This window comes from Streptomyces sp. NPDC015144, assembly GCF_043079735.1.
In the GTDB taxonomy this organism is placed as follows: Bacteria; Actinomycetota; Actinomycetes; order Streptomycetales; family Streptomycetaceae; genus Streptomyces.
Map to the genome: position 1 here is coordinate 1 of NZ_JBIBUU010000027.1, position 90,962 is coordinate 90,962.

71 protein-coding genes, 10 tRNA genes, 1 other RNA gene, 1 pseudogene and 1 riboswitch are annotated in these 90,962 nt (G+C 72.9%); of the genes and pseudogenes, 42 read left to right on the forward strand and 41 right to left on the reverse strand.

Going from position 1 to position 90,962, the window contains the following annotated elements; genetic code table 11:
* A pseudogene (locus tag ACF08W_RS31755) lies at nt 1-1,196 on the reverse strand (hypothetical protein); the annotation flags it as partial.
* Nucleotides 1,197-1,618: 422 nt separating this feature from the next.
* Here ACF08W_RS31755 and ACF08W_RS31760 point away from each other — a divergent pair.
* From ACF08W_RS31760 to ACF08W_RS31820, 13 genes are all read left to right on the forward strand, one after another.
* Nucleotides 1,619-3,175: a phage tail sheath family protein gene (locus ACF08W_RS31760; RefSeq protein WP_392281421.1), complete on the forward strand. Its 1,557-nt coding sequence runs from the start codon at nt 1,619-1,621 to the stop codon at nt 3,173-3,175.
* A gap of 121 nt (nt 3,176-3,296) precedes the next feature.
* Nucleotides 3,297-3,740, forward strand: coding sequence for a phage tail protein (locus ACF08W_RS31765; protein WP_352279727.1), 444 nt, complete (start codon nt 3,297-3,299; stop codon nt 3,738-3,740).
* A complete protein-coding gene (locus ACF08W_RS31770; RefSeq protein WP_392281422.1) occupies nt 3,740-4,201 on the forward strand; it encodes a hypothetical protein in 462 nt (153 codons plus the stop codon). The genes ACF08W_RS31765 and ACF08W_RS31770 overlap by 1 nt, the downstream gene beginning before the upstream one ends.
* Nucleotides 4,198-4,341: a DUF6760 family protein gene (locus ACF08W_RS31775; RefSeq protein ID WP_352279731.1), complete on the forward strand. Its 144-nt coding sequence runs from the start codon at nt 4,198-4,200 to the stop codon at nt 4,339-4,341. The genes ACF08W_RS31770 and ACF08W_RS31775 overlap by 4 nt, the downstream gene beginning before the upstream one ends.
* 37 nt (nt 4,342-4,378) lie before the next feature.
* Complete coding sequence (locus tag ACF08W_RS31780; RefSeq protein WP_392281423.1) at nt 4,379-6,160, forward strand: hypothetical protein; 1,782 nt, start codon at nt 4,379-4,381, stop codon at nt 6,158-6,160.
* A 47-nt stretch (nt 6,161-6,207) separates the two neighbouring features.
* Nucleotides 6,208-6,645, forward strand: coding sequence for a phage tail protein (locus ACF08W_RS31785; RefSeq protein ID WP_352279735.1), 438 nt, complete (start codon nt 6,208-6,210; stop codon nt 6,643-6,645).
* Between the two features lie 5 nt (nt 6,646-6,650).
* Nucleotides 6,651-7,460 (forward strand): peptidase M23, encoded by an 810-nt coding sequence (locus ACF08W_RS31790; RefSeq protein WP_392281424.1) that lies wholly within the window; start codon nt 6,651-6,653, stop codon nt 7,458-7,460.
* Nucleotides 7,460-9,481 (forward strand): VgrG-related protein, encoded by a 2,022-nt coding sequence (locus ACF08W_RS31795; RefSeq protein ID WP_392281425.1) that lies wholly within the window; start codon nt 7,460-7,462, stop codon nt 9,479-9,481. Before ACF08W_RS31790 ends, ACF08W_RS31795 begins: the two co-directional genes overlap by 1 nt.
* Nucleotides 9,482-9,574: 93 nt before the next feature.
* Nucleotides 9,575-9,862, forward strand: coding sequence for a PAAR domain-containing protein (locus ACF08W_RS31800; RefSeq protein WP_366298341.1), 288 nt, complete (start codon nt 9,575-9,577; stop codon nt 9,860-9,862).
* 7 nt (nt 9,863-9,869) lie between these two features.
* Nucleotides 9,870-10,331 carry a GPW/gp25 family protein gene (locus ACF08W_RS31805; protein WP_352279743.1) on the forward strand — a complete coding sequence of 154 codons (462 nt, stop codon included), beginning with the start codon at nt 9,870-9,872 and terminating at the stop codon, nt 10,329-10,331.
* Nucleotides 10,328-12,286, forward strand: coding sequence for a putative baseplate assembly protein (locus ACF08W_RS31810; RefSeq protein ID WP_392281426.1), 1,959 nt, complete (start codon nt 10,328-10,330; stop codon nt 12,284-12,286). Before ACF08W_RS31805 ends, ACF08W_RS31810 begins: the two co-directional genes overlap by 4 nt.
* A gap of 5 nt (nt 12,287-12,291) precedes the next feature.
* On the forward strand, nt 12,292-12,825 hold the full coding sequence (locus ACF08W_RS31815; RefSeq protein WP_392281427.1) for a phage tail protein: 534 nt from the start codon (nt 12,292-12,294) through the stop codon (nt 12,823-12,825).
* Between the two features lie 395 nt (nt 12,826-13,220).
* Complete coding sequence (locus tag ACF08W_RS31820) at nt 13,221-13,958, forward strand: discoidin domain-containing protein (protein ID WP_385216787.1); 738 nt, start codon at nt 13,221-13,223, stop codon at nt 13,956-13,958.
* 64 nt (nt 13,959-14,022) lie between these two features.
* Here ACF08W_RS31820 and ACF08W_RS31825 read toward each other — a convergent pair whose 3' ends face one another.
* From ACF08W_RS31825 to ACF08W_RS31850, 6 genes are all read right to left on the reverse strand, one after another.
* Entirely contained in the window at nt 14,023-15,369 is a 1,347-nt protein-coding gene (locus ACF08W_RS31825; protein ID WP_392281428.1) for a diaminopimelate decarboxylase, read from the reverse strand.
* 131 nt (nt 15,370-15,500) lie between these two features.
* Nucleotides 15,501-17,237 (reverse strand): PucR family transcriptional regulator, encoded by a 1,737-nt coding sequence (locus tag ACF08W_RS31830; RefSeq protein ID WP_392281429.1) that lies wholly within the window; start codon nt 17,235-17,237, stop codon nt 15,501-15,503.
* A gap of 119 nt (nt 17,238-17,356) precedes the next feature.
* Nucleotides 17,357-18,595 carry a cytochrome P450 gene (locus tag ACF08W_RS31835; protein ID WP_385216796.1) on the reverse strand — a complete coding sequence of 413 codons (1,239 nt, stop codon included), beginning with the start codon at nt 18,593-18,595 and terminating at the stop codon, nt 17,357-17,359.
* A 77-nt stretch (nt 18,596-18,672) separates the two neighbouring features.
* Nucleotides 18,673-20,067 (reverse strand): NAD(P)/FAD-dependent oxidoreductase, encoded by a 1,395-nt coding sequence (locus ACF08W_RS31840; protein ID WP_392281430.1) that lies wholly within the window; start codon nt 20,065-20,067, stop codon nt 18,673-18,675.
* On the reverse strand, nt 20,057-20,284 hold the full coding sequence (locus ACF08W_RS31845) for a ferredoxin (protein WP_352279757.1): 228 nt from the start codon (nt 20,282-20,284) through the stop codon (nt 20,057-20,059). The genes ACF08W_RS31840 and ACF08W_RS31845 overlap by 11 nt, the downstream gene beginning before the upstream one ends.
* A 126-nt stretch (nt 20,285-20,410) precedes the next feature.
* Nucleotides 20,411-20,983 (reverse strand): TetR/AcrR family transcriptional regulator, encoded by a 573-nt coding sequence (locus ACF08W_RS31850; protein WP_352279759.1) that lies wholly within the window; start codon nt 20,981-20,983, stop codon nt 20,411-20,413.
* Between the two features lie 109 nt (nt 20,984-21,092).
* Here ACF08W_RS31850 and ACF08W_RS31855 point away from each other — a divergent pair, with 109 nt between their 5' ends.
* On the forward strand, nt 21,093-22,745 hold the full coding sequence (locus ACF08W_RS31855; RefSeq protein WP_392281431.1) for a carboxylesterase/lipase family protein: 1,653 nt from the start codon (nt 21,093-21,095) through the stop codon (nt 22,743-22,745).
* On the opposite strand, the gene ACF08W_RS31860 is transcribed toward ACF08W_RS31855, so the two are convergent.
* The 6 genes from ACF08W_RS31860 to ACF08W_RS31885 form a co-directional block, all read right to left on the reverse strand.
* Nucleotides 22,673-23,890 carry a mannosyltransferase family protein gene (locus tag ACF08W_RS31860; protein ID WP_392281432.1) on the reverse strand — a complete coding sequence of 406 codons (1,218 nt, stop codon included), beginning with the start codon at nt 23,888-23,890 and terminating at the stop codon, nt 22,673-22,675. The genes ACF08W_RS31855 and ACF08W_RS31860 overlap by 73 nt on opposite strands.
* Nucleotides 23,891-23,921: 31 nt before the next feature.
* Nucleotides 23,922-24,356, reverse strand: a complete 435-nt coding sequence (locus ACF08W_RS31865) for a hypothetical protein (RefSeq protein WP_392281433.1) — start codon at nt 24,354-24,356, stop codon at nt 23,922-23,924.
* Nucleotides 24,349-24,846 carry a SigE family RNA polymerase sigma factor gene (locus ACF08W_RS31870; RefSeq protein ID WP_352279767.1) on the reverse strand — a complete coding sequence of 166 codons (498 nt, stop codon included), beginning with the start codon at nt 24,844-24,846 and terminating at the stop codon, nt 24,349-24,351. The genes ACF08W_RS31865 and ACF08W_RS31870 overlap by 8 nt, the downstream gene beginning before the upstream one ends.
* A gap of 500 nt (nt 24,847-25,346) precedes the next feature.
* Nucleotides 25,347-25,420: transfer RNA gene (locus ACF08W_RS31875), tRNA-Lys, on the reverse strand.
* A 117-nt stretch (nt 25,421-25,537) separates the two neighbouring features.
* Nucleotides 25,538-27,538, reverse strand: coding sequence for a DEAD/DEAH box helicase (locus tag ACF08W_RS31880; protein ID WP_392281434.1), 2,001 nt, complete (start codon nt 27,536-27,538; stop codon nt 25,538-25,540).
* Nucleotides 27,539-27,746: 208 nt separating this feature from the next.
* Nucleotides 27,747-28,394 carry a hypothetical protein gene (locus ACF08W_RS31885; protein ID WP_392281435.1) on the reverse strand — a complete coding sequence of 216 codons (648 nt, stop codon included), beginning with the start codon at nt 28,392-28,394 and terminating at the stop codon, nt 27,747-27,749.
* Between the two features lie 132 nt (nt 28,395-28,526).
* On the opposite strand from ACF08W_RS31885, the gene ACF08W_RS31890 reads away from it, so the two are divergent.
* From ACF08W_RS31890 to ACF08W_RS31905, 4 genes are all read left to right on the forward strand, one after another.
* Nucleotides 28,527-28,877, forward strand: a complete 351-nt coding sequence (locus ACF08W_RS31890; RefSeq protein WP_352279773.1) for a metallopeptidase family protein — start codon at nt 28,527-28,529, stop codon at nt 28,875-28,877.
* A gap of 157 nt (nt 28,878-29,034) precedes the next feature.
* Nucleotides 29,035-29,107, forward strand: a tRNA-Glu gene (locus ACF08W_RS31895).
* Between the two features lie 39 nt (nt 29,108-29,146).
* Nucleotides 29,147-29,221 (forward strand) — tRNA-Asp (locus tag ACF08W_RS31900).
* A 27-nt stretch (nt 29,222-29,248) separates the two neighbouring features.
* A tRNA-Phe gene (locus ACF08W_RS31905) sits at nt 29,249-29,325 on the forward strand.
* A 38-nt stretch (nt 29,326-29,363) separates the two neighbouring features.
* Here the strand turns inward: ACF08W_RS31905 and ACF08W_RS31910 are convergent.
* Genes ACF08W_RS31910 through ACF08W_RS31920 form a run of 3 tightly spaced genes read right to left on the reverse strand, consistent with a single transcriptional unit; the run spans nt 29,364 to nt 31,624 of the window.
* Nucleotides 29,364-30,215: a cytochrome c biogenesis CcdA family protein gene (locus tag ACF08W_RS31910; protein WP_392281436.1), complete on the reverse strand. Its 852-nt coding sequence runs from the start codon at nt 30,213-30,215 to the stop codon at nt 29,364-29,366.
* Complete coding sequence (locus tag ACF08W_RS31915; RefSeq protein WP_392281437.1) at nt 30,212-31,033, reverse strand: DsbA family protein; 822 nt, start codon at nt 31,031-31,033, stop codon at nt 30,212-30,214. Before ACF08W_RS31915 ends, ACF08W_RS31910 begins: the two co-directional genes overlap by 4 nt.
* 57 nt (nt 31,034-31,090) lie before the next feature.
* Nucleotides 31,091-31,624, reverse strand: coding sequence for a hypothetical protein (locus ACF08W_RS31920; RefSeq protein WP_392281438.1), 534 nt, complete (start codon nt 31,622-31,624; stop codon nt 31,091-31,093).
* A gap of 157 nt (nt 31,625-31,781) precedes the next feature.
* Here ACF08W_RS31920 and hrpA point away from each other — a divergent pair, with 157 nt between their 5' ends.
* Both hrpA and ACF08W_RS31930 read left to right on the forward strand, forming a co-directional pair.
* Complete coding sequence (gene hrpA, locus ACF08W_RS31925; RefSeq protein ID WP_392281439.1) at nt 31,782-35,717, forward strand: ATP-dependent RNA helicase HrpA; 3,936 nt, start codon at nt 31,782-31,784, stop codon at nt 35,715-35,717.
* 224 nt (nt 35,718-35,941) lie between these two features.
* Nucleotides 35,942-36,016 (forward strand) — tRNA-Asp (locus tag ACF08W_RS31930).
* 868 nt (nt 36,017-36,884) lie between these two features.
* Here ACF08W_RS31930 and bldC read toward each other — a convergent pair.
* Both bldC and ACF08W_RS31940 read right to left on the reverse strand, forming a co-directional pair.
* Entirely contained in the window at nt 36,885-37,091 is a 207-nt protein-coding gene (gene bldC / locus ACF08W_RS31935; protein WP_003949541.1) for a developmental transcriptional regulator BldC, read from the reverse strand.
* Between the two features lie 624 nt (nt 37,092-37,715).
* Nucleotides 37,716-38,558: a hypothetical protein gene (locus ACF08W_RS31940; RefSeq protein ID WP_385216827.1), complete on the reverse strand. Its 843-nt coding sequence runs from the start codon at nt 38,556-38,558 to the stop codon at nt 37,716-37,718.
* A gap of 177 nt (nt 38,559-38,735) precedes the next feature.
* Here ACF08W_RS31940 and ACF08W_RS31945 point away from each other — a divergent pair, with 177 nt between their 5' ends.
* Nucleotides 38,736-39,827 carry a Leu/Phe/Val dehydrogenase gene (locus ACF08W_RS31945; RefSeq protein ID WP_392281440.1) on the forward strand — a complete coding sequence of 364 codons (1,092 nt, stop codon included), beginning with the start codon at nt 38,736-38,738 and terminating at the stop codon, nt 39,825-39,827.
* Between the two features lie 347 nt (nt 39,828-40,174).
* Complete coding sequence (locus tag ACF08W_RS31950) at nt 40,175-40,429, forward strand: DUF3073 domain-containing protein (protein ID WP_148837076.1); 255 nt, start codon at nt 40,175-40,177, stop codon at nt 40,427-40,429.
* 170 nt (nt 40,430-40,599) lie between these two features.
* Here the strand turns inward: ACF08W_RS31950 and purM are convergent, their stop codons facing one another.
* The 5 genes from purM to ACF08W_RS31975 all read right to left on the reverse strand — a co-directional run bounded on the left by purM (nt 40,600) and on the right by ACF08W_RS31975 (nt 45,722).
* Nucleotides 40,600-41,673 carry a phosphoribosylformylglycinamidine cyclo-ligase gene (purM, locus tag ACF08W_RS31955; RefSeq protein WP_352279783.1) on the reverse strand — a complete coding sequence of 358 codons (1,074 nt, stop codon included), beginning with the start codon at nt 41,671-41,673 and terminating at the stop codon, nt 40,600-40,602.
* Nucleotides 41,674-41,733: 60 nt separating this feature from the next.
* Nucleotides 41,734-43,260 carry an amidophosphoribosyltransferase gene (purF, locus tag ACF08W_RS31960; RefSeq protein WP_392281441.1) on the reverse strand — a complete coding sequence of 509 codons (1,527 nt, stop codon included), beginning with the start codon at nt 43,258-43,260 and terminating at the stop codon, nt 41,734-41,736.
* Between the two features lie 331 nt (nt 43,261-43,591).
* Nucleotides 43,592-44,116, reverse strand: a complete 525-nt coding sequence (locus ACF08W_RS31965; RefSeq protein WP_392281442.1) for an META domain-containing protein — start codon at nt 44,114-44,116, stop codon at nt 43,592-43,594.
* Nucleotides 44,117-44,163: 47 nt separating this feature from the next.
* On the reverse strand, nt 44,164-44,964 hold the full coding sequence (locus ACF08W_RS31970) for a sterol carrier family protein (protein WP_392281443.1): 801 nt from the start codon (nt 44,962-44,964) through the stop codon (nt 44,164-44,166).
* A gap of 92 nt (nt 44,965-45,056) precedes the next feature.
* Entirely contained in the window at nt 45,057-45,722 is a 666-nt protein-coding gene (locus ACF08W_RS31975; protein WP_392281444.1) for a TetR/AcrR family transcriptional regulator, read from the reverse strand.
* A 144-nt stretch (nt 45,723-45,866) separates the two neighbouring features.
* On the opposite strand from ACF08W_RS31975, the gene ACF08W_RS31980 reads away from it, so the two are divergent.
* Nucleotides 45,867-47,378 carry an MFS transporter gene (locus ACF08W_RS31980; protein ID WP_392281445.1) on the forward strand — a complete coding sequence of 504 codons (1,512 nt, stop codon included), beginning with the start codon at nt 45,867-45,869 and terminating at the stop codon, nt 47,376-47,378.
* A gap of 66 nt (nt 47,379-47,444) precedes the next feature.
* Here the strand turns inward: ACF08W_RS31980 and purL are convergent, their stop codons facing one another.
* Genes purL through purS form a run of 3 tightly spaced genes read right to left on the reverse strand, consistent with a single transcriptional unit; the run spans nt 47,445 to nt 50,628 of the window.
* Nucleotides 47,445-49,694, reverse strand: a complete 2,250-nt coding sequence (purL, locus tag ACF08W_RS31985) for a phosphoribosylformylglycinamidine synthase subunit PurL (protein ID WP_392281446.1) — start codon at nt 49,692-49,694, stop codon at nt 47,445-47,447.
* The gene (gene purQ / locus ACF08W_RS31990; protein ID WP_352279793.1) at nt 49,691-50,371 is read right to left on the reverse strand and encodes a phosphoribosylformylglycinamidine synthase subunit PurQ; all 681 of its coding nucleotides are present in this window, start codon (nt 50,369-50,371) and stop codon (nt 49,691-49,693) included. The genes purL and purQ overlap by 4 nt, the downstream gene beginning before the upstream one ends.
* Entirely contained in the window at nt 50,368-50,628 is a 261-nt protein-coding gene (gene purS / locus ACF08W_RS31995; protein WP_176729353.1) for a phosphoribosylformylglycinamidine synthase subunit PurS, read from the reverse strand. The genes purQ and purS overlap by 4 nt, the downstream gene beginning before the upstream one ends.
* A gap of 522 nt (nt 50,629-51,150) precedes the next feature.
* Between purS and ACF08W_RS32000 the strand changes: the two genes are divergently transcribed.
* From ACF08W_RS32000 to ACF08W_RS32040, 9 genes are all read left to right on the forward strand, one after another.
* Nucleotides 51,151-51,486 carry an Lsr2 family protein gene (locus ACF08W_RS32000; RefSeq protein ID WP_352279795.1) on the forward strand — a complete coding sequence of 112 codons (336 nt, stop codon included), beginning with the start codon at nt 51,151-51,153 and terminating at the stop codon, nt 51,484-51,486.
* A gap of 208 nt (nt 51,487-51,694) precedes the next feature.
* Nucleotides 51,695-51,766 (forward strand) — tRNA-Gly (locus ACF08W_RS32005).
* A gap of 99 nt (nt 51,767-51,865) precedes the next feature.
* Nucleotides 51,866-51,938: transfer RNA gene (locus ACF08W_RS32010), tRNA-Gly, on the forward strand.
* A 156-nt stretch (nt 51,939-52,094) separates the two neighbouring features.
* The gene (locus tag ACF08W_RS32015) at nt 52,095-52,277 is read left to right on the forward strand and encodes a hypothetical protein (protein WP_392281464.1); all 183 of its coding nucleotides are present in this window, start codon (nt 52,095-52,097) and stop codon (nt 52,275-52,277) included.
* A 32-nt stretch (nt 52,278-52,309) separates the two neighbouring features.
* Entirely contained in the window at nt 52,310-53,278 is a 969-nt protein-coding gene (locus tag ACF08W_RS32020) for an ABC transporter ATP-binding protein (RefSeq protein WP_392281447.1), read from the forward strand.
* Nucleotides 53,275-54,102 (forward strand): ABC transporter permease, encoded by an 828-nt coding sequence (locus tag ACF08W_RS32025; RefSeq protein ID WP_392281448.1) that lies wholly within the window; start codon nt 53,275-53,277, stop codon nt 54,100-54,102. Before ACF08W_RS32020 ends, ACF08W_RS32025 begins: the two co-directional genes overlap by 4 nt.
* A 19-nt stretch (nt 54,103-54,121) precedes the next feature.
* Nucleotides 54,122-55,426 (forward strand): sensor histidine kinase, encoded by a 1,305-nt coding sequence (locus tag ACF08W_RS32030; protein WP_392281449.1) that lies wholly within the window; start codon nt 54,122-54,124, stop codon nt 55,424-55,426.
* On the forward strand, nt 55,423-56,034 hold the full coding sequence (locus tag ACF08W_RS32035; RefSeq protein WP_352279800.1) for a response regulator transcription factor: 612 nt from the start codon (nt 55,423-55,425) through the stop codon (nt 56,032-56,034). Before ACF08W_RS32030 ends, ACF08W_RS32035 begins: the two co-directional genes overlap by 4 nt.
* Before the next feature lie 22 nt (nt 56,035-56,056).
* Nucleotides 56,057-56,129, forward strand: a tRNA-Gly gene (locus tag ACF08W_RS32040).
* A 173-nt stretch (nt 56,130-56,302) separates the two neighbouring features.
* Here the strand turns inward: ACF08W_RS32040 and ACF08W_RS32045 are convergent.
* The 6 genes from ACF08W_RS32045 to ffs form a co-directional block, all read right to left on the reverse strand.
* Nucleotides 56,303-57,217: a phosphoribosylaminoimidazolesuccinocarboxamide synthase gene (locus ACF08W_RS32045; protein WP_392281450.1), complete on the reverse strand. Its 915-nt coding sequence runs from the start codon at nt 57,215-57,217 to the stop codon at nt 56,303-56,305.
* Between the two features lie 132 nt (nt 57,218-57,349).
* Entirely contained in the window at nt 57,350-58,813 is a 1,464-nt protein-coding gene (locus tag ACF08W_RS32050) for a N,N-dimethylformamidase beta subunit family domain-containing protein (RefSeq protein WP_392281451.1), read from the reverse strand.
* A 266-nt stretch (nt 58,814-59,079) separates the two neighbouring features.
* Complete coding sequence (locus ACF08W_RS32055; RefSeq protein ID WP_392281452.1) at nt 59,080-60,798, reverse strand: hypothetical protein; 1,719 nt, start codon at nt 60,796-60,798, stop codon at nt 59,080-59,082.
* Between the two features lie 258 nt (nt 60,799-61,056).
* A complete protein-coding gene (gene purD, locus ACF08W_RS32060; protein WP_392281453.1) occupies nt 61,057-62,307 on the reverse strand; it encodes a phosphoribosylamine--glycine ligase in 1,251 nt (416 codons plus the stop codon).
* 276 nt (nt 62,308-62,583) lie between these two features.
* Nucleotides 62,584-64,791 carry a DNA polymerase III subunit gamma and tau gene (locus ACF08W_RS32065; RefSeq protein ID WP_392281454.1) on the reverse strand — a complete coding sequence of 736 codons (2,208 nt, stop codon included), beginning with the start codon at nt 64,789-64,791 and terminating at the stop codon, nt 62,584-62,586.
* 57 nt (nt 64,792-64,848) lie between these two features.
* An RNA gene (ffs, locus tag ACF08W_RS32070) (signal recognition particle sRNA small type) lies at nt 64,849-64,945 on the reverse strand.
* A 162-nt stretch (nt 64,946-65,107) separates the two neighbouring features.
* Between ffs and ACF08W_RS32075 the strand changes: the two genes are divergently transcribed.
* Together ACF08W_RS32075 and ACF08W_RS32080 are read left to right on the forward strand one after the other, a co-directional pair.
* Nucleotides 65,108-65,195 (forward strand) — tRNA-Ser (locus ACF08W_RS32075).
* 239 nt (nt 65,196-65,434) lie between these two features.
* Nucleotides 65,435-66,583 (forward strand): hypothetical protein, encoded by a 1,149-nt coding sequence (locus ACF08W_RS32080; protein WP_392281455.1) that lies wholly within the window; start codon nt 65,435-65,437, stop codon nt 66,581-66,583.
* A gap of 147 nt (nt 66,584-66,730) precedes the next feature.
* Here the strand turns inward: ACF08W_RS32080 and ACF08W_RS32085 are convergent, their stop codons facing one another.
* A complete protein-coding gene (locus tag ACF08W_RS32085; protein ID WP_392281456.1) occupies nt 66,731-67,282 on the reverse strand; it encodes a heme-binding protein in 552 nt (183 codons plus the stop codon).
* 227 nt (nt 67,283-67,509) lie between these two features.
* The gene (locus tag ACF08W_RS32090; RefSeq protein ID WP_385216891.1) at nt 67,510-67,929 is read right to left on the reverse strand and encodes an SHOCT domain-containing protein; all 420 of its coding nucleotides are present in this window, start codon (nt 67,927-67,929) and stop codon (nt 67,510-67,512) included.
* A 161-nt stretch (nt 67,930-68,090) separates the two neighbouring features.
* On the opposite strand from ACF08W_RS32090, the gene ACF08W_RS32095 reads away from it, so the two are divergent.
* The 4 genes from ACF08W_RS32095 (at nt 68,091) to ACF08W_RS32110 (ending at nt 72,377) form a co-directional block, all read left to right on the forward strand.
* Nucleotides 68,091-68,164: transfer RNA gene (locus ACF08W_RS32095), tRNA-Met, on the forward strand.
* A 178-nt stretch (nt 68,165-68,342) separates the two neighbouring features.
* Nucleotides 68,343-69,524, forward strand: a complete 1,182-nt coding sequence (locus ACF08W_RS32100; RefSeq protein WP_392281457.1) for a PP2C family protein-serine/threonine phosphatase — start codon at nt 68,343-68,345, stop codon at nt 69,522-69,524.
* A 328-nt stretch (nt 69,525-69,852) separates the two neighbouring features.
* Nucleotides 69,853-70,005, forward strand: a riboswitch (cyclic di-AMP (ydaO/yuaA leader).
* Between the two features lie 11 nt (nt 70,006-70,016).
* On the forward strand, nt 70,017-71,165 hold the full coding sequence (locus ACF08W_RS32105) for a M23 family metallopeptidase (protein ID WP_352279818.1): 1,149 nt from the start codon (nt 70,017-70,019) through the stop codon (nt 71,163-71,165).
* 267 nt (nt 71,166-71,432) lie between these two features.
* Nucleotides 71,433-72,377, forward strand: a complete 945-nt coding sequence (locus ACF08W_RS32110; RefSeq protein WP_352279819.1) for an aldo/keto reductase — start codon at nt 71,433-71,435, stop codon at nt 72,375-72,377.
* 33 nt (nt 72,378-72,410) lie between these two features.
* Here ACF08W_RS32110 and ACF08W_RS32115 read toward each other — a convergent pair whose 3' ends face one another.
* The 4 genes from ACF08W_RS32115 to ACF08W_RS32130 all read right to left on the reverse strand — a co-directional run bounded on the left by ACF08W_RS32115 (nt 72,411) and on the right by ACF08W_RS32130 (nt 78,210).
* A complete protein-coding gene (locus ACF08W_RS32115) occupies nt 72,411-74,012 on the reverse strand; it encodes a PrsW family glutamic-type intramembrane protease (RefSeq protein ID WP_392281458.1) in 1,602 nt (533 codons plus the stop codon).
* 140 nt (nt 74,013-74,152) lie between these two features.
* Nucleotides 74,153-75,097 (reverse strand): tRNA (guanosine(46)-N7)-methyltransferase TrmB, encoded by a 945-nt coding sequence (gene trmB, locus ACF08W_RS32120; RefSeq protein WP_392281465.1) that lies wholly within the window; start codon nt 75,095-75,097, stop codon nt 74,153-74,155.
* Nucleotides 75,087-76,343 (reverse strand): L-2-hydroxyglutarate oxidase, encoded by a 1,257-nt coding sequence (gene lhgO / locus ACF08W_RS32125; RefSeq protein WP_385216906.1) that lies wholly within the window; start codon nt 76,341-76,343, stop codon nt 75,087-75,089. The genes trmB and lhgO overlap by 11 nt, the downstream gene beginning before the upstream one ends.
* A 142-nt stretch (nt 76,344-76,485) precedes the next feature.
* Nucleotides 76,486-78,210 carry a sporulation protein gene (locus tag ACF08W_RS32130; protein ID WP_385216909.1) on the reverse strand — a complete coding sequence of 575 codons (1,725 nt, stop codon included), beginning with the start codon at nt 78,208-78,210 and terminating at the stop codon, nt 76,486-76,488.
* Nucleotides 78,211-79,345: 1,135 nt separating this feature from the next.
* On the opposite strand from ACF08W_RS32130, the gene ACF08W_RS32135 reads away from it, so the two are divergent.
* Nucleotides 79,346-81,457: an asparagine synthase-related protein gene (locus ACF08W_RS32135; protein WP_352279824.1), complete on the forward strand. Its 2,112-nt coding sequence runs from the start codon at nt 79,346-79,348 to the stop codon at nt 81,455-81,457.
* A gap of 70 nt (nt 81,458-81,527) precedes the next feature.
* Here ACF08W_RS32135 and ACF08W_RS32140 read toward each other — a convergent pair whose 3' ends face one another.
* Nucleotides 81,528-83,486 (reverse strand): sigma-70 family RNA polymerase sigma factor, encoded by a 1,959-nt coding sequence (locus ACF08W_RS32140; RefSeq protein WP_392281459.1) that lies wholly within the window; start codon nt 83,484-83,486, stop codon nt 81,528-81,530.
* A 401-nt stretch (nt 83,487-83,887) separates the two neighbouring features.
* On the reverse strand, nt 83,888-84,733 hold the full coding sequence (locus ACF08W_RS32145; RefSeq protein ID WP_392281460.1) for a TetR/AcrR family transcriptional regulator: 846 nt from the start codon (nt 84,731-84,733) through the stop codon (nt 83,888-83,890).
* A gap of 338 nt (nt 84,734-85,071) precedes the next feature.
* Here ACF08W_RS32145 and ACF08W_RS32150 point away from each other — a divergent pair, with 338 nt between their 5' ends.
* Both ACF08W_RS32150 and ACF08W_RS32155 read left to right on the forward strand, forming a co-directional pair.
* Entirely contained in the window at nt 85,072-86,514 is a 1,443-nt protein-coding gene (locus tag ACF08W_RS32150; RefSeq protein ID WP_392281461.1) for an NAD(P)/FAD-dependent oxidoreductase, read from the forward strand.
* A 187-nt stretch (nt 86,515-86,701) separates the two neighbouring features.
* Nucleotides 86,702-88,435, forward strand: coding sequence for a SpoIIE family protein phosphatase (locus ACF08W_RS32155; protein ID WP_392281462.1), 1,734 nt, complete (start codon nt 86,702-86,704; stop codon nt 88,433-88,435).
* A 32-nt stretch (nt 88,436-88,467) separates the two neighbouring features.
* Here ACF08W_RS32155 and ACF08W_RS32160 read toward each other — a convergent pair whose 3' ends face one another.
* Nucleotides 88,468-89,775, reverse strand: coding sequence for an MFS transporter (locus ACF08W_RS32160; protein ID WP_385216930.1), 1,308 nt, complete (start codon nt 89,773-89,775; stop codon nt 88,468-88,470).
* 154 nt (nt 89,776-89,929) lie between these two features.
* Between ACF08W_RS32160 and ACF08W_RS32165 the strand changes: the two genes are divergently transcribed.
* The gene (locus ACF08W_RS32165; RefSeq protein ID WP_392281463.1) at nt 89,930-90,487 is read left to right on the forward strand and encodes a MarR family winged helix-turn-helix transcriptional regulator; all 558 of its coding nucleotides are present in this window, start codon (nt 89,930-89,932) and stop codon (nt 90,485-90,487) included.
* The last annotated feature ends 475 nt before the right edge of the window (nt 90,488-90,962 follow it).

The window sequence follows — 90,962 nt, forward strand, 5'->3', positions numbered from 1 at the left end:
AGTTCGGTGCCGATGATGTCGGCGACCGTCGCGATGACGGTCTGCATCTTGGTGACGTAGAGCTTGCGGGCTTCCTGGAAGAGGTTGTTGGCCTCTTTCGGCATGCCCAGCAGTTTGTCCTTGGCCCATTTCGCGCCGCCGAACATGCCTGAGTAGCGTTTGTCCTTGTAGGCCTTCATGCGGCGTTTGTGGTCGGCGGTGAAGGCGTCCCGGGCGGTCTTCTCCCCCTGGGTGAAGGCGGTGTCGACCTTCTTGTCGAGGCCGGACAGGGTTTCCTCGACGTCCTTCCTGGTGGTGTCGTAGACCTTCTGGAGTTTCGCGGTGGCCTCGGCCCGCCGTTTCTCGTCCCGGGTCTTGGTGTCGCTCTTGCCGCCGTCGACGTGTTTCCCGGCCGAGGCGCGGGTGGCGGTGAGGGCGGTCAGCGCCTTGGCCCCGGACGCGGCGGCCCCGGCTTTCGCGGCGTCGAGTTGCTGGGTTTCGGCGGCCCGGCCTTTGGCGGGGGCTTTGGCGGAGTCGGTCTCGGCGGTCTTCTTCGCCGACAGGGCCTGGTCGAAGTCGGGTTCGTTGCCCTTGGCGAGCTGGTCCTCGGTGACCTCGGCGTCGGCCAGGGTCTGGTCGTTGGCGGCGGGGCCCTGGGAGAAGTCGGTGACGGCGGGGGGCTGCTTGGCGGGGACGGCATCGGCGGCCGGGGGCGCGCCGGGGTTGGGGGGTGGTTGGTCGGGGGACATCGGGGTGACGGGTTTGTCCTTGGCCGCGGCGGTGTCGGGCGGGGCCTTGGTGGCGGTGTCGATGTCCTTGGCGGAGGCGGTCTTCCCGTCGGTGACCTTGCCGTCGACCTCGTCCTTGATCTTGTCGGCCTTGCCGGACGTGGAGAACTTGTCGGCGTCGTCGAGGTTCTTCGGGGCCTGGGAGTCGATGGCCTTGTTCACGGCGTCGATGAAGGCCTGTTTGTTGAACTCGCCGGGTTTCGCGGCGTTCATCTTCTCCGCGTTGGCGGCCTTGCCCTGGGCTTCCTTGTCGTCGGGGGGTGCGACGGCGGCGTCCTGGGCGGACTTCGACTCGGTGGTGGCGGGGGCGTGGACGGCCAGGCGGGTCTTCTTCGCCGCGATGTCGGCCTTCACCTTCCGGAACCCGGGGGCCTGCGCGGGTGAGGGCTTGACCGGGGCGGTGTAGCGCTGGGCGACCAGCCGGGACACCGCACGGTTCCCCGCCGCACGCTGGAGGTGGTGCAGGCGTTGCAGGCCCGGCCCGCCGGGGGCCCCTGGTGCGGCGGGAGAACGTGATACATCGAGGCCGGGTGTCACATCTCTTTGCCGGGGGGCACCACCACCCCGACCAGACCCCGACCCCGAACCCGAGGGGGCCTTGTCCGGAGTCTCCTTCATCCGTCCCCCCGCTACGAGTTCGCCCGCTCGCCGGTTCCAGGGTGTGCGGGGCGACCACCCCGTACGCAGCGCACGCGGACCGGGTTCGAGGGCATCGCCCGGCGGCACTGTCGGCGTGCGGGCGTTGCCTGATCGGGCAGTGGCCGGTGCACGGGAGGGCGGCCGAGCGTCCGTTCCCGGTGATCGACGGTCTCGCGAGAATTGCGGGCGTTCCCGGCCAAGGAGAGACTCATATGCCGTCGTACCTGTCCCCGGGCGTCTACGTCGAAGAGATCGAGTCCGGATCCCGGCCGATCGAAGGGGTGGGCACCTCGGTCGCCGCCTTCGTCGGCTTCGCCCAGAAGGGCCCGTTCGACGAGCCGACGCTGATCACCAACTGGAGCCAGTTCGCCGGCACGTTCGGTGACTTCGTCGACGGCACGTATCTGGCGTCGGCCGTGTACGGGTTCTTCGCCAACGGCGGCGGTGTCTGCTACGTCGTCCGGATCGACGACGGCTCCGAGCCCCCGGCCGACATGGACGGGGACGGTGGACGGGAAACCGGACGGCTGCCCGCAGGGTCCGAGACGCAGCTCGGCCCGTACGCGGTGAAGCCCCGCCCCGGTGTGACCGGGCAGGTCACCGTCGAGGTGGCCGAGGTGGAGGCGGAGGACCCGCCCTCGGACGTCTTCCAGCTGATCGTGCGGCGGGACGGGCAGGTCGCTGAGACGTACCCCAGCGTCACCACCAAGCGCAGCAAGGACAACATCGCCACCCGGGTGAACGCCACGTCCGAACTGATCGAGGTGCGCGAGACCGTGCGCGGCGCGGCCCCGGCCAAACCCGAGCCGCAGAGCGTCACCCTCGCCCCCGCCGTGCCCGCACCGGACGGCACCGGGACGCTGACGCCCGAGCTGTACGTCGGCGACCCCGACCGCCGGACCGGGATCGGCGGGCTGGAAGCGGTCGAGGAGGTCACCACCGTCGCCGCACCGGACCTGATGAGCGCGTACCAACGCGGACTGCTGGACCTGGAATCGGTGATCGCCGTGCAGCAGGGGATCATCACCCACTGCCAGCTGATGGGCGACCGGGTCGCCATCCTCGACGCGCCGCCGGGGCTCAGCCCGCAGCAGATCCTCGCCTGGCGCACCGGGAGTGCCAACTTCGACTCCAAGTACGCCACGCTCTACTACCCCTGGATACGGGTCGCGGACACCGCGTCGGGGCGGTCCCGGCTCGTGCCGCCGAGCGGGCACATCGCCGGGGTCTGGGCGCGGAACGACGAGTCGCGCGGGGTGCACAAGGCGCCCGCCAACGAGGTCGTACGCGGGGCGGTCGCCCTCCAGACCCAGTTGACCAAGGGCGAGCACGACCTGCTCAACCCGGTCGGGGTGAACTGCATCCGGTCCTTCCCCGGGCGCGGCATCCGGATCTGGGGCGCCCGCACCCTGGCCTCCGACCCGGCCTGGCGCTACCTCAACGTGCGGCGTCTCTTCAACTACCTGGAGGAGTCGATCCTCACCGGTACCCAGTGGGTCGTCTTCGAACCGAACGACGACGCGCTGTGGGCCCGTATCCGGCGCACGGTATCCGCGTTCCTGGTCAACGAGTGGCGCAAGGGGGCGCTGTTCGGGCTCACCCCGGAAGAGGCGTTCTTCGTCAAGTGCGACCGGGAGACCAACCCCCCGGAGAGCATCGATGCCGGGCAGGTCATCTGCGAGATCGGGGTGGCACCGGTCCGGCCGGCCGAGTTCGTCGTCTTCCGGCTCTCCCAGCTGACCGGCGGCACCGGCGGGGTCGACGAGTAGGACCGGCGGGGGCGGACGAGTAGGACCGGCGGGGTCGACGAGCAGGACCGGCGGGGCGCACGAGCAGCACGTACCAGCGGAATGAGCGGTCAGAGCGGCAAGAGCGGTAAAGGAGCCTGTTGTGCCACTTCCCGATCTCGACAGCACCGTCGGGGCCTCGTTCGGCCTCGAATTCGACAGCGTCGTCATCAAACAGATCACCGAGGTCAGCGGTCTGAAGATGGAACAGGACGTCATCGAGCTGAAGCAGAACACCGCCGACGGCCGCTATGCCATCAAGAAGCTCCCCGGCAGGCCGAAGGCCGGTGAGGTGACCGTGACCCGTGGGCTCACCGAGGACAGCAGCTTCGAACGGTGGATCAAGGACTCCCGGTTCGGGCGGATGACCACGGCCCGGCGCAACGGGGCGGTCATCGTCTACGACCACGAGGGCATCGCCATCAAGCGGTACAAGCTCATCAACGCCTGGCCGAAGTCGCTGGAGATCGGCACGCTCAAGGCCGGTGACACCTCGGTGCTCACGGAGAAGCTCTCGATCACCTACGAGAGCATGGAACTCGACTGATGCGACGCACGGCTCCGGCGGAGGAGCGGGAACGGCAGGACGGGCACGCCGGGCATGCCGGGCACGTCGGCGGGTCCGGCCGGAGGGAGCCACTCCGCACCGAGTTCACCTTCGAGCTGCCGCGCGGCTACGTCGACGAGGCGGGCGTCGTGCACCACACGGGTGTCATGCGGCTGGCGACCGCGCGGGACGAACTCGTGCCGTTGCGGGACGACCGGGTCCGGGAGAACTCCGCGTACCTGTCCGTCGTGCTGATCTCCCGGGTGGTCACCCGGATCGGCACGATCGACGACATCCACCCCGGCATCATCGAGGACCTCTTCGCCTCCGACCTGGCCTTTCTTCAGGACTTCTACCGCCGGATCAACGCCGAGGGCCACACCCGTGCCGCCGTGACCTGTCCGGCCTGCAAGGAGGAGTTCGCGGTGAATCTCGCCGGTGGCCGCCTGGGGGAATCGTGACGTACGCGGCCGACCTGCTCTACGAGGAGGTCGCGTACCTCGCCTACCACTTCCACTGGCCGCTCGACGACCTGCTGGACCTGGAACATCCGGAACGACTGAGGTTCGTCGCACAGATCGCCCGCCTCAACGGGCAGTAGTGGACGGCGCGGTGAGCGGGAAGGGGCGGGAAGAACCATGGGCCTGATGTCCTGGCTGCGCGGCGGCGGGCGTACGGCGGAGAGCGGGCCGAGCGGGCCGGGTGGTCCGCAGGCACCGGACTTCGCGCGGCGTGAGCGGGTCGACCTCGCCGAACTGCCGCCCATACAAAGGACATTGGGCGCCCAGGAGCTGACGATCGACCCGGCCGGGTTCCAGGGGGCGCTCTCCACCCGGCAGGACACCTCGCTCGGCACCCCGCTCGGGCACCTGGTCAGCCCGGAAGCGCCGACCGGTCTGGTGCACGGGATCACCGCACCGGCCGGTCCCGAGGCCCCGGCCGCCTCCGGCCCGGGGGCGGTGCAGCGGGCCGTGGAAGGCGTGGTGGAGCTGCCCCGGCGGGGTGGTGGGCTGCCCCTGGGAGTGTCCGCGCAGCGGGTGGTGGCGGGCGGCGCGCCCGCGATGACCTCGGCCGGAGGAGCGGCGGAGGCGGAAGCTCCGGCACGTCGACTGGTGGGCGAGCAGCCGCCGGTGGCGGTGGTGGCACCCGAGCCGGTGGCCGGCCAGGGGCCGGTGGTGCCCACGGCGGCGGATGTGCCCGTGCAGCGTGCGGCGGGGCCGGGGACCGGGGCGACCCGGCGGGCACCCGGGCTCGGCGCGCCGATGGCCGGGCTGCCGCCGACGGCCCAACGGCTCCCCGCCGGGGCGGCTCCGGACGGGGCGGACGGGCCCGTACCGGTCGCTCCGGGCGCGGTGGCCGGGGGCGGCGGGGAGGCTCCCGGGGAGCTCCGGCCGGTATCGCCGCCCGACGCCACCGCACCGGCGCCCGCGCCCTCGCCCGACGCACCCACCGCCCCACTGCTCGGCGACTCGCCGCTGCTGCCCGCCTCCGCCCCGGAGTCGGCCCCGGAGCCCGGCGGCCCCGGCGGCCTCGGCGACCCCGGCCCCGGCAACGTCGCCACCGGCCCCGGCCCCGTACCGGCGGTGCAGCGGTTCCCCGGAGTGCCGCAGCGGCCCCTGGCACCGCCCCCCGCCTCCGACCCGGTCGCGCCCCTGCTCGCCGACCGGCCGCTGGAACCCCGGAACGGGCCGGACGCGGGCCCCGCCACCGTGCAGCGTTCCGCCGTGGACTGGGTGGTTCCGGCACCGCCCGCCGGGGTGGGACCGTCGCCTGCCGTACCGGACGCGGCGGACGCCGTACCGGTGCGCTGGGCGGACGCCGGGCCGGGGGCGCCGTCCCTGGCCACGGTGACCCCGTCGTCGTCCTCCGAACCGGCGGCGCTGCAACGTACCGCCGCGGCCCCGCACCCCGGCCCGCCGGGAGCGCCGCCGCCCCGCGCCCCGCTCCCGTCCCTGCAACGCCGGGCGGCCGGGGGGCCACCGGTGCCGCGTTCCGTGCAGCGGGCCGCCGGGCCCACCGCTCCGGCGTTCACCACGGCGGGCGCGGCCGCCCTCGCGGCCGGGGTGGCGCAGCGCGCGGCGGACGGCAGCGTCGTCTTCGGGCCGCCGCCACCGGCGTACGCCACCCCCGTCGTCCAGCGCGAGACGGTGACCGAGGAACCGCCCCCACCGGACCCGCCGGCCCCGGACCCGCCCCAGGACCCCGTACCGGAGCCGGAACCCGAACCCGGGCCCGGTCCGGAAGCGGCATCGGGCACCGCCGGGGCCCACCCCGCTCCGGCCGGCACCGGGCCCGGCGGGGCCCCCGTCGTCACCGACGAACTCGTACGGGCCCTGTACCCGCCGCTCAGCCGGCTCTTCAAGGCCGATCTGCGGCTGGAACGCGAACGAGCGGGATTCCTCATCAACACCCGGCACTGATCAACACCCGGCACTGACACAGCACAGGAAGACGAGAGGTACGTGCCATGGCCACCGCCCAGGACAGCGATCCCGCCGTCAGCGTCTGCTTCGTCGTCACGATCGACGACATCGAGCTCGGGTCGTTCAACACATGCGACGGGCTGGGCTGCGAAGTGGTGCTCGAAACCCGGGAGGAGGGCGGGAACAACGGGCATCTGTGGCAGTTGCCGACCCGCCTGAAGTACCCGAACGTCAAGCTGTCCCGGCCGTTGACCAAGGAGACCGAGAAGGTGGCGCGCTGGTTCGCCACCATGACGACCGGGTTCAGCCGGAAGACCGCGCACATCGAGGCGCGGACCGTGGACGGGACGAAGGTGGCCCAGTGGGGGCTGCTGGAGGTCGTCCCGGTCCGCTGGACCGGCCCCTCGTTCACCCCCGAGTCGCCCAAGGTCGCGATGGAGACGATCGAGATCGCCCACCACGGCTATGTGATGGAGGGCTGAGCGTCGTGAGCGGTGCGGGTCCCATCGCCTTCAGCGCCGCCGGTACGTCCGGGGTCTCGGCCGCGACGGCCGGAAGGGGCGGCTCGGCCAGGCCCAAGCTGGAGCACGCCTACCTGGAGCTGCGGACCCCGCCGACCGGCGGCGGACTCACCCCCGGCGGCCCGTGCGGGCGGATCGACTTCCAGTTCAACCCCAAGGAGCTCAGCCTCACCAAGGCGGCCTCCTGGAAACGGAGCACGGCCAAGGGTGCCAAGAGCTCCGGCCCGCCCGAGTACCAGGGCTCGCAGCCCAGCAAGCTCACCGTGGAGATGTTCTTCGACGCCAGCGACACCCAGGACACCCGGGTGGTCACTGCCGTGGAACAGCTCTTCGCCTGCTGCGTTCCGACGAACGAGACCCGCCAGCAGCAGCGTTCCTCACCGCCGTGGGTGGTCTTCCACTGGGGCGGGCTGACCGGGTTCCCCGGCTATGTGAGCCAGGTGCAGGCGAAGTACACCCTGTTCACCACGGCGGGCGTGCCGATCCGGGCCGTCTGCCAGGTGACGATGGAGGAGATCAGCGGCGACACCCCGGGCCAGAACCCGACCTCCGGCGCGCTGGCCGCCCGCCGGGTGCACCGGCTGGACGCGGGGGACTCGCTGCCCTCGCTCGCGCAGCGCGAGTACGGCGACCCGGCGGCCTGGCGGGTGATCGCCGAGGCGAACGGGATCGACGACCCGCTGCGGCTCGCCCCGGGACGGCAGCTGCTGCTCCCCGCGCTCGACGAGCTGAACCGGCTGGAGGAGAGCAGGGGCCGGGACGGGGGGCGGGTCTGATGGCCGCGCGGCCGGGCGTCGCGACGGCGCTGGTGGTGGAGTTCGGCGGCGGGCCGCTGCCCGCGAAGTTCGTGAACACGCTGGTCGAGGGGTACGTCGACGACAGCCGGACGCTCCCCGACCTGTTCCTGCTGCGGTTCCGCGACCCGGACCGGGTGCTGCTCGAGCAGGCCGGACTGAAGATCGGCACCGAGGCCCGGCTGCTGGCCCGCGCGGGCGGCGACTCGACGCCGAAACCGCTGCTCAAGGGGGTCGTCACCGCGCTGGAGGTGGAGCTGGACGAGACCGGCACCTTCACCGTCGTCCGCGGGCTCGACGAGTCGCACCGGCTGTTCCGGGGGCGCCGGGTGGCCAGCTACCAGAACATGACGCTCGCCGACATCTGCGCCCAGGTCGCCCAGCGGGCCGGGCTGAAACCGGGCACGGTCGACGTGGCCGGGCCGGTGCTGGAACACATCGCCCAGCCCAACGTCACCGACTGGGAGTTCGTCCGGGGACTGGCCGAGGAGGCCGGCGCCCAGGCGTACGTACGCGACGGGCAGTTGCACGTCACCCGGCCCGCCGAGGCGAGCGGGGCCCCGGACGGCTCGGCGCGGGCGGACCGCAACCCGCTCGTCCTGGAGATGGGCAGCAACCTGCTGCGCTGCCGGGCCGGGGTCTCCTCCGCCGAGCAGGTCTCCGAGGTGGAGGTGCGCGGCTGGGACGTGAAGACCAAGCAGCCGCTGGTCGGGCGGGCCCCGGCCGGGAAGTCGGCCACGCTGGAGCTGGGGGTGAGCGCCGCCGAGGTGTCCGCCCCGTTCGGCGAGGCCCGGTTCGTGGTCACCGACGCCGCGTACGGGGCGCAGGACCAGGTGGACCAGGCGGCGAAGGCGCTCGCCGAGCGGATCGCCGGGTCGTTCGCCGAGCTGGAGGCCGTGATCCGGGGCAACCCGGAGGTACGGGCCGGGAGCGCGGTGGCGCTCAACGCGGTCGGGGCGCCGTTCGAGGGCCGGTACACGGTCACGTCCTCGCGGCACGTCTTCGACCCGGTGCGCGGCTACCAGACCTGGCTGACGGTCTCCGGGCAGCAGGAGCGGTCCCTGTTCGGGCTGACCGGCGGCGGGCCCGGCGCGGGCGGCACCGGGCCCGGCGGCGGCTCGCGGTGCGCGGGGCTGGTCAGCGGGACCGTCACGGACACCCAGGACCCGGAGGGCTCGGGGCGGGTCAAGGTGCGGTTCCCCTGGCTCTCCGACGAGTACGCGAGCGACTGGGCGCGTACGGCGCAGTCGGGCGGGACGGGCGGCGGCGACGCGTTCATCCCCGAGGTCGGCGACGAGGTGCTGGTGGGCTTCGAGCACGGGCACCTGGACCGGCCGTACGTCCTGGCCGGGCTCTACAACGGGAAGGACCGGCCGTCCCCGGGCAGCGGGGGCGGCGGAACGGGCGGAAGCGCGGGGACGGGCGGGACCGGCGGCGGGATCGTCGGCGCGGCGACCGCGGCCGCCACCGGCGCACCGGCCCCCTCCGACGCACCCGGAGCCGCCCCCTCCGCCTCCCCTTCCCAGGATGCCCCCGGCGGCCCGCTCGTCGACCCGACCAGCGGCGCCGTCAACCGGCGCGCCGTCGCCACCAAGAGCGGCAACCAGCTGGAGATCCTGGACGACGCCAACGGGCCGCAGGGCGTCCGGCTGCTCACCGGCGACGGAAAGCTGAAGATCGACCTGGACCGCAAGGGCACCGTCATCCGCGTGCACAGCGACGGCAGCGTGACCATCGAGGCCAAGCAGCAGGTCTCCATCAGGGCGGACCGGGGCGTCTCGCTCGACGGCGGACAGGGCGCCCTTGAACTGAGCGGCGAGAGCGTCACGTTGAAGTCGCGCGGCGGAGTGAGTGTCGACGGCGGCAACGGCGAGGTCACCCTCTCCACCGGCTCCACGGTCGAGGTGCGCGGCGCCGAGGTCACCGTCGACGGCTCCCGGCGCACCGACCTCAGGAGCGGCGCCTCGCTCTCCGTCAACGCCCCGATGGTGAAGATCAATTGACCGCGCCGCACCGCCCGTATCGCCTGTACTGCCCGCACCAGGGCGCACCGCCCGCACCGTGCCGCACCGACCGAATCGAGAGGAACGGACCCCATGCCAGCAGCCGCGGCCGCCCGGGTCGGCGACCCCACCGGACACCCCGGCACGGTCGGGCCCCCCGGCGTCCCGACCGTGCTGATCGGCGGGCTCCCCGCCGCCACGGTCGGCACCCCGCACCTGTGCTCGTTCCCGCCGCCCGCGGTGCACGCCCCGTCCACGATCGTTCCGCCCGGCTCCACGACGGTGCTGATCGGCGGGTTCCCGGCGGCCCGGGTCGGTGACCGGGCGGCCTGCGGCGCACCGATCGTCTCCGGTTGCCCGACCGTACTGATCGGAGGCTGACCGGCCCATGGGACAGGAATTCATCGGCGCGGGCTGGGCCTTCCCGCCGCGCACCGACGCCACCGGCTCCATCGCCCTGGTGCGCGGCGAGCACGAGCTGGAGGAGTCGATCCGGCTGATCCTCGCCACCTCGCCGGGCGAACGGCCGATGCGCCCGGAGTTCGGCTGCGCCGTCAACGACTACGTGTTCGCCCCGGCCGACGCGGGCACCGCCGGGCAACTCGCCTACGAGGTACGGCTCGCGCTCGACCGGTGGGAGCCGCGCATCGAGGTCACCGAGGTCGTCGTCCGGTTCGACGAGGCCGACGAAGGGGTCCTCTACATCGACATCGGCTACACCGTCCGGGGCGCCAACGACCCCCGGAACCTGGTCTTCCCGTTCTATGTGATCCCGCAGCACGAGGACCCCGCGATCCCCGGGCACGAGAACCGCGCGACCCCGCGGCACAAGGAGGTGGACGGCGCGTGACGCTGCCCAGCCCGTATCTGGACGACCGCCGCTTCCAGGGCCTGGTCGACGAGGCGAAACGGCTCGTCCAGCAGCGCTGCCCCGAGTGGACCGACCACAATGTGTCGGACCCCGGGGTGACCCTCATCGAAGCCTTCGCGACCATGGTCGACCAACTGGTCTACCGGGTGAACCGGGTGCCGGAGAAGAGCTATCTGACCTTCCTCGACCTGATCGGCGTCCGCCTCCACCCGCCCACCGCCGCCCGCACCGACGTGACGTTCCGGCTCTCCGCGCCCCGGCCCGAACCGGTACGGGTCCGGGCCGGCACGGAGGTCGCGACCGTACGCACGGAGACCGAGGAGGCCGTGGTCTTCACGACCGCCGGCGAACTCTCCATCGAGCCCTGCGACTACGCACATCTGGCGACCTGGCCGACGTCCGGCGAGGCCGCCGACCGCACCGAGGAGCTGACCCTCGGCCGGCCCGTCCCCTGCTTCGGCACCACCCCCGCACCCGGCGACGCCCTCTACATCGGGCTCTCCGCCGCCGTGCCCGCCGGGGTCGTCGTGCTGCGGCTGGACTGCTCGGTCGAGGGCGTCGGCGTCGACCCGCTGCGCCCGCCGCTGGTCTGGGAGGCGTGGGACGGCACCGCCTGGGTGGCCTGCGAGACCGAGAAGGACGACACCGGCGGCTTCAACCGGTCCGGCGAGCTGATCCTGCACCTGCCGCAGGGCCACGTCCCCGCCGTCGTGGTGCGCCGCACCGGCGGCTGGCTCCGCTGCCGCCTGGTCGAGGCGGTGCCGGGGCAGCCCACCTACATGGCGTCCCCGGTGGTCCGCCGGATCACCGCGTTCACCATCGGGGCGACCGTCGGGGCGGTGCACGCCGAGACCGTGACCGACGAGGTGCTCGGCCCCGCCGAGGGCGTACCCGGGCAGAGCTTCACGGTGGCCCGGCCGCCGGTGGTGCCCGGCGAGTTCGTCGTCGAGGTGACCGACCCGGCGGGCGGGGCACAGCCCACGGAGTGGACCCGGGTCGACGACTTCGCGCACTCCGGCCCCGAGGACCGGCACATCACGCTCGACCCCAACTCCGGCCGCGTCGAGTTCGGCCCCGCCGTACGGGAACGGGACGGCTCGATCCGCTACTACGGCATGGTGCCGCCCAAGGGCGCCACCGTGCGGGTCCGCTCGTACCGCACCGGTGGCGGCCTGCGCGGCAACGTGGCCCGCTCCACCCTGCGGGTGCTGCGCAGCGCCATCCCGTACGTGGCCCGGGTGGAGAACCGCCGCCCCGCGCTCGGCGGGGTCGACGGTGAGACGGTGGAGAGCGCCCGGGTCCGCGGGCCGATGACGCTGCGGACCCTGCACCGGGCGGTCGTCCCGCACGACTACGAACTCCTCGCCCGCGAGGTGGCGCCCGACGCGGCCCGGGTCCAGTGCATCGCGGCCGGCCAGGACGCGGACGTCGACGCGGGCGGGGTGCGGCTGCTGGTCGTGCCGTCCGGGCGCAGCGACGAGCAGGGCCGGATCGAGTTCGGTGAACTGGTCCCGCCGGAGCACACCCTCGCGCTGATCGCGGGCCATCTGGAGGAGCGGCGGCCGATCGGCGCCCGGCTGGTGGTCGAGCGGCCCTTCTACCAGGGGGTCACCGTGGTCGCCTCGGTGCAGGCCCGGCGCGGTGCGGTGGCCGAGCGGGTGCGGGAGGAGGCGCTGACCGCGCTGTACAGCTACTTCAACCCGCTGAGCGGCGGGCCGGGCGGCGACGGCTGGCCCTTCGGCCGACCCGTCCAGTCGGGCGAGGCGTTCGCCGTGCTGCAACAGGTGCCGGGCGTGGACCTGGTGGAGGACGTACGCCTCTTCCCCGCCGACCCGGTCAACGGACAGCGCGGCGAACCCGCCACCAAGATCGCCCTGGACCGGCACGCGCTGGTCTTCAGCTACGAGCACCAGCTCCGGGTACGGGAGGCCTGACCGCCATGCGCACAGCCGTGACCGGGCTGCCGACCCCGCACCCGCTGATCGAACAGCTCCCCGCGGTCTACCTGGAGCAGGACTTCCTGCGCAGGTTCCTGGAGGCGCTCGACGACGTACTCGCCCCGGTGCTGCTCTCCATCGACAACCTGCCCGCCCATCTCGACCCGCGCAGCGCGCCCGAGGACTTCCTGGCCTGGCTGGCGCAGTGGGTGGCCGCCGACACCCGTGCCGACCACCCGGTGGAGCAGCGGCGGGCGACGGTGCGGGGCGCGGTGGAGCGGCACAGCAGACGGGGTACCCGGCGCGGGCTCGCCGAGGCGGTGCTGCTGGAGACCGGGGTCGAGCCGGAGATCGTGGAGAGCGGCGGCACGGCGTGGTCGACGACGCCGCACACCCGGTTCCCGGGCGCCCCGCGCCCGTGGGTCACGGTCCGGGTCCGGCCCAGCGGGCCGTACCAGGTCGACCGGGTGCGGCTGGAGGAGCTGATCCGTACGGAGATACCCGCCCATGTGGGCTTCGACCTGGAGCTCCTGTGAGGTGCGGGACGTGTGGCCGGAACAATCCGCCGGGGACGCAGTTCTGCACCTCGTGCCGGGCGTTCCTGGAGTGGGAGGAACCGCCGTCGAGCGGTACGCCGACGCCGCCCGCCGTGGCCCCGACGCCTCCTTCCCCGAGCCCGCGACCTCAGCCGTCCCCTGAACCCGAGCCCCAGCCGTCCCCTCGACCTCAACCGTCCCCTCAGCCACAACCACAGCCACAGCCACAGCCGCCGCCCCGTAGCACCCCGGCCACCCCGGCCACTCCCCCCACAACCGCCGCTCCCCGACGCCCCGGTGATGATCCGGCCACCCCGGTCCCGGGCCCCGAGGCGCTGCCCGTCGCGCCGGACCGGCCCGCCCCCGCGGACCCGGGTCCGGCCCCCGCCCCGCCCGTGCCCTGCCCCGGATGCCGTACGGGGAACACGCCCGACCGCACCCGGTGCGTCCACTGCGGGCTGCTCCTGGACCCGGGACCGCCGCCCGAGGTCCGCCCGCCCTGGTGGCGCAGGCTCCTGCGGCGGCGGCCGCGTCAGGCGCCCGTCGCGGGCACCCGGCCCCGGCGGCGGCTGTGGCGCCGTCCCGGGCTGACGCTCCCGATCCTGCTGGTCGTGCTCGCGGCCGGGGTCTGGTTCGCGCTGCCGCACATACCGGGCTGGCTCGGCCTCGCCAAGGACGAGACCGGGAGCCTGGAAGCCGTGCCGCCCACCCGGTTCCGGGCCTCCAGCCGGGCCGCCGGGCACCCGGCGGGGGCGGCGTTCGACGGCTTCACCAACCGCTACTGGGCGCCCGCCGAGGACGGCCCCGACAGCGGCAGGGGCCAGTACCTGGAGTGCGACTTCGAGCAGCCGGTACGGGTGCTGAAGCTGGTGGTGTTCCCGGGCGTCTCGGCGAAGATGGACGAGTTCCTCACCCAGGGCCGCCCGGCCCGGATCACCGTCCGGCTCACCTCCGCCGACGGCACCAGCGTCGACAAGGAGTTGCGGATCAAGGACCAGCCGGGCCAGCAGACCTTCGACCTGCGCGGATCGGAGATCGTCCGGGCCCGGCTCACCACCGCGACCACGTACGGAGCGGGCCCCGGCCGCCGACTCGCCGTCGCCGAGGTCGAGTTCTTCGGCCGCAGGCCCTGAGAGCCCGCCGAGCGGCTTCCGGCCGGACGGACGGAAGCCACCCGGCGGGCCCGTGTGGAGGGGCTCACTCCGAACGGCGCAGCGCCACCAGGTTCTCCGCGTGCGCGAGGCCGCTCTCCTCGACGACCTCGCGCACGCTCTGCGCCGCCCGCACCAGCGCGAAGCGCGGCCGCCCGTCGGCCCCGGTCCGGTAGCCGTGGACGGCGGGCCGGGGCAGCGAGTTGTACGAGAAGTGCGAGGAGAAGTAGTACGCGCCGGTGTCATACAGCGCCACCACGTCACCGGGATCCACGGCGGGCAGCTCGGCCCCGGTCGCCGTGAGGTCCCCGGCGAAGCAGCACGGCCCCGCGATGTCGACGGTCTCGGCCGGGCCCCGCTTCGGGCGGCCCGCCGGGTCGAAGACCCCCGCCCGCAGCGGCCAGGACCCGGGCATGAACACGGTACGGGTGGCGACCTGCGCCCCCGCGTGGGTGACCGCGATCCGCCGGCCGCCCGCGGACTTGGTGTACTCGACGACCGTGCCGATCGTCCCGCTCTTGGCGAGCAGGGAGCGGCCGAACTCGGTGACCAGCGTGTACCGGCCGTCGAAGAGCCCCGGTACGGCGGCCCGGAGCCCGGCGGCGTACGCGGCGTACGTGGGCCGGTCGTCCTCGTCGTCGAAGTTGACGGGCAGTCCGCCACCGATGTCGATCCCGGTGACCTGGGCGCGGCCCAGCCGGTCGTTGATCCGCTCGGCCAGATCGTAGGTGGCCCGGATGCCCTCGGCGACGAGCGGCAGCGGGCAGCCCTGGGAGCCGACGTGGGCGTGCAGCCGGTCGAGCCAGGGGCGGCGTTCGAACGCCTCGACCACCGCGTCGGCGGCGCCCGGGTCGCGGAGTGCGACGCCGAACTTGGAGGTCGCCGTCGCCGTGCTCATCGCGCCGATGGCCCCGGCCCCCACCTGCGGGTTCACCCGGAGGCCGAGGGGTCCGGACGGCTCGCGGCCCGCGAGCAGCCGGTCCACCCGGTTCAGCTCCTGGAAGTTGTCCAGGTTGACCGCGATGCCGTGGGCGAGCGCGAACTCCAGCTCGCCGACCGTCTTCGCCGGGCTGTCGAAGACCAGCCGGTCGTAGCCGAACCCGGCGGCCAGCGCCTGCTCCAGCTCGCCGGGCGAGGCGACCTCGCACCCCATCCCCGCGTCCGCCAGCAGCCGCAGCACCGGCACCAGGCCGCACGCCTTGGCCGCGAAGGTGTGCAGCACCGGGGCGGGCCCCTCGAACGCCCGGTCCAGCGCGTCCACCGCGTCCAGTACCCCGTCCACGTCCAGCAGCCCCACCACGGGGGACTGCGGACCGAGCAGCCCCTCCTCGACGGCCCGCGCCAGCGCCGCCGTACGGCGCTCCGCGCGCGACGGACCCGTGTTCTCGTCCATCACCACACACCCCTTCGTCGGATCGTTCGCTTCCTCGCGTACCGACAGCTTCGGCGCGCGGGGGGCCGTACGTCTTCGACCGGCGCGACGACACCCGCCCGGTTCCTTGGGCGTACCGGACAACCGGACGATCAACGGGGGTTCGGCGGGTGCTCCGGGCGGGCCGCCAGCCGTAGCCCGACCTCCACCAGGAGGCGTACGTCGGGGTCGGCCGGATCGACGCCGAACAGCTCCCGGGCCCGACGCAGCCGGTACCGCAGGGTGTTGGGGTGCACATGGAGCCGCCGCGCGGCCGTCCCCGCGTCGCAGGAGGCGTCCAGGTACGCGGCGACCGAGGCCCCGTACGCCGAACCGTGCGCCCGGTCGTGCGCGACCATCGCGTGCACCGGCCCCGTCAGCGCGCCCCACAACGGCTCCAGCCGGTCGAGGAGCCGGAGCACCGCCGTCCCGGACGCCACCTCGTGGTGCGCGGCCGCCGCCGACACCGCCCCGCCCTCCGGCGCCCGCGCAGCCCGCTCCCGCACCACCCGCACCACCAGTTCCGCCGCCTCCCGCGAGGCGGGCAGCTCCGCCGGGCCGGACGCCACCGGTCCGGCCCCCGCGAACACCGCGCACCGGGTCACCGACCGCACCGCCGCCAGCAGCCCCCGGGCCGGGTCCGTCTCGGCGTCCCCGGCCGGGACCAGCACGTACAGCCGGTGCCCGGCCCGCGCCGTCGCACAGCCCGGCCGGTCCGCGACGGCCCGCAGCGCGAGCACGTCCAGCACCCGCTGCCCGGCCCGCGCCGCCGCTCCCTCCGCGTCCCGCGCCCCCGCCGGCTCCCCGACCTCCCCGATCCCCCTGATCCCCCCGACCTCTCCGACCTCTCCGATCTCGGCGAGGAACACCGCGTACGGCCGGTCCGCCGCGATCCCGGCCTCCGGCGCGGCCCCGACGTCCCCCCGCAGCAGCGCGCGCACCGCCGCCTCCCGCGCCCCGGCCGCGGCCCGGTCCCGGTTGTGGTGGTGGGCCAGATGCGGGACGGCGGCCCGCGCCGCGGTACGCAGCGTGGCCGCCGCGTCCTCGGCGAGCGGCCGCCCGTCGGCGGCGGCCCAGAGCGTGCCGAGCACCTCGGAGCCCTCGCGCACCGCGACGGCCAGCCGCTCGGCGTACCGGCCGTCGGCGGGCAGCCGCACCACGTCGTCGGTGCTCCACAGGGCTTGGAGGAAGCCGCTCTCGCGGAGTTCGGCGACCCGCCAGCGCGGGACCTCCTGGCCCAGGATCGTCAGCCGCCGCATCGGGTCCGGTTCGTGGTCGAGGCGTGAGTAGGCCAGCACCCGCGACTGCGGGTCCTCGACGGTGATCGCCCCGCCGACCAGGTCGGCGACCGTGTTGGCCAGCCCGGACAGGTCGCCCAGCCGCAGCCCCGCCACCGGGGAGGACGGCCCGTGCGCGCCGTCCGGGGCGCGGTGCGAGGCGAGCGCGGTGCGCAGTCGGCCGAGCACCTCCGTCCAGCCGTGCTCCGGGCGCCGGGACAGCAGCGCGGTACGGCCCCGGGCCGCCGCCGCCAGCAGTTCGGGCCCCGGTTCCCGCTCGCCGCGCCGCAGCACGACGGCGGCGGCCCCGGCCCGGTCGGCGGCGCCCAGCACGTCGGCGGCCCCGGGCGAGGCGAGCTCCACGCCGACCGCGAGGAGGACCAGCCCGGCGGCCCCCTGCCGCAGCGGCTCCTCGCCGGGGTCGTACAGGGCGACGCCGGTGACCGGTACGGCGGTGGAGCGGGGGGCGAGAACGACGTCGAGCGTCCCGGGGGCGACCAGGGCGAGGAGTTGCCCCAGCGAGGGTCCTGGACCGGTGTCGTCCCGGCCCGGCTGGTCCGTCGGCATCCGCATCCGCCCATCATCGCGGGGCGGACGCCCTTCGGGCCCACGGACTTTCGGACGTCGAACCACGGGCCACGAACCGCGGACCGCGGATTACGGATCACGGATTAAGGGCCACGCACCGCGGATTACGGACGGTGGAGCCCGTCGAAGGCGACCTCCAGATGCCGGGGCCCGCGCAGCACCGCGTTCTGCCGGTAGGGCGGCGGGTCCGCCACCAGGCGGGGGCCGTCGAGCCGGGTGGCGAGTTCGGTCAGGGCGAGCTGGGCCTCCAGCCGGGCCAGGGGCGCGCCGAAGCAGGTGTGGATGCCGCTGCCGAAGCCGAGGTGCTGGTTGTCCGTCCGGTCCGGGTCGAAGCGGTCGGGGTCGGCGAACCGTCGCGGATCGCGGTTGCCGGAGGCCAGCACCAGCCAGACACCGGCGCCCCTGGGGATGGTGGTGCCCGCGATGTCGATGTCCGCGAGGGTGGTGCGCTGCGGGAGGAGCTGGACGGGCGGTTCGAAGCGGAGCAGTTCCTCCACGATCGGCACGGCCAGCCCGGGGTCCGCGCGCAGCCGGTCCAGGACCTCGGGGTGGCGCAGCAGGGTGAGGGTGCCGTTGGTGATGAGGTTGACGGTGGTCTCGTGACCGGCGATCAGGAGCAGCGCCGCGGTGCTGAGCACCTCGGGCCGGGTCATCCGCCCGTCCGGGCCGTCCCCGGTGACCAGCGCGGACAGCATGTCGTCGCCGGGGGCGGCGGCGCGTTCGTCGAGCAGCCCGTTCAGGTAGAGCCCCAGCTCGGTGCGGGCCTGCCGGGTGGCGCGGAACCGTTCGCCGGGGTCCTGCCCGGGGTCCGGGTCGAGTCCGGCGGCGAGGGTGTCGGCCCAGGAGTGGAAGCGCGCCTCGTCCTCGCGCGGGATGCCCAGCAGACGGCAGATCACGGTGACGGGGAACGGGTACGCGAAGTCGTCGACGACGTCGACCCGTTCCCGGCCGGCGAAGCCGTCGACGAGCCCGGCGACGACCCGGGCCAGCTCGCCCCGCATGTTGTGCACCCGCCGGGGCGTCTCGGGCGGCCCGAACGGGCGCATCGTCATCCGGCGCAGCCGGTCGTGCTCGGGCGGGTCCAGCCGCAGGAAGGCGGGCGGCAGCGGGGAGTCCTCCTGCTCCTCCAGGAGGGTGCCGGAGGCGCTGGGGGAGAGGTTGCGGGAGTCGGAGCTGAGCCGGGGGTCGTGCAGCAGGCTCTTGATCTCCCAGTAGGTGCTGACGACGAACAGGTCGTCGCTGTCCTGGAGGACCGGGGTCCGGCGCAGCTCGGCGTAGAGGGGGTACGGGTCGGCGCGGCTGCCGTAGTCGATGATCTGCCGCAGCAGCGTGCTGTTGGTCATGGTCGCGGGTCCTCGGGTCCTCGGGGGTGCTCGCAGAGTGGGCCGGCGCGGGGCCGGTGCGGCGCCGGTTCGGGTGGTCAGGCGCGGGCGGGGGTGAAGGTGATCCGCTGCTCGGTCGGCGCGTAGCCGCTGACGGTCACGGACGGCCCGTGGGTGGGCAGCGAGGGGTCCGGGAACTCGGCCGGGACCGGCTGGAGCCCTTCGAGGCGCCGGTCGACCGAGGCGTAGTCCGGCGGGAACGGGGCGGCCGAGCGGATCTGCTGCTCGTAGAAGCCCAGCCACTTCGTCTGGTCGAAGGAGACCGCGGCGATGACCCGGCCCTGATAGCCGTAGACCCCGGTGAAGCGGTGGTCGGCGAGTGAGCCCTGGGCGACGATGATCTCCTCGCCCAGCGAGGGGACGCCGACCGACTTGATGTTGACGCCGAACTGGGCGGACCAGAAGGCCGGTACCCACAGGTGCGGGCGGCGCTCGGAGCTGCCGCTGATCATGTTGTGCGCCGCGGTGGCGGCCTGCTCGACGGCGTTGCCCCAGTGCTCCAGGGAGAGGAACTGGTATCCGAAGAGGGCGTGCGGCGAGCGGGCGACGTCCCCGGCGACGAAGACGTCGTCGGTCACGATGCCCCGTACGTCGAAGGCCCGGCACCCGGCGTCGCAGGCGATGCCGCGCGGACCGGCGGCCAGCCCGGATCCGGCCAGCCACTCGGTGTTCCGGGTCGCGCCCAGCGCGATGACGGCGACGTCGATGTCCAGGGCGGTGCCGTCGGAGAGGTGGGCGCGGCGCAGCCGTCCCGCCGGGTCGCCCTCCAGACCGGTGACCATGATCCCGCAGCGCAGGTCCACCCCGTGGGCCCGCTGGAGCTCCGCCGCGACCCGGCCGACCACCCCGCCGAGCGCGCCGACCAGGGGCGCCGCCCCGCGCTCGGCGACGGTCACCGGGAGTCCGCGCTCCCGGCAGGCCGAGGCGATCTCCGAACCGGTGAAGCCCGCGCCGATGACGAGGACCCGGCGCGGCGAGGCCGCCAGCCGTCTGCGCAGCCGGGCCGCGTCGTCCCGGGTGCGCAGGACGAAGACCCCGTCCAGCTCGGCCTCGGCCCGGTGCGGCCAGGGCCGGGCCCGTACCCCGGTGGTGATCAGCAGCCGGTCGTAGGGGACGTCGTCGCCGTCGGCCAGCCGGACCCGGCGGGCCGCCAGGTCGAGGCCGGTGGCGGCGGTGCCCAGGCGCCAGTCCGCGTCGAGGCCGGGCTGCCGGGGCAGCTCGGTGTGGTCCGGCGAGGCGTGGTCCAGCAGCACCTGCTTGGAGAGCGGCGGGCGGTCGTACGGCTCGTGCGGCTCGTCACCGATCAGCGTCAGCGACCCGGTGAACCCCTCGTTCCGGAGGGCCTCCGCCGCCCGCAGCCCGGCCAGCGAGGCGCCGACGATCACGATCCGTCCCTCGCGCCTCAGCCGCTCCAGCGCCTCGTCACCGGACACCGGACGCCTCCTCGGCCTCCCGGGCCTCCGGGTACTCCACCCGGATGGCCTGCACCGGACAGGCGGCGACGGCCCGCCGCACCTGCTCGCGCCGGGACTCCTCGGCGTACGGGTGGTAGAGCAGCGCCTCCTCGCCGTGCATGGTGAACACATCGGGGGCCAGGAAGGCGCACTGCGCGTACCCCTGGCACCGGTTGAGATCGACGACAAGCCGCATCGGCCCCGCCCTTCCGGTAGTTCCTCCGCCCAGGCTGCGAGGCGGGTCCCGGAAGCGCGACCACGGGCGGACCACTGGGGTCATCACCCGAACGAACGGGGGTATCGGCGCGCGCGGACGCGGGCGTCAGCGCGCGAGGTCGGCCAGCGCGCGCAGCCCTTGGAGCACCTCGGCGGCGGACGGTGCCGACTCCGGGTCGCCCAGGTGCTGGATCATCACGCCCGACATCAGGGCGAGCTGCACGCTGCCGAGGGTCCGTACCGACTCCTGCGGCACCGCGTCCTCCGGCTCGCTCCGCAGGATCGCCGCCATCCCGCGACGGCCCTCGGCCATGCCGGCGGCGAGCGGGGCGCGCAGCTCGGGCCTCCGCCGGGCCTGCATGAACAGCTCCACCGAGGCCGTCCACAGATCGGGGTGGGCGGTGCAGTCGGCGATCAGGTTCTCCCAGATCCGCTCGAACGCGCGCTGCGCGGACCCGTCGGCGTCCCGGGCCAGGGCCCGGCCCATGGAGTCGCCCCACTCGTCGAGGATCTCGAACAGGGCCTGGTTGAGCAGGGCTTCGCGCGAGCCGTAGTGGTAGCCGATCGCGGCCATGCTCACGCCCGCCGCGGTGGCGATGTCCCGGACGGTGCTGCGGTCGTAGCCCTTCTCCCGCAGGCACTGCTTGGCGCCGACGAGCAGGGCTTCACGGTTCCCCATGCCCGGCAGCCTACACCGCCTGAGGCGAACGCATCACACGTACGTATAAGGCGATTGATTCAGGCGAACGCATTGCGCGATCGCCCAAATCTGTCTAGCGTGCTCCGGCATGAGACACACCAGGAGCGTTTCCCAGTGGCTGGTCACCGCGCTGGCGCTCGGGGGACTGGCCCTCGGCCTGACCACTCCCGAAGCCGCGGCGGCCGGAACGCCGCGCGCGAACAGCACCGGCACCGTCGTCGACACGACCGCGGGCACCGTCCGCGGCACCCGGAGCGGGGAGCTGAACAGCTTCCGGGGCATCCCCTACGCCGCCCCGCCGGTGGGCCGGCTGCGCTGGACCCCGCCCCGGCCGCCCGCCCCCTGGACCGGGGTGCGCGACACGACCCGGCCCGGCGCCCCGTGCGCCCAGCCGGCCGGCCTCCCGGTCGGCACGCCCAGCGAGAACGAGGACTGCCTCTACCTGAACGTCACCGCCCCCGCCCACGCCGACGGCCGGCTGCCGGTGATCGTCTGGATCCACGGCGGCAGCCTGATGTACGGCAGCGGCGACATGTACGGCCCCGACCGGCTGGCCTCGGCGGGAGCCGTCGTCGTCTCGGTCAACTACCGGCTGGGGGTGATGGGCTTCCTCAGCTCCACCGCTGTCGCCGGGGCGGACGGCCTCGGTCTCCAGGACCAGCAGGCGGCGCTGCGCTGGGTCCGCGCCAACGCGGACTCCTTCGGCGGCGACGCGCGCAACGTCACGGTCATGGGGCAGTCGGGCGGCGGCTACAGCGTCTGCGACCACCTCGCCTCACCCGCCTCGGCCGGTCTCTTCGACCGGGCCGTCGTGCAGAGCGCCCCCTGCGCCACCGGCGGCACCCGGACCCGGGCCGAGGCCGACGCCGACGCCCGCCGGATCGCCGCCGCGCTCGGCTGCGAGGGCGGCCGCCGGGCCACCGAGGCCTGCCTGCGCCGGGCCACCCCGGCCGAACTGCTCGCGGCGTACGGCCCGTTCAACGAACCCCGCCCCGTCGCCGGTACGGAGCTCATGCCGCTGACCCCCGCCGAGGCGCTGCGCACCGGCCGCTTCCACCGGGTGCCCGTCCTCGTCGGCGTCGATCACGACGAGGAACGCGGCAGCGTCCTGGGCCGGGAACTGGCCCCGGGCGGCGCGCCGATGAGGCCCGAGGAGTACGAGCCCGCCGTGCGCGAGGCGTTCGGCGACCGGGCCGGGGCCGTCCTGCGCCGCTACCCGCTCTCCGCCCGGCCCTCGGCGGGCGAGGCCCTGGCCACCGTCCTGACCGACGCGTCCTGGTCGGTGCCGACGCTGGACACGGCCCGGCTGCTGTCCCGGTGGACCCCGACCCGGGCGTACGAGTTCGCCGAGCGCGACACCCCCTGGTTCGAGGGCTACCCGGCGCCGAGCTTCGCGCCGCGCGCCCAGCACATGTCGGAGCTGGCGTACCTCTTCGACCTGGACCTGTTCGAGGACGTGAAGGCCGGTCAGGCCGCCTTCCGCGACCGGCTGATCCGCACCTGGACCGGGTTCGCGGCCTCGGGCCGCACCGACTGGCCCGCCTTCCGGGGCACGGAGGGGCACGTCCAGACCCTGTCGTCCACCGACTGGGGCCGCGCGGACTTCGTCCGGGACCACCAGTACCGCTTCTGGACGAGGACCGCGCCCCGCACCGGAACCGGTACGGCTCAGCCCGCCCAGCGCCCGGACAGGAAGGTCACCGCGACGACCGTCGAGAGCGGCGCCACCACCGCGAGGTAGGCGGTCGTCACCCGGGGCCTGCGCAGGCTCCAGGCCGCGAGACCGGCCCACAGCGGCCACCACAGCAGGGTCGCGCGGGGCAGCGAGGTGTACCAGTACGAGGTGCCCAGCGCCCACAGACTGAGCGCGATGTACGCCGCCTCCGCCCAGCGCCGCCGCCGCAGCAGCACCCCGCACAGCACCAGCCCGACCACCATGGTGAGCAGTTCGGCCTGGCACATCAGGGCGTACCCGAGGGACTGGGCGTGCCCGAAGGCGGCGTGCCAGGTGTTCTGCCACGCCTCCCAGGGGGTGTGGAAGTCGCGGTACCAGCCCCGCTCCTCCGCGTGCTTCCAGGCCATCCAGTCGCCGGTGTGCGCGTGCAGGTACCAGCTCTGGAGCAGCGGCGGCAGGGCGGGCAGTGCCAGCCAGGGCGCCCGCCACCAGTGGCCGGGGGCGCGGGCGGTCGTCAGGAAGTGGACGGCCAGGGCCGCGGCGAGGAAGAGCCCGCTGACCCGGACCGTGGTGGCCAGGCAGACGAGGACGGCCGCCCGCGCCCACTCCTGGCGCCGGGCGGCCAGCCAGGCGGGCAGCGCGAAGGCGAGGAAGAGCGCCTCGGTGTACCCGGCGGCCAGGAACACCGCGCACGGCGACAGCAGGAAGAACAGCGCCGCCCGCGACCCCGCCGCTCCGCCCCGCTCCGGCCGCGGCGCGTACGACCGGGCGATCCGGCCCAGCGCGAGCACGGCGACACCCCCGGCGACGAACGAGATCAGCGCCCCGGCGGCGGGCCAGCTCGGCACGACGGTGTGCACGGCCCGCAGCAGGAACGGGAAACCGGGGAAGAACGCCTCCCGGTTGTCCCACCCCGCGCTCCACGGCCCCCGCCCGTCGGGGAAGTACCCGGACTGGGCTATGTGCAGGTAGTGCCACCAGTCCCAGCGCTGCCACGACGAGAAGAACGAACCGGCGTACCGGGCCTTGCCGTCGTCGGCGAACAGCCACCGGGTGCAGTACGCGGTGGTCCAGATCCCCACCCGGGTCAGCAGGTACAGCCACAGCACCTCACGGTCCGCCGCCCCCGGCCACGGCACACGCGCCGCCGCCCGCCCCGCCGCCGGGGTGGCCGGCCGTACATCCCGCCGGGGCGGGTTCAGAAGACTCACGGCAGCTCTCCCGCGCTCGGGGACGGGTGGTTCACGACGGCGGGGACGTGACGCTCCGACTGGGAGTGTCCGGTGTCCCCGTCGGGCTCTCCCGGGTCGAGGGCGCCCGCGTGGGCGGGCTGGTGCTCGGCGGAGCGGTCTTCGTCGCCCCGGTCCGGGGCGGCTCCGTGGTCTCCGGAGCGGCGGGCGAGGACGTCGACGGCGTGGGCATCGAGGGCGACGGGGACGGCGAGGGCGTGGTGGCCGGAACGGTCCTGCCCGGACCGCTCGGCAGCAGCGGGACCACCGCCGCCCCCGCACCCGACAGGACCAGACAGGCCCCGACGGCCAGCCCCACCATCCGGCGCCGCCGCACCCGGTCACCGCGCGCGGTGATGTACGAGACCGGCGCCGACCGCGCACGGGACTGCCCGGCCTCGGCCGCCTCCTTGAACAAGGACCTCAGCGGGTCGTGGGGATCAGACACAGGGCCCCTCCTCGGTACGCGGATCGTGCAGACGGTGCGAGAGCGAGGCCCGGCCCCGGGCCAGATGCGTCTTGACGGTGCTGGCCGCCAGGCCGGTCTCCAGGGCGATCTGCTCGACGGTCAGATCGCAGACGTAGTGCAGCGCCAGCGTCCGTCGCTGCTTGGGCGGCAGCCCCCGCAACGCCTCCACCAGCGCCACCGACTCCGGCCCCGGCGGCTCCGCGTGCGGCGGCGCCCCCCGGCGCGACCACGCCTCGGCCGCCCGCCGCCGCCCCCGCCACCGGCTCACCGCCAGCCGCCACGCGACCGTACGGATCCACGCCTCCGGCTGCCCGTCACGATCGAGCTGGCGCCGCCGGCTCCACCCCTTGACGAAGGCCTCCTGCACCACGTCCTGCGCCTCGTGCTGATCGCCGAGCATCACGAACAACTGCCCGGTCAGCCGGGCAGCCGTCTGCGCGTAGAACTCTTCGAACTCCTCGACGGTCAACGATCACAACTCCTGGCTCTCCCGGATCTCACCCCGCATACGCCCGGCCCCCACCATCCGGACGACACGGATCCGGAAAAAAACCGGGTGACCGTGATCACACCACCCCGGACCCAAGGACCACCGCGACTCCCCGTCCGCCCTCGCGTCACCACCTTCCGGCCCACCGCTCTGGCCGATCCGCCGCAGCACCTCGTCGCCCTGGACGACGCCCACGTCGCTCAGGACCCGCGCCGAGTCAGCTGCGTCCGGCGCCGGTGCGGGCCAGGGTGTCTTCGATGCCGTACGGGGCGTCAGCTTCACCGTCCGGCCAAGCGGGTTGCCCGCGCTCCTGGGCACGAACGGTGTCGGGAAGTCCCCGGCCGTCGAGTCGCCGGAGGGGCCGGCCCCCGCCCTCGCCCGCCGAGTACCAGTGCCGCCCCACACAGAAGCGCCCCACCTGGTCGGAACCAGGTGGGGCGCTTCGTACGGTTCGGGCTCACGCCCACCGCTGCCGGCGGTAGGCCGTGTGGGACTCGAACCCACAACCAACGGATTAAAAGTCCGCTGCTCTGACCAATTGAGCTAACGGCCCCTGACCGATCACCCCTGAGCATAGCCCGCCGGGGCCCGGTGGCCGATCGGGTATCGGTCATCGGGCCCCGGCAGGGCGGAAAATCGGGGATCCTCGGCGGATCCTCGGGCTCAGGCGTCAGCCGTTGCGCTTCCAACGGGGCTTGTCGTCGCGGCGGCCGAAGGAGCCGCTGTTGGAGCCGCCCCGGTAGTCGTCGCGGCGGCCGGTCGGGCGGTCGCCGCCGCCGGAGCGGTAGCCGCCGGAGGGGCGGTCGTCGCGGCGGTCGCGGTTGAACGGGCGGTCGCCGCCGCCGGAGCGGTAGCCACCGGACGGGCGGTCGTCGCGGCGGAAGCCGCCGGAGGGGCGGTCGTCACGACGGTCGCGGTTGAACGACGGGCGGTCGTCCCGGCGGTCGTCGCGGCGGAAGCCGCCACGGTCGCCACCGCGGTCGCCGCCCCGGTTGTCCCGACGCTCGAAGTTGCCCCGGTCGTCCCGGCGGTCCTCGCGGGCCGTGGGCTGCTCCGGCACGGAGACGGCGGCCTCGATCGCGGCCTCCGCCTCGGCGGCGGCCTCGGCCACCGCGGCCTCGGGGTCCTCGCCCCGCTCGCGCGCGGCCCGGGCCACCAGGCGGTCCGCCTCGTCGCGCAGCTCACCGGCGCGACGCTGGACGCGCTCCAGCTGCTTCGTCAGCTCGGCGACCTCGCGCTCGGCCTGACGGGCGGCGTTGGCGGCGGAGTCGGCCTGGACCTCGGTCAGCGAACGGGCACCGGTGATCTCGGCGACCTCCGGGTCGAAGGCGCCCGCGCCGCCCACGATGTGACGCGAGGCGTCGACGCCCGCGTCCTCCATCAGGCGGAAGATCTGACGGCGCTGGTGCGGCAGCGCCAGCGAGACCACGACGCCGGACTTGCCGGCCCGCGCGGTACGGCCCGAGCGGTGCAGGTAGTCCTTGTGGTCACCGGCCGGGTCCACGTTCAGCACCAGGTCGATGCCGTCGACGTGGATACCGCGGGCGGCGACGTCGGTCGCGACGAGCGCGTTGACGTAACCGTCCTTGAAGTCCGCGAGGACCCGGGTACGGGCGCCCTGCGTCATGCCGCCGTGCAGCGCGTCCGCCTTGACGCCCGCCTCGACGAGCTGCTCGGCGATGCGGTCGGCGCCCAGCTGGGTGCGGACGAAGATGATGGTGCGGCCCTTGCGGGCGGCGATGGCGGAGGTGACCGGCGCCTTGTCCTTCGGCTTCACGACGAGGACGTGGTGGGTCATGGTCGTGACGTTGCCCTGGGCGCTGTCGACCTCGTGGCTCACCGGGTTGTCCAGGTAGCGCTTGACCAGCGTGCCGATCTCGTTCTCCATCGTGGCGGAGAAGAGCATCCGCTGGCCGCCGGCCGGGATCTGGTCGAGCAGCTCGGTGACCTCGGGCAGGAAGCCCAGGTCGGACATCTGGTCGGCCTCGTCGAGGACGGCGACCTGGACGTTCTCCAGGGAGCAGGCGCCCCGGTTGATGATGTCGCGCAGCCGGCCCGGGGTGGCGACGAGGACGTCGACACCGCGCTCCAGCGCGTAGATCTGGTTGCCCATCGACGTACCGCCGCAGACGACCTTCATCCGCAGGCCGAGCACGTCGCCGTACGGCTGGAGCGCGTCCGCGACCTGCATCGCGAGCTCGCGGGTCGGGGTGAGGATGACGGCGCGGGGCTTCTTCTTCTCGGTGTGCCCGTCGGCCAGCGCGGCCAGGGTCGGCAGACCGAAGGAGAGCGTCTTGCCGGAGCCGGTACGGCCACGGCCCAGGATGTCCTTGCCGGCCAGGGCGTCCGGGATGGTCGCGGCCTGGATCGGGAACGGGGCCGTCACACCGTTCTGCGCGAGCTTGCGGACGATGCCCTCGGGCAGGCCCAGGTCGGCGAAGGTGATGGACGGCTCGGCCGGAGCGTCCTCGGCGTCGTCGCTCGCGGCCTGCTCGGCAGACTCGACGCGCTCGGCGTTCTCGGTGCTCTCGATCTGCTCGATCTGCTCGATCTGCTCGGCCTGCTCGGCCTCGTTCGCGACGTTCTCGACGTCCGCGAGGGCGGCGACGACGTTCTCGTCGTTCTCGACGTTCTCGGGCAGGACGGTACGGTCAGAACTGGAAATTGACATGCGAAATGCGAAACCTTCCGGAGTCTCGGCACGCGCCCGTAACTCCGTGATTCGCAATTTCGACCGCCTCAATGCGGTCCAGCCACGGCAAGGGAGAGTACGCGCCACACGGCGCGCTTCTGTTTCGGCGCCGGGCAATGGGATCAAACGATCTACTACCATACGCACTCCTCCCCACATCGCGCAAACCGGCCTTCCGTGACCTGCGCTACACCGGCTCCGTCCGAGGCCCCGCCCCGGGCTCCTCCTGGGGTGATGGTCCGGGCGGGACCTTGGACGGGACCCCGGGAGTCCGCGCCGTCGCCGGCTCCGGCTCGAAGCCCGGCACCCCGCCGTGGAGCCACGCCGCGGGCGAGGCGGACGGCAGCGGCGGTGTCCCGGGCGGCTCCGGGTCGGTGGAGGCCGGCGGCTCGGGGTCCTTCGGTCCGGAGGACTCCGGGGGCTCCGGCTCCTGCGGCACGACGGGCCCGGGCTTCGAGGGCGGGGGCGGGGCCGGCGCGCCCCGGGGCGGCTCGCCCGCGCCACCCGCCCCCGTCGCCGTACCCGTGTCCGCGCCGGGGGGCACGCCCGGCGCGGCCGGGGAGGCGGCGGCCTTGCCGGGCTCCGGGGAGTGCGCGCCGTCCCGCTCGGAGTGCGCCTGGGCGCCGCCGACGGCCCGGACCCGCCCGGCGCCCGCCACCGTGCCGCCGTCCGGCCGGGCCGCGCTCCCGCCGTGCCCGGCCGAAGGTGACGGCGACGGCGAGGGGGACGGCGAGGGTTCGGCGCCGCCCTCCCCGACGCTCATGCAGCCGGTGGACGCGGCGACCGTCACGGCGACGACGGCCGCCCAACGGGCGGGTACGGGCAGCTGGCGCACGGAAAGTACCTCCGGGGTACGTACGGAACAGGGGAGCGGGCAGGAAGAGGGCGGGCGCCGTGCCCAACTCCTGCCACCCCGCCGGAGACACGCCCCACCCGGAACCGTCATCGCTCGCGGAGAATGGGCCGTGTGCTGGAGATGACGCGAGAAGCCTTCGAAGAGCTGGTGGCCGACGCCCTGGACACGATCCCGCCCGAGCTGACGCGGATCATGGACAACGTGGCGGTCTTCGTCGAGGACGAGCCGCCCGCCGACGACCCCGAGCTGCTGGGCCTCTACGAGGGGACTCCGCTCACCGAACGGGGTGAGTGGTACGCCGGGGTCCTCCCGGACCGCATCTCGATCTACAAGGGCCCGACGCTGCGCATGTGCGAGACGCCGGACGAGGTGGTCCACGAGGTCGCCGTGACCGTGGTCCACGAGATCGCCCACCACTTCGGCATCGACGACGAGCGCCTCCACGAGCTGGGCTGGGGCTGACCGGTGACCGGCGGCGGACCCGCCCCCGGCACCCGGTCCCCGGGCGGGTCCGCGTCGCCTTCGCGCCCTCGCCGTAAACCGTTTTGGCGATAGCCGCCGCCATCCCATATGCTTCTCACGTCCCCGACGCGCTGGAAAGCGCGCAGGTGGGCCCTTAGCCCTCATCGTCTAGTGGCCCAGGACGCCGCCCTTTCAAGGCGGTAGCACGGGTTCGAATCCCGTTGGGGGCACGCTTTACCGTGTGCGAGACTTGTCTCGCACATTAGCTTGGTCCTGTGGAGCAGTTTGGAGTGCTCGCCACCCTGTCAAGGTGGAGGCCGCGGGTTCAAATCCCGTCAGGACCGCTTGCAGATCGCCTCGGCGAACTGCGTGGCTGGGTAGCTCAGTTGGTACGAGCGATCGCCTGAAAAGCGATAGGTCGCCGGTTCGATCCCGGCCCCAGCCACCACCCGAAGGCCCCGTCCGATGGACGGGGCCTTCGCCGTGTCAGACCTCCTCCCGGTCCGCCGTGTCCACGCCGCCCCGGCCGCGCCACGCCCGTACCGCGAGAACCACCAGTACCACCGCGACCACGGCCACCAGGGCCATGGCGTCCGGGACCCGTTCACCGATGCGCTGGGCCCACTGCTCCACGGCGAACGAGTCGTCCACGTCCAGCAGTCCGGGCAGCGCGGTCGTTCCGTCGTACGCGAGGAACAGCGTGCCGAGAGCGATGAAGAAGAGCCCGGACAGCAGGGTCGTGGTGTGCAGCTCGAAGCGGCCGACCCGGAAGGACCGGCCGCGCAGCCAGGCCCGGCGGCCCAGGTCGAAGCGTTCCCAGAGCAGCGCGAGCACGAAGAGCGGCACCGCCATGCCCAGCGCGTAGACGGCGAGCAGCAGCCCGCCGTAGACCGGGCTGCCGCTGACCGCCGCCACGGTCAGGACGGAGCCGAGGATCGGCCCCGCGCAGAAGCCGGCCAGCCCGTAGACCGCCCCCAGGGCGTAGACCGACAGGGCGGTGGTGGGGCGGATGCGGCCGCTGAGGGCGGCGATCCGGCGGGAGGCGAAGCCCAGGCCGACGATCTGGGCGACGCCCAGCGCGATGATCAGCCAGCCGGCGCCGAGGACGAGGGCGTCCCGGTGCCGGTAGAAGAGCCGCCCGGCGAACGAGCCCGCCGCGCCGAGCGGGACCAGGGTGGTGGCCAGCCCGGCGTAGAAGATGCCGGTGCGGGCCAGCAGCCGCGAGGTGGAGTCCACGGAGTAGGCGAAGAAGGCGGGCAGCAGCAGCGCGCTGCACGGGCTGACCAGGGCGAGCAGCCCGCCGAGGAAGGCGGCGAAGTAGCCGATGTCCGCGGTCACTTGGCGCCCTCCGAGGCGCCGCGCGCCGGGGAGTCCTTCGCGTCCTGCCGTGCGCGGGCCTTCTCGGCGGCGGCCTCGATGGCCGAGGTGAAGGTCTCCATGGGCTGGGCCCCGGCGATCGGGCGGCCGTTGACCAGGAACGACGGGGTGGAGGTCGCGCCGATCCCGTATCCCTGCTCCTGGTCCTTCGCCACGGCGGCGGAGGCGGCGTCGCCGTCCGCGTCGCGGGCGAAGCGGTCGAGGTCCGCGACCCCGGCCTCGCGGGCGAGGGCCTTGAGCCGGTCCTTGCCGAAGCCCTTCTCCTTGGCCCCCTCGGCGTACGCGGCGGCGTGGAACTGCCAGAACCGGCCCTGCTGCCCGGCGGCCCAGGCGGCGCGGGCGGCGGCCTCGGACTCGGAGCCGAAGATCGGGAAGTTGCGCCACTCGATGCGCAGGGTGCCGTTCTCGACGTACTTCTTCACCAGGGCGGGCTCGGTGTCGCGGGCGAACTTAGCGCAGTAGCCGCACTTGAAGTCGGCGTACTCGATCAGGACGACGGGTGCGTCGGCGCGGCCCTGCGCGAGCTTGTCGCCGGCGTCGCGGCGGGCGAGCTTCTCCAGCTCCGGGTAGACGCCGGCGTCCGGCTCGGCGCTGGCGTCGGCGACCGCGGCGGAGCCGGAGCGCTGCTGGTCGGGGGCGGTGGCCCGGTAGGAGACGAAGCCGAGCAGGGCGGCGGCGAGGACGACCCCGGTGCCGTAGAGCACCGGCTTCCGGAACGAGGCCCTGCGCGCGGACGGGGACGCGGAAGGGGCGGAGGAGGGGGACGGGGACTTGGGCATGCGTGACTCCGGGCTGGTGGATGCGGAAGAGAAGGAGGAGGCGGAGGAGGTGGTCTCCTACACCCTCAGCACGGAGAGCTCTACGGGGGTGGGGGCGGCGGCCACGGGGGCGCGCTGCCCCAGTCGGGCGGGCGGACGGGCCGCGGCCTCCCCGACGGCGACGGGCAGCCCCCATCCGGCGAGGCCGGGCACCTGGTCGTACGCGGAATGGGACCGGCCGGGGAGGGCGGGGGTGTCGTCGTGCTTCCTGGTCCGGCCGCAGCCGGGCGCCGGGCGCCGGTCGGAGTCCGGCGCGGCCACGGGGGCATCCGGGGCAGTCGGGTATGCGGCTACCTGGACGTCCGGGCCTGCCAGGTGCGCGGCCACGGGGGCAGCCGGGCCCATCGAGCGCGTGGCCACGCGGACGTCCGGCTCCGTCAGGTGCGCGGCCGCCCGGACGTCCGGGCCCGCCGGGTGCGCGGTCGCCAGGACCGTCATGCCCGCCACGGCCGGTGCGGTGGTGGTCCCGGCGTCGGCCCTGCCCGGTCCGCAGAACAGCCCCAGTACGACCGCGAGCACCGCCGTCAGGCAGCACCACTGCGTACGGGACACGGCACGACCGGCCTTTCCTCGGCTCCTCGACGGGTGGTCAGCTGCCCGAAATGGTACGTGCTGTGATCCGGCCGCTCCGAGCGGTGCCCGGAGGTGACCCGGACCGCACGAAATGCGTTCGCCGTTCCTCGCGCCCGGGTGAGATCCTGGGCTCCGTATGTCTACTTCCTTCGCTGATCTCCAGAACCGGCTCGGAGAGATCCCGCTCCGCGACGCGCACCGGCTCGGCCGCCGTCTCGAAGGGGCGCGCCGCATCCGCAAGCCCGAGGCCCGGCAGGCCGTGCTGGACGAGATCGCCGCCGAGGCCGGCAAGGCGGCCGAGCGGCTCTCGCTGCGCGCCGCCCGGGTGCCGGCCGTGTCGTACCCGGAACAGCTTCCGGTCAGTCAGAAGAAGGACGAGATCCTCGAAGCGATACGCGACCACCAGGTCGTGATCGTCGCCGGGGAGACCGGCTCCGGCAAGACCACGCAGATCCCGAAGATCTGCATGGAGCTGGGGCGCGGCGTCCGGGGCATGATCGGCCACACCCAGCCGCGCCGGATCGCGGCCCGTACGGTCGCCGAGCGCATCGCCGACGAGCTGAACACGCCGCTGGGCGAGGCGGTCGGCTGGAAGGTCCGCTTCACCGACCAGGTGAACCCCGACGCGACGTTCGTGAAGCTGATGACGGACGGCATCCTCCTCGCGGAGATCCAGACCGACCGCGAGCTGCGCGCCTACGACACGATCATCATCGACGAGGCGCACGAGCGCTCGCTCAACATCGACTTCCTCCTCGGTTACCTGGCCCGGCTGCTGCCCAGGCGCCCGGACCTGAAGGTCGTCATCACCTCCGCGACGATCGACCCCGAGCGGTTCGCCCGCCATTTCGGTGACGCCCCGATCGTCGAGGTCAGCGGACGTACGTACCCGGTCGAGGTGCGCTACCGCCCGCTCCTGGAGGAGGACGGCGACGACGCCGACCGGGACCAGATCACCGCGATCTGCGACGCCGTCGACGAGCTCCAGTCCGAGGGCCCCGGCGACGTCCTGGTCTTCCTCTCCGGCGAGCGCGAGATCCGGGACACCGCCGACGCGCTGAACAAGCGGAACCTCCGGCACACCGAGGTGCTCCCGCTGTACGCCCGGCTCTCGCACGCCGAGCAGCACCGGGTGTTCCAGCGCCACACCGGGCGGCGGATCGTGCTCGCGACCAACGTCGCCGAGACCTCGCTGACCGTCCCCGGCATCAAGTACGTGATCGACCCGGGCACCGCCCGCATCTCCCGTTACAGCCACCGCACCAAGGTCCAGCGGCTGCCGATCGAGCGGATCTCGCAGGCCAGCGCCAACCAGCGCAAGGGCCGCTGCGGCCGTACGTCGGACGGGATCTGCATCCGGCTGTACTCGGAGGACGACTTCCTGACCCGGCCGGAGTTCACCGACCCGGAGATCCTCCGTACCAACCTCGCCTCCGTCATCCTCCAGATGATCGCGGCCGGGCTCGGCGACATCGAGAAGTTCCCCTTCATCGACCCGCCGGACCACCGCAACATCCGCGACGGCATCCAGCTCCTCCAGGAGCTCGGCGCGCTGGACCTGGAGGAGAAGTCCCCCCAGGAGGGGAAGAAGGGGCAGCGGCTCACCGAGCTCGGCCGGAAGCTCTCGCAGCTCCCCGTCGACCCGCGCCTGGCCCGCATGGTCATCGAGGCCGACCGCAACGGCTGCGTCCGCGAGGTCATGGTCATCGCGTCCGCGCTCTCCATCCAGGACCCGCGCGAGCGGCCCTCCGAGAAGCAGACCCAGGCCGACCAGCAGCACGCCCGCTTCAAGGACGAGACCTCCGACTTCCTGGCGTTCCTCAACCTGTGGCGGTACGTCCGCGAGCAGCAGAAGGAGCGCGGCTCCTCCAGCTTCCGCCGGATGTGCAAGCAGGAGTACCTGAACTTCCTGCGCATCCGCGAATGGCAGGACATCTACTCCCAGCTGCGCACGGTCGCCAAGCAGCTCGGCATCCACCTGAACGAGGAGGACGCGCCGGAGCAGGCGGTGCACGTCTCGCTGCTCTCCGGGCTGCTCTCGCACATCGGGCTGAAGGACACCGAGAAGAACGAGTACCTGGGCGCGCGGAGCGCCAAGTTCGCGATCTTCCCGGGCTCGGCGCTCTTCAAGAAGCAGCCCCGGTTCCTGATGTCGGCCGAACTGGTCGAGACGTCCCGGCTGTGGGCCCGGGTCAACGCCAAGGTAGAGCCGGAGTGGATCGAGCCGCTGGCGCAGCACCTCCTCAAGCGCACCTACAGCGAGCCGCACTGGGAGAAGGACCAGGCGGCGGTGATGGCGTACGAGCGGGTCACGCTCTACGGGGTGCCGATCATCGCCCAGCGCAAGATCAATTTCGGCCGTATCGACGCCGAGACCTCCCGCGACCTGTTCATCCGCAACGCCCTGGTCGAGGGCGACTGGCGGACGCACCACCAGTTCTTCCACGACAACCGCAAACTCCTCGGCGAGGTCGAGGAGTTGGAGCACCGCGCCCGCCGCCGCGACATCCTGGTCGACGACGAGACGCTCTTCGACTTCTACGACCAGCGCATCCCCGAGCACGTGGTCTCCGGGGCGCACTTCGACTCCTGGTGGAAGCACAAGCGCCGGGACGAGCCGGACGCGCTGGACTTCGAGCGCTCGATGCTCATCAACGAGAAGGCCGGCGCCGTCACCAAGGACGACTACCCGGACTCCTGGCGCCAGGGGAAGCTCAAGTTCAAGGTGACGTACCAGTTCGAGCCGGGCGCGGACGCCGACGGGGTGACCGTCCACATCCCGCTCCAGGTGCTCAACCAGGTCACCGCCGAGGGCTTCGACTGGCAGATCCCCGGTCTGCGGGAAGAGGTGGTCACGGAGCTGATCCGCTCGCTGCCCAAGCCGATCCGCCGCCACTACGTCCCCGCGCCGAACTACGCCGACAAGTTCCTCGACCGGGCCGTACCGCTCCAGGAGCCGCTGACGGTGACGCTGGCGCGGGAGCTCCAGCGGATGGTCGGCGTCCCGGTCACGGCCGACGACTTCGACCTGGACCGGGTGCCGGACCACCTGAAGATCACGTTCCGGATCGTTGACGAGCGGCGCCGCAGGCTGGCCGAGGACAAGGACCTGGAGGCGCTCAAGCTCCAGCTGCGCCCGAAGGCCCGTCAGGCGCTCTCCAAGGCCGCCGCGGCCACCGCCGGCCCCTCGGGCGAGTCGATCGAGCGCTCGGGCCTCACGGACTGGACGATCGGCACGCTGAACAAGGTCTTCGAGACCCGCCGGGCCGGTCAGCCGGTGAAGGCGTACCCGGCCCTGGTCGACCAGGGCGACACCGTCGCCGTACGGCTCTTCGACACCGAGGCCGAGCAGCGGCAGGCGATGTGGCTGGGCACCCGGAAGCTGATCATGCTGAACGTGCCGGTGAACCCGGCCAAGTTCGTCTCCGACCAGCTGACCAACCAGCAGAAGCTGGCCCTCTCCCGTAATCCGCACGGCTCCGTCCAGGCGCTCTTCGAGGACTGCGCGACGGCGGCGGCCGACCGGCTGATCGGCGTCCACGGCGGACCGGCCTGGGACGAGGAGTCGTTCCGGAAGCTGTACGACAAGGTGCGCACCGACCTCGTCGCGCTGACCGAGCACACGGTGAAGCAGGTCCAGCAGGTGCTGGCCGCCTGGCAGTCCTGCGAACGGCGGCTGAAGGCCACCAACAGCCTGGTCCTGGTCGACAACGTCGCCGACGCCCGCGACCAGCTCGCCGCTCTCATGCCGCCCGGCTTCGTCACGAAGACCGGTCTGCGCAGGCTGCCCGACCTGATGCGCTATCTGGTCGCCGTGGACCGCCGGCTCCAGCAGATGCCGACCGCCGCCCAGCGCGACACCACGCGCATGGAGAAGGTCCACGAGATGCAGGACGAGTACGCCTGGCTGCTCGAACAGCTGCCGCAGGGCAGGCCGGTGCCGCAGGAGGTCCTGGAGATCCGCTGGATGATCGAGGAGCTGCGGGTGAGCTACTTCGCCCACGCCCTGGGCACCGCCTACCCGGTCTCCGACAAGCGGATCGTGAAGGCGATCGACGCGGCAGCCCCCTGACCCGGTCGGGGGCGGCTCCGGGGGCTTTCGCCGGGGCCGACGTCGAGGGGGGCCAACGGGGCCGTCACGGGGGGCGGGAAGGGGCTCTGAACGGGCTTGGGGACCGACCGCGCGTGCTGTTTTGGCCGTGACCGGACCGCCACCATCGGTGAGTTCGACCTGACCCTCTGACCTGCTGTACAGTCTGATCTCGCAGCCAGCCGAAAGGCCGAAGCGAAAAACCTGGTCCTGTGGAGCAGTTTGGAGTGCTCGCCACCCTGTCAAGGTGGAGGCCGCGGGTTCAAATCCCGTCAGGACCGCAGTAACGAAAGCCCGGATCCTCTGGATCCGGGCTTTCGCGTGTTCGGCCGCAAGTTCGGCCGCCCCGACCGGGCAGGCGTCCGTGGTGGCGCCGCCACCCCCGGCGTACCTTCCGCGTCCCGGACCCGTCGTGCTCCGGGAGCCCTCCGCGCCCTCCGCGCCCGGCGCGCTCCACGTGGCCTCGGTACGGGTCCGTGGTCCCGCGATTCTGTGCGCGCGCCCCTGTGGCTCGTTCTGCGGCCCGCGACGGGCCGCCGTGCCGGATTCCGCCCCGAACCGCCGAACGCGGCCGCAGGGGCCCGGAGCGGGCCTTCCGCGCGTCAAGGACGAAAGTCCTGCGGGTCGGTGACCTATGGCTCCTCGATCCGCCTCCTCGTGGTGGCAGGCTCGTACACGACAGGGGCTCTAGCCGTGTGACGCGAGTCACTCAATGAGTTTTGCGGAGGGTGGACCTTACACCCGTCCTACAACTGGCGAATTTAATATGTGCAATTGCACCGCCTGGGCAAGGGTGCCCGGAGAACATCCCCGGCGGCCCTTCCCGGCCTCCTTGATCGAGCCGGAACACTCCCGAACAGACTCGCTCAAGCCTGCACTCGATCCGTTCGAAAACCGGGCGCACGGTTTGCTGTGGCGGCCCTGAAGGCCCTTCGGCGGACGCTCCGGCGCCCGGGGTGTCCGGTGACCGTGCGGGCACAAAAAAGATCGCGCTGGACCCGGCGGAGTCCAGCGCGATCGAACGACGCACCCGTATTTCACAGGTATGGCGCCCGTTGGGGCAGGCGCCCGTCATGTGGAGCTATGGGTGGGCCCGTACGAGTTGGGGGACTCGGAGGGCCCGGATGTAGCGGCGTGGCAGGGGGTGTGTCAGGCCTCGCTGCGCTGCTGCGGGATACCCGCAAGCAGTGCGCGGACCTCTGCCTCGCGGTACCGGCGGTGTCCACCGAGCGTGCGGATGGACGTGAGCTTGCCGGCCTTGGCCCAACGGGTAACCGTCTTCGGGTCCACGCGGAACATCGTGGCAACCTCAGCCGGGGTCAGCAGCGGCTCGGCATCAGGGGTGCGAGCGGTCATGAGCGGCCTCCTCGGGAGAACCGAACCATCTCGGTTCTTTCCTCTAAATTCTGCACCTTGACCCGCGTTGCCCGAAATGGCGGACGCGGGCCGAGTCGGTTATAGGACGAACGGCTTGTCCTCGGCACTACAACTACACCATCCGTCCAGCCACGTCGGCCAAACCGATGGAATTGCCCTCCCAGGTGTTCATCAGCGACGGAAGCCGATGGACCATGCCATAGCGGACAGTCACCCCGCAGTGACGATCAGTCACAGAGCGATCAGGAGCCATCAGACCCCCCATAGCGTGCAATGCAGAGCATTCCGCCCTTAGTTGGACGGAGAGAACCCACCCCGGGGTCCTTGTCCTATTTTGGCATGAGGGGTGGGGAACGGCGCAAGAGCCCATTTAGTGCCGTCCATCACGCTTGAGCCAAAGGCCCGGTTCAGGACGTAGGTCCTGCGGTCGCAGAAGTGTGATTCTGCCTCTTCAGCCTCACTGATCACAGTGAACACGTCGACACCTGCGGATGTCGGCCCGTCCACAGCCCGGCAGGGGCCCATTCGGTTGCCCGCCCGCGGCCGCCCATGGGCCGCCCACGGCCCGGGCGAGGCCGCTCCGGGCCGCTCGTCCGGCGCCCGTCAGTTCGCGAACTGACGGTCCCTCACCGCGCGCCAGCGCTCGGCCAGCCGCCCGTACGCCTCGCTCGCCGCCTCGGCGTCCCCGGCCCGCAGCGCCGCGATGCCCTCCGCCACGTCGGCCGCCGACCGGTCCGCGGCGAGGTGCTCCGCCGGGAGCGCGTGCACCAGGCCGCCGTAGTCCAGCTCGACCAGCGCCCGCGGATGGAACTCCTCCAGCCAGCGCCCCACGTCGACGAGCCCTTCGGTCAGCGGGCCCTCCGCCATCGACTCCCGCAGCGCCTTCAGCCCGCGGGCCAGCCGACGGCGGGCCTGCACCATCGGCGTCCGGTACCGCAGCACCGGCACCGCGCCGTCCCCGCCCGCCGTGTGCTCCCGTTCCTCGTCGGAGAAGAGCACGAACCACCGCACCGGCACCTGCCACAGCGCGGTACGGATCCACGGCCGGGCGTCCGGATTCCGCTCCGCCCACCGCTCGTGGTCCGCCATCGCCTGCCCGCGCACCACCGGCGGCAGCACCGTGTCGAGCACCGGCGCGGGGAACAGCTCGGCCAGCCCCTCCATCGCCAGCCAGCCGCGCAGCCGGGTCCGCCACGGGCAGACGCACACCACCCCGTCGACCTCCGCGACGAACGCGTCCCCGCTCTCGTGCGCCGGCACGACGGCGGGCGGGGTGGCCGCCAAGTCGGCCAGCGAACGGCGCAGTTCGTCCTGGGCCGTGGGCGTCCCTGGCCGCACCGCGTACCGCGCCCAGTGCGCCCGCTCGGGTTCCGGGAAGGCGGCCAGCGGCTCGTACACCCGGAGATAGGCCGCATAGGGGACGAGTACCGAAGACACCACCGACATGCAGCAGATCGTGTCACGCGCGTACTCCGCAGGGGGGTGATCCCGGGCACCACGGCCGAACCGCGTCCCCGCAGGACATACGCTCGTGCCCGGTCGGACCGGCCGTGCGCCGGCCCGACCGCGGCCCTCCCCACCTTCAGGAGGGTCGTCGCCGCTTCGTACTTGGGAGTCACCACAGTGACCGATGTGACCGGCGCGCCCGTCGACGTTCTGCAGACCCTGTTCCACTCGGAGCAGGGGGGCCACGAACAAGTCGTGCTCTGCCAGGACCGGGCCAGCGGGCTCAAAGCCGTCATCGCCCTCCATTCCACCGCCCTGGGCCCGGCCCTCGGCGGCACCCGTTTCTACCCGTACGCCTCCGAGGCGGAGGCCGTCGCGGACGCGCTGAACCTCGCGCGCGGCATGTCGTACAAGAACGCCCTGGCCGGGCTCGACCACGGTGGCGGCAAGGCCGTCATCATCGGCGACCCCGAGCGGATCAAGTCGGAGGAGCTGCTGCTGGCCTACGGCCGGTTCGTGGCCTCGCTCGGCGGGCGTTACGTGACGGCCTGCGACGTCGGCACGTACGTCACCGACATGGACGTGGTCGCCCGCGAGTGCCGCTGGACCACCGGCCGCTCGCCGGAGAACGGCGGCGCCGGCGACTCCTCGGTGCTCACCTCCTACGGGGTCTTCCAGGGCATGCGGGCCTCCGCCCAGCACCTCTGGGGCGACCCGACGCTGCGTGGCCGAAAAGTGGGGGTCGCCGGCGTCGGCAAGGTCGGGCACCACCTGGTCGAGCACCTGCTCTCGGACGGAGCGGAGGTCGTGATCACCGACGTCCGCGAGGAGTCCGTGCGCCGGATCACCGAGCGCCACCCCGAGGTCGCGGTCGCCGCCGACACCGACGCGCTGATCCGCACCGAGGGCCTCGACATCTACGCCCCGTGCGCACTGGGCGGCGCGCTGAACGACGAGACCATCCCGGTGCTCACCGCGAAGGTGGTGTGCGGCGCGGCCAACAACCAGCTCGCGCACCCCGGCGTGGAGAAGGACCTCGCCGACCGGTCGATCCTGTACGCGCCCGACTACGTGGTGAACGCGGGCGGGGTCATCCAGGTCGCCGACGAACTGCACGGCTTCGACTTCGACCGGTGCCGCGCCAAGGCGTCGAAGATCTACGACACCACGCTGGCGATATTCGCACGTGCGAAGGAGGACGGCATCCCGCCGGCCGAGGCGGCCGACCGGATCGCCGAGCAGCGGATGGCCGAGGCCCGCCGCCGCTGACGGTGCCGGACGCGTCACCCCGCGTCCGCACCGCATGTCGCGACACGATCGCGACACCCTCCGTGACACCTGTGGTCCACCGACCCGCCGGCCGGCGAGAGAAGACTCACGCCGGTCGGCGGGTCGTATGCCAAGAAGAGGTTAAAATCGCAGTTGACCAGCGAGGACGGGGCTCCTCGCGGGTCTGCTTCCGGGGCGCGTGATGCGGGCGGCGTACCGTATGGCCACGGAAGCAGGTACCGTTGAAGCCCTACGGGCGCGGTCTCTCAGCCGAGAGTCCGTGCTGAAACATGAACGCGTGTCAAGACTCTGGGGCCGTCGAGCCCCGTCACCGAGGGGGTCGAGCCATGGGGCGCGGCCGGGCAAAGGCCAAGCAGACCAAGGTCGCCCGCCAGCTGAAGTACAGCACCGGCGGGACTGACCTGTCGCGTCTGGCCAATGAGCTGGGCGCATCACCTTCTAGTCAGCCACCGAACGCGGAGCCGTTCGAGGACGACGAAGAGGATGACCCGTACGCACAGTACGCGGATCTGTACAACGACGACGAGGACGAGGACGAGGACGACAAGTCCGGTCCGTCGTCACAGCGCCGCGGCGCTTGACCTCGCGCTGACACATCAACCCGGTCCGGGCCTGTCCCGGACCGGGTTCTGTGTTGCTCCGGTCCGGGGCGGGTGAACGGTTTCCGCCGTCCCCCGGCCGCCGGGGCCTGTCGGCCGTACGGCGGTCGGGGGAGCGGTGGGGACATCGGGGGTTCGGGCAGCTCAGGGGCCTAGCGGGCGTACCCGCCGACGAGCTCGGCGCCCGAGGTGTGCTCCCCGCGCGCGACGATCTCGCCCGCGACCCAGGAGTCGACCCCGCGGTCGGCCAGCGTGGTGAGGGCGGCGTCCACGGAGTCGGCGGGGACGATCGCGATCATGCCGACGCCCATGTTCAGCGTCTTCTCCAGTTCCAGCTGCTCGACCTGTCCGGTGCGGCCGACCAGGTCGAAGACCGCGCCGGGCGTCCAGGTGGAGCGGTCGACCCGGGCGTGCAGACCGTCCGGGATGACCCGGGCCAGGTTGTTGGCCAGGCCGCCGCCGGTGACGTGGCTGAAGCCGTGCACCTCGGTGGTGCGGGTGAGCGCCAGGCAGTCCAGCGAGTAGATCCGGGTGGGCTCCAGCAGCTCCTCGCCCAGAGTGCGGCCGAACTCCTCGACCTGGCGGTCCAGCGACCAGCCGGCCCGGTCGAAGACCACGTGCCGGACCAGCGAGTACCCGTTGGAGTGAAGTCCGGAGGACGCCATGGCGATCACCACGTCACCCTCGCGGATACGGTCCGGGCCCAGCAGCCGGTCGGCCTCGACCACGCCCGTACCGGCACCGGCGACGTCGAAGTCGTCCGGGCCGAGGAGGCCGGGGTGCTCGGCCGTCTCGCCGCCGACCAGGGAGCAGCCCGCGAGGACGCAGCCCTCGGCGATGCCCTTGACGATCGACGCGACCCGCTCGGGGTGCACCTTGCCGACGCAGATGTAGTCGGTCATGAAGAGCGGTTCGGCGCCGCAGACGACCAGGTCGTCGACGACCATGCCGACGAGGTCGTGGCCGATAGTGTCGTACACGCCCATCTTGCGGGCGAGGTCGACCTTGGTGCCGACGCCGTCGGTGGCGGAGGCGAGCAGCGGGCGCTCGTAGCGCTTGAGCGCCGAGGCGTCGAAGAGGCCGGCGAAGCCGCCGAGGCCGCCGAGGCCCGCGACCTCGGGACGCTGCGTCTTCTTCACCCACTCCTTCATCAGCTCGACGGCGCGGTCGCCGGCCTCGATGTCGACGCCCGCTGCCGCGTAGGAAGCACCTGTTGTCTCAGACATGGCCTGGGATCTTTCGTGTGGAGATACGGGGCTGGTGGCCGGGGGGGTACGGCGGAGCCGTCACGGGCGGCGCAGCGCGTCGGACGCCGCGGTCGCCGCCGGGCCTGCCGCCAGCTCGGTCTCCAGCAGTTGCTTGCCGAGCAGCTCGGGGTCGGGGAGCTCCATCGGGTACTCGCCGTCGAAGCAGGCGCGGCAGAGGTCCGGCTTGGCGATCGTCGTCGCCTCGACCATGGCGTCGAGCGAGATGTACGCGAGCGAGTCGGCCCCCATCGACGTGCCGATCTCCTCGACGGACATGCCGTTGGCGATCAGCTCGGCGCGGGTCGCGAAGTCGATCCCGAAGAAGCAGGGCCACTTGACCGGCGGGGAGGAGATCCGGATGTGGATCTCGGCGGCACCGGCCTCGCGGAGCATCCGGACCAGCGCGCGCTGGGTGTTGCCGCGGACGATCGAGTCGTCGACGACCACCAGGCGCTTGCCCTTGATGACCTCGCGCAGCGGGTTGAGCTTGAGGCGGATGCCCAGCTGCCGGATGGTCTGGGACGGCTGGATGAAGGTGCGGCCGACGTAGGCGTTCTTCACCAGTCCGGCGCCGAACGGGATGCCGCTGGCCTCCGCGTATCCGATGGCGGCGGGCGTGCCGGACTCCGGCGTCGCTATCACCAGGTCGGCCTCGACCGGGGCCTCGGCGGCGAGCCTGCGGCCCATCTCCACCCGGGAGAGGTAGACGTTGCGCCCGGCGATGTCGGTGTCGGGGCGGGCCAGGTAGACGTACTCGAAGACGCAGCCCTTCGGCTTCGCTTCCGCGAATCGCGAGGTGCGCAGGCCGTTCTCGTCGATGGCGACGAGCTCGCCCGGCTCGATCTCGCGGACGAAACTGGCGCCGCAGATGTCGAGGGCGGCGGACTCGGAGGCCACCACCCAGCCGCGCTCCAGCCGGCCGAGGACCAGCGGGCGGATGCCCTGCGGGTCACGGGCGGCGTAGAGGGTGTGCTCGTCCATGAAGACGAGGGAGAAGGCGCCCCGCACATCGGGGAGCACCTTCGCGGCGGCCTGCTCGATGGTGAGCGGCTCACCGTCCTCCCCGGTCTGGCCGGCGAGCAGGGCGGTCACCAGATCGGTGTCGTTCGTCGCGGCGACCTGGGTGGCGCGGCCGTCCCTGCGGGGCAGCTCGGCGACCATCTCGGCGAGCTTGGCCGTATTGACCAGGTTGCCGTTGTGACCCAGGGCGATCGAGCCGTGCGCGGTGGCACGGAACGTCGGCTGCGCGTTCTCCCACACCGAGGCACCGGTGGTGGAGTAGCGGGCATGACCGACCGCAATATGGCCCTGGAGCGATCCCAGAGACGTTTCGTCGAAGACCTGCGAGACCAGTCCCATGTCCTTGAAGACCAGGATCTGCGACCCGTTGCTCACTGCGATGCCCGCGGACTCCTGTCCACGGTGCTGCAGGGCATACAGTCCGAAATAGGTGAGCTTGGCGACCTCTTCGCCCGGAGCCCAGACACCGAAGACGCCGCATGCGTCCTGGGGGCCTTTCTCTCCGGGGAGCAGGTCGTGGTTGAGTCGTCCATCACCACGAGGCACGCCACCGAGTGTAGGCGAGATCGACCACTGGTCCGAATTCGGGACAGCGGGCCGGACCACCGTGGAAGCGGTCCGGGCGGCGGCCCCGCCCCCCTTCCGATCGGTCACTCCGCGTGACATTGGGTGGGTCGTGGGAGGGGGGCTGATCGGGCCACGGAGCGGTGAGCGCCCGGATCAGGGCCCGGTTACCGTCGAGTTCCGGCCACCCTGCTTTCGGCGTCGGCGGGCCGGGGTGGTGGCGCTCGGTGAGGCGTCCGGGGGTCCGGCGCGCGGGCCGACCGAACGCGCGTTTCGTGGCGAGCCTCACACCGCGAGGCCCGGGCCGAGGGGCTCAGGGAGCGGGGGTGGCGGCGGGTTTCCCGGCCGTGGCGGTGAACGCCCCGCCGTCCGCCGCGGTGAGGGTGAGGGTGCGCGGACCGGTCCGGTACGTCGTTCGCCCGTCCAGGATCGTCATCAGGGTGCGCTCCAGTTCCATCCGGGGGTCGGGGCACATCATCTTGGTGCCTTCCAGCGGGCCCAAGGTGATGGTGGAGCCGCTGATCCTCGCGGTGCCGCGGACCGCGTTGCAGCCCAGGGTGCCGCGGACGGAGCCGTCCTCGCCGAAGGTCAGCCGGGCCTCCCCCTCCGCACCCGGGGGCAGGGGCCGGTGCGGGGCGTCCGGGCCGGTCTTCAGGGACGCCACGGTCCAGGTGGTGCCGGTGAGCGGGGTGGCGGGTGAGGAGGACGGGGCGACGGCGTCGGCCGCTCCGGCGCCGTCGGTCCGCTCGGTTCCGCAGGCGGTGAGGGTGAGCAGGGCGAGGGAGGCGAGAGCGGCCGCGGCCGTTCCCGGGGGCGGGGTTGTTCGGCGGGTGCGCATGGCGCTGGGACGGCGCGGCCCGTGCGCCGGTTCCCCCGGGCCTTCGCTCAGCCCATCAGGGGCAGCAGCGCGGCGAGGTCGGCCCGCTCCCCGCTGGCGTCGACCTTCGCCCCGTCGAGGGCCCGCGCCCACTCCGTACGCCCGGTGGCGAGCCGGATCCAGGTGAGCGGGTCGGTCTCGACGACGTTGGGCGGGGTGCCGCGGGTGTGCCGGGGGCCCGGTACGCACTGGACGACCGCGAACGGCGGCACGCGCACCTCGACGGAGCCGCCGGGCGCCTTCTGCGCGAGGGCGTCGGCGAGCAGTCGCGTACAGGCGGCGAGCGCCTGCCGGTCGTACGGGATGTCGAGCCCGGTCGCCTCGTTCAGGTCGTCGGTGTGCACGACCAGCTCGACGGTGCGGGTGACGAGGAAGTCGGCCAGCCGCATCGCCCCGACCCGCGTCGGCAGCAGCCGTTCGCCGTCGGCCCCGGGCGCCACCTCGTCGAACCGCTCCGCGGTCCGCGCGTACAGCGCCTCCAGGTCGGGGTGGTCCCGGGCGAGCTTCTTGGTGTCGTCGGCGATGCCGGCCGCCAGGTCCGCGGTGGCCAACGGCCACTCGACGAGCGCCAGGACCGGGGTCCCCGCGGCGGGTTCCGGCAGCTCCAGGGAGCGCGGGACGGCCGAGACCGCCAGCGCGAGGTGGGCGGCCAGATCGCGCACGGTCCAGTCGCCGAGCCGGGTGGGCCGGCCGAGCTGCTCGGGCGTCAGCGTGCGTACGGCTTCCCGTACCTGGGCGAACTGGGCGAGGACCGCAGCGTGGGTCCTGGCCGGGTCGTAGCGGCGGGCGCGTTTCCGGGGCGGCTGCATGACCGGGAGCTTAGGGCGTGTCCGGGGGATCGGGGTGTGCTCGGCGGAATATGGCCGAGGTCATCAGGCCGCAGGGGTCCGGGGTCGCAGGGCTACGGGGTCCGGGCGTCCTCGTGCTCCGGAGGCCGGACCGCGAAGTCGGCCAGACCGGCGGCGAGCAGGCCGAAACCGCGCTCGGCCAGCGCCACGGCGTCCGGCGCGATCGCGTCCGCCGGCTCGCCCGCGAGCAGCCGGACCTGGTTCGCGTGGATGAGGCTGTTGCGGGTGGCGATCAGCTGGGCGGCCGCGATCCGGGCGATGTGCGGCTCCTCCCCCTCCTCGACCAGGGCTTCGGCGAGCAGGTCGAAGGAGCGCATGGAGAACGCGTGCGCCCGGGTGAGCAGCGCCGGGGTCTCCACGATCAGCCGGCGCACACTGAGCGGCACCGGCGCGTCACTCATCCCGATCGAGGGATCGCGGGCAGCCACCCCGGCCAGGAACTGCCCGAGCACGGCCGCCAGGGCGGACTGGCCGGGGGCCCGTTCCCGGACCACGCGCGCGACATCGCCGACATGCTCCGCCAGAGGGGAGAGGACCAGGTCCTCCTTGCTGGCGAAGTAGTTGAAGACGGTCATCTTCGAGACTTCGGCCGCTTCCGCGATCTCGGCGACCGAGACGTTGTCGAAGCCGCGCTCGGTGAAGAGTTCGCCGGCCGCGGCCAGCAGGCGGTGCCGCGTCTGGAGCTTCTTGCGCTCCCGCAGGCTCATCCCCTCGGTCATGGCAGTACTGTACCAGGATGAATCTTGATCCAAGCTAAATTCTTGACTCACTATATTTTCTTGGGTCATGGTGGTGCCCTGCCACGGCGGCGCCGCGCCGCCCCGAGGGGGGAATCCGTCATGCCCGCATCCGGACCAACCGTCATGACCAACCGTCAACGCACCATCGGGTTCGTACTCTGCGTCGCCACGATCCTGCTGGCCGTGCTCGACACGAACATCGTCTCGGCGGCGACCGTGCCGATCGTCAGGGACCTCGACCCGGTGCACGGCATCGACAAGATCCCCTGGCTGATCGCCGCCTACCAGCTCGCCGCGACCGCGGCGCTGCCGCTGTACGGGAAACTCTGCGACGTACTCGGTGCCAAACAGGTCTTCATCGGGGCCGTCGCCTCCTTCCTCGCCGGGTCGGCGCTGTGCGGAATGGCCGGCTCCATGGGCTGGCTGATCGCCGCCCGAGCGCTCCAGGGCGTCGGCGGCGGCGGACTGATGAGCGTCACCATGGTCGTGCTGCGGGAGCTCAAGGACCCCGCGAAGGAGGACGGCGGCAGCGGCGGCAAGGGCGGCAGCATCGGCGGGATCGTCGCGGGGGCGGGGATGGCGCTCGGGCCGTGGCTCGGCGGGACCCTCGCCGACCATGCCGACTGGCGGTGGATCTTCTACGTCAACCTGCCGGTCGGCCTCGTCGTCCTGGCCGCGGCGGTCCGGGTGCTGAAGCTGCCCGCGCGGACCACCCGCCGGGCGATCGACTTCCTGGGCGCCGGACTGGCGGCGGTCTTCTCCACCATGCTGCTGCTGGTCACCGAGTGGGGAGGCAAGGAGTACGCCTGGACGTCCCCGCAGGTCGTCGGCCTCGTCCTGGCGTCCGTCGCCGCGCTCGCCCTCTTCGTACGCCGCCAGGCCATCGCCGCCGAACCGGTGCTGCCGCTCGGCCTGTTCAGGATCCGCGGCATCCGGTACGGCTTCGCCGTCCAGGGGCTGGTCGGCGCGGCCATGATGGGCTCGATGGTCTACGTGATGATCTACCTCCAGGTCGTCCGGGGGATCGCCGCCTCGTCGGCCGGGCTCTACCTGGTCCCGATGGCCATCGGCATGGCGGGCATCGGGCTGCTCTCCGACCGGCTCACCACGGCCGGCTGGTCGCAGAAGGCCTTCGTCGTCAGCGGCACCGTCAGCGCCTCCGCCGCCCTGGCGCTGCTCGCCACGCTCTCCGTGGACACCAGCCTCTGGACGGTCCGCGCCGCGCTGCTGCTGATGGGCATCGGCTTCGGACAGCTCGTGGGACAGCTGATCCAGCTGGTCCAGGACATCGCCCCCGCCGAGCAGCTGGGCGTGGCCACCACCGGCGTCCGGTTCTTCCAGACCCTCGGCGGCGCGCTCGGCGCCGCGCTCTTCGGCACCGTACTCAGCAGGGTCTACGCGGCCCACGGACCCGGCGGCATGACCAGCGGCATCGGCCGGCTGACCGGCGACGCCCGCCGCCAGGCGCTGGACGCCTTCGTCACCTCGACCAACGTGGTCTTCTGGACCGCCACCGGACTGATGCTCCTGGCGGCCGTACTGGCGACCCGGCTGCCGTCCCACCAGGACCACCAGGACCAGGAGAACCAGAAGAAGGACCAGCAGGCGCTCGTGTCCGTGCCGCTCCACCGCTGAACGGCCGTACGCGTACGGCCCCGCCCGGAGAGGGGCGGGGCCGTAGCCGTCAGGGACGGAGGCGGATCAGGCGAGCAGACCCGGGATGGTCTCCTCGTGCGCGGTGCGCAGCTCGCTCAGCGGGATGCCGAACTCGCCCTGGACCTCGATCTCCTCGCCGTCCACGACACCGATCCGGGTGACGGGCAGACCCCGCGCCCCGCACATGTCGTTGAACCGCAGCTCCTCGCTCCGCGGCACCGAGACGACCGCGCGCCCCGCCGACTCGGAGAAGAGGAAGGTGAACGCGGACAGCCCGTCCGGCACGACCAGCCGGGCACCCTTCCCGCCGCGCAGGCAGGACTCGGTGACCGCCTGGATCAGACCGCCGTCGGAGAGGTCGTGCGCCGCGTCGATCATGCCGTCGCGGGAGGCCGAGATCAGGATCTCGGCGAGCAGCTTCTCGCGGGCCAGGTCCACCTTGGGCGGCATGCCGCCGAGGTGTCCGTGGATCACCTCGGACCAGGCCGAGCCGCCGAACTCCTCGTGCGTGTCGCCCAGCAGGTAGAGGAGCTGGCCCTCCTGCGCGAAGGCGACCGGCGTCCGCCGCGTGACGTCGTCGATCACACCGAGCACGGCCACGACCGGCGTCGGGTGGATCGCCGTCTCACCGGTCTGGTTGTACAGCGAGACGTTGCCGCCGGTGACCGGCGTCCCCAGCTCCAGGCAGCCGTCCGCCAGACCCCGGGTGGCCTCGGCGAACTGCCACATCACGTCCGGGTCCTCCGGCGAACCGAAGTTCAGGCAGTCCGAGATCGCGAGCGGCTTCGCGCCGGAGGCGGCGACGTTGCGGTACGACTCCGCCAGCGCGAGCTGCGCGCCGGTGTACGGGTCGAGCTTGGCGTACCGGCCGTTGCCGTCGGTCGCCATGGCCACGCCCAGGTTCGACTCCTCGTCGATCCGGACCATGCCGGCGTCCTCGGGCATCGCGAGCACGGTGTTGCCCTGCACGAACCGGTCGTACTGGTCGGTGATCCAGGACTTCGACGCCTGGTTCGGGGAGGAGACCAGCCTGAGGACCTGCTCGCGCAGCTCCGCGCCGTTCGCCGGACGGGCCAGCCTGCCCGCGTCGTCGGCCTGGAGCGCGTCCTGCCACGAGGGGCGGGCGAACGGGCGGTGGTACGTCGGGCCCTCGTGGGCGACGGACCGCGGCGGTACGTCCACGATCTGCTCGCCGTGCCAGAAGATCTCCAGCTGGGAGCCCTCGGTCACCTCACCGATGACGGTGGCGATGACGTCCCACTTCTCGCAGATCTCCAGGAAGCGGTCCACGTGCTGCGGCTCGACGATCGCGCACATGCGCTCCTGCGACTCGCTCATGAGGATCTCCTCGGGCGAGAGCGAGGAGTCGCGCAGCGGCACGGTGTCCAGCTCGACGCGCATGCCGCCGGAACCGGCCGACGCCAGCTCGGACGTGGCGCAGGAGAGCCCGGCGCCGCCGAGGTCCTGGATGCCCGCGACGAGCTTCTCCTTGAAGATCTCCAGGGTGCACTCGATGAGGAGCTTCTCCTGGAACGGGTCGCCGACCTGGACGGCGGGGCGCTTGGCCGGACCGGTCGACTCGAAGGTCTCCGAGGCCAGCACGGAGACGCCGCCGATGCCGTCGCCACCGGTGCGGGCGCCGTAGAGGATCACCTTGTTGCCGGGGCCGGACGCCTTGGCCAGGTGGATGTCCTCGTGCTTCATCACGCCGATGCAGCCGGCGTTGACGAGCGGGTTGCCCTGGTAGCAGGCGTCGAAGACGACCTCGCCGCCGATGTTCGGCAGGCCCAGGCAGTTGCCGTAACCGCCGATGCCCGCGACGACACCGGGCAGGACGCGCTTGGTGTCGGGGTGGTCGGCCGCGCCGAACCGCAGCGGGTCGACGACCGCGACCGGGCGGGCACCCATGGCGAGGATATCGCGGACGATGCCGCCGACGCCGGTGGCCGCGCCCTGGTAGGGCTCGATGTACGAGGGGTGGTTGTGCGACTCTACCTTGAAGGTGACCGCGTACCCCTGGCCGACGTCGACCACACCGGCGTTCTCGCCGATGCCGACGAGCATCGCGTCGTTGGCGGGGACCTTCTCGCCGAACTGCTTGAGGTGGACCTTGCTGCTCTTGTAGGAGCAGTGCTCGGACCACATCACGGAGTACATGGCGAGCTCGGCGCCGGTGGGACGGCGGCCCAGGATCTCGCGGATCCGGGCGTACTCGTCCTCCTTGAGGCCGAGCTCCTTCCAGGGCTGCTCGGTGTCCGGGGTCTCGGCCGCGTGCTTGACCGTATCCAGGCTCATGCGTTGACCAGCTTCTTGATGATCGAGGTGAAGAACCCGAGGCCGTCGGTGCGGCCGGTTCCGATCAGCGGCTCGACGGCGTGCTCCGGGTGCGGCATCAGGCCGACGACATTGCCCGCGGCGTTGGTGATGCCGGCGATGTCGCGCAGCGAGCCGTTCGGGTTCATGTCCAGGTAGCGGAAGGCGACGCGGCCCTCCGCCTCCAGCTCGTCGAGCACGCGCTCGTCGGCGACGTACCGCCCGTCCATGTTCTTGAGCGGTACGGAGATCTCCTGGCCCGGGGCGTAGTCCGAGGTCCAGGCCGTCCCCGCGTTCTCGACGCGCAGCTTCTGGTCGCGGCAGATGAAGTGCAGGTGGTTGTTGCGCAGCATCGCGCCGGGCAGCAGATGCGCCTCGGTCAGGATCTGGAAGCCGTTGCAGATGCCGAGGACCGGCATGCCCGCCTTCGCCTGCTCGATGACGGTCTCCATGACCGGCGAGAAGCGGGAGATGGCACCGGCCCGCAGGTAGTCGCCGTAGGAGAAGCCGCCCGCCAGGATGACCGCGTCGACCTGGTGCAGGTCCTTGTCGCGGTGCCACAGCGACACCGGCTCGGCGCCCGCGACCCGTACGGCCCTCAGGCTGTCCTTGTCGTCGAGCGTGCCGGGAAAGGTGACGACTCCGATACGAGCAGTCACTTCGACTCCTCGGCCTTCTCCACCTTCACGGTGAAGTCCTCGATGACGGTGTTGGCGAGGAAAGTCTCGGCCATCTCGTGAATACGGCTGAGGGCGGCATCATCGACCGGCCCCTCGACCTCCAGCTCGAAACGCTTTCCCTGACGTACGTCCGCGATTCCCTCGAAGCCGAGACGGGGCAGTGCGCGCTGCACCGCCTGTCCCTGCGGGTCGAGGATCTCGGGCTTGAGCATGACGTCGACTACGACGCGTGCCACTGGCACTCCCGGTGGTGGTGTGGTGCGGCTGTTTCTCCGGGGGGTTCCCCAGACCCCCGCAGGTCCCCTCAGCCTACCTGCCCAGAAATTCTACGCGGGTAGATATGGATGGCCGCAGAAGCGGTCGCAGAAGGAGCCGCGGAACGAGTCGTAGATCACGTGTGGATATCGGATGCGACAACAGCCGGGGAAAGTCCTGCAAAAAGAATCTCCACCGGTGTTGCGCGGAAGCCGCTGGTAGGCATGGAAGGCGACCCGTATGCGAGGTGTGTATACGAGGTGCGTATACGAGGTATGCATGAGCGGGTATGCAGGGACAGCGTATGCATACGGGGCTGACACGCGCAGGTAATTTGCGTGGGCTTCCAATGCGGTGCCCGCCGCTGTACAAATGATTACCGGGGAATGCAGCATTGCCCTAAACGGTCGGCAGCCCGCCGGCCCCGTATCCGCCTACCAGCCGGAAGGCCGGCATCGGCGCACGCAGGACGGTGCCGATACCGTAGGAAAGGACCGATATCCGTGGCTCAGCGCGTAGTGGTCACGCTCTCCGACGACATCGACGGGGGAGCCGCGGCGGAAACGGTCTCCTTCGCCCTGGACGGGAAGTCGTACGAGATCGACCTCAATCCCGCCAATGCGAAGAAACTGCGCAAGGTCCTCGCGCCGTACGTGGCGGCGGGGCGCAAGCAGTCGAACGCCGGCAAGCACGGCAAGGTCCCCGCGTCCTACCGGCACACCTCGCTCGCCCCCGACCCGGCGGCCGTGCGCGCCTGGGCCCGGTCCCACCGGATGGAGGTCCCGGCCCGCGGCCGCATCCCCAAGAAGGTCTACGAGGCGTTCCGCGAGGCGAGCTGACCGGCCGTCGGTGCCGGGGCCCCGCGCGGAGCCCCGGCACCGACGCCCGTCGCCCGGGCTTCCGGCCGGTCGCCGGGGCGTGTCCGGGTGGGGCATCGGGGCGTTTCGGGGGCCTCGCGGGCACCGACTTGCGTTGCACCCCCGCTGATCGGCTAAAGTCTGGATCACGCCGAGGGGCAAGGCCGCAAAGCCAAACCTCACGGAGCGTGCGGGTGTAGTTCAGTAGTAGAACATCTCCCTTCCAGGGGGAAGGCGCAGTGTGCGATTCCTGTCACCCGCTCCGCATCGCTCTTATCGACCACTCCGGTGGATCGGGTAGAGTGATGCACGTGCCGCACAACAGTTCTCCTTTCGGGGAGTACAATGAGCGGCAAGTAATGCGGACGTGGCTCAGTTGGTAGAGCATCACCTTGCCAAGGTGAGGGTCGCGAGTTCGAATCTCGTCGTCCGCTCTTGAACGAAGCGAAGGCCCTGGCTGATATCAGTCAGGGCCTTCGTCGTATTGCGGTGCGGGTCGCCGTCCCGCCGGTAATCCGCACGACTCGTGACGATCGACGGCGGCCGCGCTCTGGCGGCGGCCTCTGCCTCTGTCGGCACCGCGGTGTTCTCTGTCCACCACGCCGCCGAGAAGCGACTGGTGGAACCGCGACAGCTCGGCGGCATCGGCACAGTCCAACACCGCACATTGCGGCTTCGTGATCACAAGGGCGGCGTCCCACCGTTCTTCTTCCCGTGGCTGTGCCGCTCGTCACATGACGTTTGTCATGGGGAGTGATGACAGTTCGCACTGATCCCGGCGGTGGTCCGGCGGAAGTCTGTGGGCATGACCAGCGACCGGAAATCTGTGGGCACGACCGACAAGAATCCAGGCGACCCCGTGATCGAGGCGGACGGCGTGCGGCGGCGCTACGGCGGCGACTTCGAGGCGGTGTCCGGCGTCTCCTTCTCGGTGGCGCGCGGCGAGCTCTTCGCGCTGCTCGGGACGAACGGCGCGGGGAAGACCTCCACCGTCGAGCTGCTGGAGGGGCTGGCCGTGCCCGATGCCGGTGCGGTGCGGGTGCTGGGCCACGACCCGTTCCGCGAGCGGGCCGCCGTCCGGCCGCGGATAGGGGTGATGCTCCAGGAGGGCGGCTTCCCGTCCGACCTGACGGTCACCGAGACGGTCCGGATGTGGGCGGGCTGCACCAGCGGCGCGCGTCCGGTCGCCGAGGCGCTGGGGCTGGTCGGGCTCGGCCACCGGGCCCGGGTGCGGGTCAAACAGCTCTCCGGTGGCGAGCGGCGCCGCCTCGATCTGGCGCTGGCCCTGCTGGGGCGGCCCGAGGTGCTGTTCCTGGACGAGCCGACCACCGGGCTCGACGCCGAGGGCCGGCGCGACACCTGGGAGCTGGTGCGCGAGCTGCGCGAGGGCGGCACGACGGTGCTCCTCACCACGCACTACCTGGAGGAGGCCGAGTCGCTCGCCGACGGGCTGGCGATCATGCACCGGGGCCGTGTCGTGACGGCGGGCACCCCGGCCGAGGTGACGGCCGCCCGCCCCGCCCGCATCCGGTTCCGGCTCCCGGACGGAGTGCCGGCGGCGCGACTGCCGCTGGGGCTGCGGGCCGCCGCGGAGGGCGGCCGGATCGAGATCCGTACCCAGCGCCTCCAGGAGTCGTTGGACGAACTGCTGACCTGGGCCCGGGAGTCGGACGTGCGGCTGCTCGGCCTCGACGCCAGGTCGGCCTCGCTCGAAGAAGCATTCCTCGACATCGCGCAGAGCGCGTCGCAGCCCGAAGAGGTGACCGCGTCATGACGACCCTGACCAACGCACCGGACAGCGCCCCGTCCGTACCCGTCGCGACGGCCGCACCGGCGACGACGCTCCGGGGGCGGCTGGCCGCCCTGGGGCGGGCCGAGGCCGCCCTGCTCGCCCGGAACAGGACGGCGATCCTCGTCTCCCTGCTGATGCCCGCCGCCATGGTCCTGGCGATGAAGTCGGCGATGAAGGAGTCCGTCCTCGACGGGACGGGGCTGAGCGTCGTCGGGGCGGCCCTCACCGGCGGCATCGGCATCGTGCTGCTGCAGGCCGTCTACATGAACCTGGTCTCGGCCTACGTGGCCCGGCGCGAGGACCTGGTCCTGAAGCGGCTGCGCACCGGCGAGGTCACGGACCGGGAGATCCTCGTCGGTACGGCCCTGCCCTCGGCCGCGCTCGCCCTGGCGCAGACGGCGGTGATCGTGGCGGCCGGGACGGCCTTCTTCGGCCTCGCCGCGCCCCGGCGGCCCGAGCTGCTCCTGGCGGGACTGCTGCTGGGCGTCGTGCTGCTGGCGGCGCTGGCCGCGCTCACCTCCGCGGTGACCCGCACCGTCCAGACCTCGCAGCTGACCACCCTCCCGCTGTTCTTCATATCGATGATGGGGTCGGGGCTCTTCGTCCCGCTGGACGTCCTGCCCGACCGGATGGCGGCGGTCTGTGAACTCCTGCCGTTGACCGGAGCGATGACGCTCGTCCGAACCGGGTGGCTCGGTGGGGCCGACGGCTCCGAAGCGCTGATGGCCGCCGGGACCGGGCTGGCCTGGACCGTGATCGCCGTGTTTGCTGTGCGACACCGGTTCCGCTGGGAACCGCGGCGCTGAGAAGGGACGTGGTGTGCCGATGCCCGTGCGCAGATGGCGCCGCAGCTGGCAGCGGCGCAGCAAGCTGGAGCGGATCGACCTCTACTCGCGGTGGACCATCCGGGTCATGCCCTGGATATTCACCCTGTCGTGGCAGCTGGTCGCCTTCAAGGCGGACATCCGCCAGGCGCCGCTGCCGATCGCGCTGGGTGTGGCACTGCTGCTCGTGTCCCTCATCCAGTGCCTGCTCAGCAACCGCAACGTGGACCTGTCGTACGAGCACTATCTCGGTATCGCCGAATTTCCCCGCAGCCGCCAACTGCCCCCGCTGATCCTGCTCCTGGTGGACCTGGGACTGCTGGCCGCGCTGGCCGCGACCGGTGGGATCAGCGGCTCCGGGCTGCTCCTCATGGCGATGAACGCGCCGATCGCGTTCGCGCTCACCCAGACGCTGCTGGTCCCCGTCCGGACCTTCCTCATCCAGTCGGCCTCCTTCATGGTCCTGAGCGCCGCCGTCCTGGCCGCGGCCGGGCTCCGGGGCGGGGCGCTGCTCGCGGTGGTGCCGGTCTCGTTCTTCGGCAGCGGCATGGCCCTGGTCTCCATCCGGCCCAGCGCCTGGAGCCTGAAGGTGATGTGGCAGGCGGAGGACGCCCGCGACCTCCAGGCCCGGCTCGCGGTCGCCGAGGAGCGGCTGCGGTTCGCGCGGGACCTCCATGACGTGATGGGCCGCAACCTCGCCGTCATAGCTCTGAAGAGCGAGCTGGCCGTGGAGCTGGCCCAGCGCGGCAGACCGGAGGCGGTGGACCAGATGGTCGAGGTGCAGCGGATCGCGCGTACCTCGCAGCAGGAGGTGCGCGACGTCGTGCGGGGATACCGGGAGGCCGACCTGAGCGCGGAACTCGCCGGGGCCCGTGGCGTGCTGGACGCGGCCGGGATCGAGTGCGAGGTGACGGGGGAGTCCGGCGAGTCGCTGCCCGCCCCCGTGCAGTCGGCGCTGGGCTGGGTCGTCCGGGAGGCGGCGACCAATGTGCTGCGGCACGGCGACCCGAGCCACTGCGTGATCCGGCTGAGCACCTCGGCGGACGCGGCCGTGCTGCGGATGGAGAACGACGGCGCCCGGGCCGGGGAGACCGGGGCGGGCCCCGGGCCGGTCCCGGGCGGCTCCGGGCTCGCCGGGCTGCGGGAACGGCTGAGCTCGCTCGACGGTTCGCTGGAGGCCGGCCCGGTGGGGGACGGGTGGTTCCGCCTGACCGCGACGATCCCGCTCGCCGCGAAAGTGCCCACCGCCCGCGGCAGTGCGCCCGACGCCGAGAAATCCCCCGCGCTCCAGGAAGAAGGACGATGACGACCGTACGGGTGCTGCTCGCCGACGACGAGCACCTGATCCGGGGAGCGCTGGCCGCGCTGCTGGCCCTGGAGGACGACCTCGTGGTGGTCGCGGAAGCGGCGACCGGCCCGGAAGCGTTGGCCATGGCCCGCGCCCATCGGCCCGATGTGGCGGTGCTCGACCTGGAGATGCCGGGCGCCGACGGTGTGAGTGTCGCCACATCACTGCGGGCCGAACTGCCCGACTGCCGAACGATGATCGTGACCAGCCACGGTCTGCCCGGACACCTCAAGCGGGCGCTCGCGGCAGGCGTGCGGGGCTTCGTCCCGAAGACCGTGAGCGCCCGGCAGCTGGCCGGGATCATCCGCACCGTACATGCCGGAAACCGTTACGTGGACCCGGAGTTGGCGGCCGACGCGATCTCGGCGGGGGAGTCTCCGCTGACCGTGCGCGAAGCCGAAGTGCTGGCGCTGGCGGCAGACGGGGCGCCCGTCGCGGAGGTCGCCGAGCGGGCCTCGCTCTCGCAGGGAACGGTGCGGAACTACCTCTCCTCGGCCGCCTCGAAGCTCGGCGCGGAGAACCGACATGCCGCAGTGCGTCTCGCACGGCGCCGAGGATGGGTATAGTAGGTCTCGCGCTTCGGCGCTTGCGGACGTAGCTCAGTTGGTAGAGCGCAACCTTGCCAAGGTTGAGGTCGCCAGTTCGAACCTGGTCGTCCGCTCGGTTCAGCAAGAAGCCCCCGACTTCCGGTCGGGGGCTTCTTCGTGTTGCGGCGGATGTGCCGTGCGGGGGAGGCGAGGTCCCTCGCACCGGGTGCTCCACGCTTCGGCGGGATGCGACACGTGGAACGCGGGGCGCGGAGCACCCGGTGCGGGTCTCGGGACCGAGACAGGTCTACTGCCAGGACATGCCGGTGAGGAGCTCGTACGCCTCCAGGTACTTCGCCCGGGTCGCGTCCACGATCTCCTGCGGCAGGGCCGGCGGCGGCTGTTCGCTCCTCCGGTCCCAGCCGGAGGCCGGGGAGGTCAGCCAGTCGCGTACGAACTGCTTGTCGTAGCTGGGCTGGGCGCGACCCGGCTCCCAGGTGGCGGCGGGCCAGAAGCGCGAGGAGTCCGGGGTCAGCACCTCGTCCCCGATGATCAGCTCCTCGCCGCCATCGGCCGTGGGCGCGAAGCCGAACTCGAACTTCGTGTCGGCGAGGACGATGCCGCGCTCGCGGGCGATGTCTCGGGCCCGGCCGTAGACGTCGAGCGTGGTGCGGCGCAGCAGGGCGGCGGTGTCCGCGCCGACCTGGCGGGCCACCTCCTCGAAGCTCACGTTCTCGTCGTGGTCGCCCACCGCGGCCTTGGTGGCGGGGGTGAAGATCGGCTCCGGGAGCTCGGAGCCGTCGACGAGGCCCTCGGGCAGCGCCAGCCCGCAGACCGTGCGGGACTGCTGGTACTCGGTGAGCCCGGAACCGGTGAGATAGCCGCGGGCGACGCACTCGACCGGAACCATCCGCAGCGACCGGCAGACCAGGGTGCGGCCCGCCCAGTCCGCGGGCGCCCCGGCGGGAAGCTCGGTGGACAGCACATGGTTCGGCACAAGATCGGAGAGCTGGTCGAACCACCACAGCGACAGCCGGGTGAGCACCCGGCCCTTGTCCGGGATCTCGGTCGGCAGGACCCAGTCGTACGCGGAGATGCGGTCGCTGGCGACCATGACGAGATCGCCCGCCGCGTTGCGGTACAGGTCGCGCACCTTGCCCGTGTGCAGGTGGGTAAGGCCCGGCACCTCCACCGGCTCGGGCTTTTCTACAAATCCGGACACGCTGCCTCCGCGTAGGTTGATCCAGGAGTGGTTCCGATTCTCCCGTATCGGGCGCGGCGGCGCGGCGCGGGGGCCCGGCGCGGGGGCCCGGCGCGGCAGTCGGCGCGCGGGCCCGCCGCTCGGACAGGGCCCCTAATCGCGCTTGCAGATGCGGTCGAGGAGGTTGGCGGTGGCCCGTTGGATGCGGGGGTCCACATGGCCGGGGCGGTCCAGCGCCGGGGACCAGGCGAAGGTCCCCGAGGCGAAGACGATCGCCCCGGACGGTGCCCGGTAGACGGAGGTCTCCTGGTGGCGCCGGACGCCGTCGCCGTCCAGGTAGGGGGAGTGGGCGAGCAGGGTGCGGCTCTCGTGCTCGGGGAGCGCGGTGCGCGGGAAGTAGCGGTCGGCCTCGCCCGCGACCAGGCCGGCGAGCTCGTCGCCCTCCCCGGCGCCGGTGGCCTCCCAGATCCAGTGCTCGGCGTTCCGTACGACCAGGGGGTGCGGTTCGGGGACCTGGCCCGCGTACTGGATGCCCATCAATTGCTGCTCGGGCCGGTCGATCTCGCGCCAGAGCGCGGGCTTCCCCGGGCCGCGCCGCTTGCGGCAGGTGAGCAGGCGGTCGGGCACGCCGGACGGCGACGGGGAGAGGCTGACCTGCCAGTACATGGTGTTGGCGGAGAGGAAGACCAGGGAGGTGCCGCCGTCGCGGGCGCGCTCGGCGGTACGACGCATCGGGACCGACCAGTACTCGTCGTGGCCGGGGAAGACCAGGCCCCGGTACCGGGACGGGTCGACGCGGCCCGCGTGCAGGTCGCGGGTGTCGGCGTACGCGAGGTCGTAGCCGTACCGCTCGGCCCAGCGGATGAAGTCGTACGCGTGGCCGACGTGGAGCGGCAGGCCGGCACCGGCGTACGGGCGGTCGAAGGAGACGGTGATCGCCGCGTCCTCCTCGCCGAGAAGGCCGCCCTCCTCGTCCCAGGCGTGGTAGAGGCTGGCGCCGGTGTGCCCGTCCTCCGGGTAGAGGTTGTACGCCTGCCAGGTGATGTCCGGCAGCACCAGCAGCAGATCGGCGGGCTGGTCGTCGCGGACCGTGAACGGGATGTGGGAGCGGTAGCCGTCCGCGGTGGTGAGCACGGCCACGTATGCGCCGATCGACCAGTAGCTCGGGATCTGGAGCCGCCAGGACTGCCACCAGTGGTGGCAGGAGACGGTGCGGTCGGCGGTGAGTGGGGCGGGCTGGACGATCCCGGAGAGCCGGGGGCTCGTGGTGATCTGGCAGGCGCCGTCGCCCCCGTAGTGGCCGATGCGGTAGACGTCCACGGAGAACTGCTGCGGCGGATCCACGGTGACGTGGAAGTCGATCGCCTCGCCGGGGGCCGCGGCGCCGTTGGAGATGAAGCCCTTGATCTGGCGGTGCACGTCGTCGGCGGTGCGGGTGCCGCCGTCGGTGTAGTAGCTCCCCAGGGCGGGGGCGGCGTACCAGGGGACGACGTGCCCGTTGGCGTCGAAGTAGTTCTCGCTGCCGCGCAGCCAGGGCAGGGGGCCCTGCCCGAAGGGGTCGGAGACGGCGTGCGCGAGGGCACCCGACTCCCACCGCCGGATGTGCTCCGCCCCCATACCGATTCCCTCCCTCGAGTCCCCCGGGACAACAGCCGATGGTCGATGGACGATCGGATCGGCGGCCGTACGCGCCGAACGGGCCGACGGCCGGTGGTGATCGTCGATGGTCATGCGTCATCGGTGCGCCGGCAGCGGCGTGCCTGCTGTCAGCGCCGATCCCCAGCACATCACATAACGCACGCACTCCGTCACCGTTCGTCGCGAATTGACGGGAACGGAGCCTGTAATTCCGGGTGTTGGGTGTGAAAACCGGGACGGATGGGTCAGACGAGACGCACGGGCTTGTCGATGCGTACGCCGACCTCGTCCAGCCAGGAGCGCAGCGGGTCCGCGTCCCCGTCCTCGACCAGGCTGAGCACGGGGACGCCCAGGTCCGCCCGGCGGGCGCCGTCGACCAGCAGGGCGGGGCCGTCGAGCCAGTCGAGACCGGGCGCCGCGCCCGCCGTGTCCACCGCCGCGCAGCAGACCATCGCCGTGACGTGGTCGGCCAGCAGCTCCGTGCCGGTACGGGGCGGCTGGAGCGGGAAGAGCGGGAGGGCGTCGGGCCCGCCCGGGTCGGGGGCCTCGGCGGACCGGCGCGGGGCGGCCGACGCCTCCTCACGGGCGACCGCGGCGTCGATCCCGGCGGCGAGCTCCTCACCGGCCCCGGGGCGGCCCGCCAGATGCTCGACGACCCGGGCGAGGGTGGGCGGCCCGGCGTCGACGGGGCGGGCCGGGGAGGCTGCGGCTGAGGCGGCTGAGGCGGTCGTCGTGGGGGTGGCGGGCGTGGCGGTCAGGCCGGCTGGGGCCGTCATCGCGTCGAGGACCCGGTGCAGCCGCGCGGCCTCGGTGCGCCACTTCCGGTCTACGACCTCCTCCGGGTACTCCTGCCAGTCGACCGGGGACCAGTCGGGGCCCGGCCGGGCCGGGCCGCCGTGGAACAGCCGGGCCGCCAGCAGCGAGGCCGCCTCGTCGGCCGCGCCGGGCTCCTCCAGCAGATCGCAGGCGGGGCGCTCGCCGAGCCGGGAGGTGAACCCGTCGGCGAGCCGGTCGCGCCGGGACAGCTCGGTCAGCGCGGACACCACCCCCGCGTCCAGCCGGCTCGGCCAGCGGCCCATCCGCCAGGCGGGCAGGGCGACCCGGGTGAGCAGCCGGTCCCAGCCCGCGTAGGCGAGGCCGACCTGCTCCTGGGCGACGATCCGCAGCCCGTAGTCCACCCCCTGGGCGCGGACCGACGCGGCGGCGGCGACCCCCCGCTCCATCTCGGCGACATGGCCGCGACAGCTGCGCAGCAGCAGCCGGGCGGTCCGGCCGACGAAGAAGCGCGGCACTCCGCGCAGGCCGGACAGCGGGCCGGACCGGGGTGCTTCGGCGTCGGCGACCGCTCCGTCGAGCCCGCGGACGAAGCGGCGGGCGGCCGCTATGTCGGGGTGGGCGGACGGGCCGGTGCCCGCGACGACCGGGGCGAGCACCGCTCGTAGCTCCCCGACCCGCATCCACCACAGGAACGGCGACCCGATGACCAGCACCGGAGCGATCCGCTCCCGGCGGTTGCGGGGCCGCGCCCCACCGCGCCCCGGGTCCGCCGCCGGGTGCGTACGGTCCTCCAGCCAGCTGTCGCAGTCGGGCGTCAGGGCTATCGCCGAGGGGGCGGGGACCCCGAGCCGGTCGGCCAGGTCCCCGACCAGGCGGTAGAGGTCGGGGGCGTCCCGCTCCGGGAGCGGGACGGTCGGGCTGACCGCCGGTCTCGCCCGTACGACCGCGACCGCGACGGTGGCGGCCAGCAGGAGCACGACGACCGCGCAGGCCGTGACGGCCCAGCGCGCCGTGTCCCATCCGCTGCCCACGGCGAACCCCTGGGCACCCGCCACGAGCAGCACCACGGCCACCGCCGAGGGCAGGATCGCGACGGCTGTCGCCCTGCCGCGGATGCGCAGCAGGGCATGGGCCCTGGCGCGCGCACTCAGCGCACCCGGCTCCTCACTTGCACCAGTACCGGACACGGCCGGACGTCACCCCCTCTGCCCCCGCGGCGGTGTAGTTCACTCCCCCACTGTGGCACCCGCCACCGACATCGCAATGCCGGTGGGCCATGTGCCGGAATGCTTGCGCCGCACCCTAGTTGGGGGCTTCGGCAGGCGTCATCCGGATGGATCAGCCGTCACTCGATGGAATGGCTTTGGCTAAAGCTGCTGACGCGCCACCGCCCCTTGGGGCAGCGGCGCGTCAGTACGGTTCGCGGGGCGGTGGTGGCCCTGGTGTCAGCCCTGCGCGGCCCGGCGGGCGATGTCGGTGCGGAGGTGGGAGCCGTCGAGGCTGATCCGGCCGGCCGCGGTGTAGGCGCGCTCGCGGGCGGTCGCGAGGTCCTTGCCGGTCGCGGTCACGGACAGCACCCGGCCGCCCGCGCTGACGATCGCGTCGCCGTCCCTCTTCGTCCCGGCGTGCAGGACGTACGCGTGCGGGGCGTCCAGCTCCGCGACGGCGTCGAGCCCCTTGATCGGGTCGCCCGTGCGCGGCGTGCCGGGGTAGTTGTGCGAGGCGATGACCACGGTGACGGCGGCCTCGTCGCGCCACTTCAGCGGCGGCAGCGCGTCGAGCGTGCCCTCGGCGGAGCCGAGCAGGACACCGGCCAGCGGGGTCTTCAGACGGGCCAGGACCACCTGGGTCTCGGGGTCGCCGAAACGGGCGTTGAACTCGATCACCCGGACGCCGCGCGAGGTGATCGCGAGGCCCGCGTAGAGCAGCCCGGAGAACGGGGTGCCACGGCGGCGGAGCTCGTCGACGGTCGGCTGGAGCACCGTCCGCATGACCTCGTCGACCAGCCCGGCGTCGGCCCAGGGGAGCGGGGAGTAGGCGCCCATGCCGCCGGTGTTCGGGCCCTGGTCGTCGTCGAGGGCGCGCTTGAAGTCCTGCGCGGGCTGGAGCGGCAGCACGGTCTTGCCGTCCGTGATCGCGAAGAGGCTGACCTCGGGGCCGTCGAGGAACTCCTCGATGACCACGCGCTCGCAGGCCAGGGCGTGGGCGCGGGCCGTCTCGACGTCGTCGGTGACGACGACGCCCTTGCCCGCGGCGAGACCGTCGTCCTTCACCACGTACGGGGCGCCGAAGGCGTCGAGTGCCGCGTCGATCTCGGCCGGGTTGGTGCAGACGTAGCTGCGGGCGGTCGGGACGCCGGCCGCGGCCATCACGTCCTTGGCGAACGCCTTGGAGCCCTCCAGCCTGGCCGCCTCGCCGGAGGGGCCGAAGCAGGGGATGCCCGCGGCGCGCACGGCGTCGGCGACCCCGGCGACGAGCGGGGCCTCGGGACCGACGACCACCAGCCCGGCGCCCAGGTCGGCGGCGAGGCGCGCGACGGCGTCGCCGTCGAGAGCGTCGACCGGGTGCAGTTCGGCCACCTCGGCGATGCCGGCGTTGCCGGGAGCGCAGTGGAGAGCGGTGACCTCGGGGTCGAGGGAGAGAGAGCGGCACAGGGCGTGTTCGCGGGCGCCGCCGCCGATGACGAGGACCTTCACGGGATGCAGCCTAACTGCCGGGGCGCGACGCCCTTGACGGCCTCCGGTCCGTGGACGGTCCGGCCTCCGGTCCGTGGACGGTCCGGGAGGAGCGGCGACGGCGGCTAGGACGGGAGGAGCGGCGACGGCGGCCCGGACGAGGCCGAGGGGCCTGGGGCGGGCCGTGGCGCGCGATGATGGCAGCCGTGGTGAGCCGTGGGCAGCCGTGGTGAGCCGTAGCGCGGGTCCGGAGCGGTGGAGGGCGGTTGCCCCGGGACCACCGCTCGGTCGCCCGTTCTACTCGTTGGTGAACTCCTCGATGACCGTGGCGCCCAGCTCGCGGACGATCAGCTCGTGCCCGGAGAGCGCCGAGTCGACCAGGTCCGGGTCGTCGGCCTCGGGGATGTCGTCCTCGGGCGCGACCGCGTGCGGGGGAGCGGCGTACGCCGGGGGCGCGGGCTCCGGTGCGGGTGCGCCGCCCGCCTGCGACGGCTGGGCCGGACGGGGCGACGGCTGCGGTCGGCTCGGCTCCGGCTGCGCGGGGGCGGCCGGGCGGGGCTCGTAGCTCTGCTGGGGCGCGGGGGGCTGGTACGGCGGCGCGGCAGTGTGCGGACGGCCGCCACCGCCCTGCGGAGGCGCACCGCCGCCCCCCGACGGGTCGATGACGGTCTCGATCTTCCACTGCGCGTTGAAGCGCTCGGCGAGGGCCTGGCGGAGCACGTCCTCGCTGCCGCTGCTCGCGAAGGTGTCGCGGGCCCCCGCGTTGAGGAAGCCGATCTGCAGCGTGCTGCCGTCGAAGCCGGTGACCTGCGCGTTCTGACTGAGCAGGATCCAGGTGAACCGGCGGCGGTTCTTCACCGCCTCCAGGACGTCCGGCCACATGTTCCGCACCTGGGCGGCGCCCTGGGCCATGCCCGCGCTCGGCTCGGCGGCTCCGGGAGCCTGTGGCGTGCTGGCGGGAGCGGTGGGCGCGGGGGCGGCGGCCCGAGGGGGCTGCGACTGGCCGGGGGCGGAGGCCGTGGGCCAGCCACCGGGGCGGCGGCCCGACTCCGGCGCGGCGGCCGCCGTGGGCCAGGCCCCAGGGCGCTGACCGCTGGCGGGCGCGGGAGCGGGAGCAGCGGCGGGCGGGGCCGCCGGGGTTTCGTGGACGGGCGGGGCGGGCGGGGCCGCAGCGGCGGGAGGCGGTGCCTGGACCGGCGCGGGCGCGTCCCCCCGTACCGCCGCGCGGGCGGCGGCGGGCCCACCGCCGGGCGGCACGGCCGGGGCGGCGGGCACGGGCGCGTGGGCCAGCGCCTCGGGCCCGGGGACGTACCCCATGGCGGGACCCGGCCCCGTGGTCGCGAAGGAGGCGCCCCGCTCCAGCCGGTCGAGCCGGGCCTGGAGCGAACGCTCGTCGTCGAAGGCGGCGGGCAGCAGTACCCGGGCGCAGATCAGCTCCACCTGGAGGCGCGGCGAGGTCGCCCCGCGCATCTCCGTGAGCCCGGTGTTGACCAGGTCGGCGGCGCGGCTCAGCTCGGCGGCACCGAAGACGGACGCCTGGGCCTGCATCCGCTCGACGACATCGGCGGGGGCGTCGATCAGCCCCTTCTCCCCGGCGTCCGGCACGGCGGCGAGGATCACCAGGTCGCGCAGGCGCTCCAGGAGGTCGGCGACGAACCGGCGCGGATCGTTGCCCCCCTCGATCACCCGGTCCACCACCTCGAAGGCGGCCGCCCCGTCGCCGGCCGCGAAGGCGTCCACGACCGAGTCGAGCAGCGAGCCGTCCGTGTACCCGAGCAGCGCCGTCGCCATGGCATACGTCACACCGTCCTCGGCGGCGCCGGCCAGCAGCTGGTCCATCACCGACATCGAGTCACGCACGGACCCGGCTCCGGCCCGCACGACGAGCGGCAGCACGCCGTCCTCGACGGGGATGCCCTCCCTGCCGCAGACCTCCGCGAGGTAGTCCCGCAGCGTCCCGGGCGGTACCAGCCGGAAGGGGTAGTGGTGCGTACGCGACCGGATCGTGCCGATGACCTTCTCGGGCTCGGTCGTGGCGAAGATGAACTTGAGATGCTCCGGCGGCTCCTCGACCACCTTCAGCAGGGCGTTGAACCCCGCCGAGGTGACCATGTGCGCCTCGTCGATGATGTAGATCTTGTAGCGGCTCGACGCGGGCCCGAAGAACGCCTTCTCCCGCAGGTCACGGGCGTCGTCCACGCCACCGTGCGACGCGGCGTCGATCTCGATGACGTCGATCGAACCCGGCCCGTTGCGCGCGAGGTCCCGACAGGACTGGCACTCCCCGCACGGGGTGGGCGTCGGCCCCTGCTCGCAGTTCAGGCAGCGGGCCAGGATGCGTGCGCTGGTCGTCTTGCCGCACCCGCGCGGACCGCTGAACAGGTACGCGTGATTGACCCGGTTGTTCCGCAGCGCCTGCTGCAGCGGGTCAGTGACATGCTCCTGCCCGATGACCTCGGCGAACGACTCGGGGCGGTAGCGGCGGTACAGCGCAAGGGACGACACACCTACGAGGTTATCCGGGCCGACTGACAACCGGCCCCGGGAACCATCACCCGGAAACGCAAGGGCCCCCCACGCACCCGCCAGAGCCGACCTACCCTTGCTGCCTTCCGGCCCTGGGGGAGTTCAGTCAGATAGCGCCACGTGAGGGGCTGACGCCCACCTTAGCGGATCCCCACCCCCACCGGTCCACCTCCCCCTCCGTCCGCGCCCGCCGGAAGGTCCTGGAACACCCCGCGAAGATCTCGAAACGGTCTCGAAGCGATCTTGGGGCCAACAGGTTCGCGAGCACTCCTCAACGTCTTGTATTGTTTGCGGCGGAGGATTCGCCTAGTGGCCTAGGGCGCACGCTTGGAAAGCGTGTTGGGGGCAACCCCTCACGAGTTCGAATCTCGTATCCTCCGCCATTGCTCTCACCGGGCAATACGTCGAAGGCCCCCGCAGCTCGCTGCGGGGGCCTTCGACGTTTCCTGTTCCCGAGCCCGGGCCGGAAGCCTTCGTCGAGGGGGAACGGCCGACTCCACGGACGACGCACCCCTCCCCCAGGGGGCCGGGCCCGTCACCTGAGTGAGGGGACGCCCGTTGTGGGGGTGTGAACCCCTACGCCGTGACGTATCCCTTCCCGGCTCACCAGGAGCCGACGAGCATGCCACTCCTGTGTTCTGGACACCGCATCCAGACGACGCTCCTGCATCGACTGGGTACTGGCCAGTGGGACGCCCGCGTACCGGCCGGTCAACTCGTCGGTCTCGCCGAAGCGCTCGACTCGGCGGAGCGGCTGGGTGCCAGGCGCGAGTTCCTCGCGGATTCGGCCCAGGCCCGGGAAATGGAAAAGGTCATGCGCGAAAGGCCGGAGGCCTTCGGAGTCACGGGCAGGGTGGTCCTCGGCGCCGACAACGTCTTCTGGGTTCCGGACGGGACACAGAACAGCGGCACCCTCGATCTTCTCGGGCTGGAGTGCATCGACGGGTACCAGCAGACGGTCCTGGTCTGTCGTCTTGCCGCGGAGCTGCCCGTCGAACATCTGGACCGGGCGGTGCTGGACGTCCGTATCGTCACCGGGGCGACCCGCGAACTCGTCCGGAGCGAGTACGACCGTGCTCACCTCTACTGCAACCCGACCAAACCGCAGGACCTCCTCGTCCGTCACCCCGTCCTGCTCAGGCTCGTCAAGCAGTTCGATGACGACCAGTGCAATTTCAGGCTCCGGCGTGGTGAGCAGCGCGGCCCGCGTCGGGAGGGGTACTCCATCGGTGAGGCGACGACGGCACTCGCGCTGTTCTCACACGAAGCCGACCCCGACCTCGCCCACCGCACGCTTGACGACCAGGGGCGGCAGGAGATCTGGCGGAATCCGTCCGGCCATGCGTTTCGCACGCTGTTCAACAACCACACCCAAGCGACCGGCGTCCGCATCGCCATCACGTACCGACGGTCGATCCTCGGTGTCCTGGAACAGATGCTCCGGACCCGGTCGACCCATCACTGGCACCTGCTGGAGGACGCCCCCGACCTGATCGTCTGGGCGGTCGCCCGCCAGCTGCCGTTCGACCGACTGCACTGCGACCAGCGTGATCCTGCGGCGCCGGCGTGGGAGGAGATCCTCGACACCGAGGTGCCCGCGCTGACCCGACGAACCGCCGAGCTTCTCGTCCGTGCGTACGAGAAGCTCCGGCCGAAGGGCGTCCACAAGAAGGCCGAGGTGCGTGAACTTTCGTACTGGCACAAGCTGCTCGAAGTCGCGGGCATGAACCACCGGCGCGAAAGCTCCCCGTTGGTTCCGGAAAACCCCTGATCTCCGGAGCGGACAAGCCGCGTTGGTGAGGTCTCGGTCGGCGGGCCCAGCGGCTCGGAGCACCGACGGACGGAAAAACCGGTGGCCCCCGTACGGGGGGAACGGGTGCCACCGGAGTTGGGGAGGCTCGTGGGCCTCGGGGTGGGGTCAGCGGGTGAGGGTGGCGACGCCGGCCTGGGCGAACTTCTCGTCGAGGTCGCCGGAGGGGGCTCCGGCGACGCCGATGGCGGCGATCGGGGCGCTCTTGGCGGTGACGGGGGCGCCGCCGGCGAGGAAGAGGGTGCCGGGGATGTCCTTGAGGGTGGGGGCGTTGGCCAGGCGCTTGGCGAGCTCGGAGGTGGGGGCGTTCCAGGAGACGGCGGTGTACGCCTTCTTCACGGCCGACTCGTAGGCCTGGGGGCCGGCACCGTCGCCGCGCAGGGTCAGGATGGTGTTCCCGTTGCGGTCGACGACGGCGACCGAGACCCGCTGGTTCTCCTTCTTCGCCGCGTCCAGCGTCGCCTGCGCGGCCCTCGTCGCCGCCTCCAGCGTCAGGTGCGTGCTCTGCTGGAGGTTGCGGTTCTTGGTGTCGGTCTTGACGGTGGCGGCGGGGGCGGCGGCCGGGGCGGAGGCACTGGCGGAGGCGGCCCCGAACGTACCGGCGACGACGGCGGCGGCGACACCGGTCAGGACACGGGCGCGCAGCGACAGCTTCTTCATGGTGAACGACTCCTCGGATTCGGCCAGGGGGTTCGGGGGTTTCCACGTTCCCGCTCTGACATCCATCCTCAAGCCGTGTCCGGCCCGTACCCGTCGGCCTGCGGGCTCCCTTCCGGGCCCTCGACGGACGACGGGCGGGTCCACCGATCGGTTGATGCGCCCCCGCGCAGGGCCCCGATCGGCCGATGCGCCCCCGCGTACGCCCGTAGAGGTGCGCGCGTGAGCGCTCAGGCCAGGAGCTTCGTCTTCGCGCGCTGGTACTCCTCGTCCGTGAGCGCGCCCCGGTCCCTGAGTTCGGAGAGCTTCGCCAGGTCGTCGGCGTGGCTGCCCCGGGTGCCGGTTCCGCCCGGGCCCGCGTCGGGGGAGTTGGCGGCGTCGCGGACGTACGACCTGAAGGCGCGCTCGCGGTCCTGCGCGTCCTTGATGTCGTGCTCGGCCATGGCCGGGCCCCGGAAGATCAAGTACAGCAGAACGCCGAGGAACGGCAGGATCAGAACGAGGATCAGCCAGCCGGCCTTGGCCCAGCCGCCGAGTTCGTGGCTACGGAAGATGTCCGTAATGATCTTGAACAGCAGGAACAGCCACATGACCCAGAGGAAGAACACCAGCATGGTCCAGAAGAGGTTGAGCATGGGGTAGTCGTCCACGGATCTCTCCTCGGTCGGCGCGCGCGTTCCGCACGGTGACGAACAGGGGTAAATCAGTCATATCACCGCATATCTGGGCTCGCCTGTTGTCCGTCGACGGCCGGTCGGTGGACCGGGTGGTCAAAAGGGCGTCGGGGATGGCGTAGAGTTGGGTTCACCGACGCGGGGTGGAGCAGCTCGGTAGCTCGCTGGGCTCATAACCCAGAGGTCGCAGGTTCAAATCCTGTCCCCGCTACTGAAGAATCGGGCCCGGTACGCATACAGCGTGCCGGGCCCGATTCGTTTTCTCCCGGGCCTGAGCGGGTACCTCCTTCGGCCGACGCGGAGTCGCCGCCCGTTCCCGCTCCGGTGAGGCTGGGGGACGGGGCGCGGCGCCGTCCGCGGCCGCGTGTGTACCGGGCAGGAGACCACAGGTGTGGAAGTGGGAGAAGAGGCGCGGTCGGCCCGCCGGGGGTGACACCCGCGGCCGGAGTTTCGTCCGTACGCTGCCCGCGCTGATGATCCTCGGCGGACTGCTCTTCGACGGCCTCACCCCGCAGACCTTCACCGCCATTCCGTTCTTCGTGGCAGCGCCGCTGATCGCCGCCCCGTTCTTCTCGCTGACCAGCACCATCCGGACCGCCGTCGCCTCGATGCTGGCGGTCATCCTGTTGCGCCTCTACAGCAGTACGTTGCCGGAGGTCGTGCCGCTGATCGAGCTGCTCACCCTGGCCACGGTCTCGGTCCTCGCGGTCGTGATCAACGGAGTGGTGCGGCGGAGCAACGAGCAACTGGCCTCCGCGCGGTTCATCGCCGAGACGGCCATGCGCGCGGTGGTGCCCCAGCCGGCCGCCCGGATCGCGGGCCTCCAGGTCGCGGCGCGGTACGAGGCGGCGCAGGCGGACGAGTACGTCGGCGGCGACCTGTTCGCCGTGGCGGACACCCCGCACGGGGTGCGGATGGTGGTCGGGGACGTGCGCGGCAAGGGGCTCGGGGCCGTGGAGACGGTCGCGGTGGTCATCGGGGCGTTCCGCGAGGCGGCCGAGCAGGAGCCTTCGCTGGCGGACGTGGCGGGCCGACTGGAGCGGGCGTTGTCCCGGGAGGAGGCGCGGCGGGGTGGGCTCGACGTGCTCGAAGGCTTCATCACCGCCGTACTGGCCGAGATCCCGGCCGGGCTGTCCCGGGTGCGGGTCGTCAACCGGGGGCACCCCGAGCCGATCCTGCTACACCCGGACGGGGCGCTGGAGGTGCTGCGGCCCTCGGTGCCCGCGCTGCCGCTCGGCATGGGGCTGGGGGCGTGGTCGGAGCGGACGGATGAATGGGAGCTGCCGGACGGGACGACGCTGCTCCTCTACACGGACGGCCTCTCCGAGGCGCGGAACGCCGAGGGGGTCTTCTACGACCCGGCGGCCCGGCTGCGCGGGCGGATCTTTCCGGGGCCGGAGGAGCTGCTCTCGGCGCTGACCGACGACGTACGCCTGCACACCGGCGGCGAGACGACCGACGACATGGCGCTGCTCGCGGTGGTACGTCCCGCGCGGGGGCAGCCGGACCGGCGCCGGACCGTGCGGATCGTGGGCGCGGAGCAGGATCGAACGGGCGGTGAGCAGGGTTGAACGGGCGGGGCCGGGGCGAGCGGGTGGGGGCGGGACTGGACGGGCGCGGGGCGGGACTTGACGGGCGCGGGGCGACTGGGTCGAACCGCCGCGAGGCGATGCCACCGTGCGTAATCGAAGGACGCCGCTCCGCATAACATTTGACACAACGTCAGAAATGAGTCGGCCGCTGAGTGGCGGTCAAGTGGGCCTGTTGGTCTGGCTATGTCCAGTAAAGTCCAGGCCAAAGACGTGAACGATCAGTGGGAACAGCTTGGAATGCGGCCCCGGTGTCTATTAACGTTCGATAACGCAGCGCGGTCGTCCCAGCCGTCATCAATGGCGGCGCCGTGCGCGAGCGCCGAATTCCGCAAGGGAACCGGGGAACCACCATCATGGGGTGAATCGGACACCTGTGTCTCGTGAGAGACGGAGGTGCCCGTAGGAGACCTTCCTGCTCCGAACCCGTCAGCTAACCCGGTAGGCGAGAAGGAAGGAAAGGAGTGCGCCCCCGTGGCGTCCAACAAGCCTGCCCCAGAAGCCCCTTCACGGTTCCAGGGCGATCACGGCGATTACGGCACCGGCTACGGCGTTGCCGACTACGGCTACGGCACCGGCCTCGACGCCGACCGCACCGCTGAGTTCACCACCGACTTCCGTTCCGACGCCGGCGACGGCGAGGCCGAGCGCGGCTGGAGCGAGTGGAACCCCACGGAGGAGACGGTCCGCCCGGTGCGCGGCCGGCACCGTGTCGCCAAGCAGCGCACGGGACTCGCCCGCAGCTCCACGGTCCTGGGCGTCGGCGTGATTGCGGCGGTCGGCGCGGGCGGCATGGCCACCGCGCAGGGCAAGCCCCCGGTCTCCATCTCGGTGCCGGACGCGATCACGAACAACCTCCCGGACGCCAAGTCCCTGCCCGGTGTGGGCGCCCTGTTCTCCGACGGGTCCGAGACCGACGGAGCGGACCAGGCCGTCACCGCCCCGCTCACCACCGCCGGCATCACCACCGCCGAGGCCGAGCAGGGTGCCACGGACGCCGGTGAGGCGCTGCGCGCCCGCATTCTCCAGCAGGCCGAGCAGCAGCAGGACGCGGCCGCCGCCGAGGCGAAGGCGGCCGAGGAGAAGGCCGCCGCCGAGAAGGCCGCCGCCGAGGCGAAGAAGCAGCAGGACGCGGCCGAGGCCAAGGTCGCCGCCGAGAAGAAGAAGGCGGAGGAGGAGGCCAAGAAGAAGGCGGAGGCCCTGCGGCTGGCCAAGCTCGCCGCCAGCTACTCCCTCCCGACCTTCTCGTACACGATCACCTCGACCTACGGCCAGGCCGGGTCGATGTGGTCCTCCGGCCACCACACCGGCCTCGACTTCGCCGCCCCGACCGGCACCCCGATCAAGGCCGTCCACAGCGGCACGATCAAGTCGGCCGGTCTGGCCGGTTCGTACGGCTACCGCACCGTGCTGGAGCTGGACGACGGTACGGAGATCTGGTTCTGCCACCAGTCGTCGATCGGTGTCAGCGTGGGCCAGAAGGTCACCACCGGCGAGACCATCGGCCGGGTCGGTGCGACCGGCAACGTGACCGGTCCCCACCTCCACCTGGAGGTCCACACCCCCGACGGTTCGGGCATCGACCCGATGGCCTGGTTCCAGAGCAAGGGCCTCAACCCCTGATCCGTCCTCCGGACACCGCTCCCCGGGCCGGTTCCTCCGGTGCCGGGGCCGGTGCGTCCGGCCCGTGGACCCCGGCAGCCCCGACGCTCTCCCCCCGACGTCAGGGCTGCCGGTCCTTTTCCCGCTCCCGACCCCGTCCGCGGGCGATCCCGTCCGCTGCCGACCCCGTCCGCGGGCGTCCGTCCGGGGCGTCCGTTCGGGGGACGGGAACGGGAACGGTCCGGCGCGAACGGAATAGCGGGCCCGCCGGGGTTCGTTGATCCACCCATGACTTCTCTTCGCCCGCTGGGCTCCTCCGGTCTCCAGGTCTTCCCGCTCGCACTCGGTGGCAACGTGTTCGGCTGGACGGCCGACGAGGCACAGTCCTTCGCCGTGCTGGACGCGTACACCGCGGCCGGGGGCAACTTCGTCGACACCGCGGACGGCTACTCCGCCTGGGTTCCGGGCAACAAGGGCGGGGAGTCGGAGACGGTCATCGGGAAGTGGCTCGCCTCCCGCTCCGACCGCGACGACCTCGTCATCGCCACCAAGGTCTCCACCCACCCCGACTACAAGGGGCTCGCCCCGGCCAACATCAAGGCCGCCGCCGAGGCGTCGCTGCGCCGGCTCGGCACCGACCGCATCGACCTCTACTACACGCACTTCGACGACGAGTCCGTGCCGGTCGAGGAGATCATCACCGCCCTGGACGAGCTGGTGAAGGAGGGCAAGGTCCGGGAGATCGCCGCCTCCAACATCAGCCCCGAGCGGCTCCGGGCCTCCCTGGACTTCTCCGAGCGCGAGGGCCTGGCCCGCTACGTCGCCCTCCAGCCGCACTACAACCTGGTCTCCCGCGACACCTACGAGGGCGCGCTCCAGGACACCGCCGCCCACGCCGGGCTGGCCGCCGTGCCGTACTTCGCCCTCGCCTCGGGCTTCCTGACCGGCAAGTACCGTCCGGGCGCCGAGGTGGAGAGCGCGCGGGCCGGGAGCGTGGCGCAGTACCGCGACTCGGAGCGGGGACAGAAGGTGCTGGCCGCGCTGGACAAGGTGGCCGAGGCGCACGACGCGCAGATCGCGACCGTCGCGCTGGCCTGGCTGGCCTCCCGACCGACCGTGGCCGCGCCGATCGCCTCGGCCCGTACGGTCGAGCAGCTGCCCGCGCTGGTGGCCGTCGCCGACCTCGAGCTGACCGAGCAGGAGCTGGCCGAGCTCACCGACGCGTCCGCCTGATCCGAGGAGCGGGCCGCGCGGCCCAGGCCGTCCCTACGGGCGCGGGGCCGGGTGCGGAGCCGGGTACGGGTACGGGCCGTACGCCGGGTGGGGCGCCTGCGCCGGCTGCGGGCAGGCGACGGGCCGGGCGTACGGCGCGTACGGGTACGTGTACGGACTGCCGGGCCGGAACGGCTGCGGGTACGGGCCGGTCCGGGCGTACGGGTTCTGCTGCGCATGGTGCGCATGGGGCGGGAGCGGATGCTGTTGCCCAGGGTGCGGGAACGGCTGCTCCTGGGCGTAGGGGAACGGCGGCATGCGGTGCGGGCGCAGCCGCCCCGTCACCTGCGCCGCGTACGTGAGCGCCGGGACGGCCACCTCCCGGCGCTCCCAGAGAAGGCGCAGCAGCTCCAGCTCGCGCTCGGCGAAGTCCGGGCCCGCCTCTCCCCGGCGGGCCCGGAGCCGCAGCGCGGCCAGCCTGGTCGCGTAGGACTCGTACTCCACGACGGCGACCGCGGCCGCCTTCCCCCGGGCCTTCGCCGCCGCCTTGTCGCCGGCCGCTACGGCGTATCGGTGACGGGCCATGTCGCGGGCGATGCCCCGGGCCCGCATCGAGGAGAGCGCGAGCGGCTCCACGGGGGTCAGCCAGCCGGCCGCCGCGTAGACGGGCAGCTCGGCGCAGAGCGTACGGAGCCTGCGGTAGCGGGACCAGATCGCCAGCCACGTCACCAGGCCGAAGACCGGGACCATGAACACCCCGTACACCGCGTAGAAACCCAGCGGGCTCAGGACCGCCGAACCGTTCCACAGCGCGTGCATGCCCATCGCGAGGACGAGCCCGAGCAGCGGCAGCAGGACGCGGCGGAGCTTCTGGTGGCGCAGGCTCGCCGCGGCGAGCCCGAAACCTATGCCGGTCAGTGACGTGAAGAGCGGGTGCGCGAACGGCGACATCACCGCCCGCACGAAGAACGTCGCGGCCGTCATCGCCGGGACGCCCGCATGACCGATCTCCTGGTCCTCGCCGAAGGCGTTGCCGAGGTACAGGATGTTCTCGGTGAAGGCGAAGCCGCTCGCGGTGAGCCCGGCTATCGCGATGCCGTCGACGACGCCGGTGAACTGCCGTCTTCGGAACAGGAAGATCAGCAGGACCGCGGCGGCCTTGGCGCTCTCCTCGATGAACGGTGCTATCACCGTGGCCCCGAGGGTGTCGGCGTTCGAGGGGTCGGCGGTGGTCGTGGCTATCCACCGGATCGCGAACGAATTCGCCAGGAGCGCGACCAGGGCGGCGGCGAACGCTCCCCAGGCGAAGGCGAACAGCAGATTCCGCCAGGGGCTCGGCTCGATCCGGTCCAGCCAGCGGAACGCGGCCGCCAGCAGCGGGACGGGCAGCACGGCGAGCCCGAGGCCGACGAGAAAGCCCTGCGTGCCCGTCTGGTCACGGACCAGGGCCAGGATCGCCAGGGCACAGAGCGCGAGGACCGTGCACACGACCGTGATGCGGAAGGCCCGGCTGCGCCACACGAGGCCGACCCGGCGCGGCCGGTACCACCCGTGCGCGCGCTGCGGCGCGGCAGCCAGGATCTCGCCGGCCGGCTCCTCGGGGAGCGGGACGGCGAGCGGGGACTGTCGCTGCTCTGCGGACTCGTCGGACGCCACCCGACGACCCTAACCAGCGGGACTGACACCTGACCACGGGACGACCGGACACGGTCCGCCCGCCGACCGGACACGGCCCCGCCCCGAGGCCCGCCACCGCCCGGCCCAGAGGGGGCGGGCGGCACCCGGCCACGGGGGTGTCAGACGCGGGCGAACAGCAGGTCGTGCACGACGTGGCCCTTGTCGAGGCCCTGCCCCTCGAACCGGGTCAGCGGCCGGAACGCGGGCCGGGGGGCGTATCCGCCGTCCGCCGCCGTGTTCTCGAAACGGGGGTGCGCGGTCAGCACCTCCAGCATCTGCTCGGCGTACGGCTCCCAGTCGGTCGCGCAGTGGAGCACCGCGCCCGGCTTCAGCCGCCCGGCCACCAGGTCGAGGAATTCCGGCTGGATCAGCCGCCGCTTGTGGTGCCGCTTCTTGGGCCACGGGTCGGGGAAGTACACCCGGAGGCCGTCCAGCGAGTCCGGCGCGAGCATCTCGCGGAGCAGGATGATCGCGTCACCGTTGGCCACCCGGATATTGGACAGGCCGTTACGGTCGGCGAGGCCGAGGAGGTTGCCCTGGCCGGGGGTGTGCACGTCCACGGCGAGGATGCCGGTGCCCGGGTCGTCGGCGGCCATCTGCGCGGTGGCCTCGCCCATGCCGAAGCCGATCTCCAGCACGACCGGGAGCCCGTCGAACATCCCGGGCAGGTCGAGGACGCGCTGCCCGTCGATGTCCAGGCCCCACTGGGGCCAGAGCCGCAGCAGGGCGTCCTGCTGGCCGGGCGTGACCCGGCTGCGGCGCGGCTGGAAACTGCGGATGCGGCGCTCGTGGTGCGAACCGGCCGGGTCGATGGCGGGCCCGCCCGGGAAGCGCGACTCCTGGCGCAGCCTGCGCTGCCGCTCGAAGGCGGCCTCCCGCAGGTCGTCCGGGATCCCGGCGGTGGACCGGCCGTCCGCCGACGCGGGTGCGCCGTCGGCTGCCGGTGCGTTGTCCGTCGCCGGGGCGGGGGAGTTCTCGGTGAGGCCCTCGGAGCGGTTCTCGGCGAGATGCGCGGAGGGGCTCACGGGGTGGCTCTCGGAGGGGTTCATGGGCTCAGACACAATGCCCCGATTCTACGGCGGGCGGCCTCCACCCCGTCTCCCGCGCCCGGAGCAGCGCCCTGCGTGCCACCTCCCGTCCGATGGGCAGCGAGGCCGTCGCGGCGGGCGACGGCGCGTTCAGCACATGGACGGTGTGCGGGGCCTCGCGGATCAGGAAGTCGTCGACCAGCGTGCCGTCGCGGAGCACGGCCTGGGCCCTGACCCCGGCCGGGGCAGGCCGCAGATCGGCCTCCGTCACCTCGGGCAGCAGCCGCCGCACGGCGTCGGTGAACGCGCGCTTCGACAGCGAGCGGTGCACCTCGCCCGCCCCGTACCGCCAGTGTCTGCGGGCGATCCGCCAGCTGCCGGGCCAGGCCAGGGTGTCCGCCAGCTCGCGCGGGCGCACGACCGGCCAGCCGTACCCCTCGCGGGCCAGCGCGGGCACCGCGTTCGGGCCGACGTGGACGCCGCCGTCGTGGCCCCGGGTCAGGTGGACGCCGAGGAACGGGAAGGCCGGATCGGGCACCGGATAGACCAGGCCGCGCACCAGCTCCGGCCGCGTCAGCTCGTAGTACTCCCCCCGGAAGGGCACGATCCGCACCTCCGGGTCGTCGCCCGCCAGCCGCGCCACCTGGTCGCAGTGCAGCCCCGCGCAGTTGACCAGCACCCGGGCCCGCACCACCGCGCCGTCCGCCGTGCGCACCGCCACGCCCCAGGGGCGCCGGTCTATCGCGACGGCCTCCGCCCCGTAACGGATCTCGCCGCCCCTGTCGCGCACCTCGGCGGCGAACCGGGCCGCGACCGCCCCGAAGTCGCAGACCCCCGTCGAACCGACCCGGATGGCGGCGAGCCCGCTCACCCCCGGCTCGTACTCCGCGATCTGCGCGGGGCCCAGCTCGCGCACCGGCAGCCCGTGGAGACGGCCGCGCTGGACCAGGGCGTGCAGCCGCGGCAGCTCGGACCGCTCGGTCGCGACGATGAGCTTGCCGGTCACCGCGTGCGCGATGCCGTGCTCGGCGCAGAAGTCGACCATCTCGGCGGCGCCGCGTACCGCGTAACGGGCCTTGAGCGAGCCCGGCGGGTAGTAGATGCCGCTGTGGATCACCCCGCTGTTGCGCCCCGTCTGGTGTCGGGCCGGGCCGCTCTCCTTCTCCAGGACCGTCACGCGGGTGCCCGGAGCGGTGCGCGTGAGCGCGTAGGCCGTCGACAGGCCGACGATCCCGCCGCCGATCACCAGCACGTCGCAGTCGTACGCCGCGTGCGTCATCACCGCACCACCTCCCACCCCGATAGTGCACTGACCCACTGACAACGCACTCAAACCGATGGGACCCCGTAAGGTGCCGGATCTTTACGCACGGACGGTGCCGACCCCCCGCGCACGGGCGGTGCCGGCCCCGCGCGGCCGGTGGCTACGCGGGCGCCACCAGGAGCGGCCTGGCCCGTTCGCGGAGCTCGGCGACGCGCGGCTCGTGCCCGTACGGTTCGAGCCGGTGGAGCAGGTCGCGCACGTACTCCGTGGTCCGGGCCGAGGAGATGCGGCCCGCCACCTCCACCGCCCGGGTGCCCGCGGCGCAGGCCGCGTCCAGGTTGCCGGACTCCAGCTCGGCCACCGCCGACACCACGAGCCGCAGCCCGTGCGAGCGGACGAACTCCTCGGTGGGCCGGGAGAGCGCCTGCTCGGTGAAGCGCTTCACCTGCCGGGGCGCCTTCAGGTCGAGATGGCACTCCGCGGCGTCGGCGGCGAACCGGTCGTACGAGTAGAAGCCCAGCCAGGACGGGTCGCCGTCGCCCTCCCGAGAGCGCTCCAACCAGCTCTCGGCGGCGGTCAGCGCGGAGCCCGCGGCTGCGGCGTCGTTCGCCTTGGCGTGGGCGCGGGCCTCCACCAGGCGGAAGAAGCTCATGGTGCGGGCCGTCGCGAGACCCCGGTTGCGCTCGACGGCGGCCTGGGCGAGGTCGACGCCCTCGTCGGCGAAGCCGCGGTAGGTCGCCTGCAGGGACATCGACGCCAGGACATAGCCGCCCAGGGGCACGTCGGCGGCGGCGCGCGCCAGCCTGAGGGCCTGGATGTAGTAGCGCTGCGCGGCCTCCTGCTGGCCGGTGTCGAAGGCCATCCACCCGGCGAGCCGGGTCAGCTCGGCGGCCGCTCCGAAGAGGGCCCGCCCCACCTCGTCGCTGTAGGAGCCGAGCAGCAGGGGAGCGGCGTCGACTCTTAAGCACTCGGGGACCATCGAGGAGCGCCAGTCCCCGCCGCCGTACTTGGAATCCCAGCGGCGGGCGTCCTGGGCGGCCTCACGGAGCTTGGAGACATCGCTGTGGCCGACCCGCAGCGGGGAGACGTCACCGGCGGGCGCGGTGCCGACGGTACGAGGAGTGTCGGGGGTGTTCTCGGCGGGCGCCGGGGACGCGCTGTCCGGGCGGGGCTGGGCGGGGATCGACGCGGTCTTCCGGCCGGCCAGCGCACCGAGCGCGCCGAGCGCCGCCCGGTCCGCCTGGGCGGTCAGCGCGGCCGGGGTGCCCGGACGCGGGCGTGCCCCGGACGGCGGCGCCGGGTCGGTGCCCCGGGCCGTCCGGCCCGTGGGGGCCTGGGGCCCGGTGGTGCCGCGTGCGCCCTGCGCGCCCTGTGTGCCCTGGTTGCCGGGGGCCGCGGCCTCGCCCGCGTCCCGCTCCACCGTCGCGTCGGCGGGGCATATCAGCCAGCGGGACGCGGGCGTCGCGTACGCACTCACCGAGAAGGAGCCCGCGAGGGACTGCCAGATGCCGCCGCCGCCCGCCCGGCGCCCGGCCAGATCCAGCCGGTACAGCTCGGTCGCCGAACGGACCGCCTCGGCGACACCGCGCGGGAAGGCCAGCCCTACCTCCGGCGCCGGATCGGCGTCCGCGAGCCCGATCTCGTGCAGCGGCACCGGCCGGCCCAGCTTGGCGCCGATCGCCGCGGCGATGAGATGGGGCGCGGCGCCCTGCGGCACCATGCCCTTGGCGACCCACCGGGCCACCGAGGTCTTGTCGTAACGGAGTGTCAGTCCGCGCTGCGCCCCGAGGTCGTTGACCCGCCGGGCCAGCCCGGCGTTGCTGATTCCCGCGAGGGCGAGAACGGTTCCGAGCTTCTCGTTCGGTCCGCGTTGCTCCCTGGACATGCGCCACCCCTCGACACACAGACGGCCGCCGCGTCGCCGTCGCGGCGCGCGGCATTCGCACCGGGTCCTCCCCCGGAGACCGGTTCCGGCGCCCCGGCCGCACACGCATGTGGCCGAGCCCCGGGGAATATGCCTCCTGCAGAGCACCTCAGTGCACCCAGCGTAGTTCGCCGCATCCCTACCGTTAAGGGGCAGACGTCCGTATGGCGGGATTGTTGCCAGGCGTCGCGGAGGGGGCGCCGGGGGCGCGGATCGGGCTTCGTGCAGGGGGAGTTCGGGCGGGACGCGGGGGCCGGCCGGAGCGCGGTCCGCACCCCGGCCGACGGCGCACGGCGACACCGTCCGGCGAGGTCGCGGGGGTGCGGCGGCGGTGCCGTGCGAGGCGTCCGGCACGTGCTCCTGGTGTGTGGCCGTGCGCCCGGCAGTGCGCTCTCGTCCGGCGGTTTCGGAGGAGTTTCCATGAGTGCTGCGTGGGTCGGCCCACTGCACCTGACTCAGTGGGCTGGGGGACACCGCCGCCTCATTCCCCGCAGGCGGCGGACCGGTCCGGGAGGCGGACGACGCCTCCCGGACCGAGCGCGGGCGGCTCCGGCGGAGATCGTCGACGGCCGCCGCAGGGCCCCGGCGAACCCGCGGGAGCCTTCGGGACGTCCTGCGGAACGAAGCGGTAGGAAAGGTGACTTCCCGTGCGGCGGGTCCGCCCTCGCGACGTTCCTGCGCACGCTGAAAATGGCTGAATGTCGTCGGTTGTTCGAGGTTGGGTCGCCGGGGGTGCGGACATCTCGACGGCCTTCCGCCAGTCGCCTTCCGGGCATGCGCGGACGGTTACCGGGTGACCGGATCCCGTCCGGCGCCTCCGGTCCGCGAGGGGCGCGCAGGGGGGCGCGTACGGTCCACGGTCGCTCGCTGAGCGTACGCGCCGCAGCGGCCGCCCGGAGTACGGGGTGCCGCTCGCCGTCGACGGCCGCGGCGCCCGGCCTTTGCCAGGGGCGCATGCCCGTCCGACGTGCGCCCCACACGGCCCCTCCCGCGCGCCGTTGTCGTGGCAGCATGTTCGCAACGGCGTCACGCGTTACCGGAGTTCGCCCGATAGTGCCCCGCTGCGCCGTTTTGTCCACAGCCTGTGGAGGCGGCGTTGCGTTGGTTGGTGGGGTGGAGCAGTATCGCCGCGAGCTTCGGCACGGCCGGCGCGGTCGGACCCCTCGACGAGGGGCGTGCGATGCACCCCGTGGGCTCCCAGCTCCTGTGGGGCGACCCGGACCCGCTCTGGGCGGTGGGCGACTGGCGCCCCGACGAGATCCGCCTGGTCTCGGTCGAGACCGCACCGGGCGAGCCCCCCGCCCGGATCGCCGTCCTCGGCTGCTGCGGAGCCACCGACGAACAGCTGCGCTCCGGACTGATCGCCGCCCGGGGCGGGGCGCTGCGCCACCTCACCTCCTGGTCCGGCAGCTACACGGCCGTCGTCCGGATAGGCCGCCGGATCACCGTCATCGGCGACCTCGCCGGTGCCCGCCCGGTCTTCTACACCCCCTGGGCGGGCGGCACCGCGTACGCCACCGCCGCGCTCCCGCTCGCCGACCTCATAGAGGCCCAGCTCGACATCGGCCATCTGGCCGCCCTCCTCGCCTGCCCCGAGACCCCGCAGGCGCTGCGCGACGGCACCCCGTACGCCGGGGTGAAGCGCATCCCGCCGGGCCACGCGCTCATCCTCCGCGAGGGCTCGCGCGAGATCACCGGCTACGAGGCGGTGGCCTCGCTCGCCGTGGCCGCGCCCGAGACGGACCCGGTGAGCGCCGTCGACGGGGTGCGCGACGCGCTGGTCGAAGCCGTACGCGCCCGGCTGCTGGCCCCGCGCCACGCCCCCGAGACCGCGCCGCCCGACCCCGGCCCGGTCCCCGGCATGGGCCCCGCCGACCGGCGGGCCGCCCGCGGCGCACCGGTCCCCGGCATCGGCGCCGACCTGTCCGGAGGCAGTGCCTCCGCCACCCTCGCCCTGCTCGCCGCCGGTCTCCCCGGACTCCCCGGCACCCTCCTCGGCCACGGCACCGGTGCGGGGACGCGGCTGCTCGCCGTCACCCTCAACGACCTCACCGCCCACGGCCACGAGGAGGAGCTGGAACGGGCCCGCGTCATCGCCGCCGACCCGCGCCTGCACCACGTGGTCGTCCCGGCCGGCGAGGAGGCCCTGCCCTACGCCGGTCTCGGCGGCGGCCCGCTCACCGACGAACCCGCCCCCGCCCTCGTCGTCGCCGAGCGCCACCGCCGACGCCTCGCCTCCGGCAGCGCGGACCACTTCGTCGGCGGCGGCGCCCGCCAGGTCCTCGACGCCCACCCGGCCCGCCTCGCCGACCTGCTGATGGACCGCCGCCGACGCCATCTGCTCCGCCCGGTCGCCGCACTCGCCCGGGCGGAGGGGCCGAGCGCGCACTCCCTGGTCGTCCCGCTGACCGTCTACCGGGCGGCCCGCCGCCTGTCCCGTACGTCGTACCGCGCCGGCCTGGAGCTGGCCGCCGACCGGCTGCCGGACGCCAACCGGAACGCCCCCGCCCTCGACACCCCCGCCGAGGCATCGCTCGACGCCCTCGCCTGGTCGCGTCCCGGGCCCGCCGCGCGCTGGCTGACCGGGGAGGCGCTCGCCGAGGTTGCGGCCCGGCTCCAGGACGCGGCCGTCCGGCCCGTCTCCGTACAGCGCCCCGGCGACGCCCGCGCCCGGGCGGTCCTGGCCCGGTACGCCGCCGACCACCGCATCCTGGAGCAGGCCGCCGAGAACCGCAGCCAGCGGCTGCACGCACCGTTCCTCGACAACCAGGTCGTCCGCGCCGCCCGCGCGCTCCCCGAATCGCTCCGGGTCCAGCCGGGCGCCCGCGCCACGGTCCTGCGCCGGGTGCTGGCCGGGGCCGGCGTCCACGACCTCCCGTCCGGCTGGGGCGCGCCCTCGCACGCCACGGCGGACGCGACCGCGCGCACCGGACTGCGCGCCGCGCTGCCGGAGTTGATCGCGCTCTTCGAGGCCCCGCTGCTCGCCGACGCCGGGCTGGTCGAGGCCCGCGTCGTACGGAAGGCGCTGCGCGCGGCCGCCGACGGCGCACCGCTCCCGCTGGACGGCCTCGCCCACCTCGCCTCCACGGAGCTGTGGCTGCGCCGTCTGGTAGCGCGCCGCGGCACCTGCTGGACGGGTACGGCGGCCCCCCGTCAGCGCGCGGTCGCCGGTGGCGTCGTACCGGGCAGGCGGACGCTCCAGGCGTAGAGCGTCCTCTTTCCGTCGCCCTTCCGCCCTCTTCCGGACCACGCCGGACGGCGGCCCCACCGCCCCGCGCTCAGCGGCAACTGATCCTGGAAACCGCCCAGTCGGCGAGCGCCACGGGCTTCCCGCGCCGGGCGGGTTCGACGACGAGCCGGATCCGCTCGCGGCCCGTGATGTCGACGCTCACGGGTACGGCCGGTTCGTCCCCGTTCACCACCGGCGACTGCCACAGCAGCGCCCCGTCCCCGTCGAGGACGGAGAAGCGTACGGAGCCGAGTCCCAGCGTCAGATCGTCGAGCCCGGCCATCGCCTCGTACCGCGTGCACTGCCGGTTGAGCTGGATGGTGACGGAGGAACGGGCGCCGACGGTCACCCCGGGCGCGTACGGCGTGCCGCCGATCGACACCTGGGAGCGCTGCCAGAGCCAGCTGCTCTCGCCCATCACCACCTCGGGCTCGGTGTGGTCGCCCATGAGGGAGTACCTCAACTCGCTGACCTGGTAGACGGTCGGCTCGGGCGGGGCCGGGGTGGGGGTCGGCGTCGGCTCCGGCGCGGGGGGTGTCGGCGTCGGCGTGGGTGTGGGCGTCGGGGGCGGGGTCGGGGGCGGGGTGGGTTCCGGCTTCGGCGCGGGGGGCGGTGCGGGTGCCGGGGGCGTGGGCGTCGCGGGCGCCGGGGCGGGCGGTTCGGGGCTGGGCGGCGGCGGTGCGGGCGTCGGGGGCGCCACCGCGGCGGGCCTCACCGGGCGCTCGGCCTCGGGCTTCGGCGCGTCGCTCCCGGTCATGGCCCAGACCAGCCCGGCCGCGGCGGCCACCGCGACCGCCGCCGCGATACCGGCCTTCACCGGGGCACCGAGCCCCTCCGAGGCGGCGGCGCCACCGGCCGCGCTTCCGCCGGAACCGCTCCCGGTGGTGGCCGCGGCGGCACCCGCCCCCGCGGCGGCCACCGCACCACCGGCCGCGACCCCGGCGGCCTTGAGTACGTACCCCGCGGCGAACCAGCCGATGACGGCAACCGGCAGCAGCGCGGGGATCCCGGCGTTGACCTGGGCCAACTCACCGGCGGCGATACGGCACTTCGCGCACTCCTCCAGGTGGCCCCGCAGTCCGCGCTCGGCCCGCACGCGGAGCCCGCCCCGGGCGTACGCGCCGAGCCGGTCCGCGTACCGCGCGCAGTCGCCGCCCGAGGTGAGCGACCGGCTCACATGGGCCTGGAGGTACGCCTGCTTGAGGCCCTCGCGGGCCCGACTGGCCAGCACCGCCGTGGCGTTGGCGGTCAGCCCGAAGAGCGGGGCGATCGCGCTGGGCGACTCCTCCTCGACGGTGGTGTGCCACAGCACCGCCTGCCAGCGCTCCGGCAGACTGCGGAACGCCTGCATCGCCATCGACCGCTCGGCCTCGTGCATCGCCAGCACATCGGCCCCGAGGTCGAGCGTGTCCGTGTCCGACAGCCGGGCGGGCCGGGCCGCCTGGGCGGCGAACACCGCGAAGTCGTCGACCAGTTGCTCACGCTTGGCGGTCTTGGTCCAGGCGGCGCCGACATGGCGGACGGCGGTCATGAGGTAGGCCCGTACGGCCTCCTCGGGGCCCTTGCCCCGGCGCACCGCCTGCAGGGTGCGGGCGAAGACCTCGGCCGTCAGGTCTTCGGCGGTGTGGGCGTCCCGGCAGCAGCTGCGCGCGTAGCGCCGTACCGCGTCGGAGTGGCGCCGGAACAGCTCCTCGTACGCATGGTCGTCGCCGTCGCGCATCCGCCGGATCAGCTCGGCGTCGGAGGGGGCGGTGGTGGTGTCGGGGCTGCCGCCCTCCCGCTGCATCGGCACCGCGGCCCCGGCCCCGGCCACGGCCCCGGCGTCAAGGTCGGTCGGGGCCGACCACGGGCCGGGCAGCACCGTGCCGCCCCCGGTGTCACCGCCGGACCGGGCGGACCCGCCCTGACTCGGCACCTGGCGGGCGGGGGCCGACCCGCCGGCTCCTGCGGCACCGCCCAGGGCGGAGACGTCGTCGAACGACTCTTCCTGCTGCCCGTCACCGCTCATCGCGGTAGCCCCCGTATGCGCTCTCGGACCCAAACTTCGGGCAAGAGTGCCACATGGCGTAATCACGACGGACCCTCAGCCCTGGCAACCACTCATCCGGGGCGTTTTTCCGAATGTGAGTACTAAAGGCCATTCATTCGGGGAAAGCTTGGTGATCTCCATTTCCCGTCGGACGCGCGAGGACGAGCACCGGACCTCTTCGGAAGAGCCCCGTACGGCGGCCGGACGACACGGAGACCGGCCGGACCGGGCGGATGGCCGGGGCGACGACGGGCACCTGGCGGGGCCTTGAACGAGACCCCGCCACATCGGGCCACCCACGCCGCCGCACCGCACCCGCCGCGCCCCACCGCCGTACAGGGCGCGGCGCCCGCCGTACGGGCACCGCCCCCCCGGGTCGCTCAGGCGGCCGGACGGGACCGCAGCCCCTCCAGCAGGATGTCCAGCAACCGGCTCGAAGCGGCGGCCTGCTGGGCCGCGTCGGGCAGCGAGGGCGCCGCCGTCGCTATCACCAGCAGCACGTCCGCGACCGTCACGTCCCCGCGCAGCTCACCGGCGGCACGTGCCCGGTCCACCAGGCGGCCGACCACCTCCAGCAGCTCACCGGCGCCCGTGTCGTCGTCCTCGACACCGCTCTCCCCGTCCGACGCCGACTCGACCGTCTGCCGCTGCTGCGGCACCCGGGCCTCGTCGCGGCCGTCGACCGGTGCGCCCACCGGCTCCCCGGTCACCACGGCCTCGCCGTCCTCGGCACCGACCCGCAGGACCTGCGGCGGCAGCAGCCGCCCCGCGCCCGAGGCCACCGACGTACGCAGGAAGCGCGACAGCGCCGACCAGGGCTCGTCCTCCTGGCCGAGCGCGGTGCGGGCCTGGTCGGTGAGGCGCGAGGTCTCCTCCTCGGCTATCCGCCGGACCAGCACGTCCTTGCTCGGGAACCGCCGGTACACCGTGCCGACGCCGACTCTCGCGCGCCGTGCCACGTCCTCCATCGGGGCCCCGTAGCCCAGCTCACCGAAGACCTCGCGGGCGGCGCGCAGGACATGCTCCAGATTGCGCTGCGCGTCCACCCGGAGCGGAGCCGTACGGCTGTTGGCCCCGGCCGGCGCACCGTTGGCCCCGGCCGTGACGCCCGGGGCCGGCTGCGCCGCCGCCCCGACCGTCGCCACCGATCCGTTCCGCCCGGAGTCATCGGACGAATGGGGCGTAACGGCAGCAGTGGTCGGCCAATGAGATTCCTGAATATGCATGACTTTCCCCCGGTTATGACGTCTCCCCCCGGAGACTTCCCGCCGTCTGAGCCAGGGAGCGGATCAACGTCCCGACCGACACCCCGGCGACCTACGAACATAGTTGAGCCCGGCTCAATTCAGAAGGGGGTAGTTCCGCACGGAGCGCCCCCCGATCGGAGCAAGGACCGGTTGGCCACCTATTGGTCTCCCGCACGGATACCCCGCCCCGACCCCTGACCTGCGCGGCTCCGCCCATTCCGCCGTACCGCGCCGCAACCGCCCGCCGAGAACCTCCGGTCACACAATTTGCCCAGGCTGTGGACAAACTCCTGAGCACGTTGCGTCATGGGGTGGTGATGGCTTCAGATTCCGGGGTGAACCCCCTCGGCCCCCCGCCGGGTACGCGCATTCTCGTCGTCGGCGGCGGCTACGTCGGGATGTACACGGCGCTGCGCCTCCAGCGGAAGCTGAAGCAGAAGCTCAGAAGGGGGGAGGCCGAGATCGTCGTCGTCACCCCCGAGCCCTATATGACGTACCAGCCGTTCCTGCCCGAGGCCGCCGCGGGATCGATCTCGCCGCGCCACGTCGTGGTGCCGCTCCGCCGGGTCCTCGCGCACTGCACCATCGTGATCGGCGAGGTGCGCACCCTCGACCACACCCGGCGCACCGCGACCGTCACCACCCTTGCCACCGGCGAGGACGGCACCGGCGCCCTCGAGATCCCGTACGACGAGATCGTCCTCGCCCCCGGCTCCGTCTCGCGCACCCTCCCGGTCCCCGGCCTCGCCGACCACGGCATCGGCTTCAAGACCGTCGAGGAGGCCATCTCCCTGCGCAACCACGTCATCGAGCAGATGGACATCGCCTCCGCCACCCGCGACCCCGCCATCCGCGACGCCGCGCTCACCTTCGTCTTCGTGGGCGGCGGGTACGCGGGCGTCGAGGCACTCGCCGAGCTGGAGGACATGGCCCGCTACACCGCGCGGTACTACCACAACATCACGGCGGACGACCTGAAGTGGATCCTCGTCGAGGCGTCCGGCCGCATCCTCCCCGAGGTCGGCGACGAACTGGGCGTCTACGCCATCCGCGAGCTGCGCGGCCGCAACATCGACGTACGCCTCGACACCCGGCTGGAGTCCTGCGAGGACCGGATCGCCGTCCTCAGCGACGGCTCCCGCTTCCCGACCCGCACCCTGGTGTGGACCGCGGGCGTCAAGCCCGCACCCCTGCTCGCCGCCACCGGCCTCCCGCTCGACGAACGCGGCAGGCTCCGCTGCACGGCCCAGCTCGCCGTCGAGGGCACCGCCCACGCCTGGTCCGCCGGCGACGCCGCCGCCGTGCCGGACCTGACCGCCACGGAGCCGGACTCCCGGACCGCCCCCAACGCCCAGCACGCGGTGCGCCAGGCCAGGGTCCTCGCCGGGAACGTCCTCGCCTCGCTCGCCGGTGAGCCCCTCCAGGAGTACCGTCACCGCAACGCGGGCTCCGTCGCCTCGCTCGGCCTCCACAAGGGCGTCGCCCATGTCTACGGCCGCAAGCTGAAGGGCTTCCCGGCCTGGTGGATGCACCGCACGTACCACCTCAGCCGCGTACCGACGTTCAACCGGAAGGCCCGCGTCCTTGCCGAATGGACCCTCGCCGCGCTCTTCAAGCGCGAGATCGTCTCCCTCGGCTCGCTGGAACACCCGCGGGCCGAGTTCGAGATCGCCGCGGGCGGCGGTCACCCCCGCCCGGACGGCCCACCGGGCCCCCGGTCCCCCTCCGGGCCGGACGGCCCACCGCGCGAAGGCCCCTGACGTGCCGTCGGCCCGCCGGTCCGCGCGCCGGACGGCGGCCCGTGCCGACAACTGTCCGTACGGTCCGTCACACTGGACGTGTGACCATAGGTGGGCCCACATCTGCACAGAGTGACCCGGCCGGCAGTGACCGACAGTGAGCATCCCGCGAGAGCGGACCAGACCGACACACGAGGCCAGAGATTCCGTGAACTTCACGCGCTGGAGCGCCCGCCTACCCGGAACGCAGCGCCGCGCCGCCGCACGGGACGACCGCAGTTCCGTGCCCCCGGCCCGCGCCGAGTACGCACGGCCCGAGGCCGGCCCCCACCCGCCTGACGACGGCCCGGGCACGGATCCCCGGCCCGGCGGCTCCGCGGTGGAGGACCTCTCCGCCGGGGAGATCCTCGGCCAGCTGCCCGCGCTGGTGGCCCTGGTGTACGGCCCCGACCACCGGATCGCGTACGTCAACGACGCCTACACCGCCGCCTTCGGCCCCCGCCCGACCGGCGCCCCCGCCGCCGAGGCCATGCCGGAGCTCGACGAACTCAGCCTGCTCCCCCTCATGGACCAGGTCCTGCGCAGCGGCACGCCCCGCACGGTCAAGTCCCGCAAGGTCCGCAACGGCAGCTCGTACACCGTGACCTGCACCCCGGTGCACCGAGGCGCCACGGACGACACCGCGCTCCGTGACGGCACCCCCGGCAGCCGGCGCCGCACCGGCCGCGGCAAGGGCGGAGCCGGTACCGGCGAGCGCGGCGTCCTGGTCTACGCCGCCGACGTCACCGACCACGCCGAGGCGGCCGAGCGGCTGCGCACCAGCGAGCGCCGCCACCGCGAAACGGCCGTCACCCTCCAGCGTTCCCTGCTTCCCCAGGAGCTGGAGCAGCCCGACGACCTCCGGATCGCCGCCACCTACCAGCCCGGCGGCACGGACGCCGCGGTCGGCGGCGACTGGTACGACGTCATCACCCTCGGCGCCGGGCGCACCGCCCTGGTGATCGGGGACGTGATGGGACGCGGGGTGCGGGCCGCCGCCGTCATGGGCCAGCTCCGCACGGCCGTACGCGCCTACGCCCGCCTCGACCTCCCGCCGCACGAGGTGCTCCAGCTGCTGGACGGCCTCGCCGCCGAGATCGACGCCAGCCAGATCGCCACCTGCGCGTACGCGGTCCACGACCCCAACGAGGGGCAGCTCGTCTACTCCTCGGCGGGCCACCTGCCGATCCTGGTGTGCGCCGAGGACGGCACGGTCCACCGCGCGGAGGACCCGACCGGCCCGCCGCTCGGCACGGGCGGCTGGATCCACACCTCGGGCACGATCCCGCTGCCGCCCGGTTCCACGGCCGTGCTCTACACGGACGGCCTGGTGGAGCGGCGCAGCGAGGACATCGACGAGGGCGTCGCCGCCCTGGAGCGCGCCCTGTCCGGCGCGAAGGGCTCGCCCCAGGTGGTCTGCGACCGGCTGATCCGCTCCCTCGGGGTCACCGCGGAGCACGACGACGACGTGGCGGTCCTGGTGGTCCAGCACCCCGCCCGCACCGGGGCGAACGCGGAGCTGTTCCACAACGCTTCGCTCGATCTGCTCGGCGGCATCGAGGCGGCCCCGCGCGCCCGCGCCTTCGCGAGCGGGGTGCTGACGTCCTGGCGCTTCCCGGTCGAGCTGTGCGACCTGGGCGTGCTGGCCGCCGGCGAGCTCGTCGCGAACTCCCTCAAGCACGGCACCCCGCCGATGCGGCTGGGCCTGCGGCGCACCGACCGCCGCCTGATCATCGAGGTGACCGACGGCGACGACCACCTGCCGCGCCGCCGCCGGGCCGAACCGGCGGACGAATCGGGGCGCGGCATCTCCATCGTCGCGACGATCGCCACGTCCTGGGGCAGCCGCCGCACCCCGGGCGGTGGCAAGGCCGTCTGGTGCGAGTTCGCCCTGCCGCACTGAGGCCCCGTCCGATCGGACGGGGCCCCGGTGGGTCAGTGTGCGGCGACGGCCGCCGGAACCTCGGCCCCGGTCCCGGCGTCCGGCCGTGACGTGGCGACCACCTTGGACGGCACCACGGCCAGCGAGGGCTGGTCCTGCACGGGAGTGAGCCTGCGGCCCAGCCGCAGCGCCAGCACCGTGATCCCCAGCGAGAACAGCACGAACGTCACGATGTACGGCCCGTGCAGCGTGGCGCCCATCGGGCCGCCCACGGCCGGCCCGACCGCCAGCGCGAGCTGCTTGCACAGCGCGAACGCGGAGTTGTACTGCCCGACCATCGACTCCGGCGCCAGATCGGCCACCAGCGGCGCCACGGTCGGCGACAGCATCGACTCACCGAGCCCGAACAGCGCGTACGTGGAGATCATCGCGGCCGTCGCCATGGTCTGGCTGCCGTGCCCGAGCCCCGCGTACCCCGCCACGATCCAGGCGAACGCCCAGATCAGACCGACCGACGCGATCACCCGGCTGCGCTTGCGGCGCTCCACGAGCCGCAGCACGACGAACTGCGCCACGACGATGACGGCGGTGTTGGCGGCCAGCGCGATCCCGAGCGTCGACGGCTGGATCCCGGCGGCCTCGGTCCCGTACGCCGCGAGCCCGGACTCGAACTGCCCGTAGCAGGCGAAGAACAGCACGAAGCCCAGCACGCACAGCTGCACCATGGCCCGGTGCGAGAGCAGCGCCCGCAGCCCGCCCTGCGCCTTGGCCCCGTCGGAGGGCCTGACACCGGGAACGGACGCGGTACGGGGCAGCCGCACCGTGACGGCGATGACGCCGAGCACCACGAACATCGCGGCCTCGATGAGGAACAGCAGGGTGAAGGAGGCGGGCCGGGCGGTGTCGACGATCTGCCCGCCGACCAGCCCGCCGATGCCGAGCCCGAGGTTCTGCAGGAAGAACTGCATGGCGAAGGCGCGCGTGCGGGTCGCGGTGCTGGAACACCACACGAGCATCGTCGCGAGCGCCGGCTGCATGACCGCCGTCCCCGCGCCGAGCACCGCGGCCGACAGCACGGCGGCGGTCACCCCCGACGACAGCCCGAGCGCCACGGCGCCCACGGCGGCGACCGCCGAGGCCACGACGAGCACGGGCAGCGGCCCGCGCCGGTCGATGGTCCGCCCGGTGAAGGGCAGCACGGCCAGCGCCGCCATGGCGAAGACCGCCAGTACGACTCCCGCGGTGCCAGCACCCAGATCACGTACCTGCGCCACATAGACGTACAGATACGGAACGGTGAACCCCAGCCCGAACGCGCTCAGCGCGCTTCCCAGCTGGATCCGCCGCAGTGCTGCACCCATCTCCCTGGTCACACTCACCTTCCTCAAGGTCTCGGAACGACATGGCGAGCCATCGAACGACTCGAACCCGAAGACTTTAGCACTAAAGTTAGAACGTCAACAATATAGGTCGAAGGACTTCGATGGCTTTGGAGGGCGTGCCATACTGCCCGCCATGTCTGACACCACCGAGGAGCCCGGACCGCAGGAGCCGGGCCTCGACGAACAGATCGCCGCCTACCAGCGCGAGTTCCGCGACCTGGACCCTCAGGTCGAGCAGGTCGTATCGGCGCTGGGCCGACTGAACCGCCGGATGAACGTCGCGTACGGACGCCAGCTCGCCGCCCTCGGCATCAGCAACGCCGAGTGGGAGGTCCTGAAGACGCTGGTGCTCTCCGGTTCGCCGTACCGCCTGGGCCCGGGCGAGCTGGCCAAGCGCCTCGGCCTCACCCCGGCGGCGATGACCCACCGCATCGACCGCATGGCGGGCGAGGGCCTCGTCACCCGGGACCGGGACGAGAACAACCGGGTCCGCGTGATCGTCGAGGTGACCGACGAGGGCCGCACGAAGTGGCTGGAGGCGATGCGCATGGCCACCGACTTCGAGGAGGACCTGCTCCAGGACCTCAGCGGCGAGGAGCGCGGAGTCCTCGGCGACATGCTGATCCGCCTGCTGCGCCGGGTGGAGCACGCTCAGCCGGACGCCGGCGGCCGCCTCACCGACCTGGACTGACCGGGCCTGGCGGGGCCTGACCGGGGCCGGTAAAAGGGCTTGACCTGCGGGCTTGACACCCCTCTGGCTGGTCCGTAAGGTTCTTCGAGTTGTCGCGGAGCCGGAACGGTTCTGTGACAGCCGATCCCGCCGCCGAGCGCGGCAACCAAAACTCAGCACGATCTCCCATCGGGAGCAATTTCGGCATGCCGAAATTGATTTCGAAGACTCGATTATGAGTCGCCGGGAAAATCCGCTAGAGTTTGAGCGTCGGAACGGCCCAAGGGCCGGGAAGACAAACCCCGCTGACTGGGAATCAGGCCCGAAAAGATCTGATAGAGTCGGAACCGCCGGAAAGGGAATCGCGGAAGCGAGGAACTGGAAAGCGGAACCCGCTTCGGCCGGGAATCGGAACTCGAAAGAGTCTGATAGAGTCGGAAACGCAAGACCGAAGGGAAAAGCCCGGAGGAAAGCCCGAGAGGGTGAGTACAAAGGA

Bases quoted from the DNA above. Each gene is read 5' to 3' on its own strand.
- purL (WP_392281446.1), bottom strand. From the start codon at position 49,694: ATGAGCCTGGATACGGTCAAGCACGCGGCCGAGACCCCGGACACCGAG.
- ACF08W_RS31975 (WP_392281444.1), bottom strand. From the start codon at position 45,722: ATGACCGAGGGGATGAGCCTGCGGGAGCGCAAGAAGCTCCAGACGCGG.
- ACF08W_RS31855 (WP_392281431.1), top strand. From the start codon at position 21,093: ATGAGACACACCAGGAGCGTTTCCCAGTGGCTGGTCACCGCGCTGGCG.
- ACF08W_RS31780 (WP_392281423.1), top strand. From the start codon at position 4,379: ATGGGCCTGATGTCCTGGCTGCGCGGCGGCGGGCGTACGGCGGAGAGC.
- ACF08W_RS32085 (WP_392281456.1), bottom strand. From the start codon at position 67,282: ATGAAGAAGCTGTCGCTGCGCGCCCGTGTCCTGACCGGTGTCGCCGCC.
- ACF08W_RS31805 (WP_352279743.1), top strand. From the start codon at position 9,870: ATGGGACAGGAATTCATCGGCGCGGGCTGGGCCTTCCCGCCGCGCACC.
- ACF08W_RS31785 (WP_352279735.1), top strand. From the start codon at position 6,208: ATGGCCACCGCCCAGGACAGCGATCCCGCCGTCAGCGTCTGCTTCGTC.
- ACF08W_RS32080 (WP_392281455.1), top strand. From the start codon at position 65,435: ATGCCACTCCTGTGTTCTGGACACCGCATCCAGACGACGCTCCTGCAT.
- ACF08W_RS32025 (WP_392281448.1), top strand. From the start codon at position 53,275: ATGACGACCCTGACCAACGCACCGGACAGCGCCCCGTCCGTACCCGTC.
- ACF08W_RS31800 (WP_366298341.1), top strand. From the start codon at position 9,575: ATGCCAGCAGCCGCGGCCGCCCGGGTCGGCGACCCCACCGGACACCCC.
- ACF08W_RS32160 (WP_385216930.1), bottom strand. From the start codon at position 89,775: ATGGGTGCAGCACTGCGGCGGATCCAGCTGGGAAGCGCGCTGAGCGCG.
- ACF08W_RS31830 (WP_392281429.1), bottom strand. From the start codon at position 17,237: ATGCGGATGCCGACGGACCAGCCGGGCCGGGACGACACCGGTCCAGGA.
- ACF08W_RS32030 (WP_392281449.1), top strand. From the start codon at position 54,122: ATGCCCGTGCGCAGATGGCGCCGCAGCTGGCAGCGGCGCAGCAAGCTG.
- ACF08W_RS32140 (WP_392281459.1), bottom strand. From the start codon at position 83,486: ATGAGCGGTGACGGGCAGCAGGAAGAGTCGTTCGACGACGTCTCCGCC.
- bldC (WP_003949541.1), bottom strand. From the start codon at position 37,091: ATGACCGCTCGCACCCCTGATGCCGAGCCGCTGCTGACCCCGGCTGAG.
- ACF08W_RS31815 (WP_392281427.1), top strand. From the start codon at position 12,292: ATGCGCACAGCCGTGACCGGGCTGCCGACCCCGCACCCGCTGATCGAA.
- ACF08W_RS32035 (WP_352279800.1), top strand. From the start codon at position 55,423: ATGACGACCGTACGGGTGCTGCTCGCCGACGACGAGCACCTGATCCGG.
- ACF08W_RS31915 (WP_392281437.1), bottom strand. From the start codon at position 31,033: ATGCCCAAGTCCCCGTCCCCCTCCTCCGCCCCTTCCGCGTCCCCGTCC.
- ACF08W_RS31965 (WP_392281442.1), bottom strand. From the start codon at position 44,116: ATGCGCACCCGCCGAACAACCCCGCCCCCGGGAACGGCCGCGGCCGCT.
- ACF08W_RS32130 (WP_385216909.1), bottom strand. From the start codon at position 78,210: ATGTCCAGGGAGCAACGCGGACCGAACGAGAAGCTCGGAACCGTTCTC.
- ACF08W_RS31940 (WP_385216827.1), bottom strand. From the start codon at position 38,558: ATGTCGGTGGTGTCTTCGGTACTCGTCCCCTATGCGGCCTATCTCCGG.
- ACF08W_RS31835 (WP_385216796.1), bottom strand. From the start codon at position 18,595: ATGACCAACAGCACGCTGCTGCGGCAGATCATCGACTACGGCAGCCGC.
- hrpA (WP_392281439.1), top strand. From the start codon at position 31,782: ATGTCTACTTCCTTCGCTGATCTCCAGAACCGGCTCGGAGAGATCCCG.
- ACF08W_RS32145 (WP_392281460.1), bottom strand. From the start codon at position 84,733: ATGCATATTCAGGAATCTCATTGGCCGACCACTGCTGCCGTTACGCCC.
- ACF08W_RS32050 (WP_392281451.1), bottom strand. From the start codon at position 58,813: ATGGGGGCGGAGCACATCCGGCGGTGGGAGTCGGGTGCCCTCGCGCAC.
- ACF08W_RS31760 (WP_392281421.1), top strand. From the start codon at position 1,619: ATGCCGTCGTACCTGTCCCCGGGCGTCTACGTCGAAGAGATCGAGTCC.
- ACF08W_RS31850 (WP_352279759.1), bottom strand. From the start codon at position 20,983: ATGGGGAACCGTGAAGCCCTGCTCGTCGGCGCCAAGCAGTGCCTGCGG.
- ACF08W_RS31880 (WP_392281434.1), bottom strand. From the start codon at position 27,538: ATGTCAATTTCCAGTTCTGACCGTACCGTCCTGCCCGAGAACGTCGAG.
- purM (WP_352279783.1), bottom strand. From the start codon at position 41,673: ATGTCTGAGACAACAGGTGCTTCCTACGCGGCAGCGGGCGTCGACATC.
- ACF08W_RS31980 (WP_392281445.1), top strand. From the start codon at position 45,867: ATGACCAACCGTCAACGCACCATCGGGTTCGTACTCTGCGTCGCCACG.
- ACF08W_RS31770 (WP_392281422.1), top strand. From the start codon at position 3,740: ATGCGACGCACGGCTCCGGCGGAGGAGCGGGAACGGCAGGACGGGCAC.
- ACF08W_RS31795 (WP_392281425.1), top strand. From the start codon at position 7,460: ATGGCCGCGCGGCCGGGCGTCGCGACGGCGCTGGTGGTGGAGTTCGGC.
- ACF08W_RS31970 (WP_392281443.1), bottom strand. From the start codon at position 44,964: ATGCAGCCGCCCCGGAAACGCGCCCGCCGCTACGACCCGGCCAGGACC.
- ACF08W_RS32150 (WP_392281461.1), top strand. From the start codon at position 85,072: ATGGCTTCAGATTCCGGGGTGAACCCCCTCGGCCCCCCGCCGGGTACG.
- ACF08W_RS32165 (WP_392281463.1), top strand. From the start codon at position 89,930: ATGTCTGACACCACCGAGGAGCCCGGACCGCAGGAGCCGGGCCTCGAC.
- ACF08W_RS31845 (WP_352279757.1), bottom strand. From the start codon at position 20,284: ATGCGGCTTGTCGTCGATCTCAACCGGTGCCAGGGGTACGCGCAGTGC.
- ACF08W_RS31825 (WP_392281428.1), bottom strand. From the start codon at position 15,369: ATGGACGAGAACACGGGTCCGTCGCGCGCGGAGCGCCGTACGGCGGCG.
- ACF08W_RS32020 (WP_392281447.1), top strand. From the start codon at position 52,310: ATGACCAGCGACCGGAAATCTGTGGGCACGACCGACAAGAATCCAGGC.
- ACF08W_RS31950 (WP_148837076.1), top strand. From the start codon at position 40,175: ATGGGGCGCGGCCGGGCAAAGGCCAAGCAGACCAAGGTCGCCCGCCAG.
- ACF08W_RS32110 (WP_352279819.1), top strand. From the start codon at position 71,433: ATGACTTCTCTTCGCCCGCTGGGCTCCTCCGGTCTCCAGGTCTTCCCG.